Below are 115,343 nucleotides of genomic sequence, written 5' to 3'. Positions count from 1 at the left end.
AGTGGCTTTTCCAGACGTGAAGAGAGCCAGGCCGAGAAAATAATCGGAATAACAGAAGACGCATAATTAATAAAGGTGATCGGAATGCCGAGGAAATAAAGTTGCTGATAATTCGCATTCTGCATCGCGCCAAATTCAGCAATCATGGATGGATGCACCAGCGTTGCACCAATCACCATTGTAACGAATGGATTTCCACCAAACTTCTTCCCTGCGGTATAGCCTAACACCACAGGGAAGAAAAAGAATAATGCATCGCTTGCTGCAAACAGAACTTTATAGGTTCCGCTGGTTTCAACCATCCAGCCGCACACTAAACTCAGGGCTAAAAATCCTTTTAAAATACCAGAAGCAACCATGACGCCAATTAATGGCGTAAATATGCCAGATATAATATCAATGAAGCGAGAAAGAAGATTACCTTTCTTCTCATCACTGTCTTCATTACTTGAGGAGTCAGCCTGATCGCTTAATCCAGAAACATCCAGTAAACTGCGATAGACATCACTGACATGATTGCCTACAACGACCTGAAATTGTCCGCCGCTTTCAACCACCATGATCACGCCTGAATTACTTTTCAGCGCAGCGGCATCCGCTTTTTTGTTATCTTTTAATTTAAAACGTAATCGGGTGGCGCAGTGTATTACGCTAATGATGTTGCCACGTCCGCCGACACCATCGAGTATCTCACTTGCTAATGCTTTGTATTCCATCGCCTATCCTTAATACTAAAAAGACTTAAATATCAATAATTTAAGATCGCCAGTTCTGTTTGAGACAAAAAAAAACCTAAATCGTTTTTCCCAATAAACATTGAGAAAACGATTTAGGTTTTGCCTGCCCGCCTAGACTAGCCTGACAGTAACAATCCTGCTTGTTTGTCGGCACAGTAGTCGTGCCGACAATAAAACCAACTTCATCTGATAATTTGCTTTTCACATACTCTATGCTTTCACTTTCGTCGTATGCAAGGACATTTTTCTTGCCACACCGTTATTTTGTGACGAAAAGCAAACTAACAGAAATTATTCCCCATCACCGGGCTCTATTTTATCCTGACCTTCTGTTCGCACACGTTCAATATGAATAGTTAAGAACATCAACTCTTCTTTCGTTAACGTGTAATGATACTTTTGAACAATATGAACCTGTATTTTTTCTGCGCAACGATAAGACAATTGATATCTTTCCTTCACGACATCATGTAATGATTCATCATCACTAAATACCGTACTTTTTCCTATTAGCCGTTGCGCGAAAAATTTCAAATGCGTCACAAAACGATGATAGCTTAACGCCTGCTCGTTATAATCCAGACTCAGCTGATATTTTACAATATTCAGTATTTCCTGCATGATTTTGGTAATCTGCAAGACTTCCGGCATTTCGCTGTCAAGCTGCGCATTCACCAAATGCAGCGCAATAAACCCCGCCTCATCTTCCGGTAACCGCACGGCAAGACGCTGTTCAATAATATCCAGCGCCTCAAGACCAACAGCGAATTCCTTTGGATACAGGCGCTTTATTTCCCATAACAGCACATTACGGATATCCACCCCTTGCTTATGGCGCTCTATCGCAAAGTGACAGTGATCCGTTAAGGAAATGTAGACGCTGTTTTGCAGTTTCCCAGGCAAACGCTCTTTTGCCAGCAGAATGATTTTGTCTGCTGTCGTGATGACATCCATCGGAATCTCTGACAGCAGTTCCTGCAAGCGCGATGTCAGCTCGCCGGATTTCATCACAAACACACGCTCAATCAGCGTTTCGTCCAGCAGATCGCCAGAGTGCTTTTTGAAGCCCAGCCCGCGGCCCATCACAACCGACTCATTATTGTTTTCGTCGATTACGGTAACGACATTATTGTTGAGTATTTTGGCAATCTTCATTTTTCAAACCCTGGAAACAAAAAAACCAGACACCCGTAACAAGAACGAGCATCTGGTTTTGCCTGCTTACGCAGTAACAATCCGCAATGGCAGGTAAACTACCACCTGCATTCAGCTTCTCAAGAAGCATGACACAAAAATGTGATACGGATCGACAGAAAAACATGCCGATTACACGTGTTTTCCTTATTTATTGTCGGCCGTTACAAGAATCAACCGTTTGCCGTCGTTCGCCGTCATACCGTATTTATACCGTGGGTTTCTTAGGCAGTTGCGCAACAAAGTTAGGTAAAAACACCAAATCGCTCAGTTTTTTGCGTAAACACGACAAAATATTCAATTTCATCCCTTTTACCACCTTGTTTCTCGTCGCTTAATAACTATAATACGAAACGTCGTTTCAATTGAATGGTTTCAGCTAAACAACGTGCCACTATCAATAACATTATTATCAACGGCATCGCCAACGCGAATCCCGCTCTCATGCGACGAGCGGCTGCGCACTTCATCACCCATTCACGACAACCATCTATACTTACCTCCTATACTGTTTCCTCATACATTCTTTCCAGCGGCTTGTCTCGCCTCGCCACTGGTTCACTCGTTTTTTTATCCATCACAACTTGTAGAAACTATCGTATGAAAAAGACAAAAATTGTTTGTACCATCGGGCCGAAAACTGAGTCGGAAGAAATGCTTGGCAACCTGCTGTCTGCTGGCATGAATGTTATGCGCCTGAATTTCTCTCACGGGGATTACGCAGAACACGGTCAACGCATCAAGAACCTGCGTGCCGTTATGGAAAAAACCGGTAAGCAAGCCGCCATCCTGCTTGACACCAAAGGCCCTGAAATTCGTACCATGAAGCTGGAAAACGGCGCTGACGTAACGCTGACCGCAGGTCAAACGTTCACGTTCACCACCGATCAAAGCATCGTGGGTAACAAAGATCGCGTTGCAGTAACCTACGCTGGATTTACTGAAGACCTTAGCGTTGGTAACACTGTTCTGGTTGATGACGGCCTGATCGGTATGCAGGTTACTGCAGTCAACGGTAACGACGTCGTTTGTAAAGTGCTGAACAATGGCGATCTGGGCGAGAATAAAGGCGTCAACCTGCCTGGCGTTTCCATCCAACTGCCTGCGCTGGCCGAAAAAGACAAGCGCGACCTGATTTTCGGTTGCGAACAAGGCGTCGATTTCGTTGCCGCATCTTTTATCCGTAAACGTTCTGACGTTGAAGAGATCCGCGCTCACCTAAAAGCACACGGTGGCGAGCACATCCAGATCATCTCCAAGATCGAAAACCAGGAAGGGCTGAATAATTTCGACGACATCCTGGAAGCGTCCGACGGCATCATGGTTGCCCGTGGCGATCTGGGCGTTGAGATCCCAGTTGAAGAAGTCATCTTCGCGCAGAAGATGATGATTGAAAAATGTAACCTGGCACGCAAAGTGGTGATCACCGCTACGCAAATGCTGGATTCCATGATCAAAAACCCGCGCCCTACTCGTGCTGAAGCTGGCGACGTGGCTAACGCCATCATCGACGGCACCGATGCCGTTATGCTGTCTGGCGAAAGTGCGAAAGGTAAATACCCACTGGAATCCGTTACCATCATGGCAACGATTTGTCAGCGTACCGATTCCGTGATGAAAAGCCGTCTGGATACCATCAAGACACCAGGAATACTGCGTATCACCGAGGCTGTCTGCCGTGGTGCGGTAGAAACTGCAGAGAAACTGGATGCACCGCTGATTGTGGTTGCGACCAGCGGCGGCAAGTCGGCCAAGTCTATCCGTAAATACTTTCCGAATGCCCGCATTCTGGCACTGACGACTAATGAAGTCACTGCACGTCAACTTCTGCTGAGCAAAGGCATTGATACGCTGCTGGTGAAGGAAATCGCCTCTACAGATGATTTCTACCGCATTGGTAAAGAAGCGGCGCTGAACACGGGTCATGCGCAAGCTGGTGATGTGGTAGTTATGGTATCTGGTGCTCTGGTTTCCAGCGGCACGACCAACACCGCTTCCGTACATCGTCTCTGATCAAATATCAGTCGGTAAAAAGCGCCTTAGTGGCGCTTTTTTTATATTCTGAAATGGCTTCCTACAGTGCGATAACCTAATTAATTTTTTTATACAATGCGCCATTTTAATAGCCCAAAGCCTCAGAGTTATCCGAGGAAAATAGTGCTATTTTCCTTCCTTTTTTAATGGATAGGTAAAACTCGCTGTTTCTTTGAGCGAACGATCAAAATTAAGCATGTTCTCATCAAAAATTTATTCTCATTAGAAAATAGTTTGTGTAATACTTGCAACGCTACATGGAGATTAACTCAATCTAGAGGGTATTAATAATGAATCGTACTAAACTGGTACTGGGCGCGGTAATCCTGGGTTCTACTCTGCTGGCAGGTTGTTCCAGCAATGCTAAAATCGATCAACTGTCTTCTGACGTTCAGACTCTGAACGCTAAAGTTGACCAACTGAGCAACGACGTGAACGCAATCCGCTCTGACGTACAAGCTGCTAAAGATGACGCAGCTCGTGCTAACCAGCGTCTGGACAACCAAGTTCGTACTTACAAAAAGTAATCGAGCTGGTTAAGTAGTGAGAATGGCGCACAATGTGCGCCATTTTTTTTGCCTTCGTTTTGTTCTATCAACCTTCGCGGGTTCATCCCTTTTTCACGTTGCCTGACGTCTCCATCCTTTCGCCCCCCTTGGCCAGCACAGATGCGCCTAAACGCATCTGGCCGATTTATTTCATGATTACCGAGCAGTAGTACTGATAGCCGTGATCGGCGCAACCTGATGCGTTTTAGGCGCTTCTGGAGCAGATTCTACAGGCGGCTGGTAGGTATTGATGTCTTGCCCTACGCTAACCACGATTGGCATGCCTGAACGACGCACAATCGCATCAGCAACGGCTTTACTGTCCGTCTCCGCGTCCTTAACAAACTTCTTCGTCTTCGCCGTCAGCGAAATCGGCATGGTTTGTGGATCGTCCTTATCGGTCTTCGACAGAGGCTGATGCACTTCAACGTAGCGTTTGCCGTCTGGCTCAACGGAAGTTTTAATCGCATCGTTAACAATCTGCACTCGCGTACCGACTGGCACGTTGTCGAACAACGCCTTGATGTCATCCGGGCGCAGACGAATACAGCCGGAGCTTACGCGCATGCCGATACCGAAGTCCGCGTTCGTACCGTGCAGCAGATAAACCCCGCCGTGCGCTGACAAACGCAACGCGTGTAACCCCATCGGGTTATCTGGGCCAGCCGGAACGACAGCAGGCAGTTTAATGCCCTGCTCTTCGAGATAATGCTTACGGATGTTCGCCGTTGGCGTCCAGGTCGGGTTTTCACGCTTCTCGCTTACGCTGGTCGTCATCAGTGGCGTATTGCGCCCCAACTGACCGATGCCTATCGGGTAAACGATGACGGTATTCTTCCCTTTCGGGTAGTAGTAGAGGCGCAGCTCCGCCAGATTGACCACAATGCCTTCACGCGGGGTATCCGGCAGCAGCATTTGCGTTGGGATCGTGATCGTGGAACCCGCTGTCGGCAGGTAAGGATCCACGCCTGGATTCGCTTCCATCATGCCCAACAGACCAATCTTGAAATCCGCAGCGATAGCCTCCAGCGGACGACCATCATTGGGGACCGTATAAGCGATATTCTCGCCGATAAGGCGACTATTAGGTGGCGGTAGCGGGTATTCCGTCGCTTTAGCGGCGGTGCTGGCCAGATATGCCGCGAAGGCCATACCAAGTAAAGTTAACGCGCGTTTCATATTAGGTTCCCTACATCACAGCTATACCCGTCATACTTCAAGCTGCTTGTGCGTTGGCAATACTCGGCTCATTTTTGAGCCTCGCCCTGAAGGGCCGCCGCAAGCGGCGTTCAAATCGGCTTAGCCGATTTGTCCTTACTCACCCCGGTCACTTACTTATATAAGCTCCTGGGGATTCGTGCGGTTGCCGCCTTCACGCAACTCGAATTGTTTGGGGTATAATATATTAATTATCAACAACATCCGGTTCTGTACCCAGAATGCAGTATCCGGCTGGCTATACCCTGTTTACCCCCGTCATACCTCAAGTTGCCTGTGCGTTCGCCCTGCTGCAACCTGAATTTTTCAGGGGATATCTGGTGTCAATGCGGCTATTTTTGCCCCTTTCCACCGAGCGTGGGTATATATTAGCATTGTTGTAACAAAAGAATATTTTATTTAAAAATCAAAGCATTGATATTCAATTCTTTACAAAGCAGAGTCAGCATAAAATTTAATGGAAAATAAATATACGGGACGAATTCTGAAATATCAGCGAGTTAATAAATCGACCAAAAAACAATAACGTGTCGCTGGTAAAAATCAGTAAGTGAAAAAACAAAAAAGCGCTGGACGTTTTTTCCGTCACAGCGCTTTTTTATACTTCAGGAAAGCAGAAAACAGGGAAGAAAATTAAAGCAGTGCGGCAGCATGCGCACGAATCGCGCGCAGCATCGCCTCAAGCCCCTGAGAGCGGGATGGCGTCAGGTGTTGATTCAACGCCAGCGATTCAAAGAATGGCCGCACATCTAGCTCAACAATCTCCTGCGCAGTCAGCCCCTGATACAGGCTGAAAACCACCGCAATCAGCCCTTTCACGATGGCGGCATCACTGTCGCCGTGCAGGGTGATAATGCCCTGTTCATCAGGCTGTGTCACAATCCAAACCTGACTTTGACACCCCGAAACCAGGTTATCTGGATTACGCCATTCGTCAGGCAGAGGGTCAAGACGCTCCCCTAACTCGATGACATAAAGATATTTTTCTTCCCAGTCATTACAGCGCGCAAAGTTGCGCGCCAGTTTCTGCGGTTCTGGCAGACTCGCCATGTTTTCCTCCCCGAACAGATCCGCGCGTGGCGCTTAACTGCCCAGCAATCGATGGATACGTTGCAATCCGGCAACCAGCCGGTCAATTTCTTCGCGTGTAGTATAAACGGCCAGCGAGGCGCGGCACATACTGGGAACACCATAGTGTTCCATCAGCGGCATCGCGCAATGGTGGCCGGTGCGAATCGCAATACCGTACCGATCGAGGAAACTTCCAACATCATAGGCGTGGTGCTGCCCAAGATTAAATGCAATCACACCGTGGCGCTCAGCAGGACCGTAAAGCGTAAGATCGGGCACCTGCGTTAACGCTTCCAGCGCATACTGCATCAGCGAGGATTCATAACGTTGAATGTCTTCACGCCCCAGCGCCGTTACGTAGTCCAACGCGGCACCTAAGCCTATGATACCGCCCGTGTTGGGCGATCCCGCTTCAAAGCGCCACGGTGAATCGGCATAGGTGGTGCCCGTACGCAGGCTCACCTGACGAATCATCGCCCCGCCACCTTCCCACGGCGGCATGGCCTGGAGCAGGTCACGTTTGCCGTATAGCACGCCAATACCCGAAGGGCCGTAGATCTTATGTCCTGAAAAGACAAAGAAATCGCAGTCCAGATCCTGCACATCGACAGGCTGATGCATAATCGACTGCGCGCCATCGATCAACACAACCGCGCCCGCCGCTTTTGCCTGCGCAATCATGGATTTCACTGGGTTCAGCGTGCCCAACACGTTAGAGATCTGCGTCACTGCCAGCAGACGAGTACGCTCATCCAGCAAGCCAGGAAGCTGCGCGACATCCAGCGTGCCATCTTCAGCCAGCGGTAATACACGAACCTCAACGCCACGCGCTTCCGCCAGCATCTGCCAAGGAACGATATTCGCGTGGTGTTCCATCTCAGTGATGATCAGGTTGTCGCCCGGCTGGATGAAAGTGCGGCCATAGCTGTTAGCCACCAGATTGATGGCCTCCGTTGTCCCGCGAACAAAGACAATCTCTTCTGCCGAGGCGGCATTGATAAAGGACGCCACCTTTTCGCGCACCGCTTCCATCGTGCTGGTCGCCTGTGCGCTCAGCGTGTGAATACCGCGATGCACCGCAGCATATTCATGGCGATAGAATTCGGCTTCGCGATCGATTACCGCGTGCGGTTTTTGCGCACTCGCGGCGCTATCAAGATAGGCTAACGGCTGGCCGTTAACCTCACTTGCCAGCAACGGGAAATCGGCGCGAACCCGTTCAATAGGATAACTCATCATACCGCCTTACCGGCATTCGCCAGCGCGTTTGGCAAACGCTGCGCGATACGTTCCAGAACCACATCTCGCAGAGACTCGTTTTCAATCGCTTCTGTGACTTCCGCCGCAAAGGCGAAGATGATCATCTGTTGCGCATCCTGCTGCGTAATACCGCGGGAACGCAGATAGAACAGCTGTTCTTCGTCCATACGGCCAATGGTGGCGCCGTGACTGCATTTCACGTCATCCGCGTAGATTTCCAACTGCGGCTTGGTGTCGACTTCCGCCAGTCGGCCCAGCAGCAAGTTGTTGTTGGTCATCTGCCCGTCAGTTTTCAACGCATGCGGCGCAACTTTGATCATGCCGTTAAACACTGCTCTGGCACGATCGTTGACGATAACCTTATGCAACTGACGACTTTCGCCATAACCCTGATTGTGTTCCAGATACGTTCGCGTATCACACACTTCACTACCGACAGGCAGAATCAGGCTATTCATGGACAGATTAGTGCCTTCGCCGTTCAACTGGGCGCTGGTGTTATGACGCGTCAGACCCGCCCCCAGCAGGAAGCTGTGGCTACGAACACGAGCATCACGCGCCAGAACCAGATCGTTATGCGCGAAGTGGTAGCCCGCCGCCGCTTCAAACGCCAGCTTATAATGGCTAACCTGGCTATTTTCTGCCGCATTCACCGTCAGGCGCGCACCGGTAAAGTGGGCATGTTCATCCAGACTGACGTAGTGCTCGATAATTTCTGCGCTCGCACCACGCTCAACGTTCAGATGATGACGATGGTGAACCGTGTTCAACGCCGCTGCCTGACAGCTGCTGATGTGCAACAGGTAAAGCGGTTTTTCCGCCTGCTGTCCGGCAGCCAGACGAATCAGCGTACTGGTGCTAGCCAGACTTTCGGTCAGGTGCAGGAACACTTCTGACTGGATGGCCGCAGGCAGCGCGCCACGCGCACGCGACGCCTGTACATCAACCTGATAAGGGCCCCAGGCGCTGTCGCTAAGTTCAGTATTAAATACGCCATCGACAAACACCAGACGCCAGCTATCCACGGCTAATGCCAAGGCGTCTACCGCTGCACGATCGAGAGACGGTGCCTGCGGTGCGACAAATTCGTTGCTCAGCAAGCCATCCAGCGGCGTGTATTTCCAGTGCTCATGCTTACGGTGCGGTAAGCCAAGGCGCACTACGTCCTGCCAGTGTTGGTTCGCCTCTTCAGAACGGCGCGATGCATCACGCTCAAACAGGCCATGCCATTGTTGCAGCGCCTGCTCTTGCTTCTGGGCGATGCTGGTTTTACCCGTCGCGTTGTCGCTCGTCACCTTATTGCTCGTCGGTAAGCCAGCCATAGCCTTGCTCCTCCAACTGTTTCACCAACGAGAAATCACCGGATTTCACAATACGTCCCTGATACAGAACGTGGACGTGATCCGGTTTGATGTAATCAAGAATACGCTGGTAGTGCGTTACGATGATGAACGAGCGTTTGCCGTCGCGCAGGGAGTTCACGCCGTTAGAGACGATTTTCAGTGCATCGATATCCAGCCCGGAGTCGGTTTCATCCAGAATGCACAGATCCGGCTCCAGCGCCGCCATCTGCAGAATATCGTTACGCTTCTTCTCACCGCCGGAGAAGCCCACGTTGACCGAACGGGTCAACAAATCTTCCGGCATATTCAACAACTTGATCTTTTCTTCGATAAAGTCGGCGAAGTCAAAGCGATCCAGCGGTTCCTGTTCGCGGTATTTACGCACCGCGTTAACGGAGGTTTGCAGGAAGAACTGGTTGCTGACGCCGGGGATTTCGACAGGGTACTGAAACGCCATAAAGACGCCTTCGCCCGCGCGATCTTCTGGAGACAATTCCAGCAGATCTTTCCCTTTGAAGCTGACCGAACCGTCGGTCACTTCATATTCTTCACGTCCAGCCAGCGTTGCGGAGAGCGTACTCTTTCCTGAGCCATTCGGGCCCATAATCGCGTGGACTTCACCCGGCTTAATGGTGAGATTAAGCCCTTTGATGATCTCTTTGCCTTCTACGCTGACTTTTAAATTTTCGATGCTTAACATGCTTATTCCTTCCAACGCCCAATGTGGCGAGCGCTTAATGAATTCCGGGACCGATGATTCTCATTATTCGTCTGTGAAAATCCCGGTAACCGCCGAATTAACCGACGCTGTGTTCCAGGCTAATCGCCAGTAACTTTTGTGCTTCTACCGCAAATTCCAACGGCAATTCAGAGAAGACGTCCTTACAGAATCCGTTCACGATCATCGAGATGGCGTCATCTTCGCTGATACCGCGTTGCAGACAGTAGAACAGCTGGTCTTCACCAATTTTCGAGGTCGTCGCTTCGTGCTCCAACTGCGCGGTATTGTTGCGCACTTCCACGTAGGGGAAGGTATGTGCGCCGCACTCGCTGCCGATCAGCATAGAGTCACACTGAGTAAAGTTACGGGCGTTGGTCGCGCTCGGCATAATCTTCACCAGACCACGGTAGGTGTTCTCACTGCGTCCGGCGGAAATTCCTTTGGAGATGATGGTCGAACGGGTGTTTTTACCGATGTGAATCATCTTGGTGCCGGTATCGGCCTGCTGACGACCGTTGGTCAAGGCAACAGAGAAGAATTCGCCGACGGAGTAGTCACCGCGCAGAATAACGCTCGGGTATTTCCAGGTGATCGCTGAGCCGGTTTCTGACTGCGTCCATGACATTTTTGAATGCTCACCAGCACACAGCGCGCGCTTGGTCACGAAGTTCAGAATCCCGCCTTCTGCGTCATCTTTACCAGAGAACCAGTTCTGCACCGTGGAGTATTTCACTTCGGCATTCTTGTTGATGATGACTTCCACCACGGCGGCGTGCAGTTGGTAGGTGTCACGAACCGGCGCGGAGCAGCCTTCGATGTAGCTAACATAACTGTCGTCATCGGCGATCAGGATCGTACGCTCGAACTGACCGGTTTTCGCCGCGTTGATGCGGAAATACGTCGACAGTTCCATCGGGCAGCGCACGCCTTTCGGGATGTACACAAACGTGCCGTCAGAGGCAACTGCCGAGTTCAGCGCCGCAAAAAAGTTGTCGTTCGCCGGTACGACCGTACCGAGATACTGACGCACCAGTTCGGGATGCTCCTGAATCGCCTCGCTGAATGAGCAGAAGATAATGCCTTTTTCAGCCAGCTCATGCCGATACGTGGTCGCAACAGATACGGAGTCAAAAATCGCATCGACAGCCACTTTCTTGCCTTCACGGACAGGAACACCCAACTGATTAAACGCATTCTCTACTTCGCTGGTCAGGTAATTATTCACGTCCGTAATCCCGGATTGCTGCTTGGCGCCGGGCTCAGAGCCGCAGCTGTCATCGCAGTTACCGCAGGAAGGCGCGGAATAATAGCTATAGTCCTGATAGTCCAGTTTCTCGTAATGGGCTTTCAGCCAATGCGGTTCTTCCATCTCCAGCCACGCTTTGAAGGCATTGAGACGGAATTCCAGCATCCACTCAGGTTCATTACGCTTCGCCGAGATCGCCCGTACGACATCTTCATTGATGCCATGCGCCAGTTCATCGGTTTCCAACTGCGTGAAGAAACCTTCTTTATAGCGTCCATCACCCATCCAGATCTGGACATCATCAGGTACATCTACCGTGCTACGTGCCATAATTTTTCATCACTTAAATGCCAAAGCTTTCGCCACATCCACAAGCATGCTGCGCTCTGGGATTATTAAACTTGAATATCTGATTCAGCCCTTCACGGACGAAATCAAGTTCTGTGCCGTCAATGAAAGGCATCGCTTTCAGTGGGACATACAGTTTTGCGCCATCACGTTCGAAGACCAGATCGTCGGTCTCAAACTCCTGCACCAGATCCAGCACGTAGCCAAACCCTGCACAGCCTGATTGTTTAACGCCGAGCCGCAGTCCTTGCACGGCTTCATCCTGCTTCATCAGATTCTTAATCTGCTTCACGGCGCTCTCGGTCAGCGTCAGTCCTTGCCAGACATTTTCATCCAGTGAAAACGTCCCTACATTTTCCGCTTGCATATGGAATACCTCATTGCGTGTGGTACCAGTTTTAGGCTGGTTTCCCCTAATGTTAGTGATAATGAAACTAGCTTCAACCTCTTGTTTCGCAGGGCTATTCGTAACATTTCGGTTTTTAGCGAGCCAATAACGCTATTTTACACGTCTCTGACGCGCCAAACAATGCGGCAACAAATCAACTAACCAATTGATAATAAATGAATTAATATCATTACCCCTGTCCCTTCCGAGAAAGTAAAAATTATCATCTCGTTATCATTATTATAACATTTATCGGCGATACCTATTTGTAAAACAGGGAAGGTATATGAAGATTTATGTGATTTCCGATCGTACTTTTGACGTTAAAGCACATTTTGCCCATTGATCATGGCCTTTTTTATCAATATGATAATGATTATCATTTCATTTTCAGGATCGATAACCATGCTTTCCGTGAATGCCTGGCTGCACCACCAAATTGACGAATATAAATTTCAGATTCGCGATGCCACCGTTGATTTTTATATGGCGGAAGCTCGCCTGAACCGTCCAGGAAGCAATATTGACCATTTACGTCGCTATCATAACGCCTGCATGAACATGGTTGAACTCTGTCTGAGAAATGGCGATGACGACAGCTATCTGCATGCACTGGCCAAGCTGCACAATCGGTTGATTAAAGAGATTAATAATGAAGGGCGTTGCCACCTCTTTCGAGTGCAAAGCTACTACTTTGCCCGTAACACGCTGAAGTCGATTTGCCATCAGTTAAGCATGCAAGGCTCATGGGATAAAGCCACCGAGTTTCAGACAGACTTCGTTAAGCGTGTGCCGTTTCTCCCCTGAAGAGCAATGTTTTCTCAGAACAACCGAACCAGACCCGCCAGCAGTCTGGTTCAGTGCCTCATGTTTACGGTGTAATGACCGACGTCGTCAGACGTGAAATGCAGCACAGGCGATTCTGATTATCAAAAATCTCAATCTGCCACACCTGGCTACGGCGGCCAACGTGAAGCGCCCGGCACACGCCCCGCACTTCCCCTTCGCGCACGGCTCGCAGATGGTTGGCGTTAATTTCCAGCCCCACAACTTGCTGATCGCCTTCAGAACACAAATAGCCCGCGACGGAACCCAACGATTCCGCCAGCACGACGGACGCGCCGCCGTGCAATAAGCCAAACGGCTGACGCGTGCGAGAATCCACTGGCATCACCGCTTCCAGAGAATCCTCCGCGATATGGGTATAATGAATACCGATATGACCCACCATACACGTTTGGCTCTGTTGATTCAGTTGCTCAAGCGTAACCTGTCGTTTCCATAGCATCAGATAATCTCCAGCAAGGCCTGTAGCGGATGGCGCAATGCGCTACCCTCCATGCGTTTCACCTGACTGCGGCATGAATAGCCGGTGGTCAGGCAGCGTTTCTGCGGTAACTTCTGCAACACCTGCTGCCAGGACAATGCATAGATTCCCTGCGAGTTAGCGAGGTTCTTGGTTTCATGCCCGTAGGTTCCCGCCATGCCACAACATCCGACGCTGACATTCTCCAGTTTGGCACCAAAGCGCGAGAAAATGTCGGACCACTGTTTCGTGCTGATTGGCAGCGCCGTGGTTTCCGTACAGTGCCCCAGCAGATACCAGGATTCGCCGGTAGCAGGCTGCGGCGTGCTGTCTGCCAAAGCCGTCACCAGCCATTCATGCACCAATTGCACCTGAAAATCGCCACGTTTCTCACCCAGAATTTCACGGTATTCGTCGCGATAGCACAGCACCAGCGCGGGATCGACGCCCACCATTGGCATCCCCAGTTTGGCTACGCGGTTCAGGAAATCTGCCGTCTTCGAGGCCGTTTTGGCAAAACGCTGCAAGAAGCCTTTAATGTGCTGCGCTTTTCCGTTCGGCGAGAACGGCAACAGCACCGGTTTCAGCTTCAGTTTTTCGATCAGGTGGACGAAATCAGCCACCACCTGCGCATCGTAATAGCTGGTAAACGGATCCTGCACGATTAACACATACTGCTGGCGCGCCGCTTCCGGCAACTGTTCCAGTTGCTCGAGCGTGGTGTTGACGCCGCTATGCCCAGCAAACTGCTGTCGCAGTGACGGCGATGACAGCAAGGGCAAATCGACCATACCAATCTGGCTGCGGCTCAGGTTATTCAGCAGCGGCATTTTCAGGAAGAAGTTAAACGTCTTCGGGCTACGCGCCATCAGCGGCGCATAGCTTTCGACACCGGCCACCAGATAATCACGAACCGGGCGCAGGTAGCGCGTGTGATAAAGCTGTAGGAAACGGGAACGGAAACCGGGCACGTCGATCTTGATAGGACACTGAGTTGAACAAGCTTTACACGCCAGACAACCCGACATCGCATCTTTAACTTCATGCGAGAAATCGTAATCCCCCCGCTTCGCCTGCCAGGTGTTGCGGGTTTTCTGGATAAAGGCGCGCAGGCTCAGCTTCTGCTGCGGTAAGGCATTTTCCAACGCGACAGGATCGACGCCCTGCTCCGCCAGCAGGCGTAACCATTCACGCACCAGCGTCGCACGGCCTTTCGGTGAATGAATACGGTTGCCGCTGATTTTCATCGACGGACACATTGGGCTGCGAGCATCAAAGTTAAAACACAGTCCGTTACCGTTACATTCCATCGCGCCACGGAACGCAGTACGCACCGTCAGCGGGATCGTGCGATCAAACGTGCCGCGCTTGACCGCATCGACTTTCATCATCGGCGCATCCACGTCCAGCGGCGCACAAATTTTTCCGGGATTAAGTCGGTTATCGGGGTCGAACGCCGCTTTGATACGGCGCAGTTCGGCATACAGCTCCGGCCCAAAGAATTCCGGGCTGTACTCAGCGCGGAAGCCTTTGCCGTGTTCGCCCCACAGCAGACCGCCATACTTGGCCGTCAGCGCGACAATCTGGTCGGAAAGCTGCTTCATCAGCATTTCCTGTTGCGGGTCACACATGTCCAGCGCGGGACGAACGTGCAGCACCCCTGCGTCCACATGGCCGAACATACCGTACGTCAGGTTATGGCTGTCCAGCAGCGCACGAAACTCTTCGATGTAATCCGCCAGATGCTGCGGCGGCACGCAGGTATCTTCCGCAAACGGAATCGGTTTCGCCAATCCTTTGCTGTTGCCCAGCAGCCCGACGGCTTTTTTCCGCATCGCGTAAATACGTTCGATGCCGGCCAGATCGTTACAGGTTTGGTAACCAATCACCCCGCCTTCTCCGCTTGCCAGCAGCGTATCCAGCCGTTGACAGAGTGAGTCGACCTGCCCGTTAATCAGTGCTTCATCATCACCTGCGAATTCAACGATATTCAGGCCGAGCATTTCCTGATTAGGCACATCGGTAATCAGTTCGCTAACGGAGTGCCAGACAATATCTTCGCGGGCAAGGTTTAAGACTTTGGAATCCACAGTTTCAACGGATAACGCCTTCGCCTCCACCATGAACGGCGCATTGCGCAACGCGGAGTTGAAGGAATCGTATTTGATATTGACCAGACGACGGCTCTTCGGCAGCGGCGTGATATCGAGCTTCGCTTCGGTGATAAACGCCAGCGTACCTTCAGCCCCGGTCAGAATACGCGTCAGGTCAAAGGTACGGAGATCGTCGCTGAACACATGGCGCAGGTCATAACCCGTCAGAAAACGATTCAGCTTAGGGAACTTGTCGATAATCAACGCACGCTGTTCGCGACAGCGGTGCAGCACCGTATGGTAAATACGGCCGATGGCGGAATCTTCTAACGCCAGTTTCTCTGCCAGCTCTACCGGCATCGCCTGCGTATCCAGCATTTCGCCGCCCAGCAAGACCGCACGCAGCCCCAGCACATGGTCTGAGGTTTTACCGTACACCAGCGAACCTTGCCCTGATGCATCGGTATTGATCATGCCGCCCAGCGTCGCTCGGTTACTGGTCGACAGTTCAGGTGCGAAGAAATAGCCATAAGGCTTCAGGTACTGATTAAGCTGGTCTTTAATCACGCCAGCTTCGACGCGCACCCAGCCTTTCTCAGGATTGATCTCCAGAATGCGGTTCATATAACGCGACATATCGACCACGATGCCGCGATTCAGCGCCTGCCCGTTCGTTCCTGTCCCGCCACCGCGTGGCGTAAAGGTCAACCCTGAAAAACGCGTATCACCCGCCAGCCGCGAGAGGATCGCCACATCGGCGGTTGAGCGGGGGAAAACCACCGCATCCGGCAAAAGTTGGTAGATACTGTTATCCGTTGCCATCGTCAGACGATCGGCATAATTGGTCGCCGTATCGCCTGTGAATCCATTTTTCTTCAATGCTTCCAGAAAATTAAGCACCGGCTGGACCAGCCCGGGAGATTGCGTGATCTGTGGGATCATTATTTTTTGACCCTGTCCGTACATGATGTGTTTGCCAATATGTCGTGAAATGCCTGCTATAGCCTAATACCGAACGTTTAAGCATCGAGATACACGGGGCGACCACAGGGGTGAGGCCTCCCTGCGGGAACCTCCCCCTGTGTTTCCCCTAACAACGAACCTAAGTGACCAGCGTTATGCTATAGCCGCTCTGTCATCGGGGACATCACGTTTTATCACATTTCGCAATCGTGTGCGCTCCCGGATCGGCAAAAACATACAGCGTGTTGGCGAACCGTCGTTTCACCAACAAAATGTTCAACAGGCTGTCAAAACACCCGGAAATATCTCATGATGACGTTGTGATTAAATCAGTTCACCCAAACCACCTCACCTTCGGCCTTTTCTTTTGCTATTGAGGAACCATTCGTTGAGCAAATATTCTCAACCACCACGATTTGACCTGGCCAGAATCCTGTTCAGTCTGGTGTTTATTACCATCATGATTATTGCCTGTTTTTGGGTGGTACAGCCTTTTATTCTGGGATTCGCCTGGGCATGTATGGTGGTCATTGCCACTTGGCCAATGCTGATTAAATTTCAGGCGCTATTATGGGGGCGGCGTTCTCTGGCAGTGCTGGTGATGACGCTGCTGCTTATCCTGCTATTTATTGTCCCGATTGCCGTTCTTGTCAGCAGCGTGGTGGATAACAGCTCGGCGCTAATGAGCTGGGGAGCCAGACAGGAAAACTTTTCGCCACCGACGCTGGAGTGGCTGACGTCCATTCCTTTAGTGGGAGAGAAATTATTTAACAGCTGGCAGGCGCTGTTGCAAAGCGGTGGCAGCGGTCTGTTCGCCAAAGTGCAACCCTATTTTGGTAAAACAGCGACCTGGCTGGTGGCACAGGCTGCGCATGTCGGGCGTTTTCTGATGCACTGCTCCCTGATGCTGATCTTCAGCGCCCTGCTTTATTACAAGGGCGAAGCCGTTGCGAAGGCCGTGCGACATTTCGCTATCCGGCTGGGACAGGAGCGCGGCGATGCCGCCGTGATTCTGGCAGCACAGTCAATTCGTGCCGTCGCACTGGGCGTGGTGGTAACAGCTATCGTGCAATCGGTGCTAGGCGGAATCGGTCTGGGGCTATCCGGTATTCCCTACGCCACACTATTAACCGTTCTGATGTTTCTATGTTGTCTGGCGCAGTTGGGGCCACTTCCGGTATTGATTCCTGCGATTATCTGGCTGTATTGGACGGGCGATACCACCTGGGGCACCATCCTGCTGGTATGGAGCTGTTTCGTTGGCACCATCGATAACATTATCCGTCCAGTATTAATCAGAATGGGAGCCGATCTTCCTATGCTGCTGATTCTTTCTGGCGTGATTGGCGGGTTGTTGGCGTTTGGCATGATTGGGATATTTATTGGCCCGGTCGTCCTCGCCGTTTCCTACCGCCTGCTGTTTGCCTGGATGCGTGAAATCCCCGAACCGCAAAACATCCTCTCCGTTAATACGTCTAACACACCGAATAAAGAGTAAGACTGGTAATCACCGTTTTATCTTCCTGTGGGCGGTACGCCGCCCACGTATTCCCTTTCCCGACATCGCTTCTTCGGCTCTATTTTCCGGTTCTATTTTTTCGACACTATCATTCCCTTACCCTTTCAATAGGTAAAAGTAGCTAATGATTAACCCTCCATTCCTAGGGATTAGTCCTAAAAATTTTGATATCATTTCTCTAACGCATCAATATGATTGACAATATAAAAACTCTGAGAGACCAACTCTTAAAAGATAATTAACTATTAGGATGATTCTTAATGACTGAATAGGCCATAATCCATAGGATAAATACCGGAGCTAGTATTAACCTACTATTTGTCAATGAGGTTTCCTCCTCGTCAGAGTTAGTAACGAATTGCTGTGTGTAGTCTTTGCCCATCCTCTGAGATGGGCCTTTTTTTTCCTTTCATTTGTCTTCCATTCAATTACGCCTCATCCCTTTTTTGTTACTCTCCTGTCTGTCTACTCTCAGTTCAGTTTTTCAGGAGTCTTTCATGATGCCTCTCGCCGCGAAGAGATTGCTACTCTGTGGCTTATTCACCCTTCTGACAGCCTGCGATAATCCAACGCCGACGACACAGCGCCCTTTGTTGACCATTGAAGGCAAGACCATGGGGACGTTTTATAGCGTAAAAATTAGCGGCGACGTCACCGAAGACAAAACGCAGTTGCAAAGGGAAATCGATGCCCTGCTGGAGCAGGCCAATAACGACATTTCCACCTACCGTGACGATTCGGTACTGTCGCGTTTTAATCAGTACCGGGGAACGGAACCACAGCCCATCAGCAATGGCATGGCGGATATCATTCTGGCCGCGCTGCGTATCGGTAAAGCCACGCACGGCGCGATGGACATCACCGTCGGCCCGTTGGTTAATCTCTGGGGATTCGGCCCGCAGAAGCAGCCTACGCGGATTCCCAGCCAACAGCAGATTAATTTAGCACGGCAAAATGTCGGGCTGCGCCACCTGAAACTGCTCGGTGACGAAAAAGGCGAGTGGATTCAGAAAGACCTTCCGGATTTGTATGTCGATCTCTCCACCCTGGGCGAAGGCTACGGCGCAGACGTTCTTGCGCAGCTAATGACGCGTAAAGGGATCACCAATTATCTGGTTTCCGTCGGTGGTGCGATTTCCAGCCGTGGGGTGAACGCCGAGGGTACGCCGTGGCGCGTAGCGATTCAGAAGCCAACCGACCAGGAAAATGCAGCACAGGCGGCGGTGAATTTGCAGGGTTATGCGATCAGCACCTCCGGCAGCTATCGGAATTATTTTGAGGAAGACAGCAAACGCTATTCTCACGTTATCGATCCCGAGACGGGCAGACCGATTACTCATCAGTTGGTTTCTGCAACCGTGATTGCGCCAACCGCGCTGGAAGCCGATGGCTGGGATACGGGTTTAATGGTGTTGGGAACGGAGAAAGCGTTGAAGCTGGCGGAACAGCAGGGGTTGGCGGTTTATCTGATTACCAAAACGGATAAGGGCTTTAGCGCAGTGATGACGCCACAGTTCAAATCCTTCCTGATTGCGGCACCGTGATTTTCAGCACGGCTTGCGATAAGCGGCGGCCGAGCGGTGGTAATGGATAGATCGTAAAGACGCTGTAAATACATCCCTGTACGCTCGGATTGCGCAGATATGAATCTCATCCCTGAGATTCACCCTTGCAGGGCCGTCGCAAGCGACGTTCAAAAGCGTTCCTGACGCTTTTGTCCATGGCGCAAACGCTTTACTCTTCTATTCCATTACCACCGTTTTCATTCTGTAAATATTGTTTCAACAACCTGAATGGCTGATGACTACAGATATCAGACACCCACAGTACGGATTACTTGTGCTCGGCCAGATTCAGCCAGGTTTGCACCACGGTGTCTGGGTTGAGCGACAGGCTATCGATGCCCTGCTCCATCAGCCAGATCGCGAAATCTTCATGATCTGACGGGCCCTGACCGCAAATACCGACGTATTTTCCCTGTTTCTTGGCAGCTTTAATCGCCATCGACAGCAGCGCCTTCACCGCATCGTTACGTTCATCAAACAGCGACGATACCACGCCGGAGTCACGATCCAGACCCAGCGCCAGCTGCGTCATGTCGTTTGAACCGATGGAGAAGCCATCAAAGTGTTGCAGGAATTCATCGGCCAACAGCGCGTTGGACGGAATTTCGCACATCATGATGATTTTCAGACCGTCTTCGCCACGGCGCAGGCCTTGATTCGCCAGTTCGGCAATCACCGCTTCCGCTTGGGCCACGGTACGCACGAACGGGATCATGATCTCGACGTTCTTCAGGCCCATCACGTTACGCACGCGTTTGACCGCTTCACATTCCAGCGCAAAACAGGCTTTGAAGTCCGGCGATACGTAGCGGCCTGCACCGCGGAAACCCAGCATCGGGTTTTCTTCTTCCGGCTCATAGCGCTCGCCGCCGACCAGATTGGCGTATTCGTTCGATTTAAAATCGGACAAACGGACGATGACGCGCTTCGGCGAGAATGCCGCTGCCAGCGTCGCGATCCCTTCCACCAGGCGACCTACGTAGAATTCCACCGGATCGTCGTAGCCCTGCATCAGCGTTTTGATCTCGCGTTGCAGCTCAGGGGCTTGCTGGTCGAATTCCAGCAGCGCACGCGGGTGCACGCCAATCATGCGGTTGATGATGAATTCCAGACGCGCCAGACCGACGCCATCGTTTGGCAGGCAGGCGAAATCAAATGCGCGGTCAGGGTTACCCACGTTCATCATGATTTTCAGCGGCAGTTCAGGCATTTCATCAATCTGTGAACTCTTCACGGAGAAGTCCAGCAGATCCTGATACACATAACCGGTGTCGCCTTCCGCACAGGACACAGTCACTTTCTGCCCTTTGCGCAAACGCTCGGTCGCATCGCCACAGCCCACGACGGCCGGGATGCCCAGTTCGCGTGCGATAATCGCCGCGTGGCAGGTACGTCCGCCGCGATTGGTAACAATCGCCGCCGCCTTCTTCATGATCGGTTCCCAGTCTGGGTCGGTCATGTCGGTCACCAGCACATCGCCCGCGTTGATCAAGTGCATCTCGCTGATGTCCTGAATCACTTTTACTTCACCCGCACCGATACGATGGCCGATCGCACGACCTTCCACTAGCACCGTGCCACTGGCAGGCAGGTGATAACGCTCCATGACCTGGCCGTTGGAACGTACGGTCTCAGGGCGTGCCTGCACGATATAGAGTTTGCCAGTGTGGCCATCTTTCGCCCACTCGATGTCCATCGGGCGACCGTAGTGTTTCTCAATCAGCAGCGCCTGACGCGCCAGCGCCTGCACTTCGTCATCCGTCAGACTGAAACGTGTCGTTTGTTCTGTCGGCACATCTTCAATCCGTACCTGCTTGCCATGTTCCTGGCTCGCGGCATACACCATACGGATTTTTTTCGATCCCATGTTACGGCGCACAATCGCCGGTTTGTTGTTCTGCAAGGTCGGTTTATGAACATAGAACTCATCCGGGTTCACCGCACCCTGCACCACCATTTCACCCAAACCGTAAGCCGAGGTAATGAACACCACCTGATCGAAACCGGATTCGGTATCGATGGTGAACATCACGCCTGCGGAGGCCAGATCGGAACGCACCATACGCTGCACACCCGCCGACAGCGCCACGCCACGGTGGTCATACCCCTGATGTACACGATAGGATATCGCGCGATCGTTAAACAGCGACGCAAACACGTGCTTCACCGCCACCATCACCGCGTCAATGCCCTGCACGTTCAGGAAGGTTTCCTGTTGGCCGGCAAAGGACGCATCCGGCATATCTTCTGCCGTGGCGGAAGAACGCACGGCAAACGAGGCGTCTTTCTCACCATCGGCCAGTTGCTGATAGGCGTCACTGATTGCCTTTTCCAGCTCCGGCTGGAATGGCGTATCAATAATCCACTGGCGAATCTGCGTACCGGCGCTCGCCAGTTGGCTCAGATCGTCAATGTCAGTGCGATCGAGCAGCTCATAAATGCGCTGGTTGATCCCGCTTTGATTAAGAAAATCATTAAACGCCTGCGCCGTTGTCGCAAAACCGTTGGGAACGGCTACGCCCAATCCTGAAAGGTTGGTGATCATTTCACCCAGAGAGGCATTCTTGCCCCCCACCCTTTCAACGTCGTGCATACCGAGCTGGTTATACCAAAGGACATTACGCAAATCAGGGCCGTTATTGGACATCGAAAATAATCCTTTCTGCATACAATTAGGGTATGAAAGAGTTCGGTTGAGAATCGCCTCAACGCAATCAGGTTAGCATAGCGTTTTGATGAACATGGACAGGTGAATCGATCAACCTATGAAAAAAAACTGATTTCACGGCGAATGATTGCTTAACACGGTAAAAATCCAATATCGTAGAAGATTAGCATTCTTTATCATGAAGATAATGAAATAGCGTTTTAATAAAAGTATTCTTGAAACGCAATTTTTGACGAGGTTAACGTGTTCGAGCTGTCGGAAATATCACAAGGGGGTTATGTGGAAAGAAACGTATTTTATGTCTCGGACGGTACAGCCATTACGGCAGAAGTACTGGGTCATGCGGTGTTATCCCAGTTCCCCGTGAACACGGTTAGCTATACCTTACCTTTCGTGGAAAGTGAAGCTCGCGCCAAAGCTGTATGTGAGCAAATCAATACGCTATATCAGCAAACCGGTGTGCGCCCGCTGGTGTTTTACTCCATCGTTACGCCGACCGTGCGTAACATTATTACCAGCAGCGACGGGTTTTGCCAGGATATCGTACAGGCGCTGGTTGCTCCCTTGCAGGAAGAATTGAACACGCCGCCTACGCCGATTGCCAACCGCACTCACGGTTTGACGGCCAATAACCTGAGCAAATACGACGCCCGTATCGCCGCTATCGACTATACGCTGGCGCACGATGACGGCATTTCGCTGCGCAACCTCGATCAGGCACAGGTTATTTTGCTGGGTGTGTCACGCTGCGGTAAAACGCCGACCAGTCTTTATCTGGCGATGCAGTTCGGCATTCGCGCTGCCAACTATCCTTTTATTGCCGATGATATGGATAACCTGCGCCTGCCTGATGCGCTAAAGCCTTTCCAGCACAAGCTATTCGGGCTCACTATTGATGCCGAACGGCTGGCGGCCATTCGGGAAGAGCGTCGGGGCAACAGTCGCTACGCTTCGTTGCGCCAGTGCCGCATGGAACTCAGTGAAGTTGAAGCGCTATTTCGCAAACATCAGATTAAATATCTCAACACCACCAATTACTCCGTTGAGGAAATTTCCGCCAAAATCATCGACATTCTCGGCATGAGCCGGAGAATGTACTAGTACATGATAGATTTTTTATCCTGATGCGGTTGTAATGTGCGCCATTTCGTTTATTGTGTGCACCATCACTTCCCGGCATTTCGCCGCTGCGAAGCAACCTTTTAGTCGGAAACATAGCCTGAAAACGCTGTCTGAAAACACTGTCATGTCCATGCATTTCGGTGACGACAGGTTTTCGGCTTGACCGTATTCAGAGATAAAACATGCTGCAAACAGATGAACTGCGGAGCGCGCGCATCGAGAGTCTGGTTACGCCTCAAACGTTACTCGCCAGACTCCCGATTACCCCTGCCGTTGCCGAAAATGTCACCTCGTCACGCAAGAAAATTGAAGCCATTCTAACCGGTCAAGATCCCCGTTTACTCGTCGTGGTTGGCCCGTGTTCCATCCATGACACCGATAGCGCGTTAGATTATGCGCGCCGTCTGGCTGCACTACGTACGCAGTATCAGGATCGACTGGAAGTCGTCATGCGCACCTATTTTGAAAAACCGCGCACGGTGGTGGGCTGGAAGGGACTCATTTCCGATCCGGCACTCAATGGAACCTTCCAGGTGAATGAAGGGCTGGAAATTGCACGCCGCCTGCTGCTGGACGTCAATCACCTTGGATTGCCGACCGCGACGGAATTCCTCGATATGGTCACTGGCCAATATATATCCGACCTGATTAGCTGGGGCGCGATTGGCGCGAGAACGACCGAAAGCCAGATCCACCGGGAAATGGCCTCGGCGCTGTCCTGCCCTGTTGGCTTCAAGAACGGGACGGACGGTAATACGCGCATCGCCGTCGATGCCATTCGTGCCGCTCGCGCCCAGCACATGTTCCTCTCGCCGGATAAGCAGGGCTTCATGTCAGTCTACAAAACGCAGGGTAACCCGTTTGGCCACATTATTATGCGTGGCGGGAAAAAACCGAACTACCACGCGGAAGATATCGCCGCCGCCTGCGATCACCTGCGTGAATTCTCGTTGCCCGAACATCTGGTGATCGATTTTAGTCATGCCAACTGTCAGAAACAGCATCGCCGTCAGCTCGACGTTGCCGATGACATCTGCCAGCAAATTCGCGCGGGTTCACGCGCCATTGCGGGCATCATGGCGGAAAGTTTCTTAATCGAAGGCAACCAGCCGGCGATCAATCCTCTGGCATTGACGTATGGGCAATCCATTACCGATCCGTGCCTGAGCTGGCAGGATACCGAAACACTGCTGGCACGTCTGGCAGACGCCGTCGACAGTCGTTTTTAATCCGATATACGCTGGCACACTCACCTTCCCCGGTAGTGTGTCAGCCGTTTTCCTGCTTTCCCGCCGTCCATCTCGCTATCTCGCAGCACGTAAATACCTCTTACGATTCCTCTTATTCCACTTATTAAGAAAACTTCACTTGAGGTTGCGTTTTTGTTACATGAAAATGATTCTCATTCATTGCTATAATCAACACGACAACGATTAAGGGAACGAGATGCAGACGTCCATTTACCAACAATACCTCCAGGCTAAAGTAGAACATCCGCGCAAATACGCCCGCGATCTGGCTGCACAACTCGGCATCAGCGAAGCGGAATTGACGCACGCCCGCGTCGGACACGATGCACAGCGTCTACAGGGTGATGCCAAAGTTTGGCTCAGTGCACTGGAGCAGGTTGGTAATACCAAGTCGATCACGCGCAACGAATACGCCGTGCATGAGCACACCGGTTACTATCAAAACCAGACGCTTGATGGGCACGCTGGTCTTATCCTCAACCCGCGCGAGTTGGATCTGCGTTTGTTCCTTTCTCAATGGGCTTCCGCCTTTGCGCTGCGTGAAAATACCGCACGCGGTGAGCGCCAGAGCATTCAATTTTTCGATCATCAAGGTGATGCCATTCTGAAGGTCTACACGACCGACACCACGGACATGGACGCCTGGCAGTTATTTGTTGAGAAATTTACCAGCAGCGAAAACCCTGCCTTGGCACTTCGTCCAGCGAACAGCGCAGCAGCCGAGCAGGTCACTGCCCATAATCCTCAGCTTGAAGCGGACTGGCGTGCTATGACGGATGTGCATGATTTCTTCATTCTGCTCAAGCGCTATAACCTAACGCGTCAGCAGGCGTTTAACTCGGTCGCTGACGATCTGGCCTACCGCGTAGAAAACGATGCGCTGTCACAGATTCTGTTTGCCGCGCGTGAAGATCAGAACGAGATCATGGTATTCGTCGGTAACCGTGGCTGTGTGCAAATCTTCACCGGTACGCTTGAGCGTGTAGAGCGTATGGAGCAGCATGCGGAATGGATTAACATCTTTAATAAAGATTTCACCCTGCATCTGATTGAAGGCGCGATCGCTGAAAGTTGGATCACGCGTAAACCGACAGCCGACGGTATTGTGACCAGCCTCGAACTCTATGCCGCAGACGGCTCTCAAATTGCACAACTCTTTGGGCAACGTACCGAAGGCACGCCGGAACAACAGCAGTGGCGCGACCAGATCGATGCCCTGAAACCGCATAAGGATCTCGCCGCATGAAAAACTGGCTATTCCCCCTGCTATTGACACTCCCGCTGGGGGTGTCTGCTGCTGAACGTATCGTTTCTATCGGCGGCGACGTCACGGAAATCATCTATGCGCTGGGCGCAGAGAAAGATCTGGTTGCGCGCGACAGCACAAGTCTGCATCCGGAAGCGGTGAAGAAACTGCCTGACGTAGGCTACATGCGCCAGCTCAACACCGAAGGTATTCTGGCAATGAAACCGTCTCTGGTGGTCGCCAGCGATCTGTCCCAACCATCACTCATCTTGCAGCAGGTGGCGGACAGCGGTACCAAAGTGATTCACGTTCCTGCACAGCCTTCGCTGGACGTGGTGCCGCAGAAAATCGGCGTCATCGCACAGGCGCTGGGCAAAGATACCGAAGGGAAAAAACTGACGGAAACCTATCAGCAGCAGTTGGCGGCAGTCAAAACGTCACCGCTGCCGGTTAACGTGCTGTTCGTTCTCAGCCACGGCGGCATGAGCGCAATGGCCGCAGGCAAAAACACCCCAGCGGACACGATTATCCGCCATGCCGGGTTGAAAAATGCCATGCAGAACGTTGAACGCTATCAGCCGCTGTCGCAGGAAGGCGTGATTGCCAGCGCACCGGATCTGATTCTGATCTCCAGTCAGGGGCTGAAAACGCTGGGCGGTGAAGCGCAAGTCTGGAAATTACCCGGTCTGGAACTGACGCCTGCTGGCAAGAACAAGCGTCTGTTAGTAGTCGATGATATGGCAATGCTAGGCTTCACGCTCGATACCCCGACGCTCATGGCGACGCTGCGTCAGACAGCTGAAGCGATAAAATGACGTCACGGTTTCACCCGCGCACGTGGTTGATCGCACTGCTGTTACTGATGGTGGCACTGATGGTGGGTGCCGCCAACATGGGCGCGCTAACCCTATCGCTCAAGATGTTATGGCAAACGCCGCTTGACGATCCGATCTGGCATATCTGGTTGAATATCCGCGTACCCCGCGTGCTGCTGGCGATCCTCGTCGGTGGCGCGCTGGCCTGTTCCGGCGCGATTATGCAGGGGTTATTTCGCAATCCGCTGGCCGATCCCGGCCTACTTGGGATCAGCAGCGGTGCCGCGCTCTGCGTCGCGCTGACTATCGTGCTGCCGCTCGGCCTTCCCCCTCTGCTGGCGCTTTATGGCCCGATGTTCGCCGCTTTCGCGGGTAGTCTGGCGATTACAGCGATCATTTTCATCCTCAGCCGCTCCGAACAGGGTGGATTAACCCGACTATTACTGGCAGGTATTGCGCTCAATGCGCTGTGTATCGCGCTGATCGGCGTCCTGACCTACATCAGCACCGACCAACAGCTACGCCAGTTTTCACTCTGGGGTATGGGCAGTCTCGGGCAGGCACAGTGGCCAATGCTGCTGGTTGCCAGCACGCTGACCATCCCAGCCATGATCGCGACGCTGTACTATGCACGACGTCTGAACCTATTGCAGTTAGGGGATGAAGAAGCGCATTACCTTGGCGTCAATGTGAAGCGCACCAAGCACATTCTGCTGCTGCTCAGTTCGCTGCTGGTCGGCGTGGCGGTAGCGGTGAGCGGCGTGATCGGATTCGTCGGACTCATCATTCCGCACCTGATACGCTTGCATCTGGGTGCCGATCATCGCTGGCTCATTCCCGGTTCCATCCTCGGCGGTGCCTGTCTGCTGTTGTTTGCCGATACGCTGGCACGCACGCTGCTTGCTCCGGCAGAAATGCCTGTTGGGCTGTTAAGCAGCCTAATTGGCGGGCCATATTTCTTATGGCTGATCGTTCAGCATAAAGGACGGGGCAATGACTGACTCAGCGCTCGATCGGACGTTAGTCGCACGTCATCTACGCTTTCAGACCAACGGACGCTACCTGACGGATGACGTTTCTCTGGAACTGCACAGTGGGGAAATCGTCGCGATTATCGGCCCTAACGGTGCGGGGAAATCCACCCTGCTCCGTTTACTAACCGGTTATTTGACGCCAGATGAAGGCGAATGCCTGTTAGCCGGACAGCCTTTTTCGCACTGGCAGCCCGGCGCGCTCGCAAAAACGCGTGCGGTGATGCGTCAACATAGCGGCATGGCGTTTGCGTTTAGCGTGCGGGATGTCGTTGCGATGGGGCGCTCCCCTCATGGGCGCTACCCGAAAAATGATGATGTTATTCAGCAGGTCATGGCGCAAACGGGCTGTCTGGAACTGGCTACGCGCGACTATCGTCAGCTTTCCGGCGGGGAGCAACAGCGTGTGCAACTGGCTCGCGTGCTGGCGCAGCTGTGGCATCCAGAGCCGACGCCGGGTTGGTTATTTCTCGATGAACCGACTTCGGCGCTGGATCTGTACCACCAGCAGCACCTCTTGCGGCTGCTCAAGCAGCTTACACGCGAACAGCCGTTATCCGTATGCTGCGTCCTACATGACCTGAATCTGGCCGCGCTGTATGCCGATCGCATTCTGCTGCTGCACGAAGGGAAGCTGGTCGCACAAGGCACGCCTGCGCAAGTGCTACAGGCAGAGACGCTGACCCACTGGTATCGCGCCGATCTCAGCGTCGGTTCACACCCTGACTACACCATTCCGCAAGTTTATCTGCGGCAATAGCCAAGTCCCCCTGCTCCGGTTCAACTGGAGCAGGAAATCTCCAGATGCTTACCCCACTCTGGCGGTAACGCCGCTAAGTCGTTCTTCTCCGGCTGTTCATCAAACGGTTGGCACAGCGCCTGATGCAGACGCGCCAGCACACTGATGTCGTCGCTTTCCGCCCGTTCAATCGCCATTTGTGCCAGATAATTACGCAGAATATATTTTGGGTTCGTCGCATTCATCAGTCGACGGCGTTCCTCATCGCTCTGCTCTTCCTGCATCAGCCTCTGGCGATAGGTCGCAAACCAGCTATCGAACGCAGCCCTGTCAATGAATTCATCACGGAGCGGCGAGCGTGATGCCTGCTTCTCGCTGTCTGCCAGCAGACGGAACGTGCGGGTGTAATCGCTGCCTTCTTGCTGCATCAAACGCAACAGCCCGACCAGCACGTCATTATCTTCAGAACTTGCGGTAAATAATCCCAGCTTAGCGCGCATCAGCGTGCCATAGTGCTGCATCAACGTCGGTTCGTAGCGGGCAAGCGCACGCTCCAGCGTTTCAGTGTCCATCAGTCCCGACAGCGCCTGCGCCAGCCGATGCAAATTCCACAGCCCCACGGCGGGTTGATTGTCGAACGCGTAGCGCCCGCGATGGTCGGAGTGATTGCAAATGAAACTGGGCTGATAGGCATCTAAAAAGCCATAAGGGCCGTAGTCGATGGTCAGTCCCAGAATCGACATGTTGTCCGTATTCATTACGCCGTGCGCAAAACCGACGGCCTGCCAGTGTGTAATCAGCCGGGCAGTACGCTCTACCACATCGCCGAACCACAGCTCATAACGCCGCTCGTCGTTTTCCCACTGCGGCCAGTGGCGGGCGATCACATACTCCACCAGCTGACGCACCTTTTCTGGCTCACGGCGATAGTAGAAGTGCTCAAAATGACCGAAGCGCACATGGCTCTCTGCCACGCGCAGCAGCATTGCACCCTTTTCTTCCTGCTCACGCTGGACCGGATGTGTACTGGTGACAATCGTCAGCGCCCGCGTGGTGGGAATTCCCAGATGGTGCATCGCTTCCGAGGCCAGAAATTCGCGTATTGCTGAGCGTAGCACCGCACGACCGTCGCCCATGCGCGAATACGGCGTCAGCCCCGCACCTTTCAGGTGCCAGTCCATACTGCGGCCATCTGCCAGCTGTTGTTCCCCTAGCAGGATGCCGCGCCCGTCACCTAACTGACCGGCCCACGCGCCAAACTGATGGCCGCTATAAACCTGCGCCAACGGCGTCATTCCCGGCAGCAAACGCTCGCCGCTCCAGACGGCATCCTGTTCTGGCGTAAACCAGTCGGACGACAACCCGAGTTCCGCGGCCAATCCCTCGCTGTGATAAAGCAGACGAACGCCATGCAGCGGCGTCGGCTGTAGCGCGGTATAGAACCCCGGCAGTTGGTCAAAATAGTGATTTTTGAATAACGGTGTCTGCTGCATCCTGTCTCCCTAATACCACTCTATTCAGGTGAAGAGAGCCACGCGCTCACCACACAACAATTAACGGGTTGATAGAAAGTGTAGAGGGATGGCACTGAAATTAACACGGAGGAAACGCAGGGGTATTATTTTCACGATCGGTATTCAGGAAGCCCCTTCGCCCCCCAAGACGGTTGGCGCGATTGAGTCAGCCAATAAGTGCCGTGCGTTGCTCAAGCCTGTCAAAATGTACGGCAGGCCACATCTGTCCCTGAACGGCATCAATGTTCAGCAGTCTCATTTTATTCAGGTGCGCCATCGTATCGATCTCCTTGGCGACAACACTGATACCTGCATAGCTGTTTTTAATCGTCCGCAGTAACGGCTCCATCATCAGCGTATTGGCCGGGCGCGATAAAAGCTGCCCGATAAACTGACGATCCAATTTAACGCCACGAACGAGTCCATCGTGCAAAGGTTTAAGCGTTGTTTTTCCAGAACCAAAATTATCCAGCCATAAAGGAACGGATTGGCTTAGATTCAGCAGCGCGGCATTTTCTTTGCCCTGCGATAGCTGAGGGAAAAGCTCATTAATCTCCAACAGGACAAAATCGAGACGTTTTATTTCGCTGCGCAGTACGTCGGATTTAATCAAAGTTTCGGTTATTTGACGCCCTACCTTCAGTACGAGCTGAATGTGGTTATCAATAAACCATGCGGATTTATCTTTGATAAAATGCAGCTGTTCACAAACAAAATCATATTGTTGTCGTGGGCTTAGCTGCATGAGGAGAAGATCGGCAGGCATACTCAACTTGCCTGAAAGCCCATTAAAATGGCTGATCATTTCGACTGCCAACAGCGTTCCATCCAACCTGAATATCGGCCAAAAAACGTAGTCACTGGTGTAGTCAACCGCAAGATGGATGCGCATGATCTGTACTGCATGGAATGAATAATAATCAAATTACGTTATTATTATAGACGGCGCTACAGTGATTATCGCACAACGCACGAAAAGCGCTTTTCTGCCATGCAGCGGGTTCATTAAGCGTCCGACTTCGCGATCTAGCGCAAACTTTGCTCCAGCCACTCAGCCAGTTCCTGCAATTCGTTTTGCTGTTCGGGGAAGGTGAGAATCAGTGTCTGACACGCCGCCGCCAAGGCTTCTGGGCGATACGCCGTTCCCTGTAATGCGGAAGCGAGTGCTTCTAACGGCGCGGGATTCAGGCTATCGGTATAAATCTGGGCACGAATAATCACGCCGCGCTCCACATCGAAATGTAATTCAACGCCGCCCCAGGTAAAGCGGTTATCCAGTAAATGCGAGAAATCTGGTGCCTGACCGAAGTTCCATTCCCAGCTACTTTGACGCGCAAACTGCTCGCTGAATCCGGGTAGATCCGGGTAGGCAGATGGCGAGATGATTTCCGGTTCGCACTGTTCGCCGAAATAATCAAAGAAGGCCTGCATCACCGCCTGACTAATGACCTCATGATCGACAGAAGGCAGCAATTCCACCAGATTGGCGACGCGGGAACGCACGGACGTAATCCCTTTTGCCTGTAGCTTCTTAATGTCCGGGTTCAAATAATCCGCTAAACGATTGAGATCCGCGTTCAGTAGCAGCGTGCCGTGATGAAAACCGCGATCTTTAGTTTCACGATAGGCAGACCCGGACACCTTGCGCACGCCATCCGCAGTTTCCACCACCAGATCGTTACGCCCCGAGGCACTAGCCTTTAACCCAAGCGAACTGAGTGCATCCAGAACAATCTGCGTTGAAACGCTTTTATCGTATTCCGGCTTGCCCGCCATAAAGGTAAAGCAGGTATTACCGAGATCGTGGAAGACCGCCCCACCGCCGCTGCTGCGCCGCGCCAGCTTGATGCCATCCTCTTCCATCCGACGCGTATTGCACTCTTTCCACGGATTCTGGGCGCGCCCAATGACGACGGTTTCCGCATTGCGCCATAAAAACAGTACCCGCTGCGTGGTAGGCATCTGACGAAAGATGCACTCCTCAACGGCCAGATTAAACCAGGGATCGTAAGAATCAGAGATCAATAAACGCAGAGAGGACATGAGTGGATAGCTCCATGCTGTCAACAAAACAAAATAAGGAAGGAATCAGATGCGGCGGGCCTGCCAGTACGCCCGTTTCCAGTACACGTTATCCAGCGACGAGCGGATGACGCCCTGACTGGTGGAGGCATGAATAAACTGGTCGTCTTTATCATAAATGCCGACGTGCAGCCCACTGCTGCCGCTGCCGGTTTTGAAAAAGACCAAATCGCCCGGTAACAGGTTATCGCGGTCAACGCGCTCGCCCAGTTCAGTTTGTTCTTCCGTGGTACGCGGCAATTGCATGCCAAACTTATCGCGAAACGTCAGGTAGACGAAGCCTGAACAATCGACGCCGTTACGATCCAGCCCGCCATAACGATAAGGCGTTCTGTACCATTGCCCGAGTTGATCGTTTAGCTGCACCATCACCATGATCGAATCGCTCAGACGCGCATTCGGCGGCGGATTATTATGTCGACTACTGCTACAGCCGACCAAAATCAGGCTGGCGAGGATCAAAGCATGTCGTAAACGTATCATCGCGATTACCATAAAACCGCCGAGGCCATAGTCCTCTAGCGTTTGAAAATGCTAGGTATTGATTAATTTAGCGTTTAATCGGGGCCTCTGGCAAGTAAAGGCGATTTTTCCTATTTTCTAACGACGCCATCTCCTCGCGACAGCAGTCAGGCGCTGCGCGTGATGATCCAGTTTCTGCCATCCACAACGTGCCGCTGAAACGCGACCCCGAACACAGGAGACAGCACGTCCGGCAGCATGACATCCGCCGTTTCGCCCTGCGCCACCAGAATCCCTGCCGACAGCAGCCACACGCGATCCGCATGATGGGCGCTGTGGTTCAGATCATGTGCGCAAACCACGACAGCAATCCCCAAACGACAGAGTTCACTCAGTAACGCATCCAGTGCCACCTGCTGCGCCACATCCAGACTGTTAGTTGGTTCATCCAGCAGCAGCAAACGCGCATGCGGATTGATCGTCGGCCAAATCTGCAACAGCGCCGCCACCAACCGAACGCGCTGCCACTCACCTCCCGACAGCTGCGTAAGCGGGCGCGCCAGTTTGTCGGTTAACATCAGGCGTTCTGCCAGAAAATGCACCACCTTTTCGACCGCGTCTTCCTGAGCCAGCGGCGGTTGATGCCGTTGCCAATACTGGAATACCGGCATCAGCGCCAGCGGTGGTTGCTGCTGTGCCAGATAGGCGCGCCGCACGGCCAGATCCGCTGCCGTATACTGCGACAGCGGCGTACCGGCCAGCCAGACGTCACCTTCCCCCGCCAGTAAGCCAGCCGCTCTTGCCAGCAGGGTACTCTTTCCTGCGCCGTTCGGACCGATGATGTGCAGCAACTCACCACGGTGACACTCCGCGCTCGTCGGCGACAAACGCGGTAAGGCGCTAGCCTGCAACAGCTGTAATACTGGGGAAGTCTGCTGCGTCAATTATTTTGCCAACGCCTCTTCGACCGCTTTCACGATGGTGTCATGGTCAGGTGCCATATCCGGCGCAAAGCGATCAATCACCTGCCCCTCGCGATCCACCAGGAATTTTTCGAAATTCCACAGGATGTCTTCTGGATTCTTGGGTTTACGGCCTTTATTGACTAAACGCGCAAAAAAGTCACTTTTCCAGGTTCCATTGGCTTCCGGTTGCTGACGAATCAACAACTGGTACAGCGGGTGACGGTTCTCGCCATTCACTTCAATTTTGCTGAACATCGGGAACTGAACGCCAAATGTCCCACGGCAGAATTCCTGAATTTCTTCTTCCGAGCCCGGTTCCTGCCCTGCAAATTCATTGGAGGGGAATCCCAGCACGACCAGACCTTTGTCGCGATAGGTTTCGTAGAGTTTTTCCAACGCGTCGTATTGTTTAGTCAGGCCGCATTGAGAGGCGACGTTGACGACTAAAGCCACCTGCCCTTTAAACGCTTCAAACGTTGTCGCTTTCCCGTCGATGGTGGTCAGCGGAATAGTATAGATTTCAGTGCTCATCGTTTTGCTCCCTTCAGTGATAAACAAGAGTGGATAGAACAAGACATCTCGCTACAGTCGATTGCGTAATAGTAGCCAGATAAACCACGGCGATCCCAGCGTAGCGGTAACCACGCCTATCGGCAACTCGGCTGAACTTAGCGCAACGCGCGCGACCGTATCCGCCAATAGCAGCACGCCGCCGCCAGCCAATGCACATCCGGTCAATAAATAACGCTGATCGGTCAGCCCGCACAGCCGTAACATGTGTGGGATCACCAGACCAATAAACGCGATAATACCGGCCAGCGCCACGCTCAGGCCAACCTGTACACCCATCACCAACACGAGAATGGTGCGCCAGCGATAGACTGGGATACCTAACTGACGAGCCTGAATCTCACCCAGCGTCAGCCCATTTAACACCGCCCCCTGACGACTCAACCACAGCAACAGCGGCAAAAGTGTCAACATCAACCAGCCGTGTCGCCAGTCAATGCCGCTGAAGCCACCCATCATCCAATACATCAGTTGGCGTAAATCGAGGCTGGTACTGAAATAGACGGCCCAGGTCATCACCGCGCTACAGATAATCCCGAGCGCAATGCCGATGAGTAATAAACGGGTATTGGAGATATGCCGACGGGCAAAATGGAGTAACAGAAAGGTAATCAGCAGCGCGCCAGCAATCGCGCTCAGGCTTAACATCCAGACGGGCAGTAATCCCTGCCCCAGCAGTACCGTCAGCACTAAGGCCACGCCTGCGCCGTTTGCCACACCCAGCAGCCCCGGTTCCGCCAGCGGATTATCAAAGACTGCCTGCATCACGGTGCCCGACATTGCCAGACTGGCCCCCACCAGCATCACGGCCAGCGTTCTGGGCAAACGCAGTTGCCAGACAAAGAGTTGCTGAGCCTCGTCCAGCCAGGCCGTCGGCCAAATCCAGCGCTCCCCGGCGCACAGGCTTACGACCAGCGTGAGTGCGAGAAACGCCAACAGCAGTGCCAGACTCCGACGATCGCGTCTGCACTGCTGTTGTTTTAGCTGGCTGTAGTGGGGTAACGGCATAGCGTGCTTTAGCGGGATATCACCCGGCGGTCATTAAGTATTGTCATGTATGTTAAACGATTTCGCTTACCTTACACGCATTTTCCTTATTACCGCAGCACGGTCAAAACGCCGTAGTGCCGCATACCGCCCTTATTTGGTACTGCATACCGCAATATAGTTAAGCTGGTTCCGATTGCGACGGAAGGTATGAAACATGTTGAAGAACATGCCGCGGTTTTCTTTCTTCAGCGCATTTTTTACGATACGCGCCGCACCCGCTAGCCCTTCATCATAAATCAGCCCCTGTGGCGTCAGCAGCGTCATTGCGCCGTTATCGTAGCTGACCTTGCTAAAACCACACTCCTGAAACAGCGTCACCCAGCGCTCGCGCAGCATCGGCTGGGCATGCACGTTGATCGCTTTATGCATCTGTTCCACCGCCTGCAACGCCCCGGTATCCTTCTCGGAAAGCAGCATGATATCGTGCGTAATCAGGCGACCGCCCGGTTTCAGCACACGATAATATTCGGCAATAATGCGGCTCTTGGCTTTGTCGGCATACATCGTCAGCATGGCTTCATTAATCACCACGTCAAAGTGATTATCGGGGAACGGCAGTTCCAGCGCATTTGCCTGCATAATCGTGACCTGCGAGGCTAAACCGTTCGCTGCCACAGTTTCCTGCGCCTTCTGTAGCGCGACGTTATCCATATCCGCGCCAATAACCTGACAGCCAAATCGACACGCAATCTCCATCGCCGTGGTGCCCATATTGCAGGCGACTTCTAATACTACGCTGTCCTGTCGGAACCCAGCCTGACTGAGCAGCCACTCGGTTGCCTTTCTGCCGCCGGGGCGCAGACGTTTTTTCCCCAGTCGGGCTAAAAATTTATGTCCAGCTTCATGATCGCTCATACTGTCACTCCTTCATTCGGTGTTATCGCAACAACTGTTTAGAGCCTAACGGGGTGGCTTTTAGTTGGTTTTCAGCGTCTTCAACATGGTCAGCAACATACGTGACGACTGCTGCGCATCAACGGCATGCGGGATATTGGCTGGCATACGCACCAGCGTGCCGGGCTGCGCGACGACGGGTTCGCCACCGATCGTCAGCAATAATTCACCTTCAAGTACCATAACCAGTGCATCATAAGGCGCACTGTGTTCACTCAACCCCTGCCCCTGATCGAAGGCAAACAGCGTGACATTGCCGCCGTCGGTACGGGCCAACACGCGACTGGCGATACCGTGTTCGGTTGGGGTTATCAATTCATGGAGAACCAGCGCCTGTGCCGCCGGAAGGGTATTTTCTTTCATGGAAACTCTCCGCTATTCTCGATTCAGCGCGCCGTGATTTTGCTTGCCGAATTCATGCAAGTGATTATTATTTTCATTTACTAGTTTGATGGTAATACCAGCCTCTGGGAGGGCAAATGACATTTGTCAAAAAAGCGCTATCGCCCGATGAATACGGCGAGGTGCTGTTTCAGCATGAGTGGATGCGCGGTGAACCCAGTGACGTGGTGTGTGAACTACTGGCAAAAAGTGAGCGTCTGTTTTTCCGGCAGGATGACATTTTGTTTCGCGAAGGCGACAAAATGCAGCACTGTTTGCTGGTTGAAACAGGAAAATTGCAGGCCTTTCGCCATACCTATGGCGGCGATGAGAAGATTTTCGGGCAGTTTGAACGCGGAGAATTTGTCGCTATTGCCGCTGTATTTATGGATCACGGTCGCTTCCCAATGAATATTCGCGCGCAGAGCGATGGCCATACGCTGATGATCCCACGGCAGGATATTCACCAGTTTTGCTTGCAGCGCCCAGAGCTGGCACTGCGTTTGCTCAACTATCTGGGCAAGAAACTCTACTCGACGATCAACCAAATCGACTGGCTGACCTCCAGCTCCGCGCCACAGCGTCTGGCAGATTATCTGCTGCGGCAGCACCACATTCAGCAAACTCAGCATCTGACATTACCAGTGAGCCGAGGCCAGCTTGCGACGTCATTAGGAATGCGCAGTGAAACGCTAAGCAGACTAATGTCAGACTGGAAGCGGCAAGGTCACATTACCTATCGGGGTCATCAAGTGGAATTGTGCGATCTGAATTATCTAAAAGAACTGGCTGCTGAAGCCCGGCGGACATTCTGATCGCTCTAAGCCTTTGTCGATTCAGGCATGGCAAGCGGATAGAAAAACGGTAGTTATTATACTCTAAACAATTCAAGTTTCAGGAAGGCGGCAAGGGAAAGAATCCCGATGAGCTTACTCAAGTAAGTGATTCGGGTGAGTGAACGCGGCCAACGCACATGCAACTTGAAGTATGACGAGTATATATTTTTTGACAATTGTCATTCCCGCATCGTCGGATTATCAACTACGCTTAGCTGACATTGATGAGAGTGATTTACATATGTGAATAATTCTCATTAACATATTTTGTCTTTCATAAGACATCGTGAGGGTAACGCTATGCTGGGCTTTTTCCGACAAACCTTATCATTTCATGGAGCACGACCACCGCATCCGCAAGCGGACTCGCCGACAGAAACCGTTTCGCATACTCACTGTAGCGAGAGTGAATATTGTTTCTTTAACCACGCCGCGATGTTGCCATTCGATCAGCTTGACGAATGTTGCTGCGGCAACGATCGGCAAGAGAAAACGCCATCCTCACACGATTCATGACGCTTTCTCTTTTTGCGGACGCTTAAACTTTTTGTGGGCACTTAAAACTTAATGCTTTGACCACGCGTCAACCAGGCCGCGACAAATTCGGGCACCACGGTGCTAGCGGGGCCGTACATTTTTTCATCAAATTGGCTTTCTACCTGACTCGGCTCCAGGTTCAGTTCCAGCGTGTAGGCACCGTGCGAATGAGCCTCATGGACAAAACCCGCGGCGGGATAGACATGCCCCGACGTGCCAATCGCAATAAAGTAATCGGCCTGCGACAGCGCATGGTAAATCTTGTCCATGTGCAGCGGCATTTCACCAAACCACACCACATGTGGGCGTAGCGGCGCGGGAAATTGACAGCAGTGGCAGCGTTCACCGACAGCGAGATCGTCAGGCCACTCAAAAATCTGCCCACTTTGGCTACAGCGGATTTTCAGTAGCTCGCCGTGCATATGAATGACGCGCTTGCTGCCAGCACGTTCATGCAGGTTATCGATGTTTTGTGTAATCAGCAGGAAATTGTCTTCCAACATCGCTTCCAGATTCGCCAACGCCAGATGTGCGGCGTTGGGCACAATTTCCGGCTGCTGTAGCTGACGACGGCGGGCGTTATAAAATTCCTGCACCAGCTCGGGGTTACGCTGAAAGCCTTCGGGCGTCGCAACATCCTCAACGCGGTGCTCTTCCCACAGGCCATCGGCCGCGCGAAAGGTACGGATACCCGACTCTGCTGAAATACCTGCGCCCGTCAGTACCACCACGCGCGGTTTTTTCACTTCGCTTGCAGCCAGATAATCACGATGGAAAATACGCGCACGAAGACGCTGTTGCCGCATCCGCTTTCCCTTATGAAATCGCCCTAATCGTTGACGCGTATACATACTTTCTCCAGCTAGTTATCCATTAAGTGTAGCAACGCCGCACCACGTACGCCGCCCGCATCGCCATGACGCGCTTTCTCTATACGTGGCAGTTTCGCAATCGGTAAAAGTCGTGACGGAAGGCGCGTCGGCAGAATTTGATAAATTTCATCAAAATTCGACAGGCCGCCGCCCAACACCAGCAGGTGTGGATCGAACAGGGTCAGTAGATTGCCCAAACAGGCCGCCAACAAATCCATAAAGCGATCGACAAACTCCTGCGCTTTTTCTTCTCCGCCACGATAGTGCCGGATAATCGTCACAGCAGGCAGCGCTTCACCATACAGATGCTCGTACAGCCATTCAAAACCACGGCCGGAAATATAATTCTCGATACAGCCGGATTGACCGCAGCCGCACTTCACGCGGGGAATATCCACGCCGATGATATCCAGCGCGTCGGACGGCAGGCGGAGATGACCAAACTCCCCCGCGATGCCGTTGCGTCCGTCGACCGGACGTCCGTTAATCACCAGACCACCGCCCAGCCCTGTACCTAAAATCATACCCAGTACAACAGGATACGAGCGAAACTCTGCGTCCCAGGCTTCCGACAGCACAAAGCAGTTGGCGTCGTTGCTGATGCGAACATCCCGTTGTAAACGCTGTGACAAATCTACACGTAGCGGTTTTCCCATCGTCGCAGGCAGGTTAGCGGTAAATAGCCCCCCATCGTCCCCTGTCTGCACGCCCGGTACACCGATACCGACATTTCCCTGAACCCCTGCTTGTGCGTCGGCTTCATGCACCAGATCGACCAGCGTCGCGAGCAGACCATCATAACTATTGCGCGGGGTCGGCACCCGTTTTTGCCACACCTTGTTCAACTGCGCGTCGAACACACCCAGCTCAATTTTCGTGCCGCCCATGTCAAAACCGTAGTACATGACCGCTCCTTAGGGTGTGAGAGCTTTTCCACACGATAGGGAATATCCCCGTCATCTCTCAATCCGCATGTACGTTGGCTTCTCTTACTCGCCAATCACTTACTGTCCGCTCAACACGCGGGCGGGGTCAATCCGGCTGGCGCGCCGCGCCGGATACCAGCTGGCAATCAGGCTCAGCACCAGCGACGTCCCTAATACAACAAAGACATCCATCATATGCAGTTCCGACGGCAGGAAATCGATAAAATAGATGTCGCCGGACAGCAGCTTATGGCCGATGATGGACTCAATGCCGCGAATAATCGGCGTCAGTTGCAGGGTCGCGATCACACCAATCACAGCGCCTATCAGGCTACCCAGCAGCCCGGCTAATAGCCCGTACCACACAAAGATAGCCCGAATCAGCCCATCTGACGCGCCCAGCGTACGCAAGACCGCGATATCGCTGCTTTTGTCTTTCACCGCCATCACCAGCGTCGAAACAATATTAAAACAGGCCACGCCAATCACCAGAATCATCGCCAGATACATGATAGTTCTCACCATCTGGATGTCCCGGTACATATAACCATAGGTGCCAATCCAACTGCGAATAGTGACATAAGATTTCGTGGCCATCCCCGCATCACGCACCAGTTTATTGGCGGAAAAGACATCTTTAGCCTTGATAGCGATCCCCGTTACGCTCTGTCCCATATCCAGATACTGCTGGGCATCAGCAAGCGGAATCAGCGCCAGGCTGTGATCGAGCTGGCCACTCAGCTGTAAAATACCGCTAACGTGCAGCCGGATACGTTTAGGCTGCATCAGCTTCATTTCCGGGTCGCTGTTCGGGATCATCACCGTAACCCAGTCACCTTCAGCCACATTCAGCGCTTTCGCCACGCCCTGACCGATAATGACCTGCTGCTCGCCTGCACGAAACCGCTGCCAGGCACCGTTTATCACATAATTGGGCAGCGCACTAAGGCGTGTTTCCTGCTGCGGATCGACGCCTTTTACCTGAATCGCCTGAAGCTTGGCACCGTTTTCCAGCAGCCCGGTGAAATTGATATAAGGCGCAGCGGCGGCAACGCCGGGAACCTGTTCGATTTTCGGCAAGATATCCTGCCAGCCGTCAAAAGGCTGATTGACCGGTGCGATCTCCCCATGCGGCACCACGGCCAGAATGCGGTTGTTCAGTTCACGTTCAAAGCCATTCATCGCGCTCAGGCCAAGAATCAACACTGCCACACCGAGGGCAATCCCGAGCGTTGAAATGACCGAAATCAGCGAAACCATGCCGCCACGCCGACGGCCACGGCTAAAGCGCAGGCCAATCTGCAACGAGAGCGGAGGAAATATCATTGCCGCGCTCCCATCAGGGTCAGTTCCTGCTGCAACTGACCGTCGCGCATTTCCAATTGGCGGTTCAGCCGGCTGGCGAGTTGCAAATCGTGCGTCACCACCAGAAAGGCGGTGCCCTGCCGGACGTTCAGTTCCCCCAACAGTTCAAAAATGGTATCCGTTGTGCGCTGATCGAGATTACCAGTCGGTTCGTCCGCCAGCACTAACGAGGGGCTGTTAACCAGCGCTCTGGCAATCGCGACACGCTGCCGTTCACCGCCGGACAGTTCCGATGAACGGTGGTGGCTGCGCGCCTCCAGCCCGACGGCCACCAGCATTTCGCGTGCTTTATCCCGCGCCTGTGACGCCGGCACTTTGCCAATCAGCAACGGCATCGCTACGTTTTCCAACGCGGTGAAATCCGGCAGCAGGTGGTGGAATTGATAAATAAAACCCAGTTCACGATTGCGCAAATCGGCTTTTGCCGCCGCAGAGAACGAATTCAACGGCTGGCCTTTGAAAATCACTTCGCCTGACGTTGGCGTATCCAGCCCACCCAGCATATGCAACAGCGTACTTTTGCCCGAGCCCGAACTCCCGACTATCGCCATCATCTCCCCGCAGCTCATATCAAAAGAGACATCGCGCAACACGTCGGTAGACAGGTTGCCGTCCTGATAGCGCTTGGACAGGTTATTACACTGCAATAACGGTAAATCACTCATAACGTAAAGCCTCAGCGGGTTGAACGGCGGCAGCGCGCCATGACGGGTAAAGTGTCGATAAGAGGGCAATCACCATTGCGGCAACGGCAATCGTCACCACCTGAACGGGGTCGATTGCTACTGGTAACGCAGCGCCATCCAGCAATACGCCCAGTATTGGCATCAGCGTATTGAGTTGGCTGGCTAACAGCGCCCCCAGCAATGCTCCTAACAACGCGCCAATCACGCCAGCACTCCCCCCTTGCACCATAAACACCGCCATAATCTGACGTTGAGTCAGCCCCTGCGTTTGCAGAATGGCAACCTCACCCTGTTTTTCCATCACCAGTAAACCCAGCGAGGTAATAATATTGAACGCCGCCACGGCCACGATCAGGCTGAGCAACAGCCCCATCATATTTTTCTCCATGCGTACGGCCTGAAATAGCTCGCCTTTACGTTCGCGCCAGTCTTTCCAGACCGTGCCTTCCGGCAACGTTTGCGTGCTCAGCGTATCAACTGACAGCGGTTTTTCCAGCCATAAACGCCAGCCGGTAATATGGTTCGCCGGATAGCGCATCAAACGAGACGCATCCTGCTGATTAACCAACAGTTGGTAGCCATCGACCTCGCTGTTGGCGGCAAAGGTTCCGGCAACGGTAAAAATACGCTGGCTGGGAATACGTCCCATCGGCGTGAGTTGACTGGCGCTCGTTACCATCATACGAACCTGATCGCCTGCTTTAACACCTAACTGTTCAGCCAGTTTTTCGCCCAGAATGACCTGATACTGGCCAGATTGAAGCTGCTGCTGTTTGACGTTGACCAGATAGCGCGACAGCGGCTCCTTCTCATCAGGGTCAATCCCTAACATCACGCCAACGGCGACGCTGCGAGCGCTTTGCAGCACGACATCACCCGTCGTCAGCGGTGCAACGCGCGTCACACTCTCCAGCGAGTCTAAGGAGGAAGCAGGAATCAACGCCGGGTTCAGCGAACCTTGCGGCGTCGAGATCACCACCTGAGGCATCACGCCCAGAATATTGCCTTCCAGTTCGCGCTCGAAGCCATTCATGACAGAAAGCACGGTGACCAGCGCCATCACGCCCAGCGTGATGCCAATCGCGGATAACCAGGAGACAAACCGGCCAAAGCGGTCTGATGCGCGTCCGCGCATATAGCGCAGGCCAATAAATAAAGCGACAGGTTGATACATGAAATCCGTCTGGATAAGGTTGCCAAAGCAAAGTGATCAAGGATAATAAAGGGTAGTACTGTTTTATGGAACCCTAACACCCTCACTCTACGGCTTTTTCTTATTCCGAGCCGGATGCAGGGAGGCGAGACCCGATAATCAGATGATGCCTGAAAATTACCGTTATTCGCTGCCGCCCAAAGCGGGTGAGCAGCGCCTGCTGGGCCAGTTAACCGGCGCTGCCTGCGCCGTTGAATGTGCAGAGATCGTTGAACGTCACGCCGGGCTGGTGGTGCTTATCACCCCTGATATGCAAAATGCCCTGCGATTACGCGATGAAATTCAGCAATTTACCGAACAGCACGTCACCACGTTACCTGACTGGGAAACCCTGCCCTACGATAGTTTCTCTCCGCATCAGGAAATTATTTCGACCCGCCTTTCCACACTTTATCAGTTGCCCAACATGACGCGCGGCGTCCTGATTCTGCCGGTCAACACGCTGATGCAACGCGTTTGCCCGCACAGTTTCCTGCATGGTCACGCGCTGGTGCTGAAAAAAGGCCAGCGTCTTTCGCGCGACAAACTGCGTACGCAGCTGGAACAAGCGGGCTACCGTAGCGTCGATCAAGTCATGGAACATGGCGAGTATGCGACACGCGGCGCGCTGTTGGATCTGTTCCCGATGGGGAGCGAAGAACCCTATCGTATCGATTTCTTTGACGATGAGATCGACAGCCTGCGTCTGTTCGATGTGGATACACAGCGCACACTGAATGAAGTGCAGCACATTAATCTGCTGCCTGCGCACGAGTTCCCAACCGATAAAACCGCCATCGAACTTTTCCGCAGCCTGTGGCGCGAGCAGTTCGAGGTACGGCGCGATGCTGAACATATTTATCAACAGGTCAGCAAAGGCGTCTGGCCTGCGGGGATCGAATACTGGCAGCCGTTATTCTTCAGCGAACCGCTACCGTCGCTGTTCAGCTACTTCCCGAACAACACGCTGATCGTTAACACGGGCAATATCGAACAGAGCGCCGAGCGCTTTTGGCAGGATATTCAGCAGCGCTTTGAAAGCCGCCGTATCGACCCCATGCGACCCCTGTTGTCATCAGATTCACTATGGCTGCGTGTCGATAGCCTGTTCGCCGAGCTGAAAGGATGGCCACGCGTGCAGTTGAGAACCGATACGCTGCCGGAAAAAGCCGCCAACGTGAATCTTGCCTATCTGTCGCTGCCAGATCTGGCGGTTCAGCATCAACAGAAATCACCGCTGGATACGCTACGCCGCTTTGTCGAACAGTTTGAAGGCCAAATCATTTTCTCCGTCGAGAGCGAAGGCCGTCGTGAAACGCTACAAGAGCTGCTGGCACGCATCAAGCTGAACCCTACGCCTATCAGTACGCTGGAGCAGGCTCAAGGACGTGGCACTTACCTGATCATCGGAGCCAGCGAACACGGTTTTATTGATACGTTGCGCCAGCGTGCCCTAATCTGCGAAAGCGATCTGCTGGGTGAACGCGTCAGCCGTCGTCGTCAAGATAATCGCCGTACGATTAACACCGATACGCTGATCCGCAATCTGGCAGAACTGCGACCGGGGCAACCCGTCGTGCATCTCGAACACGGCGTTGGCCGCTATGTTGGGTTAACCACGCTAGAGGCAGGTGGCATCAAGGCCGAATACCTGATTTTGACCTATGCGGGTGAAGACAAACTATACGTTCCCGTCTCCTCACTGCATTTGATCAGCCGCTATGCAGGTGGGGCCGATGAGAATGCGCCGTTGCACAAACTGGGTGGCGATGCCTGGTCGCGCGCGCGGCAAAAAGCGGCGGAAAGAGTACGTGATGTCGCCGCCGAACTGCTGGACATTTATGCCCAGCGTGCGGCGAAAAGCGGCTTTGCGTTTAAGCATGACAAAACGCAGTACCAGCTTTTCTGCGAAAGTTTCCCCTTCGAGACGACGCCCGATCAGGCACAGGCCATCAACGCCGTGCTGAGCGACATGTGCCAACCGCTGGCAATGGATCGTCTGGTGTGCGGCGATGTCGGCTTTGGTAAAACCGAAGTGGCGATGCGTGCCGCGTTTCTGGCCGTTGAAAATCATAAGCAGGTTGCCGTGTTGGTGCCGACGACGCTGTTGGCTCAGCAGCATTTTGACAACTTCCGCGATCGCTTTGCCAACTGGCCAGTGAAAATTGAGATGATTTCTCGTTTCCGCAGCGCGCGTGAACAAACTCAGGTGCTGGAAGAAACGCAGGAAGGTAAAGTCGATATTCTGATCGGTACCCATAAACTGTTACAGAGCGACGTGCGCTGGCGCGATTTAGGGCTGCTGATTGTAGATGAAGAGCACCGCTTCGGTGTGCGCCATAAAGAACGCATCAAAGCGATGCGAGCAGATGTCGATATCCTGACACTGACCGCCACGCCGATTCCACGTACGCTCAACATGGCGATGAGCGGAATGCGCGATCTGTCGATCATCGCTACCCCTCCCGCCCGTCGTTTAGCGGTAAAAACGTTCGTGCGTGAATATGACAATCTGGTCGTGCGCGAAGCTATCCTGCGTGAAACGCTGCGCGGCGGACAGGTGTATTACCTCTATAACGATGTCGAAAATATCGAAAAAGCCGCCCAACGGCTGATGGAGCTGGTGCCGGAAGCCCGCATTGCTATTGGCCACGGCCAGATGCGCGAACGTGAGCTGGAACGGGTCATGAACGACTTCCACCACCAGCGCTTTAACGTGCTGGTCTGTACCACGATCATCGAAACGGGGATCGACATCTCAAGCGCCAACACCATCATCATCGAGCGCGCTGACCACTTCGGCTTGGCTCAATTGCACCAGCTACGCGGTCGCGTCGGACGTTCCCATCATCAGGCCTACGCCTATTTGCTGACGCCGAACCCTAAAGCGATGAGCACCGATGCACAGAAACGTCTGGAAGCGATCGCCTCATTGGAAGACCTCGGTGCCGGTTTTGCGCTGGCAACACACGATCTGGAAATCCGCGGCGCGGGCGAACTGCTCGGTGACGATCAGAGCGGACAGATGACCAGCATCGGTTTCTCGCTGTATATGGAACTGCTGGAAAGCGCTGTCGATGCCTTGAAGGCCGGTAGGGAACCCTCGCTGGAAGACCTGATCAACAGCCAGACTGACGTCGAACTGCGGTTACCTGCCCTGCTGCCTGACGATTTCATTCCCGATGTCAATACGCGTCTGTCGCTGTACAAACGCATCGCCAGCGCGAAAACCACCAACGAACTGGATGAGTTGAAAGTCGAGCTGATCGATCGTTTCGGTCTCCTCCCCGATGCAAGCCGCTATTTGCTGCAAATTGCCGCCCTGCGCCAGCAGGCGCAAGCGCTGGGGATTCGCCGAATTGAAGGAAACGAGAAAGGTGGGTTTATCGAATTCAGCGAACAAAATCGCGTCGATCCCTCCCACCTCATCGGTCTGCTACAGCGCGATCCGAGCACCTATCGCCTTGATGGCCCGACTCGTCTGAAATTCATGAAGGATTTGAGCGATCGTCCACAGCGCATTGAGTTCATTCGTTCGCTGCTGGGGAATATGGCGCAGCATACACTGGCAACATAGCCCGCTTTCAGGATAAAAACGGGAACCTTCGGGTTCCCTTAGATTCGTCATTAGTAAACATTCGGCCACCAACACATCAGGCTTTACAAGCCCTGCCGGAACACAGTAAAGTCGCTCCCTTTTTTTATGGTTCGCCATCCTTGTCGGCTCCCCTTCCGGGTCATCGCGGGTGCGACGTTAAAAAGTTCTCCTGGTAATTTTCTTGGCATGGGGTCTCACTATGTTTATCGGTTTTGACTACGGTACGGCCAACTGTTCGGTGGCAGTTATGGATGCGGGAACACCACGGCTCCTGTCGCTGGAAAATGGCTCGCCTTATCTTTCTTCTCTGCTGTGCGCGCCCGTGCGTGAAGCGGTTAGCGAGTGGTTATGGCGACACCATCAGGTCAATGCTGAGGGTGAGAACGCGCTGCTGCTGAAGCGCGCCATCAGCTACAACCGCGAGGAAGATATTCGCGTGCAGCCTGATAGCGTGAAATTCGGACGCGATGCGTTACGCCACTATATGGATGATCCGGAAGAGACGTGGTTCGTTAAATCGCCAAAGTCCTTCCTCGGTGCCGTCGGGCTGAAAGCCCAGCAGATTGCGCTGTTTGAAGATCTGGTCTGCTCCATGATGCTGCATATCCGCACGCAGGCAGAAAGCCAGCTTGACCAGCCTATTCGTCAGGCCGTCATCGGTCGTCCGATTAACTTTCAGAGTATCGGCGGCGAAGAAGCCAACCAGCAGGCGCAAGGAATTTTAGATCGTGCGGCACACCGTGCCGGATTTGAAGACGTCGTCTTCCAGTTTGAACCTGTGGCCGCCGGTCTGGATTTCGAATCTACGCTGACGAAAGAAACGCGAGTACTGGTTGTAGATATCGGCGGCGGAACCACCGACTGCTCCATGCTGCTGATGGGCCCAGAATGGCACAAACAGCAAGAACGTTCGCAAAGTCTGTTAGGACACAGCGGCTGCCGCGTTGGCGGTAACGATCTGGACATCATGCTGGCGTTCAAACAGCTGATGCCACTGCTTGGCATGAATAGCGAGACGGAAAAAGGCATCGCTCTGCCGATCATGACCTGGTGGAATGCGGTCGCAATTAACGATATCCCAGCGCAAAAAGAGTTTCATAGCACCGCCAGCCGCGCGTTAATCAACGAGATGATCCGTGATGCCCGTCAGCCCGAGCTGGTAAAAAGACTGCTGACCGTCTGGCAACAGCGCCTGAGCTACCGTCTGATTCAACTGGCGGAAGAGAGCAAGATTGCGCTTTCCAACCAGTCGGAAACGTCAGCCGATTTGCACTTTATCGAATCGGGTCTGGCAACACGCATTCATGCTGATGAACTCAACACCGCCATCGATAATCCGCTCATGCGTATTCAGCAGCAGGTGACGCAGGCGTTAGAAACCAGTCAGACCCGGCCGGAAGTGATCTACCTGACCGGCGGCAGCGCACGTTCTCCCCTGCTGCGTCAGGCCATTCAGCAATTGCTTCCTGATATTCCTATCGCCAGCGGCAACGATTTTGGCTCCGTTACCGCCGGATTAGCGCGCTGGGCAGAGATTATCTTCCGCCGTTAAGTCAAAGACGGGACGCCAACCACGCGTCTCGTCAGGCTATTCTTTTGATCGCTACCGTGGCTTGATTAACAACCCACGCAGCAGCAATTCCAGCGCGGCAACGCCTTGTGTCAGCCGCGCATTCCCCTCCTCTCCCTCCGCAATCCAGAACGCCGCTTCAGCCAGACTGCCGTAGATTAACGATGCCAGTGCCTGTGGATCGACATCCGCTACCACGCCCTGTCGGATAAGGTTATCGATCAGCCGCTGCATCGACTCAACGCAATGGCGCTGCGAATCCGGCGATGCGCCGCCCAAAACCGCCCGGGCATCGCGCAGCACAATACGCTGAATCTCCGGCTCCCGCGCCATTTCCAGATAGGCGCGGCAGCGACGCCGGAAGCCTTCCCAGGCATCTTCAGCGGTATCGGAGATGACTTGCAGTCGTTCATCCATCTCGGCATCGATCTGTTCCACCACGGCTGCCAATAGTCCTTTCTTGTCACCGAAGTGGTGATAAAGCGCCCCACGGGTCAGGCTCGCCTGCGCAGTGAGATCGTCCATTGAGGTGTCAGCATAGCCGCGTTCGCTAAAGACCTTACGAGCGGTCGCCAGCAGCGTAGCGCGGGTTTCTTCCATTTCAGCACGGGTACGACGAACCATCGGCACATCCTTACATACACATCGTATGATTATTTACATTCACTCCGTATGAATATATGCTTTTATTCATACACTCTGTATGTATTGTCGCTGTGCCGCCACGTGGTGGCAAGTGGATTCACTTTGGAGAATGAGATGGTCAATCCTTATCGAGAACTTTTCGCCGCGCCCGGCACCAGAGGCTTTGCACTGGCTGGCCTATTGGCGCGGATTCCGCTGCCCATGACGGGCATTGGCATTATCACCATGCTGTCGCAACTGCGCGGCAGCTATGCGCTGGCGGGGGCTGTCTCCGCCACTTTTGTGTTGACCTACGCACTGCTGTCGCCGCAGATCTCCCGTCTGGTCGATCGCCACGGGCAAGGTCGCGTGCTGCCGATTGCAGCCACCGTCAGCGTGCTCGGCATGCTGCTTCTGCTCGTCAGCACCTGGTGGCAAGCACCTGACTGGATCTTATTCATCAGTGCCTTGCTGGCGGGTTTCATGCCCAGCATGTCCGCGATGGTAAGAGCACGCTGGACAGCAATCTATCGCGGCCAGCCTCGCTTGCAGATGGCTTACTCGCTGGAGACGGTGCTTGATGAAGTCACTTTTATCGCCGGGCCACCGCTGGCTGTCGGGTTGTCCGTCGCGGTGTTTCCTCAGGCTGGCCCGCTGGCAGCGGCGCTCTTGCTGATTATTGGCGTGTTTGCTCTGGTGACACAGCGCGGCACCGAACCGCCGGTAGAAGCACAGGATGTCAGCACGGATCGTTCAGGGTCGGTGATCAAGCAGCCGAACGTGCGTTTGCTGGCGCTGTTGATGGTCGCGATGGGCGTCATCGTGGGCACCGTGGATATCGTCAGCGTCGCCTTCGCCAAACAGCATGGTCAGCCTGCTGCGGCCAGTCTGGTGCTGTCGGCTTATGCGGTCGGTTCCTGTCTGGCCGGGCTGGTGTTCGGCGCTCTCAAGCTGCGAACCGCATTGCACCAGTTGCTGTTGCTGGGCGGCTTGGCAACGGCAGCAACCACGTTGCCGCTATTGCTGGTTGGCAGCATTCCGGCACTGGCTGCGGCCGTATTGATCGCCGGGCTGTTCTTCGCCCCCACCATGATCGTGGCAATGTCGCTGATCGAACGTCTAGTGCCCGAACATCGCCTGACCGAAGGCATGACCTGGCTGCTGGCAGGGTTGAATGTCGGCGTGGCGCTGGGCGCTGCGGTATCAGGCCACGTTGTCGATGATGACGGTGCTCGGGCCGGATTCGCCGTGGCGCTGTGCGCTGGCGTGTTGGTGCTGCTGGTCGCGCTGTGGGGATACCGGCATTTTCGGGCACATGCCTCCTCTCTTCCCCATACCGCTTGACGATTAAACCGCTTGTTCCCCCTATTAAGGACTGAACCATGAACACGTCTTCCTCTATCCCTATAGGTGCAGCTTCACAGCATCTCTGGCTGGCTGTCGCCGCCGTTGGTCTTGCGACCTTCTCTGTCGTCACGACAGAAATGCTTCCGGTCGGCTTGCTAACCCCGATTGCCGATACGCTACAGACTTCTACCGGAACTGCTGGCCTGATGATTTCGCTGCCTGCACTGTTAGCCGCGTTATTCGCCCCATTCGTGGTCATCGCATCCGGCGGTATGGATAGACGCAGGATCCTATGCGGACTGCTGACGCTGCTGGTTATCGCCAACATTGCCTCGGCACTGGCACCGGACATCGGTTGGATGCTGGCGGCACGCGTGCTGGTCGGCTTCTGCATGGGCGGCATTTGGGCGATTGCCGGTGGTCTGGCGGCCCGACTCGTTCCCGAGCATGCCATCGGCCTGGCGACATCTATCATCTTTGGCGGTGTCGCGGCGGCATCGGTGCTGGGTGTGCCGTTCGGCGCACTGATCGGCGATCTCGCCGGATGGCGCTGGGCCTTCGGCTGCATGGCCGTCTTTAGCGGGCTGGTGCTAGCACTTCACCTCGCGGTTATTCCTGCCTTGCCCGTCGCTCATTCCGTCACCCTACGCCAGTTCGGTGAGCAGTTGATCAACCGTAAACTGCAAGCAGGGTTAATTCTGACGCTGTTGCTGGTAGCCGGACACTTCATGGCCTTTACCTTTGTGCGACCACTGCTGCTATCGGTGTCAGGGTTCGATGCGCGGTGGATCGGCGCATTGCTGTTCGCCTATGGTCTGGCAGGTATCATCGGCAATTTTCTGGCGGGCATCATCGCAGCGCGGCGCACGGCGTTAACCTTGATGGCAATCGCGTTGGGGCTGTTGTTGACCCCGATTCTGTTCCTGACCGTCGGTGGCTCACATTTCGGCGGCGGTATAGCACTGCTCGTCTGGGGATTAGCCTACGGCGGCGTGTCTGTCGGTTTGATGACCTGGATGATGAAGGCCGCGCCGAGCGCCGTGGAGATGGCCTCCGCGCTGTATGTTGGCGTTTTCAATGTTGGCATCGCGCTTGGGTCATGGGCAGGCGGTCAGACAGTCGATAGCTCTGGCCTGATTACGACGCTTTGGCTGGCCGCTGGATTTGCAGTTGTCGCCGTATTGTTATCGTTGAGCATGAAACTGGCTGAGAGCAGGAAGAGCGTACAATAAAAAAACCGCGAGCACCTTCTTCAGGTGTCTCGCGGCTTTTAGAGATGGTGTCAGCGCAAAACCGTAGACGTTGGGGCCAGTTAACTCTGTTGGTTCAGGATTAATTGCCCGTTTCGATCTACTGGAATTTGTGTACCAGGATCGCGATCCATGCGGATTTTACCCTGCTGGTCGCCGATTTTATAGGTGACATCATAACCCAGAACTTTTTGTGATTTGTCGTACACGGTCTGACAGCGCTGTTGCTGCGTCGTGTACGTATCATTTTCCTGCATGCCGCTTTGTACACGGTTACCCGCATAGCCACCGGCCAACGCGCCCGCTACCGTTGCAATATCTTTACCACGTCCGCCACCAATCTGGTGCCCCAGAACACCACCCGCTACGGCACCCAGTACCGAGCCAGCAATCTGGTTTTCATCCTGCACCGGGCGACGATGCGTCACATTGACATTACGGCACTCTTGACGAGGCGTTTTGACCGTTTCTTTAATGGGTGTTGCTGTTAGCACCTGTGCAAACTGAGGTTTAGAGGAAAAAACTTCCATACTCGCCACCGCTGCCACACCCAATGCCGCAGCCACACCAATACCTACACCCGCTAACATGGATTTGTTCACAGGATACCTCCCGAATCTATTCTCACGCATTCCCCACCTGCAATCCTGCCGTAAATCTTGTTTTACGCCAGCTCGCGTTTAACGCGATGAATCCGATGGTTCCTTCTGAATATCAGCATTCAGAATTTTCGACGTGCGTGCTACGCCATCTGTAAACAGTGGAAAGTCTGCACAATGTTTCACACTCTCGCAATAAGACTAATTAACCAAAAGTGTCAGATTCGTAACATAAAACCGTCATTTGAGAATTATCTTAACTGGAATTGCTAATAGGACGATATTTTATACTGCCATATCAGCAAAGTAGCCAATAACGCTACGGCTCAGAAACAGAGGCGTGAGTAGATTGACGGAAAGAGAGGGTTACTGAGTAAGTAATAAGATGGCCGCTGACAGAAAAGAATACGGGCATGACATTGCATTCACGCCCGTATCAGAAAGCGGTCAGTTACGATGGATTAGTGCAGTTTCAGACGCGGGCGAATCACCCGGTTGATCCCACCGACCAACATCATCAAGCCAGTTTTGACATAGCCATGCAAAGCAACCTGGTGCATGCGATAGAGAGAGATATACACGAAACGCGCAATCCGACCTTCTACCATGACGGAGCCCCGCATCAGGTTCCCCATCAGGCTGCCAACCGTACTGAATTTAGACAGCGAAACCAGCGAACCGTGATCTTTATAGACGTAAGGTTTCAGCGTTTGTCCGTTCAGCAACGCGATAATATTGCTGTGGCAGCGTGATGCCATCTGGTGAGCTGCCTGCGCACGTGGTGGCACAAAACCGCCGCCTTCCTGCGGACAGGAGGCACAATCGCCAATGGCGAAAATGTTGGGATCGCGCGTCGTCTGCAACGTCGGCTCAACCACCAGTTGGTTAATCCGGTTCGTTTCCAGACCTGCAATCTCTTTCATCGCATCCGGTGCTTTGATGCCCGCTGCCCAAACCATCAGGTCGGCTTCGATAAATTCACCGTCCTTGGTATTCAAACCACCACTTTCTGCGCTGGTCACCATGGTTTTCGTCAGCACACGGACGCCAATGTTGTTCAACTCTTGATGCGCAGCCGCTGAAATGCGCGGCGGCAGCGCAGGCAGAATACGTTCGCCCGCTTCCACCAGTGTCACGTTCAGCGTTTGATTATCCAGCCCGTCAAAGCCGTAGCTGTGCAGCTGTTTCACCGCGTTATGTAACTCAGCAGACAGTTCGACCCCTGTCGCACCGCCGCCCACAATCGCGATATTCACGCGCTCTTTTTCTTCCTGATTTGCTGTGAATTTCAGGAACAGATTCAGCATTTCATTATGGAAACGGCGGGCTTGTTTCGGGTTATCCAGGAAAATACAGTGATCTTTCACGCCCGATGTGCCGAAGTCATTGGAGGCACTGCCTAATGCCACCACCAAAATGTCATACGGGATACGGCGCGCCGCAACCAGTACGTCGCCTTGTTCATCACACACTTCGGCCAGTTGAATCTGCTGCTGTTCACGATCGATGTCAGTCAGCATGCCCAGTTGAAACTGGAAATTGTGATTGCGAGCGTGCGCCAGATAGCTCAGCGCATCCATATCGTCGTCCAGCGAGCCGGTTGCCACTTCATGCAGCAGCGGTTTCCACAGGTGGCTGTGGTTGCGATCCACCAGCGTGATCTCCGCTTTTTTCTTGCGTCCTAACTTGTGGCCCAAACTCGTTGCGAGTTCAAGTCCGCCAGCTCCCCCGCCGACAATGACAATTTTTTTGGTTGGTGATGTCAAAATGACCCCCTAAAATGTGAACCAATCGTTAATAAAGAGTAAAAAATAATATCCTTATATAACATAGGGTTCGCGTAAGTTAAGCCTGATATCTGCTGCAAGAATAGCACGCTAGGTTATTTGGTCATACCAAAATTGATATATATCAATTTATTTTGCTGTGCAGGTTTTTAGCGAGAAAATTCCATCTTTATTTCAGTGAATTAGCGAAAGTCGGTAGGAAGAGAAAATGCTGAATAGTGCGCAAATGCGCCGTTGGATGAACTAAGAAAAGTAAATAAATTGCGTCATGCCTCCTGATCCCCGATCAAACAAGGGCATCAGAAGGAACGACAGCAGTCATTAACAGGTCATCACTAATGCAGGGTTAACCGAGCGTTTTGAAAGCTTTTATTCGCTGTAAATGGGGGGAGATGCTTTTGAATTTATGCGTCTGAATATCGTCCCAAACGATCTCGTAATACGTTCCCAACGTCTGCGCGCTACGCTGGCTGTCGAGCATTTCATCCTGACGAGAGAGCATCACCATACAGCGATCGCGGTTCTTTTCACGAAAGTTCGCCACGCACTTCGTGGCAATATCCAGATACTCTTCCGGGCGATCGATTTTCCCACTCATGTTTTCCTGCGGGAAAAGGTTAGGATTAACGATGACTTGTCGTATATCACACAGGAAGCCGACACGTTCGGCCCAGAATCCCCCCAATCCCACGCCACAGATCAGCGGACGATCGTCATCAGACTGCTGAATCGTCTTATCCACCTGCTTAAGCAGATGTTGCATATCATGACGCGGATGCAACGTGCTGTAGCTAATCAGCCGAACATCTTCATCAATAAACTGAAGCTGTAGGACCTTTTCATGGTTGCCGGGGCTGGTCGAGTCAAAACCATGTAAATAGATAATCATCTTTCATCCTCACCGCAGACTAAGTTGCCTATTTCTCGCCATTTTTATGCGCCTGCCAGCGCTCGCTGAGTAATGTGAGCGCCTGATTAGCCTGCTTCCAGCGTGGCGAATCCAGCAGTTCCCGACGAGAAAACGAACCCTGATGATATAAGCGCGTCAGTTGTTCCGCTTTGACCGGGGACAGGTTATCCAGCACGCTGACCGCCCCTTCACGATGGTTACAGACCAGAATCATGTCACATCCTGCCTGCAACGCCGCCTGCGCCCGCTCGGGATAGCTGCCCATCACGGCGGCACCTTCCATCGAGAGATCGTCAGAGAAAATGATGCCATCAAAACCTAACTCTTCACGCAGCACCGTTTTGAGCCAATAAGACGAACCACTGGCAGGACGCGGATCGGCCTCCGTATAAATCACGTGGGCAGGCATGATCGCATCCAACTGCTGGCGCTGAATCAGTTCTTTAAAAATCAGCATGTCGTGCGCACGAATCTCCGCAAGCGGACGCGGATCGCGCGGCGTTTCTTTATGTGAGTCGGCGCTGACCGCACCGTGACCGGGGAAGTGCTTACCCGTGACCTTCATGCCTGCGCTGTGCATGCCGCGGATAAAGCTCTGCGCCACCGCCAACGCTGTCTCTGGAGTGGCATGAAATGAACGCTCACCAATCGCCGCGCTCTGGTGGCCGATATCCAGCACCGGCGCAAAGCTAATATCGATATCCATCGCGATCATTTCTGCCGCCATCAGCCAGCCGCCTTCTTCCGCCAAACGCAGGGCTTCTGATTCGCTATTTAATGCCGCGAATGCCTGCGCGGCAGGCAGACGAGTAAATCCGTCACGAAAACGCTGAACGCGCCCACCTTCTTGATCCACGGACACCACAAGGCGCTCGCGCGACGCCGCGCGGATTTGACGCACCAGTTCGCGCAACTGCGCCGCGTCATGAAAATTACGGGTAAACAGAATCACGCCACCAACCAGCGGATGTTCCAGCACTTCACGATCTTCTGCATCCAGCTCATAGCTGGCAACGTCTAACATTACCGGACCCACAAAAACCTCATTCTTTAGAGTGTACTGCTTAATGAAATGATCTTTACCACAAAAGCCACACCGTCAGCCTGGCTATAGCCTGTAGCCCAACTGTAACCGATGATATAGCGCGGGAATGTCCGCTAAAAATTCGGGGTTCTTCGTTTGCTGCCAGCGAACCTCAAACCACATCAATACCAGATAATCGACCCATGGGAACCACTGCATCATCTGTTGCTGGAGGCGGCCCACGGAAAACCCTCGCTGATGTCGCTGGTAGCTCTGTAGAAAATGCGTTTGCGCCAGGCTTTCCATCTGGCTGGCTCGCACAATAAACGCCAGTTCAAAGGCAATATCGCCATCTGAGGCATATTCCCAGTCAATCAGCATCGTTCCTTGTGGAGTAATCAGCAGGTTTTCAGCATGCACATCAAGATGGAGAGGAGCCAGCGCCAAAGGCGTGGGTAGCGCCGCACGCTGAAAATAATGATGGGCACGCAACAACGCGGGCGAACGGCGGCGCGGATCCATCAACTGCCAGTGTTGAGCAAATAGCGTTTTGAGATCGAGAGGATGGCCGCTACGCGGCTGGCGATGAAGCTGAGACAACATTCGCGCCACTTCGCCATTAGCCAGCATCATCAGGAACTCATCAGAGGTGGCAATGCGCCCCGGCACCCATTCGACAATGAGCCAGCCATCACGCCACAACAGCGGCCGTGGCGCGAGACCTATCGCCGACATCTGCCGCAGCAGAGCGAACTCGCGCTGGCGATCGACGCCCATTTTCCGCTCGGTTGGCGATTGCCGACGCGCAAGCCATTCGATACCCGGGCCACGGATACGCCAACTTTTACTACTCAAGCCACCAACCAGCTCAAAGCGAATATCCGCCATCTCCACGGCCGGGAAATATTTCTGGATCGTCGCAATCAGCTGCTGGTGGATGCCTGCCTGCTTAATGCTGAACGGCGCCATTGCCTGACCACACAATTTCACCGGTCTGCACCAGCATCAGTTGCATGTCGAGCTGCGGCGATTTCACATCACCACTGACATCGCTGTACAGCACATACTGCGCGCTGACATAGCGCGCCAGACCAATCGCCTTGCTGCGCGATCCTAAGCTGTCATCAACTGACAGACCCAACGTTTGTTTTGCAGCGGCAAGTTGCTCACGCGGCACCAGCGTAAACGCCTTACCGGAAGATAACGCGCTGTACAACGCGCCCGTCGCTTTCGCGATCGGCAGTGAGCCATTGGTGTTATTTTTCACACTATCCACCAGCAGGATGCTGCCCGGCGTGACGCCATCGGCTTTCAGCATTTGCGCCACCAGCGGATTAATGCTGGCTTCCCAGTTCAACGTCTGGATTTTTGGCGGTTGTGGTACGGATTCCCCCGGCGGCGGCGTTGGCGTGGTCGGCACTTGAGGCTCAACGGGCTCAATCGTCGCAGGTGGTTCGGTCGGTTCCGGCGGACGACTGGGGCAGCCTGTCAGGACCAATGCCGCCAGTATCACCCCTAGATACTTTTTCATATTTTCTCTCTCTGCACAGCATTACAAAAACAGATGAAGACGGACCTGACGCGCATTAGGACTGCTGCGCGTTGAAAAAACCGTCATTTCCGTCTGTGGCGGGATTTCAATGGACTGCACCTCTTCAAAAGGCAGCACATCCAGCCCGTTTTCGTCATACCAATAGAAACGGTAATGCACGGTCACCGCCTGTGAGGCGTCGTTGCTGACGGCGGAAGACGCACGCAGCCGGCCATTTTCTGAATCCAGCGACGGATTCCCCGCGGTAATCCCGGCCGATAGCACAGGTGCATCTAATACCAGCGTTTGCCGCTCATTGATGGTCAGCACTTTTGGCGCACTACAACCCGCCAGCAACCCAGCCATCAAACACGCGGACAGAAAAAGCATCGGGTTACGCATGATGTTCTCGCATAATGATTTTCTCGCACGACAGTCTACCCATGACTATCGAACCAGGTTCTATAAGATCTAGTTCTGTAAGATCTAGTTCGCCAGCAAAGGCCCTAATGCGCGGCCACCCAGCAGATGCATGTGGATGTGATAAACCTCCTGCCCGCCGTGTCGGTTGCAGTTAATGATCAGGCGATAGCCATCTTCTGCAATCCCTTCCTGCTGCGCAATTTTACCCGCGACCGTCACCATACGCCCCAGCGCTGCTTCATGCTCGGGGGCCGTGTCGTTAACAGTAGGGATCAGTACGTTCGGGATAATCAGGATATGGGTTGGTGTGCGAGGCGCGATGTCACGAAAGGCGGTGACCAGTTCATCCTGATACACGATATCGGCAGGAATTTCCCGGCGGATAATTTTACTAAAGATGGTTTCTTCAGCCATGATTGATTTCCTTGTTAAAGCTGGCGTTGAACGACGTCATGTAGGCAGTATGAGTGACATATTCCATTTCTTTCAACCTTCTTCGTCTATTTCTGGTGCGGGTGGTCAAAATACGACTCCCAGTAAAAACCAGAAATACGCCTGCCTTCTCCCGAAAACAGTGACGCTATCGCCGCTGCGGTAAGGATTTCGCACCGTCCATCGAAAATTTGTGCACGCGCCGTCCTATCAACGGAATGACCGTTGCGTTCTTACCAGCATCAGCAACAGGATGCAGACCAGCAGAGCCGCGATCAGGTTGTAGAGCATTCCCGCCACAAAGGCCGCAACGTATTGGCTCGCTTGTGCCACCGCACCATCGCCTGTAGCCAGCACAGCACCAAACAGGATACCCACCACAGCCACACCCAGCGCAGCCCCAACCTGCTGAACCGTCGAGATCACGCCTGATGCCATACCAGCCTGAACCTCATCAACCAAGCCCAGTACCAGATTCAACAGCGGCGTCATGATGAAGCCTTGACCCGCCCCGACCACCACCAGCACAGGGATCAGCCGAACGGCCACCAGATCCACCCCTGCTATCTGCACCTGCATAATCAACAGGCCGATCGAGACAGCGTAAACCAACGCCCCCGCGACGATGGCAGGCGTGCCCCAACGAGCAACCAGACGTGGTGCAGCCAGCGATGCCAGAACGAAGCCCACACTGCACGGCGCGAAAATACTGCCCGCGAGGAAAGGATCAAGCCCCAGCCCTGTTTGCACCAGTAGAGCAAAACACAGGAAAAATGAGCTGGATGTGGAATACACTAACAACACCAGCAACACGCCCAGTAGGAAGCGGCGCTGTGCGAGCAGGCGCATATCCACCAGTGGAAGATTCCCCGCCAGCTGTCGCCGTTCCTGCTGGCGATGAAAAACCGTCAACAAGAGAGTGGCTGTCGCCAACATCCACAGGCTCCATGCGGGCCAGCCTTGCCCCGGGCCTTCGATCAGCGGCACCAAGAGCAGCGTCAGCCCAACGCTGACCAACGCCACACCCGCCCAATCTAGCGAAGGGCGCTGCGGTGTGCGGGACTCAGGAATAAATCGCGCAGATGCGATAGCCAGCAGGCCAATGGGAACATTGATAAGAAAAATACTCCGCCAGCCCAGCCCGAACAGATTGGCATGCACCAGCCATCCCCCCAGTACCTGACCCGCGATAGCGGCGAGCCCCAGCGTCATACCCAGCAAACCGAAGGCACGGCGGCTATCGTCACCGTCGAAATTGACGCGGATAGAGGCATAAACCTGTGGAAACAGTAAAGCGGCCGCAAGCCCCTGCAAGATACGCGCACCAATCAGAAACCCCGCGCTGGGTGCTAAGCCACACAGCGCAGAGGCAAGCGTAAATCCGGCCATGCCCACCACAAACAGGCGACGTCGGCCAAATACATCCCCCAGTCGACCGCCCGTAATCAGTAATACGCCGAAGGCCAGTTCGTAACCCGCAACGATAAAGCCGATCTGCGCGAAGCTAGCGCCCAGATCGGCCTGCATGTTGGGAATAGCGACATTGACCACGAACAGATCGAAGATGGTGACAAAACCGGCCATCAACAGCACAGAGAGGCCGAGCCACGGCGGACTATTGACAGCCGGCGTAGGCAGTGCCGACGCGCGATAATTTGAGTTCATCTTATGTATCCTTGCATATCGAGAGTTTGCGTATCGAAAGTGATGACGCCGCCATTCTCAAATCCTTTTTAAACAATTACAATTTAACCACTTATGCTATTACTAAAAGCAATGTGGTAAAACGATGCGAACATTGGAAAGAACTCGCCACGATCTGGCCGCCTTTTTGCGCGCGCGGCGTGAACGGGTATCCCCCGCCGACGTGGGCTTGCCCAGCGGAGGGAGACGGCGCACGCCGGGATTGCGACGTGAAGAAGTGGCTGCGTTGGCTGGCGTGGGTCTGACGTGGTACACCTGGCTCGAACAGGGACGTGATATCGGCGTGTCGGCGGCATTTCTGGACAGTCTGGCACGGGTGCTCAAACTCGATGCCGCTGAACGCCGCCACCTGTTCCTGCTGGCGCATGAGCGACCACCTGCCGAACCGGGTAAGACGTGGTGCGTGGTGCCACCGCTGGTACGGCGTCTGATGCACGATCTGGCTCCGCATCCTGCCTATGTACTCAACCTGCGCTGGGACGTGCTGGCCTTCAATGAACCAGCAAACCAGCTTTTCGGCTTCGATGCACATCCTCCAGAAAGACGTAATCTGCTTTGGCTGCTGTTCACCGATCCGTTGCTGCATGAGCGATTCATCGGCTGGGAGCAACAGGCTCCACAGATGCTGTCGAGTTTTCGCCGCGATTTCGCACGCGCGACGCAGGAAGCGGATATTCATGAACTGGTGGAGGAGTTGGAGCAGGTGTCACCGGACTTCAAAACGTGGTGGCGACAGCATGAGGTACAGGCTCCGTGCAGCGGCGTGCGGCAACTGATGATCGACGGCAAGGCTGAAGCCTTCGAGCATACGTCGCTGATCATCGATGAAGATCGCCATCTGCGTCTGGTGGTTTACGCACGGCAATCTCAGGGAAAGGAATGAGGTCGCGCTGACCATAAAAAAAGGGGCTTTCGCCCCTTTTTACCACTCCCCAACAACACATCAGTGGGTACGGATGTAATCGTCCATATCGGTTTTCAGATTGTCGGATTTGGTACCGAAAATTGCCTGAACACCGGAACCTGCCACAACCACACCTGCTGCACCCAGTTTTTTCAGGCCAGCCTGATCAACTTTAGCCACATCGCCTACGCTAACGCGCAGACGGGTGATGCATGCGTCCAGGTTAGTGATGTTTTCTTTACCACCAAACGCGCTAACCAGTGCGGCAGCCATTTCAGTGCTGTCCTGTGAGGTTTGCTCAGACGCGCTATCTTCACGACCCGGCGTTTTCAGATTCAGTTTAGTAATCAGAACGCGGAAGATGGTGTAGTAAATCAGCGCATAGCACAGACCCACAATCGGGAACAGCCACAGGTTGCTACCGTTACCGCTCAGTACCACGAAGTCGATCAGACCGTGGGAGAAGCTTGTACCATCACGCATACCCAACAGGATACAGATTGGGAACGCCAGACCCGCCAGAATCGCATGGATCACATACAGGATCGGCGCGACAAACATGAAGGAGAACTCAATTGGCTCAGTGATACCCGTCAGGAACGAGGTCAGCGCCGCAGAGATCATGATGCCGCCCACTTTCGCACGGTTTTCTGGCTTAGCTGAATGCCAGATAGCAATAGCCGCAGCTGGCAAACCGTACATTTTAAACAGGAAACCGCCGGACAGTTTACCCGCAGTCGGGTCACCTGCAATGTAACGAGGGATATCGCCGTGGAAAACCTGACCCGCCGCATTGGTGAACTCACCAACCTGCATTTGGAAAGGTACGTTCCAAATATGGTGCAGACCAAACGGTACCAGAGAACGTTCAACGACCCCATAGATACCGAATGCCAGCATCGGGTTCTCATTCGCTGCCCAGTGAGAGAATACCTGGATCGCGCTACCAACCGGTGGCCAGATGAAGGACAGCAGCGTACCGACAATAATTGCCGTCAGGCCGGAAATAATCGGCACAAAACGTTTACCGGCAAAGAAGCCCAGATACTCAGGCAGCTGAATGCGGTAGAAACGGTTAAACATATACGCGGCAATCGCACCGGCAATGATCCCGCCTAGAACACCGGTATCTGCCAGATGCTTCGCCGTGATCTCGGCAGCCGGTAGATTAAGAACCAGCGGCGCAATCGCAGCCATGGTTTTAACCATGATGCCATAAGCCACCACCGCCGCCAGTGCGGAAACACCGTCGTTATTAGTGAAGCCCAGGGCAACACCAATAGCAAAAATCAACGGCATGTTGGCAAACACCGAGTCACCGGCCTGTGCCATGACGCTGGAGACAATTTCAGGCAACCAGCTAAAATTGGCCGAACCGACACCCAGCAGGATACCTGCGATAGGGAGTACGGATACGGGCAGCATTAGCGACTTACCTACTTTTTGCAGGTTTGCGAATGCATTCTTGAACATAATTGAGTGTGCTCCTGAGTAATAGTGCTTTTACTTCTGATACTTCATATAAGCAAAGGCGGGGAGGATGGCCTTTGCGAGTTGGGGTGTCTTAGCCCCCTTTAATTTTTACGCAGAGTAAAATAAATAGCGTCCACAATGTTTGATTGCTATCACGTTTCCACAAGCCAACAGGCTGAGATCGAACAGATATTGCACTTTTCTGTGATATATCGCTAAAAAACACGTCCCCCTGAAGAGGAAAAACCTAATCAAGGGGATTATGAAGCGCTATTAATTACACGGATAAAAAAAACTCGGCTATTTTCAGCCACTATTGCGCGGCGGTCAACCGAGCCTGATCGATGTGAAACAGGCGGGAGAAGTTTTCTGTCGTGGCGGCAGCGAGGGTTTCCAGCGATGTGCCTTTCAGTACAGCGAGATATTCTGCTACATCGCGTACGTACGCGGGCTGGTTTTCCTGACCCCGGAACGGAACCGGCGCGAGCCAAGGGGAATCCGTCTCAATCAGCATCCGATCCAGTGGCACGTAGCGCGCGACGTCACGCAATTCTTCTGCATTACGGAACGTGACAATCCCAGAAAATGAGATATAGAACCCCATGTCCAGCAGCGCTTTTGCCGTGATCAAATCTTCCGTAAAGCAGTGCAGAACACCGCTACATTTCTCCGCCTGCTCGTCACGCAGAATTGCCAACGTATCTTCACGGGCAGCACGCGTATGCACGATGACCGGCTTGTTCAGGTCATTGCCAATACGAATGTGTTCGCGAAACGATTCTTGCTGCTGGGCTTTCGTCTCCTGCTGATAGAAATAGTCCAGACCCGTCTCCCCCATCGCCACCACACGGCTGGCGCTGGCTAGCTCACGCAGCTCGGCATAATCATAAGGGGCTTCCTGATTGAGCGGATGAACGCCGCAGGAAAAAGCCACGTTATCGCGCTCGCCGATTAACTCCACCATGGCACGATAGCCAGGCAGCGTTGTCGCCACCGCCAGAAGGAAGCCGACATCGCGACGTTTCGCTTTCTCCAGCACGTCGGAGACATCTTTATGCAATGACTCATAATCCAAACCGTCAAGATGACAGTGGGAATCCACTAACAACATGATATTTACTCGATAGTAATTAAACAGAAAAAGGGTGGCTGTCGCGCTTAACCGATGAAGCAAGCGTGCGCTCTCCATCAAGCAGACGTTCCGTCAGCAGCAGTTCACGATTTACCCCCGTGACGGTCAGCAATTTTTGCCGACAAGCCAGCCACTGTTGCAGTTCATACTGCAAATGTGCGGAAGGTTCACCCGCCAGACGCTCAACCAATTCGATCTGATCCTGATTCACCCAATGCTCACTTGCCCCCTGCTGCCATTTCATGGCATCCAGCAGTAGCGCGGCCAACCAGTGAATACGAACATCCGCATCGTCATGATTTAGCTGTGGTATCAACGAAAGCTGATCTCGCGAAGTCAGAGCGGCAGAGAACGCCTGACACAGCGCGCTACGTTGCTTCCAACGCTCTGGCTGCAATAATGCCTCGGCGGCTAGCGGCGCGCCCGATTGTAATCTTAATGCCGTGCGCAATGCCTTGCTGTCATGGCGATGGCGAGCATTCAGCCACAGCACGCTCTGCGTCTCACTCGGGACATCCAGATAGTGATACAGGCAACGGCTGCGTAACGTAGCCAATAGCCGGGCTGGTTCACGGCAGCCAAATAAAAAGAAGGTATTCTGCGGCGGTTCTTCCAGCGTTTTCAGCAGTGCGTTCGCAGCGGCTTCAGTCAGTTGCTCAGCAGAAGCCAGCCAGATCACTTTTGCTCCGCCTTGTCGGGAGTGCTGATACACTTTTTCCACGACGTCACGCACCGGATCGACGCCCAGACTTTGCTTTCCTTTCTCCGGGCTCAACACATGCCAATCTGGGTGCGTTCCTGCGGTCATCAGGTTACAAGAGTGACACTGGCCGCAGCTTTTCATTCCATCAGGCCGCTGGCAGATCAGCCAGCGACTCAGCGCATAAATCAGCGATTCATCGCCCATTCCCGACAGCGCATGCAGCAACAGCGCATGATGCCCCCTGCCCGCCTGGTATTGGCCGATAAGCTGCCGATAGGATGCATTCAGCCACGGATACCAATCCATCAGCCCTGCCCCTGCGCAACAGGCTGCAACCCTTGTTGCTGCAACCATTGCTGTAACGTCGCCTGAATATCCGCACTAACGGCATCAATAGGCTGTGAGGCATCGATCGTCAGGATGCTGCCATCCTCCGCCGCCAGTTCCTGATAGCGGGAACGGGTGCGATCAAAGAAAGCCAGCGACTCCTGCTCAATCCGATCTAGCTCGCCTCTCTGACGCGCGCGTTGTAAGCCAATGGCTGGCGGCAAATCAAGATAGAGCGTCAGGTCAGGACGAAAATCACCGAGCACAGTATCGCGCAGTGAGCGCAGCAGTTGCTGGTCGATCCCGCGTCCACCGCCCTGATAAGCCTGTGAAGAAAGATCGTGCCGATCGCCGATGACCCAGTTTCCATTCGCCAATGCAGGTTTAATGACATTATCCACCAGTTGAACCCTGGCCGCGTATAACATCAGGACTTCCGCTTTGTCAGTGACCTTCTCATCGGCCATACCCTGCTTGATGAGTTCTCGCAGCTTCTCCGCCAGCGGCGTGCCACCGGGCTCTCGTGTGAACACAACGTCTTTCACACCATGTGAGCGCAGCGTTTCCACGACGATATTGCGTGCGGTGGTCTTCCCTGCACCTTCCAATCCTTCAATGACGATAAATTTACTGTTCATCCCGTTCCTTTAACGCTGAGCGGTATACCCTCACAGCACGATTATGGTCTGCAAGGTTAGTGGTAAAACTGTGTCCGCCTTTTCCATCCGCCACAAAATACAGGTACGACGTTTTGGCTGGGTGCGCAGCCGCATCCAATGAGGCTTTCCCCGGCATCGCGATTGGCGTCGGCGGCAGGCCGGAAATGACATACGTATTGTAAGGCGTCGGCGTGTCTAATGCTTTACGGGTTATCACGCCTTTATAGTCATCACCCATGCCATAAATCACCGTGGGGTCAGTCTGCAAGCGCATACCAAGCCGTAAGCGATTGACAAAAACGGAAGCAACCTGAGTACGCTCTTCATTGATCGCCGTTTCTTTTTCAATGATTGACGCCATCGTCAGCAATTCATCCTGTGTCTTATACGGTAATCCTTCTTCTCGCCCTTTCCATACCTCATCCACCGTTTTTTTCATACGCTGATGCGCACGCTGTAACAAAGCACTATCGCTCGTACCGGCCGTGTATGAGTAAGTATCAGGATAAAACCAGCCTTCTGGGTTCGTCTTATCTTTGATTTCCAACTGGGTGGCAACGTCCTGTTCGGTTTTATCGGCCAGTGAATGCTTGATGTAAGGCGCTTGTTGCAGCGTGACGAGCCACTCTTTCAAGCGTGAGCCTTCGACAAAACGGATGGAGAATTGCGCTTCTTTTCCGCTGGACAACAACGCCAGCATCTCGCGCACGGTCATGCCCGAAGTAAATCTATACGTACCCGCTTTGAATTTTGCCAACTCAGGTTCAAAACGTAGCAGCCACGGAAAAAATGTGTCATCAGTAATGATTTTCTGATCGAGAAGCAGCGTTTCCAGCCCTTCCCTTCCCGTACCGGCAGGAAGCGTAAAGATAGCTTCCTTTTCGATAGCCAATGGAGAATCCGCAAAACGCTGCATTTTCTGCCACGCAACCAGCAACATGAGTACAACAGCAGCGATAATCAGCAAACCAATTTTCTTTTTCTTCATAAATCAACCATCTACTAGCAGTCAGGACTTAGGAATTGATAAAGCTCTCGGGAGTGATAACGCCAGATGTGCGCCTGATTTACAGGGACGATCGGCATTAATGCATTACAAATCAGCACTTCATCCGCATCAGACAGTGCGGTCAGGGATTCGCTGACGATCTGTAGCTCGAAATCAGAATCTGCCAGCAAAGCAATAATATGCTGCCGGGCAACGCCATCCACACCTGACTCGGATAAATCTGGCGTATAAACCCGATGTCCTTTACGCCAGAATAAATTCGCGGCACAGCATTCCACTAGCGCACCAGAGGTGTCAAGCACGAGGGTCTCATCGGCTAAGGTCTGGTCAAGATGCGCACGAATCAGCACTTGTTCGAGCCGATTCAGATGCTTTATTCCCGCCAACAGCGGGTTTTTAGCTAGCGCCACCGGGCTGAGATTCAGGCTAATACCCTGCTCACGCCAGCCGGCATAGTGCGCAGGATAGCTTACCTGCATGACGACTCGGGTTGGCTGCGCACAGCCTTGGGCACTATAACCACGCCCGCCGACACCCCGCGTTAGCATCACTTTCACTACACCGTCCGCCCGCCCCAGCGCAGCCTGCTTCATTTCAGCGATCAAACTTTCCCAATCAAGCGTCGGGAATAACAAGCGCGTAGCAGCCTCTTGCAGACGCGCGACGTGTCGATCAAGCCAGACAATCTCGCTCTCGCATACTCTGGCTGTCGTAAAACAGCCGTCACCATACTGTGTACCCCGATCGAGTACCGAAAGCTGTTCCTGTAACTGACCATTAATCCACAGCATATAAGCTCCGCATCATTCATCGTCGTCAGCTTGCCAGCAAAGCGGCGTTGCAGACAAGCAGGTGTGTCTGATTTTATGCAGGCAAAAAAAAACCCGGAGACCGGGTTTTTTTAAAACGCTATCGCAATCAAACTTTACGGAAGATCAGAGAACCGTTGGTTCCACCGAAGCCGAAAGAGTTGCAGAGCACGTATTCCAGGTTGCTGACCTGACGCGCCTCATGAGGCACAAAATCCAGATCGCAGCCTTCATCTGGATTGTCCAGATTGAGCGTTGGCGGAACAGACTGATCGCGCAGAGCAAGAATACTGAAAATAGACTCTACCGCACCTGCCGCACCGAGCAAGTGACCCGTCATGGATTTTGTCGAGCTCACCATCACACTGCTAGCATCTGCACCAAATACGGATTTCACTGCCTGCGTTTCAGCTTTATCACCCGCAGGCGTAGAGGTGCCATGCGCGTTGATATAACCGATCTGGCTCGTTGCCAGACCCGCGTCACGCAGCGCGTTTTCCATCGCAAGCGCAGCCCCAGAACCGTTCTCCGGCGGAGACGTCATATGATACGCGTCGCTGCTCATGCCAAATCCAACAATTTCTGCATAGATTTTCGCGCCGCGCTTTTTCGCGTGCTCATACTCTTCCAGCACCATGAGGCCAGCACCGTCACCTAGTACAAAGCCATCACGGTCTTTATCCCACGGACGGCTTGCCGCCTGAGGATCGTCATTGCGCGTAGACAACGCACGAGCGGCACCGAATCCACCGACGCCCAATGGCGTACTGGCTTTTTCTGCACCACCGGCCAACATCACATCCGCATCGTTGTAAGCAATAATGCGAGCGGCCTGACCAATATTGTGCACGCCAGACGTACAGGCCGTAGCGATAGAGATGCTCGGGCCACGCAGTCCGTACATGATGGTAAGATGCCCAGCCACCATATTGACGATGGTTGACGGCACGAAGAACGGGCTGATTTTACGCGGGCCACCGTTCACCAGCGCAGTGTGGTTCTCTTCAATAAGACCCAGACCGCCGATGCCGGAACCAATAGCCGCACCGATACGCGGGGCGTTCTCTTCCGTTACTTCCAAACCGGAATCCTGCATGGCCTGAACGCCAGCAGCAACACCGTATTGAATAAAGGCATCCATTTTGCGAGCTTCTTTACGCGAAATGAATTCCTCAGAATTAAAATCCTTTACTAAGCCAGCAAAACGCGTTGCGTAGGCACTAGTATCGAAATGGTCGATCAGGCTGATACCACTCTGACCGGCAAGAAGAGCATTCCAGGTAGACTCAACTGTATTGCCGACAGGAGATAACATGCCCAGTCCGGTCACAACTACTCGACGCTTAGACACGCTTATCCTCCAGGGAGGGAAAAAAGACACTGCGGGACAAAAAAACTTAGGCGGTCGAATGACCGCCTAGATATGTTCGCTTACTGCTGGTTAGCCTGAATGAAATCAATGGCTGCTTGAACAGTCGTGATTTTTTCAGCTTCTTCGTCTGGAATCTCAGTATCAAATTCTTCTTCCAGAGCCATTACCAGCTCAACAGTGTCAAGAGAATCAGCGCCGAGGTCATCAACGAAAGAAGCATTGTTTACGACTTCTTCCTGCTTAACGCCAAGCTGTTCAACGATGATTTTCTTAACGCGTTCTTCGATAGTGCTCATACTCTTAAATTTCCTATCAAAACTCGCTTTCGCGATGGTTTTCGTAGTGTATAAAATGTTTGAAAAGATGCAACAAAATCTCGGCCGATTGAACCACGATTTTGTGCTATTTTGCGGTTATCACCGCAAATAATGCAAATAGTTTTCGAGCTTTTTAGATCATATACATGCCGCCATTGACATGCAATGTTTCGCCAGTAATGTAAGCAGCTTCATCAGAGGCTAAAAATACAACAGCACTGGCGATTTCTTTCGCATCACCGAGTCGGTTAGCTGGAACCGACGTCAAAATGCCTGCTCGCTGTTCTTCTGTCAATGCCTGAGTCATATCTGTTTCGATAAAACCAGGCGCGACTACGTTGACCGTAATACCACGAGAAGCCACTTCACGCGCGAGGGATTTACTGAAGCCAATCAGTCCCGCCTTCGCTGCCGCGTAGTTAGCTTGTCCTGCATTGCCCATCGTTCCCACAACAGAACCGATGGTAATGATCCGGCCAAAACGTTTCTTCATCATGGCACGCATCACTGCTTTAGACATGCGGAATACCGACGTTAAATTGGTATCCAGAATATCGTGCCATTCATCATCTTTCATACGCATCAGCAGGTTATCACGGGTGATACCCGCATTATTGATAAGAATATCAATTTCCCCGAATTCTGCGCGAATTTCTGCTAATACGCTTTCTACTGATGCTGCATCAACAACATTCAGCATATAACCTTTACCGTTCTCACCCAGCCAGCCGCTAATTGCTTCAGCACCTTTTTCGCTGGTTGCGGTACCAATGACTTTTGCCCCGTGGGCAACCAACGTCTCGGCGATGGCACGCCCAATACCACGGCTTGCACCGGTAACCAGTGCAATTTTCCCCTCAAAACTCATTGTCTTCTCCGTTCTTATTTCTCAATCGCCGCTGATAGAGAAGCAGGATCGTTCACCGCAGCTGCTGTCAGGGTATCGACGATTCGTTTGGTTAAGCCAGTCAATACTTTACCCGGCCCGACTTCTAGCAGCGACTCAATGCCCTGAGAAGCCATAAATTCAACACAGTCAGTCCAGCGCACTGGGCAATGAAGCTGGCGCACCAGCGCATCGCGAATGGCTTCCGGCGTGATTTCGATGCGAGCATCAACATTATTCACAACGGGAATGACCGGAGAATTAAACGTCACGGATTCCAGCGCAACGGCGAGTTTCTTTGCTGCTGGCTCCATCAGCGCACAGTGTGACGGTACGCTGACAGGCAGCGGCAGCGCACGCTTCGCACCCGCCGCTTTACACGCAGCACCAGCACGCTCAACGGCGTCTTTATTGCCCGCGATCACCACCTGACCCGGTGAGTTGAAATTTACCGGAGACACCACCTGCCCCTGCGCGGATTCTTCACACGCTTTAGCAATGGCATCGTTATCAAGCCCGATAATGGCATACATCGCACCCGTGCCTTCCGGCACCGCTTCCTGCATCAGTTTGCCACGCAATTCAACCAGACGAACAGCCTGTTGGAAATCCAGAACACCAGCACAAACCAGTGCCGAATACTCACCAAGGCTATGACCAGACATCAGGGCAGGTGTTTTTCCGCCCTGCTGCTGCCAAGCACGCCAGATAGCAACAGAAGCGGTCAGTAACGCAGGCTGCGTCTGCCAGGTTTTATTCAACTCTTCAGCCGGCCCTTGCTGGGTAAGCTGCCACAAGTCATAACCTAACGCTTCAGAAGCCTGAGCAAACGTTTCAGTGACGATCGGGTATTCTGCAGCAAGTTCAGCTAACATCCCTACCGTCTGCGATCCCTGACCTGGGAACACCATTGCAAATTGCGTCATATCACAATCCTGTTTAATTAAAAACGAACCAGCGCGGAACCCCAAGTAAAGCCGCCACCGAAAGCTTCAAGCAGCACCAGTTGCCCTGGTTTAATTCGCCCATCGCGCACCGCTTCATCAAGCGCTGAAGGCACAGAGGCGGCGGAGGTATTACCATGACGATCTAGCGTCACAACCACCTTATCCATCCCCATACCTAACTTTTTCGCAGTGGCGCTGATGATGCGCAGGTTAGCCTGATGAGGCACCAGCCAGTCTAATTCACTTTTATCCAATTGAGCCGCTTGCAGCGTTTCTTCAACGATGTGTGCCAGTTCAGTCACTGCCACTTTAAAGACTTCATTACCCGCCATCGTCAGGTAAGCAGGCGTATCAGTATGATTACGATCCTGATGTGGCAACGTCAGCAGCTCACCATAACGGCCATCGGCATGCAGATGGGTAGAAAGAATACCCGGTTGCTCTGACGTCGTTAACAGGACGGCACCCGCACCATCACCGAACAGAATCAGCGTGCCGCGATCTTCAGGATCCAATGTCCGAGACAACGTATCAGAACCGATCACCAGTGCGTATTTCACCGCACCACTTTTAACGTATTGATCGGCAACGCTCAGCGCGTAGGTAAAACCTGCACACGCAGCGGCCAGATCGAAGGCGATCGTGTCTTTGATCCCTAGCAGTTGCTGAACCTGACAGGCTGAGCTAGGGAAAGCATGGCTTGATGATGTTGTAGCAACAATCAGAAGACCGATTTCAGAAGGATCGACATTCGCCATTTCCAGTGCTTTTTGCGCGGCACGGTATCCCATGGTCGCCACGTTTTCATCCGGCGCAGCAATACGGCGCTCACGGATTCCAGTACGTGTGACGATCCATTCGTCCGTCGTTTCCACCATCTTTTCTAAATCAGCGTTCGTCCTGATTTCTTCAGGCAGGTAGCTGCCCGTTCCGATTATTTTTGTATACATGTACGCTTAATCACTCTTGGGTAATACCGCTTCTAGACGGGCGGCAATCCGCTCAGGAAGCTGCCTCCGTACCGTCTGCATTGCCTGTTCAATAGCAACCGCAAACGCTCTCTGGTTTGCTGCACCATGGCTTTTGATTACAGTTCCCCGTAACCCTAGCAGGCATGCGCCATTATATTGATCGGGATTCAAATGACCGAAACGCTTTGATAAGCGTTTTTGTAGCAAACGTCCTAGCCATTTCAACCACCAGGATCGTTTTTGTTTTTGCCCTAGGCCTGAAGCTGGAGATTTCAGCAATGATAGGAACATCCTTACCACGCCTTCCACCGTTTTCAGTGTGACATTACCCACAAAGCCGTCACAGACCATCACATCCGTTTTTCCAGTCAGCAGATCGTTGCCTTCCAGATAACCGATATAATTTATTGATGGTGCCTCTTTTAACTGTGCCGCTGCTTCACGGATAGTGCTCAGCCCTTTGCTTTCTTCTTCACCGATATTCAACAACGCGACCCGAGGATTTGTCAGTCCCAGCACTTCTTCTGCCATCACTGAGCCCATCACGGCAAACTGAACCAGCATCGTGCTGTCACAGTCAACATTCGCTCCCAGATCCAACACGACTGTTTTTCCGTGTTGCTGGTGAGGTAATACTGACACCAACGCGGGGCGCTCAATTCCTTCCAGTGGCTTAATCAGGAGCTTTGCCAGCCCCATAAGCGCACCCGTATTGCCTGCACTTACACAGGCCTGTGCCCTGCCGTCTTTAATCAACTCAAGCGCTATGCGCATTGAGGTACCACGGCTCGCACGAATAGCCTGCGACGGCCTCGCATCACTAGCAATAACCGACTCCGCCGGAACAACTTCTAAGCGGGAAAGTAAATCAGAATCGCCTTTGGCAAGTAATGGAGTAATCGCAGCAGGATCGCCGACTAATAACAAATTGAGAGCTGGATTAGAAGCCAGTGCCTGCAATGCAGCAGGCACTGTTACGCAGGGACCAAAATCCCCGCCCATCGCATCTAACGCCAGAGTTAGGCGTGTCAAGGTATTGCCTTGCAAATAATTCGCAAGAATTACTTAGCAATGACCTTGCGACCGCGGTAGTAACCATCCGCAGTGATGTGGTGACGCAGGTGAGTTTCGCCAGAAACTTTATCTACGGATACAGAAGCGGTAGTCAACGCATCATGTGAACGACGCATACCACGTTTGGAACGGCTAGGTTTGTTTTGTTGTACGGCCATGGACCTTACTCCTTATTGCTTATGCTTTAAACTGGCTAATACGGCAAATGGATTTGGTTTTTCCGCCTCTGCAGGCAGTTGACCAAATACCATATCCGCTTCGGACACTTCACAGTGTTCAGAATCATGCACCGGGGCGATAGGCAACATCAGAATAATTTCATCTTCAATCATTGCCAGCAGATCGACTTCGCCAAAACCATCGACGCCGATCGGCTCATACGCTTCCGGTAACGCTTCGGCCTGCTCATCATTGACGACCGGGCTGAAACAAAATGTCGCATGGACTTGATGTTCAAACGGCTTTCCGCAACGCTGACACATCAGAGTGACGGTAACGTCAGCGTTACCGTCAATCACCGCCAGACGCTGATTATCGATATTGAAAGATAAGGAGGCCTGAACATCACTATCCACACTCACCACTGATTCGGCAACACGCTCTACTTGTTCAGTTGAATAGATACCAACGTAATCTAAACGCTTCTGAGCAGTGCGGACCGCATCAAGGGTTAAGGGTAATTTTACCTTTTGCATAGGGCGCGCATATTAACGTCGTAACGACATAGAGTCAAAGAAAAAGGCAGTGATGCACCACCTTTCACCAATATTCGCTTCCAGAGCGGCGCACAGTTTAAAATGCCTTTCATCATTACGCTACGGTTTATCAAAAAATTATGCAGCAGATTGTTCTCGCCTCAACATCGCCTTATCGTCGAGCCTTATTGGAAAAACTGACGATCCCCTTTGTTTGCGCGTCACCAGACATCGATGAAACCCCTCGCGCTGGCGAAAAAGCTATCGATCTCGTGATCCGTCTTGCTGAAAGCAAAGCGCGAGCGCTAGCCGCACACTACCCCAATCATTTGATTATTGGTTCCGATCAGGTTTGCGTACTGGGGGGCGCCATTACAGGAAAGCCCCATAATAAGGTTAATGCAACACGGCAGTTGCAGCAGGCTAGCGGAAAATGCATTTCTTTTTTTACCGGTTTAGCGCTTTTCAATAGCACAACCCAGTCAATACAGAGCATCACGGAACCATTTGATGTGCATTTTCGCACGCTAACGGAAGCAGAAATTAACGGTTATCTGGAGAAAGAGCAGCCGTGGAATTGCGCGGGTAGCTTTAAAAGCGAAGGATTAGGTATTGCCCTTTTTGAACGATTATCTGGACGAGATCCTAATGCACTCATTGGGTTGCCGCTGATCGCACTAACGCAGATGCTACACAAGGAAGGCATTAATCCATTGACGGTATAAAATAAATCGGGATAGCACGATGAAGTGCTATCCCGACAGATAAAGGCATATAAGGTATACAGAATCGTTATGATTTTGTCTTACGCAGCACCTGCAGACAGCGGCGCAATCCGTTATCCAATGGCGCTTCGACTCTCAACGTCTCGCCGGTGTTCGGATGCTCAAAACGCAGCGCCTGCGCATGCAGGAACAAACGTTTTAAACCTGTGTCTGCCAGTTGCTGATCGAACTCGCGATCGCCATAACGGTCATCAAATGCTATCGGATGCCCTGCATACTGGGCGTGTACACGAATTTGATGCGTACGTCCGGTAACGGGGCTCGCCCGCACCAGCGTCGCGTGTTCAAAACGTTCTTCAATTTTAAAACGCGTTTCTGACGGTTTACCGTCGCTGTTTACTCGTACGATACGTTCACCGCTTTGCAGGATATTTTTCAACAGCGGTGCCTGAACAACTTTGCAGTGAGACTGCCACTGGCCGCGAACCAATGCCAGATAGTCTTTTTGCATGCCTTTCAGCCGCAGCTGTTCATGCAGAGAACGTAAGGCCGAACGTTTTTTTGCGACCAGCAAAACGCCCGAGGTATCGCGATCGAGGCGGTGTACTAACTCCAGAAAACGCGCTTCCGGGCGTAAAGCACGCAACCCTTCAATCACACCAAAGCTCAGACCACTGCCGCCATGCACGGCTGTACCCGATGGCTTATTCAGAACCAACAGGTAGTCGTCTTCATAAATAATGCACTCGGCCAACGCCGCTACTTTGCCAAGACTGGCAGAAACAGGGGTTTCATCGCGTTCTGCCTGTCGAACAGGCGGAATACGGATGACATCGCCATCGAGCAATTTGTACTCAGGCTTGACCCGTTTCTTATTTATTCTTACCTCACCTTTTCGCAAGATGCGGTAAACCATGCTTTTAGGCACACCCTTTAAGTGGGTATGCAAAAAATTATCGATGCGCTGCCCCGCTTCATCTGCGGAGATCGTCACAAATTGTACTGAAGGATTATCTGTTTTCATGATGCGCGATTCTAAATAGAGCAACCCGATAGCGCCACTTCTTTTTCTGTGCTTAACTGTGTGTCTGACTTATGAAGATATTGTTGCATTGTCGAGTAAATGGGCGGGTGAGTTGGGCTGTAGCATCAAACCCTGTCCGTTTTGGTGATAACAACAGAACTATCTTTATACAGACAGGCAAAGTCACCTTGCTATAACGGTATCAGCAGTGGAATAATGCTTTTGCGTTTCCCACGCGGATTTCCGATAAAACAAGAGGAAATTGCGAAATTATTAAATTTGCCTGATGACGCACACACGCAGCAATGGCGTAAGACGTAATGTGAAATCAAGCAGTTAGCGGGCTGCGGATTGCAGCTTGGCCGGCAAATGGAATCAGATCTGGCGACATAATTCAGAAGCTGTTCCCTCAGTAAATGCGCTGTTTTCCATCAGGAAACACAGGCTACCGAAACATGCGTCTCTATGCAGACGACAACCGGGAGGTTGACGTCCCTGCGATAAGCCACGAGGCCATCGGTTCACTCCGGTCATGCGGTTCTTTTGTCCGCAGCTCTATCAATAATGTAAGTAAAAATAACGAGTAAGTTGAAGATGAAAAGAATGTTAATTAACGCAACTCAGCAGGAAGAGTTGCGTGTTGCCTTGGTTGATGGTCAACGGCTGTATGATTTGGATATCGAAAGTCCGGGTCATGAGCAGAAGAAAGCAAATATCTACAAAGGTAAAATCACTCGTATCGAACCTAGTCTTGAAGCGGCTTTTGTTGATTACGGAGCTGAAAGACACGGTTTCCTCCCTCTTAAAGAAATCGCCCGCGAATACTTCCCTAACAACTATTCCTCCCACGGTCGTCCTAACATCAAAGACGTGTTGCGTGAAGGTCAGGAAGTCATTGTTCAGGTAGATAAAGAAGAGCGTGGCAACAAAGGCGCAGCCCTTACCACCTTTATCAGCCTGGCTGGTAGCTATCTGGTCTTAATGCCGAATAACCCTCGTGCAGGCGGCATTTCACGCCGGATAGAAGGTGACGATCGCACCGAGCTCAAAGAAGCGCTGGGATCGTTACAATTGCCTGACGGCATGGGCCTCATTGTTCGTACTGCTGGTGTGGGTAAGTCCGCCGAAGCATTGCAATGGGACTTGGCTTTCCGTCTGAAACACTGGGACGCGATCAAAAAAGCCGCTGAAGGCCGCTCGGCACCATTCCTGATTCATCAGGAAAGTAACGTGATCGTTCGCGCTTTCCGTGATTATCTGCGCCCAGATATTGGCGAAATCCTGATCGACAACCCGAAAATTCTCGATCTGGCGAAAGAACACATTTCTGCGCTGGGCCGTCCCGATTTCAGTAGCAAAATCAAATTGTACAGTGGTGAAATCCCTCTTTTTAGCCACTATCAGATCGAATCGCAGATCGAGTCAGCTTTCCAGCGTGAAGTTCGCCTGCCGTCCGGCGGCTCTGTCGTTATCGATACTACCGAAGCACTGACGGCCATTGATATCAACTCCGCTCGAGCCACACGCGGTGGTGACATTGAAGAAACGGCGTTTAATACTAACCTTGAAGCCGCAGACGAAATTGCCCGCCAATTGCGCTTGCGTGACCTCGGTGGCCTGATCGTTATCGACTTCATCGATATGACTCCGGTTCGTCACCAGCGTGAAGTTGAAAACCGCCTACGTGACTCCGTGCGTCAGGATCGTGCACGTATTCAGATCGGTCGGATTTCCCGCTTCGGTCTGCTGGAAATGTCACGTCAGCGTCTGAGCCCTTCATTGGGTGAATCCAGCCACCACGTCTGCCCGCGCTGTAGCGGCACAGGCACGATTCGTGACAATGAATCACTTTCACTGTCTATTCTTCGTCTGATTGAAGAAGAAGCGCTGAAAGAAAACACCAAAGAAGTCCACGCGATTGTTCCAGTCCAAATTGCCTCTTATCTACTGAACGAGAAGCGTGACGCCGTTAACGCCATTGAGAAACGTCAAGGCGGCGTGCGCGCGATCATCGTGCCACACGACGGTATGCAGACGCCGCACTACTCCGTTGTTCGCGTCCGTAAAGGCGAAGAAAAACCGACGCTCAGCTATTTGCTGCCTCAACGTTTGGAAACGGAAACGCAGCAGTTGCAAGACGAACAAACGATCGAGCGTAAACAGCCTGAGCAACCCGCTTTAGCAACGTTTAGCATGGCTGAAATGCCAGAGGAAACCACGCCTCCAGTTGCCAAAGCGGCTCCTGCTGTAGCGAAAGCCGCAGAGGATGCTCAGCCAGGCCTCATTAGCCGTTTCTTCAGCGCCTTGAAAGGTGTCTTCGCCTCTGAACCTGTTGCAAAAACAGTGGATGCTGCTGACGAGAAGAAGACAGAAGAAGAGAAATCTACTGAAGGTCAGCGTTCTGAACGTCGGAACTCACGCCGTCAGGGCAATAATCGCCGTGACCGTGGCTCTCGTGACAATCGTGATGATCAGCGCCGAAATAAGCGACAAAACGACGAAGCGATTGTTGAAACCCGCTCTGTGGATAATGTGGAGAAAGCCGGTTCGGAAGAACAACCGCGCCGTGAACCACGTGCTGAACGTCAGCGTCGTCGTCAGGACGAGCGCCGTCAGGCTCCTCCTGCTGAGGAAAAAACACAGCCAGTAGTTGATGAGTCAGATGACAATGCAGGCGAGCAGGATAAACCGACTCAAGTGATGCAACGTCGCCAACGCCGTCAGTTAACGCAGAAAGTACGTGTCCAGTCTGAAACTCAGCAGGATACTCTCTCTGATAATACGGCACTGGTTGCTGAAGCACCTGAACTGGTTCAACCTTACGTTAAGCCAAACGACGTTGCGGTAGACAATAACGAGAGCGATAACGAGCAAAACGATGCAAATCGTGGCAATGGCGAAAATGGCGGCATGCCACGTCGCTCACGCCGTTCGCCTCGCCACCTGCGCGTCAGCGGCCAGCGCCGTCGTCGATATCGTGATGAGCGTTACCCATCTCAATCACCAATGCAGTTGGAATTTGCCGCCGCATCACCGGAAATGGCATCAGGAAAAGTATGGGTTAGTTACCCTGTTACACAGTCACAGCAAACTGAAAGCCAACAGCCAGAAGAAAATGTGGCAGCAATCGAAACACTGTTGTTACCAGCCGTTCTCGAAACCGCAGTGACTGTACAACCCGGTACAGCTGAATCCAACGCAATTGAAAACGTTGCAATTACTGAAGCAGCCATTCAGGAAGACACTGCTGTAACAGCAACAGCACAGTCCGCGGACGTCATTCAGGATAGCAATGTAGCGGATGTCGAAGTGAGTGCTGTAAACGAAGACACTGTCGTTGAGCCAATCACCGAGAATACGGCTATCGATGATGCCAGCGCAGTGAGTGCAGTTGAAGAAGCAAAAGCCGTTGAAGTTGATGATACTATTGCAACTCAGGTAACCGAAGATGCACAGGCTGTTGCTGCTGAAAACACCGTTGCTGAAAACATAGTGACTGAAGAAATAGTTACTGAAGAGGTTGCAACTGAAACAGCCGATGTGGCAGAACCGGTTTCTACCCCAGAGATTTCCGCAGCACAGGAAGTCCGTCAGCCACAAAGCGTTCAGGATGAGCCAGTAGCCACCACCAGAACACAGCAGGTTGTGGAAGAGCCCGCAATGAGCGTAGCAAAACCAGCGGCTGTTGATGTTGTTGAACAACCTCGCCATAAGCTCCATGTAACGGCACCAATGACTAAAGCACCGGCACCGGCATACCACGTGGAGCCTGCTCTACACAGTGATTGGGTACGCCCAGCCTATCCGTTCTCAGGAAAAGGTTCGGCAGGCGGTCATGCCGCAGTTAACCAGTCAACTGCGCCAGCAACCAAGCCTACTCCAGTCAACGAGTAATTCTGATTTTTATAGACCAAAACACCCGCTAATTAGCGGGTGTTTTTTTATGTACAATCTTTTATTAACCTAAAAAATTCAATAATTTGATATCTACATTGTCTGTTTTGCCATCCAGTTCCACCAAGAAGCGTTTAAAATGCTCACTCTGCTCATGTGATGCCACAGCATCACGATCCTTCCAGCGTTCGAAGAACACAAACGAACCGGGTTTATCCGCGACTTCATGCAGATCATACTGCGCATTGCCCGCTTCCTGTCGGCTAGGTGATACCACGCGTTTTAGCGTTGCGGTAACATCAGCAATGAACTCAGCCTTCGCCTGAATAGTGGCAACGATACGAATTTCCATATACATCCCTTGTTTATCAATGAAAAGATAATGCTATCAAATGCCAATCCGCCGTTAATTTCAAGCATTCATCAACAAACGGATGCATTCAAATGGCTTTACGCTTATCCTTATCCCCCGCCGTATCAGTCCCAAACCCAACCGAAGACGATGTTTTTCTACTGACCGCCGGAGCGCAATTCCATGATCGCACAGCCCACTATCCTTAAAATCCGTCGCCCTGACGATTGGCACATTCACCTGCGTGACGATCGGATGTTGGAAACCGTTCTCCCCTATACCAGCCGTTTCTTCGGCCGTGCGATTGTTATGCCTAACCTGACACCGCCGATTACCAGCGTAGCCAGCGCTATCGCGTATCGTCAGCGTATTTTAGCCGCGGTCCCGCAGGGTGATAACTTTCATCCGCTGATGACGTGCTACCTGACCGATGCGCTTGATGCCAACGAAATCGTGAGTGGCTTTGAGCAAGGCGTCTTTACTGCAGCCAAACTCTATCCGGCCAATGCGACAACGAACTCCAGCCATGGGGTCACCAGCGTCGCCAATATTTCTGGCATTCTGGAACAAATGCAGAAAATTGGCATGCCGTTACTCATCCACGGTGAAGTTACCGACTCTGCCGTGGATATTTTCGATCGGGAAGCGCGCTTCATCGAAACGGTGCTGGAACCATTACGCAAACAGTTCCCTGAGCTGAAGGTCGTCCTTGAGCACATTACGACGAAAGAAGCCGCGCAGTATGTTGTTGAAGGTAATGATTATCTCGCCGCAACCATTACACCGCAGCATCTGATGTTTAACCGCAATCATATGCTGGTTGGTGGCGTTCGCCCTCACCTATATTGCCTGCCCATCTTAAAACGCAATACGCATCAGCAGGCGCTACGTGAAGCGGTCGCTGGCGGTTGCGACCGGCTTTTCCTCGGCACTGACTCCGCGCCCCATGCAAAACACAGAAAAGAGTCCAACTGCGGCTGTGCCGGTGTGTTCAATGCTCAGGCGGCATTAAGTACCTACGCTACCGTTTTTGAAGAAATGAACGCGCTGGATAAACTCGAAGCATTCTGCTCCCTGAACGGCCCACGTTTTTATGGCCTGCCGGTAAACGACAGCTGGATTGAATTTCATCGTGAAACCGTCACGTTCCCCGAAGAAATCGCTCTCGGCGACGAATCGCTAATCCCCTTCCTGGCTGGCCAAAGCCTCAGTTGGTCAGTCCGTTAATCGACAAGCCCATCCGCATTATGCCGATGGGCTAAATTTTATTGCGTGTCTTGTTCCCCACTCACGATAACTGTATAAATAAACAGTTTAAAATTTGGAGGTCAGCATGCGCGTAGAAATCACTCTTGCAAAGACAACGCTTTTACCCACCGGTGCAGTCGACGCACTCAGGCATGAGCTGGAAAAGCGTATTCACAAAATTTATCCCGACACACCCATTCAAGTTCGTTATGCATCAGCAAATAACCTGACAGTCATGGGTGCTGGCAAAGAGGACAAAGATCGTATCTCTGAAATCTTGCAGGAAACGTGGGAAAGCGCCGACGACTGGTTTACCGCAGAGTAATCTAAAGCTTGAAAAATAACGAAGACATAGGCTGTAATGGCAGTTTAAAGCGACAATTCGCCATGTGCTATGACCGAGGGTATCTGTTATGACGGTAGAAAAACCAGAAGAGGCAATGACATTCGGGGAACTACTGGAGCTGATTGGCGAGCAACAACGCAAAATAGACGCTCTGGAACTTGCCTTTTCGTCCCTGGCATTCTGCCTTGATGAAAAAGCAAACAAACTGATGATTCACAATCTGGCACTCGAATCTCAAAATGAGAACCGGGATCCTGCAATGAAGAAATACCTTGCTCGACTTGCTGCCGCATTAGAGAAAAATGCAGGATTTGGCGTGGAATAATGCTCTGTCGCCCCCGTTAACAACACCTTCGGGATGAAAACCTGTTCGTCCCGATATTTCATCTAACGCATCATCTATCCCTTAGTCACACCTATCTGTGTAATCTTTTTTACGAAAAATTGAAAATATTTCCCATAAATTAAATAAGCAGCAGTATACTGATGATGTTCATTTAAAAATAATGAGCCACCAGAAGCCTCGTTAGTCACTCATGTTAGTAACTAGTCAATAAGGGGTATTTATGGATAGAGAAAATGAAGTTATTCAGACACATCCTCTTGTAGGTTGGGACATCAGTACCGTTGACAGTTATGACGCCATGATGATCCGTTTGCACTACTTATCCACCTCGGACCAAGCACCAGATGAAGCACATGTAGACCGGACGCTTTGGCTAACGACCGATGTTGCTAGGCAGTTGATACACATACTCGAAGCCGGCATTGCGAAAATCGAATCGACAGACTATGACGTCGGTGATTATCGGAAACATTAGTAATTGATAACGTTATTAATATTATATTCAATACCGATTTATTTTCCTAAAATAACAACACCGCCAATAGGGCGGTGTTGTTATTTTAGGGCTATTCTCATTTCTTTTTATATCCATCAATTAAGTCGTACCTATCTGTTCTTACACTCCCACCGGCCCTTATACTAATAATCACTTGCTACATAATTATTCAACTAATAGAGCCTATTCCCAGTACCATTACTTTATTTCACTGTCGTCTTTATTCATCCTTCACCTGAAAACAGGCATTAGAAATATCTATTTCTAGTAAATAACTTCAATAACCAAACTGAATAAATTATGAATTTAAATTCAAAAAAATTGCTCATGTTTATGATAATGTTGCAATTTGAAAATTTATATTGATTTTATGTTTCTTCCTGTTAAATTTCGCCGGATTGACTACGTTACCGATCTGATAAGGAGCTATCACCATGCTTTGGCGTAATACCTCTTCTCGTTATGGCCATATCAGCATTCTTTTGCACTGGATTGCAGCATTAACCGTTTATGGCATGTTCGCTTTAGGGCTGTGGATGGTCACATTAGGGTACTACAATATTTGGTATCACCGTGCCCCAGAGATACACAAAGCCATTGGCGTGCTGTTCTTTGCCATCTTAATCTTTCGCGTGGTGTGGCGTTTTATCTCCCCACCGCCTCCGCCGTTGAAAAGCTATTCCACATTAACCCGCGTCAGCGCGACGCTGGCTCATATTGCGCTTTATGTCATTCTTTTCGCCATTCTCATTAGTGGATATCTCATTTCCACTGCCGAAGGGCATTCCATCTCAATTTTTGGCTGGTTTTCTGTTCCGGCCATTGTCAGCGGCTTGACGGATCAGGCCGATATAGCAGGCGACGTGCATCTTTATCTCGCATGGGCGGTGGTTGCCTTATCAGCACTGCACGGTTTAGCCGCATTAAAACACCACTTTATCGATGGTGATAACACGTTGAAACGAATGTTGGGTCGCAACGTTCCTTAACTTTCTGGATTTATGGAGAAATACCAATGCTGAAGAAAACACTACTGAGCCTGACCGCAGTATCCATGCTTGCCTCTGCCGGTTCTGCACTGGCGGCAGAGTACAAGTTCGATAAAGAAGGCCAGCACGCGTTTATTGAATTCCGCATTAAACACCTCGGTTATAGCTGGCTTTATGGCAGCTTTAACGACTTCGATGGCGCTTTTACCTTTGACGAAAAAAACCCATCAGCGGATAAAGTGAATGTCACTATCAACACCAACAGCGTTGACACTAACCACGCTGAACGTGACAAGCACCTTCGCAGTGCCGAATTTTTAAACGTTACCAAGCATCCGCAGGCAACGTTTACATCCACTGAAGTGAAGAAAGACGGTGAAGATTACGATATTACTGGCAACCTGACCTTAAATGGTGTCACCAAGCCCGTTAAGCTGGATGCCAAACTCATTGGGCAAGGTGATGACCCGTGGGGTAACTACCGTGCAGGATTTCAAGCCGAAGGCACTATCAAGCTGAAAGACTTCAACATCACGACCGATTTGGGTCCAGCTTCACAGGATGTAGAACTGATTATTGCCGTTGAAGGCGTTCGCCAGAAATAAGGCAGCACCACGCATCAACAGTACACAGCCCTTTCTGTTGGAAAGGGCTTTTATTGCACAATGAGCCGTTAGCTATTCAGCCTTGTCTTTCGCTACCGGTGCAGGAATGTGCAACGTTGACTGCAACAATCCTTTGGATTTATTGAAGATCTTCATCCCATTTTCACGCCCGCTGCGTATCGCTCTCTGCTCTTCGAGCGGCAACGTCGTTTCATCCTGACACTGCGTGCTACAGCAACCTTCGTATTTTGCGGCACAGCTCGGACATTGGATAAACAGAAGATGGCACCCTTCATTACGGCAGTTAGTGTGGCTATCACACGACGCTCCACACTGATGGCAATGCGCGATAACATCATCAGAGATACGCTCTCCCATACGTTCATCAAACACGAAATTCTTGCCGATAAACTTCAGCGGTAAACCCTGAGCTTTAGCCTGACGCGTATACTCGATAATGCCGCCCTCGACGTGATACACGTTCTTAAAGCCGTGATGCAGCATGTAGGCGCTGGCCTTCTCGCAACGGATACCGCCCGTGCAGTACATGACAATATTTTTATCACGCGCCTCATCCAGCATTTCCACTGCCATCGGCAACTGCTCACGAAACGTATCCGACGGCACTTCCAGTGCATTCTCGAAATGCCCGACTTCATATTCGTAATGATTACGCATATCGACAAACACGGTATCAGGATCGTCAGCCATCGTATTAACCTGATCGGCTTTCAGGTATTGCCCAACATTCGCCGGGTTAAAGGTAGGATCGTCAATGCCATCGGCAACAATCCGTTCGCGTACTTTCATACGCAATACCCAGAACGATTTCCCGTCATCTTCTAGAGCGATATTTAAGCGAATCTGATCGAGTGCCGGATGCGCACTGAACAATGCAGCTTTAAAGGTATCGAACTGATTATTGGGCACACTGATTTGGGCGTTAATCCCTTCAGTGGCAATATAAATACGCCCGAAGACCTTATATTGCTCAAGCTGAATATACAGACAATCGCGAAAGGCTTTTGGATCGTCAATCGTAAAATATTTATAGAAGGAGACTGTGGTACGCGGCTCGGTTTCCGCAAGCATACGTGCCTTCAGTTCCTCATTAGAAATTCGGTTATGTAACACTGGCATGGTGTACGTTCCTGTCTTCATTGAGGTTAGCGTGTGACATTCAATGTCAAGCTATAGCTCGATACATCGAATCGCCCGGCATCATACCTGATAGCGCTGAGGCTGTCAGGGCATGAAATGAATAGCGCAACGAGAAAGAGTAATCTACCGTAAACCAATGACCTCTTGGATTCATTTTCGCTTTCATGAAGTATCATCATCGAAGGATCTGTCATTATGAGTCAGCTTTTCTCCCCTGTATCGCTTGGTAAACTCGAACTGCCCAACCGAATCATCATTGCCCCCATGTGTCAGTATTCGGCTGAGGACGGCAAGGCGACAGCCTGGCATACAATGCATTTAGGTAACCTGTCACATTCTGGCGCAGGGTTGCTCATTATCGAAGCTACCGCGGTTTCGCCAGAAGGTCGGATCTCCCCGCACGACCTTGGTTTGTGGGATGACGCAACCGAACAAGCCCTTGCCAGCGTAATTCAGTCTGTCAAAACCTATTCTGACATGCCCCTCGGCATACAGTTGGGGCACGCGGGTCGCAAAGCCTCAACGGGCGTTCCGTGGAGCGGACGGGCATTTCTGCGCCCAGAACAGGGAGGATGGCAGACTATCGCGCCATCGGCTGTTCCTTACAACGCCAGTGATGCGACACCACAGGCCATGTCAGAACCGCAAATCCGTGCGCTAATTAACGCGTTCGTTGACTCAGCTAAACGTGCGGATCGTCTGGGCTTTGATCTGATAGAGATTCACGCTGCTCACGGCTATTTACTGCACCAGTTCCTTTCGCTGCTGACAAATCAGCGCACGGATGGCTATGGCGGTTCGCTTCAAAATCGAATGCGTCTGATCATTGAAATTTACCGCGCGATACGCGACGTTTTCCCTGAACATAAAGCCGTTGGTGTGCGCATTTCTGCGACAGATGGTGTGGAAGGCGGCTGGGATCTGGAACAGTCCGTACAGCTCAGTAAAGCACTGCACGAATTGGGCTGCGATTTCATCCATGTATCCAGTGGTGGACTATCACCATTACAGCAGATTCATCCTGCGCCTAATTATCAGGTTCCCTATGCGCAGAGGATTAAACAAGAAGTTGGCATTACGACCATCGCCGTTGGATTGATCACCGAACCGGAACAGGCTGAAGCGATCGTTGCAACCGGTGAGGCAGATGCTATCGGGCTGGCTCGCGCGATACTCTTCGATCCTCGCTGGCCGTGGCATGCGGCCGCCAGACTCGGCGCACAGGTATCCGCCCCTGCACAGTACTGGCGTAGTGAACCACGCTACGCCAGAGGCATTTTCAAACAGTAACGCTAAACATGGTGTGTCAGGCGATTCTTTCAGGGTCGCCTCTTCCCCATTTCACCACGCTCTATGCCACCAAAAGTCAAAAACCATTCTCTGGAGATGGTACGATTACTGCCGCTTTCTGTATAAAAATCAGTCAATAAGACGGCAATAGTTTGTTTTATTGGCAAAGCACCGCAATAATCTATCTTGCAGTTAATCATTAACTTGATTCTTTTTAACGGTTCGCGTGCTGACCAGCACCAAAATATTGATACTGAGGCCATGACACAAATCCCTTCTTTTAATCGTTCATTGCTACATCCGCGCTACTGGCTCACCTGGTTGGGCATCGGTATCCTTTACCTGATCGTTTTGCTGCCCTACCCCGTTATTTATCGTATCGGTACCGCGCTCGGCTATCTGGCTATGCGCCTGCTGCCAAAGCGCGTCAAGATCGCCACTCGCAACCTTGAACTGTGCTTCCCCGACATGCCACAGGCTGAGCAGGATGCATTAGTCAGGAAGAATTTCGAATCGGTCGGCATGGGCGTAGTTGAAACGGGTATGGCCTGGTTTTGGCCGAATTGGCGTCTCGAACGCTGGTTTACGGTAACAGGCCTTGAGCACATACGTCCTGAGAACGAGCGGGAGCAAGGTGTATTGCTGATCGGACTGCATTTTTTAACGTTGGAACTCGGTGCACGTGTTTTTGGTATGTACAATCCGGGGGTCGGCGTGTATCGCCCGAATGATAATAAGCTGATTGACTGGTTACAGACGTGGGGAAGGCTGCGCTCCAATAAATCCATGCTGGACAGAAAAGATCTTAAGGGCATGATTCGCGCCCTCAAACAGGGGGACATCATCTGGTATGCCCCAGATCATGATTATGGCCCGCGCAGTAGCGTATTCGCCCCGTTGTTTGCCGTAGACACCGCGGCAACCACCCGCGGGAGCTATATGCTGATAAAAACAGCGCATCCGGCAATCATCCCATTTGTGCCACGCCGACTGCCCGAAGGAAAAGGTTATGAATTACTAATTCAGCCTGCTGAACAGGGTGCACCTGTAGAAAATGAAACCGTGACCGCCGCCTGGATGAACAAGGTTGTTGAAAAGAATATTCTGTTCGCCCCAGATCAATACATGTGGCTACATCGCCGTTTCAAAACCCGCCCAGAAGGTGAACCGTCCCTTTATTAACTATCATATTTCAGCACTCACCGTTCCGGTTGCTCATTCCAAGAAAGGCTACACGTTATGACAAACGAAAAAAAAGCAACAGCGATGGATTGCCGTTGCTTTATCTTTCACACCACTAATTTTCTACACTACAAGCAGTTAGCTTTTGATATGAAGTGCGGGAAGTTTTTGGTAAGACTCAACCCACGCAGCATACGCTTCCGGTTTTTGCCACACATGGTAGTGCAAGCGCGAGATCGTAACGGGATCGCTAAGCAATGCCAGACGCTGATTATTGCTCACCTCTTCCGGTTTACGATTCAAAGCATCGTGCACATTTTGCTCACGTACGTCTTCAATTGCCTGGCTAAAGCGATGACGCGCCGTTGCCATTGCACTGGCAAGGGCGTTAACTGACGGATCAAAGACAGCCTGCATAAACCCATTATCGAGTCTACGCTGGTGGTTCAATCGGCAATATTCATCCGTAGCGACCAGTTCGCGTGGCGGATTAAACTCTTCCGGTATCATCAACAGCTTGGCACGCTTACAACCCAACCCCAATGACGCGCGGCTCGAATAAACCGAAACGAACGGCGACAAAATCAGCGAGAAGACAATCGGCGACAGCCACCACAAGAAGCGCAGATCCAACCATGCCATGCCAATCGCCCAAACCAGCCCCAGAATCAGCTGGGAACCGTGGCGCACAAACGCTTCACTCCAAGGGGTCGCATCATCGTCACGCTGTGGAGAATTCCACTGCACCGACCAGCCGAGGAACGCACTGACTACAAACACCGTATGGAACAGCATACGAACCGGTGCCAACAGAACCGAGAACAGCATTTCCAGCAACAGAGAAAGGAATACTCGGAAAACACCGCCGTACTCTTTTGCCCCTTTCGCCCACACCAAAATCACGCTCAACAGTTTTGGCAAGAACAGCAGAACCAATGTTGTCGAGAAGAGTGCGATAGCCAGCTCTGGCCGCCACTGTGGCCAGACGGGGAACAGCTGTCGAGGCTGCAAGAAGTACTGTGGTTCCATCAGCGTATGCACAACCTGTAAGGCTGTAGAGAGCACCAGAAACATAAACCACAGCGGTGCAGATAGATAAGACATCACGCCAGTAAGGAAAACGGCACGGTGAACCGGATGCATACCTTTAACCAAAAATAACCGAAAATTCATCAGGTTACCATGACACCAGCGGCGATCACGTTTCAGTTCATCCAACAGGTTAGGCGGCAGCTCTTCATAACTTCCTGGGAGATCGTAGGCAATCCACACGCCCCATCCCGCACGACGCATCAGCGCGGCTTCAACGAAGTCGTGAGAAAGAATTGCACCGGCGAACGAGCCTTCACCCGGCAGCGGTGCCAGAGCACAGTGCTCGATGAACGGTTTAACGCGGATAATCGCATTATGACCCCAGTAATGCGACTCACCCAACTGCCAAAAATGCAGACCGGCGGTGAACAGCGGCCCATAGACACGCGTTGCAAACTGCTGGCAGCGTGCGTACAGCGTATCCATGCCAGAGGCTTTGGGCGAGGACTGGATGATGCCGGCGTTCGGATTCGCTTCCATCAGTCTGACCAGAGACGTCAGACATTCACCGCTCATCACGCTATCGGCATCCAGAATCACCATATAGCTGTACTGGTTGCCCCAACGGCGGCAGAAATCATCGATATTACCGCTCTTACGTTTGACGCGACGACGACGACGACGATAGAAGATACGCCCTGCTCCGCTAACATCACGGCACAGCTCCATCCAGGCTTTTTGCTCTGCTATGCAGATATCGGGATCGTTACTGTCGCTCAGGACGTAAATATCGAAATGCTCAAGGTTGCCCGTCGCTTCAACCGATTCATACGTCGCACGCAATCCCGCAAACACGCGTTCTACGTCTTCGTTACAAATCGGCATGATTAACGCCGTGCGATGCTCGGGATTCAGCGCCTCGTTACCTACCGTCGTAGAAGAGATACTGTATTTGTCTCGACCAATCAGCAGTTGCAGGAACCCCATCAGTGCGGTCCAGAACCCGGCCGACACCCAACAGAACAGCACCGCAAACAGAACGAGTATGCCGCTTTGCAGCACATAAGGCAGCAGTTGCATCACCGAGCGCGTCCAAGGTTGACCCGCCATTTCAAACGGATCGATCAACGCCCACCCCTGATAAGGCAGGATGGTTTTCATGTACCAGGTTGCGATCGCCGTCTGGAACAGCGTCAACGCCAGTAGAATATAGCGGCGGATTGTTCCCACCAGACGCCAGCGGTTTTCGGAAATTTTCTCTTCCGGGCTGTAATGAGGACGAGGCGGTACGGTACGGCCCAGCAGACTTTCCCACCAGCGAATCAGTGGGTTCGTCCGCCAAACATCAGGGAACATAGAGGCACGGGTAATGACGGGCATCGCTTTTAATGCCGTCCGCCCTTCTCTGTCTGTCCCGAGCTGCTTACCGTTGTCCAGACCCTCAGCCCAGGCCATTTCAAGACGAGCCTGCACGGAATGCAACGCTGCATCTTCTTCAGACTGAACATTGACCTGGCTACCTTCAGACAAGGCCTGATGCAAAACGGCCTGATCGTTCCAGGCCGTTTGCGGTAATTTTTCGCGAAGAACCTCTGCCTGCGGAGCAGGCAGAGGTAGTTTCTCAATATAATCGAGAGAAGAAGTTGACTTATTCATTAGCAGGCAGCTGATTGCTCCAGGTTTCAGTCAATGTCGTCTCGCCATTAACCAACGCAGCTCTCATTTCAGTCGGCTGTTTCGCATCCTTCACACGCAAACGCAGCGTCAGACGCCAGCCATGAGTTACTGGGTTATAGCGAACATTATTTTCTACAATTTCGCCGTTGTCGCCAATGCTGACCTGAGAAGCTACCGGAGCGTTCTCATCCAGTTCTTTTAAATTCGGCCCAATAAAGTCCACAATATAAGCGATCGTGCCATCAGGCTGGCGGATCAGGTTAGATTGTTTGACATCACCAGCAGAACGGCGGGTCTGTTGAACATAGGCAATATTCGGGGAATGCAGTTGATCTTCGTCGCGCGTAAAGTGCAGACGATATTTAATATCCAGCGGTTTGCCCGTTTCTGGCAACACATCCGGCGTCCAGAAGGCAACGATGTTGTCGTTGGTTTCATCCGCAGTAGGAATTTCAACCAGTTCAACTTTTCCTTTGCCCCACTCGCCTTTCGGCTCAACCCAACCGCTTGGGCGCAGATCGTAACGATCGTCAAGATCTTCATAGGCAGTGAAATCGCGGCCACGTTGCAGCAGACCAAATCCTTTCGGGTTCTCTACCGCATACGTGCTCACAGACAGGTGCTTAGGATTATTCAGCGGACGCCAAATCCATTCACCATTACCGGCATGAATTGACAAACCGTTAGAGTCGTTCAGCGCTGGACGGTAGTTCAGCGTCGGCGACGGCTGGTTAGGCCCAAACAAATACATACTGGTCAGCGGAGCGATACCCAGCTTGCCCACTTTATCACGCAGGAAGACTTTAGCCTGAACATCGACGACACTGTCACGACCAGGATAAACGGTAAAACGGTAAGCCCCTGCGGCACGCGGCGAATCCAGCAGCGCATAAATCACTAGGTGTTTATCATTCGCTTTTGGACGTTCAATCCAGAATTCACGAAAACGCGGGAACTCTTCACCAGAAGGCAACGCGGTATCGATAGCCAGACCACGGGCAGACAAGCCATAAATCTGACCTTTACCTACCACACGGAAATAGCTGGCGCCCAGCATGCTGACAATTTCATCGTTCTTATCTGCTTTATTGATCGGATAGAGAACTTTAAAACCAGCAAAACCGAGATTTTTAACCGTTTCAGGATCGTGATTAACGGAACCAAAATCAAAGTACTCTGGAGAGTATTTAATCTCATCAACCGTTGTCGCCGTGACTTCATTAATTTTCACTGGGGTATCGAAGTACATCCCCTGATGGTAAAACTGGAGCTTGAAAGGCGTCTGTACATTATTCCAGTATGACTTATCGTTATTGAAACGAATTTGCTGATAGTCCGCAAATTTCATATCACGAAATTGCGCAGGAAGATTACTTTTCGGCGCTTCAAAACCCTTTTGTGCCAGCTTTTCAGCCTGCAGTGCCACATCATCAATAGAAAATGCCCAAGCAGGCACTGCGCTTACAGACAGCATAATGGCGGCGGACAGCCAGCGAAGGCTAGCAACCCGCTGTTTAAACCCAAATTTATTATCCAGCACAGCTCCCCCTGTTGGTGTGCTTCAATCAACTAAAATCCATATTAATGGATAAGTTAGCTTTCCTACAACTTGATAAAGATATTGTTCACCATAATAGGTCAGCGTTTAAACAACGAGAACGCTAAAGCATGATAAACCGGGTTGTAAAAATGGAAAACAGCCACGGACTATAGCGAATATTGACCTGCGCGGGCGTAGGATTATTCCGTTTACGCCCGTACCATTTCCTATTGCCCCGCGGATAAAAACGCACACGGATAGTGACATCGGCTCACATACCACTTGAAGCAATGACAAATATAAACATTTGTGTAACAAGGCAGGGACAAGTAAAGTACACTCCCCCGACTGAACTCGGTATTGTAAATTAAGACTGCTATGCTTTTGTCCGCATTACGACGGCGAAGTTTCCCAGCCTGGGTCGGCATCTTCGCTATTTTGACCATCTTCATTGCCCCAGTGGTTTCACAAATACGGGTGCTTCACGAGCATGGGCTTAATGACGACGGTACAAACACACATAGTACCAGCGCGCATGATACAACAGCGCACACCAACCGCAGCAACAATATAGCCAAACCGCAGCATAATCATACCGGACACACGGTGTCTGGGCATCACGCGACGCAATCACACCATTTTTCGCCGTCCATGATGATGGATCATGCAGCTTGCGGTTACTGCGTACTCTTTGCGTATACGCCAGCGTTGTTCGCAACAGGCTCTCCCAATCCCATACTGACGGCGTCCTTATCGGAAACGCTGGTTATTCATTTTATTTCCCGCATTGTCCTTCCTGAACGTTATGCTTCTCCTGTAGTCCGCGCCCCGCCTTTCTGAATCACGCAGCATCATGCTCATGTGCATTTATAACGCATCACGCTATACCTTTTCAGGTGTGGCGTTTGATCATTTTTTTGCTAAGTGATTTCAGAGGGTTTTATGTCACACCCTAATCAGGCATCAGCTACTGCTGCCGCCTCAGGCACGCGCCCAGTTGCAGAAACTTCGTCGGATAAACACACGATGGATAAGGTATCGCCGCGTGCCGCAATCGTTGCCCTGTTCATCCGGCTTCATTTTTATATCGGTATTTTTGTCGGTCCTTTTATTTTTGTCGCTGCCCTGACAGGGACGCTGTATGTCCTGACGCCACAGATTGAAAACCGGCTGTATTCACACCAACTTCTCACCGAAAGTCAGGGCACACCGCACTCTCTGGCTAAGCAAATTCATGCTGCGCAGGCGGGGCTCGCTCATCGTCAGGATGCAAAATTACTTGCGATACGCCCTGCACCTGCCGCGGGAGAAACCACCCGTGTCATGTTTGCCTTGCCGGAGTTGGGGCCATCAGAAAGCCGTGCTGTTTTTATCGATCCCATTTCGCTGGAAAATCGCGGCAGTGAGATTGTTTATGGCACTAGCGGCATTCTGCCCTTCCGTACCTGGCTTGATTACCTGCACCGCGGGCTGCTGTTAGGCGATGTCGGGCGTAATTACAGCGAGCTGGCAGCATCCTGGCTATGGGTCGCAGCACTAGGCGGCATTGTTATTTGGTGGTCAACCCGACATCTGTCGTCAGCGACCAAACGACGGAAATTAAAAAATAGCCAGACAACAACAGCAAAGACGCAGCGTTTACGCCACTGGCACGCCACGATGGGGCTGACTCTTGTGCTTGGGTTGCTCTTTTTCTCTGTCACGGGGTTAACCTGGTCGCAATGGGCGGGAAGCAACATTTCTGTCGCGCGTACTGCGCTAGGATGGCAGACCCCATCGGTGAACACACAGTTGCCCACACAGATGTCTCATCACGACATGATGCACAGTCACGATATGGCGATGACTACGGATGAGCACGCGGAGCACCATGCGTCGATGCCAATGGAGGGGGTCGAAGCTCATTCACCTGTGTTATTTGATGAGGTGCTGGCTGCCGCGCGCAATGCTGGGATTGATGCCAATAAAATCGAAATCCGCCCTGCCACCAAGCCGCACCGTGCCTGGACCGTCACTGAGATCGATCGTTCCTGGCCAACGCAGGTTGATGCCGTGTCGGTTAACCCTGATACGCTGGAGATTGTAGACAAAACCGATTTCAACACCTTCCCGCTTGCCGCCAAACTCACCCGCTGGGGAGTGGATGCACACATGGGCGTGTTATTCGGTTTACCAAACCAACTCATCCTCGCGGCGTTTGGTCTTGGACTCTGTACGATGATTGTATGGGGTTATCGGATATGGTGGATACGTCGTCCAAAATCTCGCCATGACGCTAATCCGATCAACACGCTGACGGCAGCATGGTTAATGGTTCCTGTCTTTCAGCGTGTGTTGATTGCGCTTATTACGCTACTACTGGCAGTGAGCTTGCCCGTCATGGGGATCAGTCTGCTCATCTTCCTGCTGATTGATGTTGTTCGGTGGTATATGAATCATCCTAAGCAAACTATCGCTAAAAGCTGATTTCTTCACTGCCATTCCGCTCGACACGGCAATAAAAAAACCGCCATTGTGCTACACAATTTGTGCAACATAATGGCGGTCAATCAGTAATACCGTTTAACGACAAGACGTTAGAACGTGGTCCAGTCCGCTAACTCACCTTTGGCTGCCGTTTTTTCTGTACGGCCATTTTTAGGGGCAGCCAACGCAGGCGTTTCTGTTTTTCTATTTAACGCCGCACTTTTATACGATGCCCCCAGATTGAATACACTAACCGTGCGCGCGAGGCTATTCGCCTGATCTTGCAAAGAGAGTGCCGCAGCAGCGGATTCTTCAACCAACGCCGCATTTTGCTGGGTTGTGGTATCAATCTGTCCAACGGCCAGGTTGATCTGATTGATTCCATCGCTTTGCTCACGGCTGGCCTGTGCAATTTCGCTGATGATTCCCGTTACGCCCTGGACGTTCGTCACCAGTGAGTTCATCGTGACACCAGTTTCTTCTACCAGTCCCATACCGTCCTGTACCTTCTTGAACGAATCATCGATAAGCTCTTTGATTTCTTTTGCCGCCGTAGCGCTGCGCTGAGCCAACGCTCGGACCTCGCTGGCGACAACGGCAAACCCTCTACCCTGTTCACCCGCTCGTGCCGCTTCAACAGCTGCATTCAGCGCCAGAATATTAGTTTGGAATGCAATGCCATCAATCACGCCAATAATTTCCGCCATACGCTGTGATGAATCGCGGATACCGCGCATTTCCTGCGTTACCGTTTCCATCATGGCACCGCTTTTTTTCACCGTTTCAGAAGCGCTGGCCGCAAGGTCTGTCGCCTGCGTCGTATTGTCTGCGGTATTTCTTATCGTTGACGTCAATTGTTCCATTGATGACGCCGTCTCTTCCAGCGAACTGGCCTGTTCTTCCGTTCTGGCCGATAAATCCTGATTCCCCGCCGCAATTTGCGATGCCGCGCTGGAAATGGTTTCTGCACCGTCCCGCACCTGGCTGACAATTTGCCTTAGGCTATTGTTCATATTGTTCAAGGCGAATAACAACTGACCGGTTTCATCTTTACGGTCAGTATAAATTTCAGAGGTCAGATCGCCTTTTGCGACATTTTCGGCAATACCCAGTGCTTCTTGTAGCGGTTGGGTTACGCTACGGGTAGTCAATGACGCAATAATTAATCCAGCCAGCGCACTGATTATAATAATCGTGGCAAGGACCATCAGCGCATTTTTGTAGCTTTCACCCACTTCTTGCGCTGAGAATGACATTTTGTCATCCTGTATATCGATGAATTCGCTGACTTTACTGGTATATTTTGCTTGAGTAACACGCGTTACGTTGAAATATTCTTCGGCAGCGGCGTCGGTGTTCCCTGCTGAGATCAGCGAAGACAGTTTATTCGCTGATCCAAGGAAATCACGTCGGATGTCGCCAATATCACGCAGTACCGCAACGGATTTATCGTCATTGACAGACTGGTTCAGATACTCCATGAGTTCAGATATTTTCCCTGAACGCTCTTTGTTCAGCGCCAACTGTTTATTGATTTCACTTTCTGATTTGAGTAATAACAACAGCTGCTGATTATTGAGGTAACCGTTCAGCTCATCAATGAGCTTGTTACTTTTGACGGTGAGTGGATAGTTTTGTGAAACAATCTCATCCATTTTTTCGTGGAAATCACTTAGTTTTGAAATAGCAACACTGCCAATTATCAAAAGCATTAATACCAGAAAAGAAAACCCCGCCCCTAATCGATATCCTATACGCCAGTTGGATAAACTCATTAACATCTCCTTAATTAATTTTCTCTATCTGTATAAAAATATAAAATTAATATTGATTCAATAAATACAGATGACTTCAATACTCTTTTTCATAACAAAAAATACACATCTCTGAACAGATTATTTATATGCCCTGGTGAGAAACATAAACAATATGTTGATAGGCATGGTCCATCAAACCACATCCATCACGGCGCGGTCGAACGGGTCTAGCCAGATACGGCGCTGGGTGCAAGACATCTGCACATACTGGTGGTGGAAAAAACGTCATCCTTTACACCTCATCTTTAACCGCACGTTCTCGTACCACAACTGGCTTCTTACATTCCCATGCTCCCTAAAGCCCAAGAACATTACCGTCACTGAAATTAGTGGTTAAATAGCAGCGACAAGGGTGAATAAAAACCAGAACACCTCTTCCTTACGCCGAAGGGGGTATCGGCCTTTTGTAGATAATCTTTATATTTTCTAACTTATGACATTAATATCTATTAAATCGATCATTTTTTTAAAACCTATCTATTTATAAGATACATGGGTTTTAGAAAAATGAATATTGTATTTAGGATGTAACAATAAACTCAAAAATAAATAATAACAATTTGTTATACATTTAAATAAATACTGTTTGAATTTATATTCAGCCGCATGCAGAGAATGGCGATATATGAAAAATGAGAAAAATAGCGTGGGGTAACGTGCTTTTCAGCGAAATCAACGTGCTATACGAACATCAGGGGGAGTAAAAAAGACTCACCCAGACACCTTTTTATCAAGGTGTCTGGATGATTTAATTTTGTTCTCTATTCTTTAAATCAATCAGAGATCAGAATCACATTCCAGCATTACTTTTTCTTGGAAGTCGCTTTAGATTTACCTTTCAGTAATTCCCGGAGTTTCTTGAGTTCTTTCTGCGTCAATGGCGCTTCTGCACCCACTTCCTCCGTACCCTGACTATCCACCGCTTCAGAAGATAGCTCAGAGGCCTGGTGGCTTTCATCAAAGCTTCTCAGCAACCGGGCGCTAACTTCTGCACTGAGGGATACCTCGTTTTCCAAGGCAGCGGCTTTGATTTTTTCTTTCAGCTCTGGGGAAATCTTCAGGGACAGACTAGATATCTCACTCATTTTATTACCTTTCTCATGGGGTAAAATAGTAAGCTATGACAGCCAGCCTACAATGTCCATACTGAAATAAAAATTTAATATTTCTGTCACATAAATAATTTAATTAATTTCTTAGCAAAGAGATTATTATTTCGCTATTTTTATTTTCCTGTCGAATGCTATGTATTTCCATTTTTCATTCTCCAGTCATCAATCATTTTTCTGGTCACGTCGTCTTTGTAACAAATTGGCGAATCGCCTCCTGCCCGACTCCATGCGCTACGCTTACCGCACTTGCTACCATTACGCGCTGAATTATAAGGACAAGGGCAATTACCAGAATAAGAAGAAATCGATTCCTGAATAATCTTTTCTTTGATCTGTTCATCAGAAATCCGAGAATTTTTCGCCATACTAGGTGTAGAAACAGAAAGTAGGGCCGCGGCATATACCATCGCAACCACCAGCGTTGTTTTCATACCGAAGGTCTCATTTTAACCAGAGGATAGTAACTGTAGTACAAAATACACACCGCAGAGCGATGCCTCACGACTACCCATTATGGGTTAAAAAATTGATCATAAAATATTAACAACATAAAATGCAGGCGCTTCGAGGATAAAAGGAAACAAACGTGCCACATCACTCCCTCTGGGAACTCATCAAACTTACTTACATGATCGGCTTTGTCATTTCCCTGATCGTGACGTTCTTGTTAAGTAAAGACAAATCCCTGTTCATACGATTCTTTGCCTCGTTGATGGTAGGTCTAACCTGGCCATTGAGCTTTCCTGTTGTCCTGCTGTTCTCCATTTTTTGAAGCAATATTTATTTTCCATACAACGTGCATGATGACTCAATGCCGCAACGCCTATGCTCGCCTCTTAGAGGGAATATTCCACAATGCATAACATTCTGATCAGCGCCTGCCTGTCCGGCTTCCCTGTTCGCTATAACGGGACTGAAAAGAAATCTGTCGGCGAGTACCTTGCCCAGTGGCGACAGCAGGAAAGGCTGATTACGTTTTGCCCGGAGCTCGCTGCGGGTTTCTCAACGCCCAGACCTTCAGCAGAGATTATTCCGGCCTCGGGTGGCAATTCGGTCATCAAGGCTGGTGCCAAAGTTGTCGAAGCAACCGGTGGCGATGTAACCGAGCGTTATATCCTGGGAGCCTGGCTAACACTGCAAATGGCACAACAGCATAACTGCCGCTTCGCTCTCCTTACAGAAGGAAGCCCATCCTGCGGCAGTCGCATCATATACAGCGGACGATTTGATGGCTCACAAACGGCAGGCAGCGGCGTCACCGCAGAATTGCTGCGCCACCACGGTATCGACGTGTTTTCCGATCGCGAGATCGAGCAGTTGATCGAACGGGTTGAATATTGCGATAGCCATGCTGATGCATAGTGTCGCTGCTGTCCCATCACCAAATCCAAACGCGACAGCAGCGTTATGCAAAAACTAACGGACAACTAGCACTGACATTTTCGCATGGCGAACAATGGCGGCAGCATTTGAGCCAAGCAGATAGGTTTTCACGTTCGGCCGCCGTGAACCGATGACAATTAAATCTGCATTAATCTCCTCCGCCAGCGCTAGCACTTCGTCTCTGGCCGACCCGAAACTGACGCTGCATGACAAACGCGATGCAGGAAGATCGATCGTTTTCATCAGTGATTTCAGCTTGTCATTCGCTTTCACCACCGCCTCATTCTCAAACTCTTTTATGCCAAAAGAATAAGCAGATAAAAATGCTGACGCATCCGGGAGGGAATGAAAGAGGTGGATTGCGGCACCCGACATTTTAGCCAACCTGACGGCATGCGTAAGCGCGTGCGTGGTGAGTTCATCTTCTTCTATATCTACTGGTACCAGGATGCTCGTGTACATAATCACCTCTCCCATCGTGGATAACTGATTATCTGTCAGCCTGTAAGAAGCGTAGTCTGCTCCTCGTCAGCAGAATATGATCCCGTTCACTTTTACGCATGTTGCCTGCAACTTTTAACCTGATACGCGCATAAAGCGAGCCGTTAGCTCACCGCCATTTATCGTTAAAGCGATCGTGAATAGATACGTGACGATTCACCCCAAGGGTGATAGCCCATTCCGGTAAAGTGAAATCCATATTGTTCATAAAAGCCGAGCAGCTCGGTGCATAAATGCAGCGCAGAAAAACCAGCACATCGGGTTTCCTGAGTGAGATGCTCAATCAACTGCCCCGCATAACCCTTGCCACGATGGTTTTCTTCAACGTAAAGCGCGCACAGCCAGGGATAAAGATCCATGCGGCTGATGAAATCATTGGTAATTAACCCTGCACCGCCAATAATTTGCCCATCTTTCTCCAGCAGATACCAATCTGGCAATGGGTTTTCCGCATCAATGCAGTGGCTGATACAGTCTTCGTAAAGCATCAACGTCTCATCTGATGCCCAGTGGCGTTGGAAATAGTGGATCGCCTGCTCTTTGTATTCGGGGCGATTTCTGATAGAAATAATCTTCAGCATGGCACTAACGACTCATCTTCCATGAAGCAACAATGTGCTCCGTGGTTTCTACCGTAATCGTGTTGCCCGGAATAATAAAATTCCGCCACACGTCGTTGTAATGCGTGACTAGCTGTTCGGCTTTCAGTTCGCCGCGATTCGCCGTCGTGTGGGCATCAGCTGCAATCGTCAGCGCGTAGCCTCGGCTGGCTGCATTTTTAATGGTTGCATCAACGCAATAATCCGTCGCACACCCGCAAATCGTAAGATGGTTAACGCCTAACTCAGCTAGCACACCGGCTAACGACGTGCGGTAAAATGCATCGCACGCCGTTTTGGTGATAAACAGACTCCCCTCTGGCTGATGCAGTTCAGGTAATAGCTGCCATCCCTCGCTGCCAGACAGCATGCCGTCTTCTTCATGCTGAATAAAAATCGTCCGATCTGCTGCATCTGAAAGCTGGTTTATCAATGCGACCGTCTGCGCTTGTCGCGCTCTTGGCGTTGCAAACACCGCATTTTGCATATCAATCACTATCAAAACCTGCATCTTTTTTTCCTTATTTCGACGCTTAACATCGGCACGCATTATCATCACGGAGGCAACGGCATGTCACCATCCCTACCCGTCAGTTCCGACTAGATCATGTCCACTATACCATGAGGATAAAACTTGATTTCCCCTGAGCGCAGCAAATCAATATCAAACCAGCGAGTCACGATCGGAATACCGTTTGTCTCTATACCATGAATGAGCTCTTGTTGATAAAGGGACTCATCCTGAAAGCGAGCCTCATAAACAAAGACAATCTCATGACCCGGCTTGCCATTGTAGGAGAAAATATTCTCTGAAACGCCCAACAGCGAAAAGTCCTTGGTCGCTGCACTGATTTCCTCCTGAACTTCCCTCTCCGCCGCGGCCTGCGACAGTTCGCCAAAATCAATGCCGCCCCCGAGCGGTAACACATAGTGCTCATCTTTTATCGGGTCATGCCCTTCTGCTAACAGAATCTTGTCATTGTTTCGGAAAAGACAAACTGCTTTTACTCTGATCTTTTGCATACCAACGCTCCAGGTAAACTACGAGGTTCTTTTTGATAAACGGAAATTTTTGATAATCGAGCATTTTTTGATAAAACGACACATGTCACATAAAATGCCATCTTCTTGTGCAGATCAAAATCTTATAGGGCTTAACCAAAAGCATTAATAGCCTTTACGTTCAGTTGATTTTTTCCCTGCTTCCTTTCGCCTCATCATGTTTAACTTATTGAAGTTATGCTATCTCGTATAGTTATTTCCGACATATTATGAATGGAAAACGACGAATTCATATTTATTTTCCTGACCATTGAGCGTCATCATCCTTTTCAGATTCTGACGGACAGCTGAATAACGGTGTGTTTATTTATCTTATCGACTGGTTTTATGCGTATGATGCGCTAAAATTAAATCACCGTTTCTTCATATTTAGTGGATAATGTATTAATACTGTTTGGCAGTATATACATAACCCATGTCAAAAACACGAAAGGGAGGAGAAGTGATGCATCTAGAGGTATCCCCAAAAGAGTTCCCAACACTTAGTGATCTCGGCCTCGATTCTCAGGTCAGTGATACGGAAATACTCGGTAACATTGTGGAAGAAATTATTCAATCCGGACACTCCATCAGTAATAAGGCCATCATTGCTAAATTAATTCACAAAATTGAAACAGAGGCCAATGTCGATTTTCAGGAAAAGTATCGCACCTTGCTGGATTTAGTGGTTTATAAAACTCAGGATGACTTCCTGATTTAATGCGCCGTAAATACATTCAACCATCACCTCGGTAAGATTTTCATATTGCCGTGATGTTTTATGATTATATCAACGATTACGTCAGCATCCGCAAACTCAAACCTGAAAACGGTGGATCTGACAACATGCTCTGTGCACATCAAACAGAAACCGTAATCAATCACTTATCTCTGTATCTGTTTCGTCATACCTGCGATATTGTGACTTATGTCGAACAGCGCTGAGCTATCCGCTTCAGCATTCTCGGCACAAAAAAGTGGCTGCAGCGCCATAGTATTACCTACAAGAAACCATCAAGTCTTACTGCCGAAGTACAAAATTTCGCAACGCGGCGGCTTTGGACCTATAACCATGACGTTGTTTTAACCATCATAAGACAGCCGCAGGATGATTGGCGTTGAACCAACCGACAATGATTAAACCAGTCTTTCGTTTACATCCTTGGTGAAGCACAGATAGCCTGCCTTATCTGGCGCACATCGCGTATGGGCGATACGCCAAATTGCCGCAGATATTCACGACTAAACTGTGAAGCGCTTTCATAGCCGACGACAAACGCCACGTCAGACGCCCGATGCTCGCCAGCAAGCAAAAGCTGGCGAGCTTCCTGCAATCTAAGCTGTTTCTGATACTGGACAGGGCTGAGACCCGTCATCGAAAGAAAATGGCGATGCAGGCTTGCCCGGCTCATACCGCTTACCTCACACAACGTCTCGATCCGAAGTCGGATATTATAGTGATCCCTGATCCAGGCAACGGCTTGCCGGATGCGACTCAGTGCACCATCAGGCTGGGCAATCTGACGAAGAAGTTGCCCCTGAGGCCCTTGCAAGAGGCGATAAAGCAATTCTCGTTCGATCATGGGGCCAAGAATCGGGATATCATCAGGAGTGTCGAGCAATGATAATAAACGGAGTAACGTGTCGCAGAGCGAAGCGGTCATCGGATTTATTGTGATACCCATCCCTTTTTGTTCGCGCTCGCGAACTGGCGGCATAGTCACCGCTAACTCCGCCAGTATGGCCGGATCCAGCACAAGCGAGACCGCAACGTAAGGCTGCCCCCATCCATCGTCAAAAATTTGTCCGATCAAAGGTAGGTCAAGGGCGCTGATAAGATAGTGTTCACTATCGTAGCTCAGAAGATTGTCATGGATCACAACGCGCTTAGAGCCTTGCAGGATGAAGCAAATCATCGAACGATATAAGCATGGAGCCTTGTCTGTAGAGCCTTGTCCGACGCAAAGGTCTACACGCGGAATCCGTGTGACAGTCAACCCCACTGGCGCATGGCGCAGGGCTATAGCAAGATGTGGGGTAAGATCGTTCTTCATAAATCGATTATACCCACGCGCCTTCATCACACCAAACGATTGATACAATCAGGCAATGAATTGAGCCTATCAGGCGTAGGTGACAAACCCGTCATTGCCTATCATGAGCAGGTCAAGAAGGCACCCAAAGGTGCGCCTAATAACCTAAGCGAGACAGCCCATGACCAACAACATCGTACTCATCACTGGCGCCAGCCGTGGCCTTGGCCGCAACATGGCTCTTCACCTCGCCAAACGTGGCGTACACATCATCGGTACCTATCGTAGCGGCGCGGTAGAAGCAGATACGCTGAAAAAAGAGATTGAAGCTCTGGGTGGCAAAGCCGCGATGCTGCCACTCGACATCACCGATACCGCCAGCTATCCGGCTTTTTTAAATGTCGTGGCTGAAACACTGATGGCCGACTTCGGCCGCGAACGCTTCAACTTCCTCGTCAACAATGCAGGTAATGGACTCTTTTCAAACTTTGTTGATGCGACCGAGGAACAGTTTACCTCACTGGTCAACACGCACCTTCAGGGGCCGATTTTTCTGACTCAGAAGCTGTTACCACTTGTGGAAGACGGCGGTCGTATCCTGAACGTTTCGTCCGGTTTCGTGCGCTTTACTTTGCCGGGATACAGCATTTATGCAGCGGTGAAGGCAGCAGTAGAGGTTCTGACTCGTTACCTGGCGGTAGAGCTTGGCTCGCGCCAAATTCGGGTGAATGCGATCGCCCCTGGCGCCATCGCAACCGATTTTGGCGGGGGCGCAGTAAGAGATAATGAGGATGTGAACGCCTGGGTTGCTCAGGGAATCGCACTAGGCCGTGTGGGTCTACCGGACGATGTAGGTGGAGCAGTAGCCGCTATCCTGTCCGATGACATGGCATGGGCTAACGGGACGACTTTTGACATTTCAGGTGGCCAACTGTTGTAAACACGGTCGCATTAATTCCATTCGCTCAGCGAGCGGCGATTGTGCTACTGGAAAAGAATGTCCCCTTTAAGAGTATCGACGTCGATCTCGCTGACGAACCAGATAAGCCAGATGAGTTTGTGGCACTTTCGCCGACGGGCAAAGTGCCATTGCTCAATGATGGAACGGCCTGATAGCACTGAAGACCACTTAGAAACGCAAAAATATCTTACGGTCGGACTCTTTTATACTAAAGGAAATAGTAGTGATATTGCTGCATTCCCCGATTTTGTACCGATAGCGTGCCTTCAGGAACTTGCGATTTTTGTAGGGGACGACGCGGCTCGTTTGCCTCGTAATAAAAACAGCAACAGTGCTATCAGACAGGCCGTTGTTTGCATGCCCCCTAGCGATGTGACTGCGGGGAACGTCAGCACAGAGCCGAGCCAAGTTGTGATTGCTGCCGCCCCCATCGTAAGAAAACCAAGCAAAGCGGATGCGAGTCCGGCCTGTTTTCCAAAGGGGCCCATAGTCATCGCTGTTCCCAATGGATTGGCCAGCCCCATGCCCCAGAGGAACATAATCATGGACAAGGTATACCAACCCAGACTGGGATCTTCCGGCCCAACCAACAGCAGGCAACCGCCGAGTAAAGCCGTGAGGATGCCTCCAGAGGTAATGGCTTGCGCGCCATAGCGGTGTGCCAGTCGAGGTGCCGCCATCCCTGCGGCAAAGACCACGAATACGGTGGAGGCAAAGTACAGCCCAGCTTGTAATGATGACAAGCCTATCCCACTCATCAGGATGGCAGGTGCAGCGCCGAATGACGCAAACAAACCACTCATCAACAAACTCATCGACAGTGCCGGAAGGATAAATCGCCCATCCACGACCAGCTTGCCATATGCAACTATCACGCTTGGAATTGAATGTGGAGCACGCCGTTCAGCAGGATGCGTTTCTCCCAATGTATTGACATAGAATACGGCGACAGCGAAGGCAGACAAGCCCACCGTAATGAAGATCGCTCGCCAACCCAGCGTAGTTGCCAGTACGCTGCCCAATAATGGAGAAAAACCGGGGGCAGCGGCTGTCGCAATCATGGTCAGTGATAGTGCACGCGCCAATGTTTCTCCCTCAAACAAATCACGCGCAATGGCACGGGCTAAAACCGCAGAGGCGCACACACCTAGCGCCTGGATGACACGTCCGGCAATAAGCGTTTCGAGTGAGTCGGCAAGTCCGCCGACTACTGTACCCACAATGAATATTGAGAGTCCCCCTAACACAAGTTTCTTACGCCCATAACGATCAGCCAACGGGCCGACCACCAATTGAGCCAGCGCGAAGGTAATAAAAAAACTGGAGAGGGTAAGACCTAGCTCGCGAGAAGATACCCCCAACTGATCCCCGATATCTGGAAATGCGGGAAGAATAATGTTAGTGGACAGTATGCTGATGGCCGACAGTCCTGCCAGTAACGCGATGATTTTTCCGGTTAATCGCGGATTCTCACCGGATTGGTCACCCGCCTTGACCTCCTCAGAGAGGCTTCGCGTATTCATGGAAAAATCTCATCGAAAAATACTGATGGAAAAATGCTTCTCTTATCTGGCATAGCGAAAGCACACCTGCTGCAAGAGGCTACGACTGTTCGCTTTTGAGTTGTGGAAGTCATCATCGGGTTCCTTAATTTCTCAGTCGATGCTGGAAAAACCACAAACCACCGCCCAATGACAATGGCCTGTGGTGAGACTAAACGGCAAAAACGCACTCAGTCATTCTCACCCCGAATAGGCTTACGCCGATGCTTCCCTTTCGCTCTGCTGCTGATTCTCAGGACGTATTTTGAACCAGATGGCATACATCGCAGGCAGGAATACTAGCGTGATAATGGTGCCACCAAACGTTCCACCAATCAGGGTATAAGCCAGCGTGCCCCAGAACACCGAGTGCGTCAGCGGAATAAACGCCAGAATCGCGGCCATCGCGGTGAGCAGAACGGGCCTGGCTCGCTGTACCGTCGCCTCCACCACTGCATCGAATGGCGCCAGCCCCTCCTGCTCGTTGTGATGGATCTGCCCTATCAGGATCAGGGTGTTACGCATCAGGATACCCGACAGCGCAATTAATCCCACCAGCGCATTGATGCCAAACGGCTGGTTGAAGAGTAGAAGCGTTGGCACTACCCCAATCAGCCCCAGTGGCGCGGTGAGGAAGACCATCACCATCGCCGACATCGAACGCACCTGTAGGATGATGATCATTAACGTTATGGCAATCATGATAGGGAACAGCGGTGCCATCGCCTGAGTCGCTTTCTCGGATTCTTCAATCGAGCCAGCCTGTTCAATGCGGTAACCAGCCGGAAGCTTATCGATGACCGGCTGCAACGCCTTCATGATTGCTGTGGAAACATCTGGCGGTTGCAGGTTTTCGGCAATGTCCCCCCGCACGGTAATCGTCGGCGTACGATCGCGACGACGCAGAATAGGATCTTCCATTTGCACCTCAACTTCCCCTATCTGAGATAGCGGAATCCGCTGGCTGGAAGATCCCACTAAGGTAAAGCCGGCTATTTTTGCCGGATCAAGCCGGATATCCCCCGCTGCGCGCGCCATGACCTGTACCGAACGAATATCTTCACGCACAGAGGTGATCGGAACGCCTGAAAGCAGGAACTGAAGCTGTTGTGCGACAGTACTTGATGTCAGCCCCACCGCCTGAAGTCGGTCCTGATTGAGCGTGAAATGCAGCGCCGGCACCCGCGTGCCCCAGTCGGTATTGACAGTCCTCATCATCGGGCTGGCCTGCATCACGCTCTCAACTTCATTTGCAATCGCACGCAGCTTGTCTGGGTCTGGCCCCATGACACGGTAGGCCACGGGATATGGCGAAGGAGGGCCAAACACGATCTGGGTGGCACGTACCTGCGCTTCGGGTGCCAACCCGTCGGCCGCCGCCCGGCGCAGGCGTAACTTGAGGACTTCCCGTTCCTTGTCATTGCCCGCGAGCACCACGATCTTGGCGAACGACGGATCGGGCAATTCAGGTGACATTGCTAGGAAGAAGCGTGGTGCTCCCTGTCCAATGTAGGACGTCACGATCCTGGCTTCCTTTTGCTTTGCCAGCCAAGCTTCGACCTTCGCCGTTGCGGCGCTGGTTTGCTCAATTGAGGTGCCATAGGGCATCTGGATTTCTACCAGCACCTCTGGGCGATCGGAGGTCGGGAAAAATTGTTTTTTCACCAGCCCCATGCCCAAGATCGCGACGACAAAAACGGCAACCACCGTGCCTGCTACTCCCCACTTACGGGCGATGACGTGCATCAGTACCCGACGAAAGCGGTTGTAATGACGCGTGTTGTAGATCGCCGCGTGCCCCCCCTCAACCGTTTTGATATTCGGCAGCATTTTCACGCCCAGATAAGGCGTAAACACCACTGCCACGATCCATGAAGCAATCAGGGCGATACCCACAATCCAGAACATGTTGCTGGTGTATTCGCCAGCAGTGGATTGCGCGAAACCGTTGGGCATAAAACCAACTGCCGTCACCAGCGTGCCTGCCAGCATCGGTGCCGCCGTGTGGCTCCAGGCATAGGCCGAGGCTTTAATACGGTCGTAGCCCTCCTCCATCTTCACCACCATCATTTCGATAGCGATGATGGCGTCATCCACTAGCAATCCAAGGGCCAGGATTAATGAGCCTAGGGTAATACGGTCGAAATTTTTACCAGATGCTTCCATGACCAGAAAGACGATAGCCAGCGTCAACGGCACAGCCGCCGCGACCACTACCCCCACGCGCCAACCCATGCTCACAAAACAGACCACCAGCACCACAAGCAACGCAACGAAAAATTTGATCATGAACTCGTCAACGGACGAACTGATATTCACAGACTGATCGGTGACTTTCACAAATGTCATACCAAGAGGCATGCTTTCATTGATTTTGGCTGTCTCGGCATCCAGTGCCTTCCCCAAATCCAGACCGTTCCATCCTTCACGCATCACAATACCCAGCAACAACGCCGGTTCACCCTGATTGCGGACCAGGAAGGTCGCAGGATCTTCATAGCCACGTTCAACGGTTGCTACATCCGAAAGTTGCAGTGTCCTACCCTGAACAACGATCGGCGTTTCGCGGATCTTATCCAGTTTGTCGAAAGCTCCATCCAGTCGCAGGAAGACCTGCGGTCCGTTGGTGTCAATCGAACCAGCCGGCGTCAGGACATTTTGACTGTCCAGCGCGGAGAAAATATCCTGCGGAGAAATACCCAGCGTAGCCAGCCGCTCATGCGAGAACGAAACAAAAATGCGTTCAGGCTGCTCACCGATAATATTGACCTTTTTCACGCCAGGAACATGCAGCAGACGCTGACGCAACTTTTCAGCATCGCGGACCAGCAGGCGCTGCGGCTCCCCTTTTGCCTTCAACGCAAAAAGTGCAAAAGTCACGTCGGAGAATTCATCATTAACCATCGGGCCGATGACGCCAGTTGGCAGGTTTTTGGCCTCATCACCGAGCTTCTTGCGCACCTGATAAAATTCCTCTGGCACCTGTGAAGGCGGTGTACCGTCCTGTAATGACAGCATGGTAAAAGCCAGTCCGGGGCGCGTGTAGGTCTCACTGCGATCATACCACTTGAGTTCCTGCATGCGTTTTTCTAGCGGCTCGGCCACCTGATCCTGCATTTCCTGAGCCGTCGCCCCCGGCCAGGCAGAAACAATCGTTATCTGCTTGACCGTGAACGGGGGATCTTCTGCCCGTCCCAGTTCAAAAAACGAGAGAATGCCAGCGACGGTAATCAGGATAATAAGAAACAGCGTGATGGAGCGCTCGCGGACAGCAAGCGCCGAAAGATTAAATCTTCCCTCGCTCATGGCTGGCTCCCAGCGACGCTGGCATCGCGCTGTTCAATCACTTGAACCGCCTCGCCGTCGTGCAGCAAGTGCGCTCCCAAGGCGACGACCTGCTCCCCCGGTTTAAGATTTCCGGTCACTCTTGCCATATCATCGCTAAGGCCAGACATCTGAACAGGTTGCCATGATACTTTGGCTGGTTCACCTGAAATACTCCAGACACCCGGCCCTTTTCCCGAATCATAAATTGCCGCTAAAGGCACCTGTAGCATCTGGCCTGGTAGTTTATCGTCTGCAATATGGAGCGTAACGGTGGACCCGAGCGGCGCGCTCGCCAGTGCACCCTCAAGCACATATCTGGCCTCGAAAGTTCGAGTTACAGGATCAGCCGCATCGGAGAGCAGGCGCAGTGTCGCAGGAACGAATTGCTTGCCCGTACCGTACAGCGTGGCCTGAGCCTCGCTTCCGACAACAGGCCGTAACGTTTCAGGCAACTGCACGATGGCCTCACGCTGCCCTGCTCTCGCCAGCCTGACCACAGGTTGCCCCGCGCTGACAACCTGACCAGGCTCTGCCAATGTACCCATTATTACGCCGTCAGCATCAGCAAGCAGCACAGCATAGCCCGTCGCATTTTGCGCCACATTTGCCTGCGCCTGGGCAGCACTCAGTTCTGCTTTGGCCGTATCCGCGGTAGCCTTTATCTGGTCATAGGCCGATGCAGAAACTGCGCCCCCAGCGACCAGACCGCGGTAACGGGCCTCATCAGCAGCAGTCTGTCTGGCACGAGCTCGTGCGGCTGCGACAGCCTGTTGCTGAGCTTGCGCTTGCAGACTCAGGTCAACAGGATCTAGGCGCATCAATGGCTGGCCGCGTTTAACGGTCTGCCCAGTATCGACCAGACGTTCAAAGATTTTGCCTTGTACTCTAAAACCGAGGTCGCTTTGAATTCGTGCGACAACAACACCGGTGAAGGCGCGAGAGGTATCGACAGCACTGACCACGGTTGCAGCCCTTACCCGTGGAGGTTGACTGCGAGGATCGTCTACGTCGGAAGGGTCGCCGCAGGCCATAAGGGCAAGCGGCAACAGGCAAACAGCAAAGGTGGCAGGTTTGAGCCTGAGCATGGGTTACCTTGATTCATTTAGCAGGACAGTAACCGCATTCTCAGACCAGTGACCAATAATGTCAATGGTCACAACTTCAAGGTGACAAACTTCTCAGTATTAGTGATGACAGTAGTACGGCTGCTGCGGGTGCTGTATCCAGATTATATTGCAGTTGTAAAGGGCAAATATAAGGCCGCATGACTAGATAAATGGCATCTGTAGCCTCATCCAGCGGTGTTTTCCGTTCAAACTCACCGGCCTGCCGACCTTCCAGGATGATTTGCTGCACCAGTTGACGCAGGCGCTCCTGATGTGCGACGGCTGAAGGCCAGCGATCCCGAGAAGCAACGGCGGCAATGTCATAAAGCTTGCGATCGTGAAAAAACAAATCGCTACCAGCTTCAGTCAGCGTCCTCAACAAACGCCGTAATTTTTCAGGGGCACCAGGCACATCGGCGATGGCTTGATTAACAATCTCCGAGATTGTCGCCAGCCTGTTGGCGCAAATCACCTCTCCAATTGCCTGCTTGGAATCGAAAAATTTATAAATATAGGCTTTGGAAAAGCCTATAGCCTTTGCCAAATCGGATACGGTAGTTTTTTCATACCCAAAATGCCCGAAATGTGCTGTGGCCGCCTCCACAACCTGGTCACGGACATTATGGTCAGAAGGACCACGTGAAAGGATATCGTTTGTCTGTTTAGTCATTTATCCAGCTTAGTTCAATGCGCCCTGATTGACAACGAATGACCATCTTGTAATTAAGTCACAACCCAACTCAAGGATTATCAACCCTCCAATGCACTCTTGCCTTGGGGTAAGCACCAGATTACTGGCGAGCTGTGCAATTGGCTCGGATTATAATCGCTACGGCAATGCCTATGAAACCAATCTGAGCGTAAGTTGGGAGATTGATGTTTTCGGTGGCCTACGCCGCAATCGCCGACAATCGTTCATCGCCTTCCAGCAGAGTACAACCCGCTTGATTGCTGTCCTACACAATGATGAAACCTGTTGCAGGTTTCCGACACCAGAGCGCAGACCCAGACAGAATCTGCTCGCGCAGCGGTTGCTACATTCAGGCTCGGAGAGGGCTACTGCAAGAAACCACGACAAAGACGTTATAAGGTACTGAACTGGATATCCGATTTCAACGCGCTCACATTGCTGGTATGGTCTCGGCTCTTTTTCTCCAGTTCTAATTTTGCCAGTAGCAGGCTGTTTATACCCTAAATAATTCGAGTTGCGTAAAGGCGATTTGCTCCCCTTAATAAGCAGTTACATGGCGGTAGCCATGTGTTGCACGTTTAGACGCCCATCAAGCGTTAAAACATAATACCAGAGTAGCAATGCTAATGTGGCATGCATGGGAGTTACGCCTTAGCACATTGTTGTTCATGCTTTAGGATATTCGCAATCAACAATCAACAATCACAATCACAATCACAATTTGACTAATTATTTTAATTTTTCATATTCAACAGACAATATTTCATAAATTTTACTAAAGCGCTGTTGAATAACAAGTGGCTGACCTTCTCTTGCAGCAAATATACCAGATAGAATCACACAGGTTTGTGTGAATAAAAATATTTTAAGTTCTTCTTCATTCAATTTAAACATTCCTTTACTGAAATAAATTAAGTCTAACCTATAGTTCATTAAAATAAAAAAAACAATATTACCTATTCACCCCTCGGTAAAAAATAAAAACCACACTTAGGGCAAATAACTGTGATATTTTTGCGAAATCTATTTTTTTTCTGCTCAGTGATACAATTGCATTCAGGACAGGTCACTTTCACCGTTGCGCGATTAAACATCTGTAGAAAATCAAGAATTTCCATACCTTGTACCTAGTCAGCGTATGAACCTCTAGTGTACGCCCTAAAATCATGAATAGCACGATATCATCGTTATTCGACTTACCTCTTTAACATTAAACTTCAATATCCTGTTATTTAACAACAAACAAGTCACATGAAAATAATTTCACAGATTCGATTATTTACAAAATAATTGTCATCCTAAATTAGGGAATTTAATCTTGCATTATTAACACAGTGAATTTTGGGATAAAAATCAGCCATTCTGCCTCAATATAGAGCCATTCATATCAAAAAATGGCAATGGGCATATATTTATTTCAGTTTAATCCAAAAATAAAAAACAACAAAGGAGTCATTAAAAAGAGAAATTCCATATAAAATATTTATGGCCATTAATGCATTGTTGTTAATGAAGAAAACACGACGGTGCACAGATAAAGCAATAACACTACCCGTCCCCTTGTTTCCCAACAAACTTTCCCTTGTCCAACGATGAAGGACAGTATCTTTTATATTGCTGATAATTTATCCTCTTATGCCTTTCATCATTGACCTACAGATTAAGAAAAAATAAGAGCCTGCATACATGATCTCATCACCTGACGTAACGCCGACGCCGGCTCAATCAACCACGTCAACGCTTACAGCCTTACGCTCACCCTCGCTGCTGATGCGCGAAGTTTTGGCGGGCACTATCACCGCACTGGCGCTTATCCCAGAGGTGATTTCATTTTCCATCATCGCGGGGGTTGATCCCAAAGTCAGCCTGTTCGCCTCCATCGTGTTGTGTTTCACCATGTCCTTTCTCGGCGGCAGACCGGCGATGGTGACCGCCGCAGCAGGTGCCGTGGCGCTGGTGATCGGCCCGCTGGTACACGCACACGGCGTAGCCTATATTCTGCCTGCGGTAATCATGGCGGGGATCATCCAGATTCTATTTGGGCTGGCTGGCTTGGCGAGGATGATGCGCTACATCCCGCGCTCGGTGATGATCGGTTTCGTCAATGCTCTGGGTATCCTGATTTTCGCCGCGCAGGTGCCACATGTTTACGGACAGTCCTCACTCGTCTGGCTGCTGTTTGCGTTGACGCTCGCGATTGTTCTGCTGCTACCTTATGTGGTGAAAAGCATTCCCGCACCGCTGGTTGCCATTGTGACAGTGACCGCGATTGCCATGTTTACTGGCATCACAGTGCCTAACGTCGGCGATGCGGGCCCCATGCAACCCGGATTACCGAGTTTCACCCAGTGGCTGGTGCCGTTCAATTTTGAAACGCTGCACATCATCTGGCCGACCGCGCTGAGCATCGCCTTTGTCGGGCTGATGGAATCGCTGTTAACCGCCAAACTGGTCGACGACATCACGGACACCCCGTCCAGCAAGCGCCGTGAATGCTGGGGACTCGGCGTTTCCAATATTTTCGCCGGGTTCTATGGTGGGATTGCCGGATGCGCGATGATCGGGCAGACCGTGGTCAACGTGGAGTTGGGCAAAGCGCGCACGCGCATTTCCACCCTCGTTGCCGCACTGGTGCTGTTGCTGCTGGTGACCGGGCTGAGCGAAATCATGGCGAAGATTCCGATGGTGGTACTGGCGGGCATTATGATGATCGTCGCACTGAAAACCATGAACTGGCATAGCCTGCACCCAACCACGCTGAAGCGTATGCCGCTATCGGAAACGCTGGTGGTCATCGTGACGGTTGTCGCGACCGTCTCGACGGGGAACCTCGCTATCGGCGTGGCGGGCGGCGTGATCTTTGCCATACTGCTGTTTGCCCGCCGTGTGGCGCACGTCATTCACGCAGAGCGTCAGGTGAGCGAAGACGGACAATCGGTGCACTACACGGTACGCGGCCCCCTATTCTTCGGCAGCAGCAACGATCTTTTCGAGCATTTCCTCTACGCGCAGGATCCGCAGAACGTCACCATCGATCTGACACACGCCCAAATCTGGGATGCCTCCAGCGTGGCAGCGCTCGACGCGATCGAAACCCGCTATCATCGCTACGATGCGAAGGTCACTATCGTCGGGCTGGATACCCACAGCACCAAAATTCACCAGCGCCTGTCAGGGCATCTCTGATCGGGCGCAGGCGACGCGGTGTTCCGCATTGATCCAATATTCTTGCGTTGGATGTATGCGGCATCGCGCCGGCGTGCCGGGTGTCGGTTCGTCAAACTGACATCCGCTCTCTTGTCCTTGTTGCGTATCCACCTGAATAGCCCGCTTTAACCGTGGATGCGCGGGCGGAATCGAGGCCAACAGGAAACGCGTATACGGATGACTCGCCTGTGAAAACAGCGTCGCCGCAGGCGCTTCTTCGACAATGCGCCCGCGATACATCACGCCAATGCGGTCGGCAATATGGTGTACCACGCTCAGATCGTGCGCGATAAACAAATACGCCAGTCCCTGCTCCCGCTGTAATGCCAAAAGCAGATTCAGAATTTGCGACTGGATAGAGACATCCAGCGCCGAAACTGGCTCATCGCACACGATCAGTTTCGGTTCCAGCACCAGTGCGCGGGCAATCCCGATACGCTGACGCTGCCCGCCGGAAAACTCATGCGGAAAGCGTCCGGCATCCGCAGCGGTAAACCCAACTCGCGTCAGCATCTTGATCACCTGCGCCTTGCGCCACTGGCTATCGCGTATGCCGTGGATAATCAGCGGTTCTTCAATGCTGTACCCGACGCTACGTTTAGGATCGAGCGAGGAGAGTGGGTCCTGAAAAATCATCTGCATGTCGCGCCGCAGTTGTCGTAACTGCTCTGCATTTTGCTGTCGGAGATCGCAGCCGGCAAAGTGCAGTTCCCCGGCATTCGCAGGTGTCAGCCCTAAAATACTGCGTCCCGTGGTGCTTTTGCCGCTGCCCGATTCCCCAACCAGCGCATAAGTCTCACCGGGGAAAATATGAAAACTGACATCATCGAGCGCCACCAGCGTTTTTTTACGCCATCCCTGCCCGACCCGAAAGGTTTTACGCAGGTTTTTCACCCGTAATAACGGTTCGCTCATACAGCGCTCCCGAGGCTATCCGCTTTCCAGCAGCGTACGCGATGGCCCGCCCCGTCAGCCACGGAAAGCACGGGGGGAGACTGGTGACAGCGTTCATCCGCCAGCGGGCAGCGCGGAGCAAAACCACAGCCGGTGGGCGGATGAGACAACGGCGGAACACTGCCGGTTATCTCCGGCAGCTCGCTTTTACGCGACGCATCGAGGTTAGGCACCGCCCGCAGCAGCGCCTGCGTGTAAGGATGGCGCGCATTATCAAACAGCGTGAACACATCCGCCTGCTCCACCACTTCCCCCAGATACATCACGATCACGCGCTGACACATCTGCGCCACCACCGACAGATCGTGCGTAATCAGTACGATACCCATGTCGGTTTCGGCTTTTAGCTTATCCAACAGCGAAAGAATCTGTGCCTGAATGGTGACGTCGAGCGCCGTTGTCGGTTCATCGGCAATCAGCAATCCCGGTCCGCAGGCAATGGCGATAGCAATCATCACTCGCTGGCGCATCCCGCCAGATAGCCGATGCGGATAGCTCACGGCACAGGCGGCCGGATCGGGCATCCCCACCTGGGTTAGCAGTTCATGTACCCGTGCTTTTCGCGCCTGACGCGAGAGCGTGGTGTGCTGCCGCAGGCTTTCATCGATCTGTTCACCCACGGTATAGACTGGATTAAGGCTAGAGAGCGGATCCTGAAAAATCATAGCCAACGCATTACCCCGCAGGCGTCGCCGTGCCTCATCCGGCAGCGACAGCAGCGGCTGACCGTTCAGGCTGGCCTCACCGCCGACCCGGCTAGCGCGCGCAGGCAATAATCCCATCAGCGCATCGGCGGTAACGCTTTTGCCACAGCCTGATTCACCGATGATGCCCAGCGTCTCACGCGAATTCACGTCAAAAGAAACCCCACGGACAGGGTGCAAGAGGCCAGACGGCACGGCAAACGTGACTCTCAGGTCTTTGACAGACAGTAGCGGCGTTTCACTCATTATATTCACTTTGGTGTCGTGACCGCTTTCAGCAGACGGGAAACCCGACGTGAGAGCGGCTTAAGCGTAGGGTCGGAGATGTCGCGCAGGCCGTCTCCAATCATATTCAGAGACAGGATCAAGAGCACAATGGCCATACCGGGGAAAAAGGTCATCCACCAGGAGGTAAAAATCACTTTTTTCCCCTCCAGTAATAAATTACCAAGGCTGGGCGTCGGTGCAGGGATCCCCGAACCTAAAAAGCTCAGCGCCGCCTCGGTGAGAATCGCGACCGAGAAGATCCACGACACTTGAACGATCAGCGGCGATACCACGTTGGGCAAAATGTGCAGCCAGATGATCCGGCGACTCTTTGCCCCCTGCGCACGCAACGCCTCGATATAATTTTTCTCTTTGATCACCAGCGCCGCCGCACGCATCACGCGCGCCACCGACGGCACATAGACCAGCGACAGCGCCAGTACGACATTGGCGGGGTTCGGGCCAAGAATACCGACGATGGAAATGGCCAGTAGCAGAGAAGGAAAGGCAAACAGCCCGTCACAAATCCGCATGACGACGACGTCCAGCAGGCGATACCAGACACATAGCAGGCCAATTAGCGTGCCAATCGCGCCCGAAATCAGCGCGACCGCGCCCCCAACGGACAACGAGATCTGGACCGCAATCGCAACCCGCACAAATACATCGCGGCCAAAATTATCGGTGCCAAACCAGTGTTGCCACGTCGGTGCGGACAATCGCTCCAGAGGGTTTAAGGCATAGGGATCGTAAGGGCTGAGAAACGCGCCCCCCACCGCGACGACAAGAATAAGCAGCAGGATAGCGATGCCCGTTGTCAGGAGTTGATTGGCAAACAGCGCTTTCATGTCACTCCTTCTCCCCTGACAGGGAGAGACGCGGGTCAACGGCA

The 115,343-nt window shown here is 51.9% G+C and carries 109 protein-coding genes and 1 other RNA gene (2 of these 110 running past the window's edge); 36 read left to right on the top strand and 74 right to left on the bottom strand.

Annotated elements, in window-relative coordinates:
- Together bglF and licT are read right to left on the bottom strand one after the other, a co-directional pair.
- A protein-coding gene (bglF, locus tag K7X24_RS01270; protein WP_224552422.1) for a PTS beta-glucoside transporter subunit IIABC crosses the window boundary here: on the bottom strand, positions 1–716 show its 5' end (the start). It extends 1,186 nt beyond the left edge of the window; only the first 716 of its 1,902 coding nucleotides appear in the window; its start codon is at positions 714–716; the stop codon falls past the left edge of the window.
- 312 nt (positions 717–1,028) lie between these two features.
- Positions 1,029–1,892, bottom strand: a complete 864-nt coding sequence (licT, locus tag K7X24_RS01265) for a BglG family transcription antiterminator LicT (protein WP_010309611.1) — start codon at positions 1,890–1,892, stop codon at positions 1,029–1,031.
- 639 nt (positions 1,893–2,531) lie between these two features.
- Here licT and pykF point away from each other — a divergent pair.
- Together pykF and K7X24_RS01255 are read left to right on the top strand one after the other, a co-directional pair.
- A complete protein-coding gene (gene pykF / locus K7X24_RS01260; RefSeq protein ID WP_224552420.1) occupies positions 2,532–3,944 on the top strand; it encodes a pyruvate kinase PykF in 1,413 nt (470 codons plus the stop codon).
- Between the two features lie 311 nt (positions 3,945–4,255).
- The gene (locus tag K7X24_RS01255; protein ID WP_005970385.1) at positions 4,256–4,492 is read left to right on the top strand and encodes a major outer membrane lipoprotein; all 237 of its coding nucleotides are present in this window, start codon (positions 4,256–4,258) and stop codon (positions 4,490–4,492) included.
- A 177-nt stretch (positions 4,493–4,669) separates the two neighbouring features.
- Here the strand turns inward: K7X24_RS01255 and K7X24_RS01250 are convergent, their stop codons facing one another.
- From K7X24_RS01250 to sufA, 7 genes are all read right to left on the bottom strand, one after another.
- The gene (locus K7X24_RS01250) at positions 4,670–5,692 is read right to left on the bottom strand and encodes a L,D-transpeptidase family protein (protein WP_224552418.1); all 1,023 of its coding nucleotides are present in this window, start codon (positions 5,690–5,692) and stop codon (positions 4,670–4,672) included.
- Positions 5,693–6,364: 672 nt separating this feature from the next.
- Positions 6,365–6,781 (bottom strand): cysteine desulfuration protein SufE, encoded by a 417-nt coding sequence (gene sufE, locus K7X24_RS01245; protein WP_224552416.1) that lies wholly within the window; start codon positions 6,779–6,781, stop codon positions 6,365–6,367.
- A 33-nt stretch (positions 6,782–6,814) separates the two neighbouring features.
- The gene (sufS, locus tag K7X24_RS01240) at positions 6,815–8,038 is read right to left on the bottom strand and encodes a cysteine desulfurase SufS (RefSeq protein ID WP_224552413.1); all 1,224 of its coding nucleotides are present in this window, start codon (positions 8,036–8,038) and stop codon (positions 6,815–6,817) included.
- Positions 8,038–9,384: a Fe-S cluster assembly protein SufD gene (gene sufD, locus K7X24_RS01235; protein WP_224552412.1), complete on the bottom strand. Its 1,347-nt coding sequence runs from the start codon at positions 9,382–9,384 to the stop codon at positions 8,038–8,040. The genes sufS and sufD overlap by 1 nt, the downstream gene beginning before the upstream one ends.
- Positions 9,359–10,105, bottom strand: a complete 747-nt coding sequence (gene sufC / locus K7X24_RS01230; protein WP_005970394.1) for a Fe-S cluster assembly ATPase SufC — start codon at positions 10,103–10,105, stop codon at positions 9,359–9,361. The genes sufD and sufC overlap by 26 nt, the downstream gene beginning before the upstream one ends.
- Positions 10,106–10,202: 97 nt before the next feature.
- Positions 10,203–11,702, bottom strand: a complete 1,500-nt coding sequence (gene sufB / locus K7X24_RS01225; RefSeq protein ID WP_039489097.1) for a Fe-S cluster assembly protein SufB — start codon at positions 11,700–11,702, stop codon at positions 10,203–10,205.
- Between the two features lie 13 nt (positions 11,703–11,715).
- Positions 11,716–12,087, bottom strand: coding sequence for a Fe-S cluster assembly scaffold SufA (sufA, locus tag K7X24_RS01220; protein WP_039489096.1), 372 nt, complete (start codon positions 12,085–12,087; stop codon positions 11,716–11,718).
- Between the two features lie 426 nt (positions 12,088–12,513).
- Between sufA and K7X24_RS01215 the strand changes: the two genes are divergently transcribed.
- Positions 12,514–12,915 carry a hypothetical protein gene (locus K7X24_RS01215; protein WP_224552410.1) on the top strand — a complete coding sequence of 134 codons (402 nt, stop codon included), beginning with the start codon at positions 12,514–12,516 and terminating at the stop codon, positions 12,913–12,915.
- Positions 12,916–12,979: 64 nt separating this feature from the next.
- Here the strand turns inward: K7X24_RS01215 and menI are convergent, their stop codons facing one another.
- The gene (gene menI / locus K7X24_RS01210) at positions 12,980–13,396 is read right to left on the bottom strand and encodes a 1,4-dihydroxy-2-naphthoyl-CoA hydrolase (RefSeq protein ID WP_103860438.1); all 417 of its coding nucleotides are present in this window, start codon (positions 13,394–13,396) and stop codon (positions 12,980–12,982) included.
- Positions 13,396–16,449 (bottom strand): FAD-binding and (Fe-S)-binding domain-containing protein, encoded by a 3,054-nt coding sequence (locus tag K7X24_RS01205; protein ID WP_224552407.1) that lies wholly within the window; start codon positions 16,447–16,449, stop codon positions 13,396–13,398. Before K7X24_RS01205 ends, menI begins: the two co-directional genes overlap by 1 nt.
- 409 nt (positions 16,450–16,858) lie before the next feature.
- On the opposite strand from K7X24_RS01205, the gene ydiK reads away from it, so the two are divergent.
- The 3 genes from ydiK (at position 16,859) to apbE (ending at position 19,533) form a co-directional block, all read left to right on the top strand.
- Positions 16,859–17,968 (top strand): AI-2E family transporter YdiK, encoded by a 1,110-nt coding sequence (ydiK, locus tag K7X24_RS01200; RefSeq protein WP_224552406.1) that lies wholly within the window; start codon positions 16,859–16,861, stop codon positions 17,966–17,968.
- Positions 17,969–18,283: 315 nt separating this feature from the next.
- An RNA gene (gene rprA, locus K7X24_RS01195) (antisense sRNA RprA) lies at positions 18,284–18,395 on the top strand.
- Between the two features lie 91 nt (positions 18,396–18,486).
- Positions 18,487–19,533, top strand: coding sequence for an FAD:protein FMN transferase ApbE (gene apbE / locus K7X24_RS01190; RefSeq protein WP_224552404.1), 1,047 nt, complete (start codon positions 18,487–18,489; stop codon positions 19,531–19,533).
- Positions 19,534–19,822: 289 nt separating this feature from the next.
- On the opposite strand, the gene ppsA is transcribed toward apbE, so the two are convergent.
- On the bottom strand, positions 19,823–22,201 hold the full coding sequence (gene ppsA, locus K7X24_RS01185; RefSeq protein WP_109224690.1) for a phosphoenolpyruvate synthase: 2,379 nt from the start codon (positions 22,199–22,201) through the stop codon (positions 19,823–19,825).
- Between the two features lie 300 nt (positions 22,202–22,501).
- Between ppsA and K7X24_RS01180 the strand changes: the two genes are divergently transcribed.
- From K7X24_RS01180 to K7X24_RS01155, 6 genes are all read left to right on the top strand, one after another.
- Positions 22,502–23,323: a pyruvate, water dikinase regulatory protein gene (locus tag K7X24_RS01180; RefSeq protein ID WP_010297774.1), complete on the top strand. Its 822-nt coding sequence runs from the start codon at positions 22,502–22,504 to the stop codon at positions 23,321–23,323.
- Between the two features lie 203 nt (positions 23,324–23,526).
- Positions 23,527–24,573 carry a 3-deoxy-7-phosphoheptulonate synthase gene (locus tag K7X24_RS01175; protein ID WP_224552402.1) on the top strand — a complete coding sequence of 349 codons (1,047 nt, stop codon included), beginning with the start codon at positions 23,527–23,529 and terminating at the stop codon, positions 24,571–24,573.
- Positions 24,574–24,790: 217 nt separating this feature from the next.
- Positions 24,791–25,840 carry a hemin-degrading factor gene (locus K7X24_RS01170; RefSeq protein WP_103970869.1) on the top strand — a complete coding sequence of 350 codons (1,050 nt, stop codon included), beginning with the start codon at positions 24,791–24,793 and terminating at the stop codon, positions 25,838–25,840.
- A complete protein-coding gene (locus K7X24_RS01165) occupies positions 25,837–26,655 on the top strand; it encodes a hemin ABC transporter substrate-binding protein (protein ID WP_103940025.1) in 819 nt (272 codons plus the stop codon). The genes K7X24_RS01170 and K7X24_RS01165 overlap by 4 nt, the downstream gene beginning before the upstream one ends.
- The gene (locus K7X24_RS01160) at positions 26,652–27,656 is read left to right on the top strand and encodes a FecCD family ABC transporter permease (RefSeq protein WP_107332706.1); all 1,005 of its coding nucleotides are present in this window, start codon (positions 26,652–26,654) and stop codon (positions 27,654–27,656) included. Before K7X24_RS01165 ends, K7X24_RS01160 begins: the two co-directional genes overlap by 4 nt.
- The gene (locus K7X24_RS01155) at positions 27,649–28,446 is read left to right on the top strand and encodes a heme ABC transporter ATP-binding protein (RefSeq protein ID WP_103940021.1); all 798 of its coding nucleotides are present in this window, start codon (positions 27,649–27,651) and stop codon (positions 28,444–28,446) included. The genes K7X24_RS01160 and K7X24_RS01155 overlap by 8 nt, the downstream gene beginning before the upstream one ends.
- 20 nt (positions 28,447–28,466) lie before the next feature.
- Here the strand turns inward: K7X24_RS01155 and K7X24_RS01150 are convergent, their stop codons facing one another.
- The 9 genes from K7X24_RS01150 to K7X24_RS01110 form a co-directional block, all read right to left on the bottom strand.
- Positions 28,467–29,918: a protein adenylyltransferase SelO gene (locus K7X24_RS01150; RefSeq protein ID WP_224552400.1), complete on the bottom strand. Its 1,452-nt coding sequence runs from the start codon at positions 29,916–29,918 to the stop codon at positions 28,467–28,469.
- Positions 29,919–30,105: 187 nt separating this feature from the next.
- On the bottom strand, positions 30,106–30,831 hold the full coding sequence (locus tag K7X24_RS01145; RefSeq protein ID WP_224552398.1) for an EAL domain-containing protein: 726 nt from the start codon (positions 30,829–30,831) through the stop codon (positions 30,106–30,108).
- Between the two features lie 134 nt (positions 30,832–30,965).
- Positions 30,966–31,982, bottom strand: a complete 1,017-nt coding sequence (locus K7X24_RS01140) for a lipoate--protein ligase A (protein ID WP_224552395.1) — start codon at positions 31,980–31,982, stop codon at positions 30,966–30,968.
- 45 nt (positions 31,983–32,027) lie between these two features.
- Positions 32,028–32,504, bottom strand: a complete 477-nt coding sequence (locus K7X24_RS01135) for an NlpC/P60 family protein (protein ID WP_220467019.1) — start codon at positions 32,502–32,504, stop codon at positions 32,028–32,030.
- 146 nt (positions 32,505–32,650) lie between these two features.
- Positions 32,651–33,427, bottom strand: coding sequence for a vitamin B12 ABC transporter ATP-binding protein BtuD (btuD, locus tag K7X24_RS01130; RefSeq protein WP_224552393.1), 777 nt, complete (start codon positions 33,425–33,427; stop codon positions 32,651–32,653).
- On the bottom strand, positions 33,428–33,979 hold the full coding sequence (locus K7X24_RS01125) for a glutathione peroxidase (RefSeq protein WP_224552391.1): 552 nt from the start codon (positions 33,977–33,979) through the stop codon (positions 33,428–33,430).
- A 51-nt stretch (positions 33,980–34,030) separates the two neighbouring features.
- A complete protein-coding gene (gene btuC, locus K7X24_RS01120; RefSeq protein ID WP_224552390.1) occupies positions 34,031–35,026 on the bottom strand; it encodes a vitamin B12 ABC transporter permease BtuC in 996 nt (331 codons plus the stop codon).
- A 132-nt stretch (positions 35,027–35,158) separates the two neighbouring features.
- Positions 35,159–35,923: a class I SAM-dependent methyltransferase gene (locus tag K7X24_RS01115; RefSeq protein ID WP_224552388.1), complete on the bottom strand. Its 765-nt coding sequence runs from the start codon at positions 35,921–35,923 to the stop codon at positions 35,159–35,161.
- A 60-nt stretch (positions 35,924–35,983) separates the two neighbouring features.
- Positions 35,984–36,325 carry a cupin domain-containing protein gene (locus tag K7X24_RS01110; protein ID WP_039532204.1) on the bottom strand — a complete coding sequence of 114 codons (342 nt, stop codon included), beginning with the start codon at positions 36,323–36,325 and terminating at the stop codon, positions 35,984–35,986.
- 116 nt (positions 36,326–36,441) lie between these two features.
- Between K7X24_RS01110 and K7X24_RS01105 the strand changes: the two genes are divergently transcribed.
- Positions 36,442–37,158 carry a Crp/Fnr family transcriptional regulator gene (locus tag K7X24_RS01105; RefSeq protein ID WP_010297730.1) on the top strand — a complete coding sequence of 239 codons (717 nt, stop codon included), beginning with the start codon at positions 36,442–36,444 and terminating at the stop codon, positions 37,156–37,158.
- A 578-nt stretch (positions 37,159–37,736) separates the two neighbouring features.
- Here the strand turns inward: K7X24_RS01105 and cobB are convergent.
- From cobB to lolC, 5 genes are all read right to left on the bottom strand, one after another.
- On the bottom strand, positions 37,737–38,567 hold the full coding sequence (cobB, locus tag K7X24_RS01100) for a Sir2 family NAD+-dependent deacetylase (RefSeq protein ID WP_224552386.1): 831 nt from the start codon (positions 38,565–38,567) through the stop codon (positions 37,737–37,739).
- 11 nt (positions 38,568–38,578) lie between these two features.
- Positions 38,579–39,493, bottom strand: a complete 915-nt coding sequence (gene nagK, locus K7X24_RS01095; protein WP_198996824.1) for an N-acetylglucosamine kinase — start codon at positions 39,491–39,493, stop codon at positions 38,579–38,581.
- A gap of 99 nt (positions 39,494–39,592) precedes the next feature.
- On the bottom strand, positions 39,593–40,837 hold the full coding sequence (gene lolE, locus K7X24_RS01090; protein WP_224552823.1) for a lipoprotein-releasing ABC transporter permease subunit LolE: 1,245 nt from the start codon (positions 40,835–40,837) through the stop codon (positions 39,593–39,595).
- Positions 40,837–41,544, bottom strand: coding sequence for a lipoprotein-releasing ABC transporter ATP-binding protein LolD (gene lolD / locus K7X24_RS01085; RefSeq protein WP_224552383.1), 708 nt, complete (start codon positions 41,542–41,544; stop codon positions 40,837–40,839). Before lolD ends, lolE begins: the two co-directional genes overlap by 1 nt.
- A complete protein-coding gene (gene lolC / locus K7X24_RS01080) occupies positions 41,537–42,739 on the bottom strand; it encodes a lipoprotein-releasing ABC transporter permease subunit LolC (protein WP_224552381.1) in 1,203 nt (400 codons plus the stop codon). Before lolC ends, lolD begins: the two co-directional genes overlap by 8 nt.
- Positions 42,740–42,881: 142 nt before the next feature.
- Between lolC and mfd the strand changes: the two genes are divergently transcribed.
- Both mfd and yegD read left to right on the top strand, forming a co-directional pair.
- Entirely contained in the window at positions 42,882–46,334 is a 3,453-nt protein-coding gene (mfd, locus tag K7X24_RS01075; RefSeq protein ID WP_224552379.1) for a transcription-repair coupling factor, read from the top strand.
- Positions 46,335–46,554: 220 nt separating this feature from the next.
- Positions 46,555–47,907, top strand: coding sequence for a molecular chaperone (gene yegD, locus K7X24_RS01070; RefSeq protein WP_224552377.1), 1,353 nt, complete (start codon positions 46,555–46,557; stop codon positions 47,905–47,907).
- 51 nt (positions 47,908–47,958) lie between these two features.
- On the opposite strand, the gene K7X24_RS01065 is transcribed toward yegD, so the two are convergent.
- Positions 47,959–48,549 carry a TetR/AcrR family transcriptional regulator gene (locus tag K7X24_RS01065; protein ID WP_203471080.1) on the bottom strand — a complete coding sequence of 197 codons (591 nt, stop codon included), beginning with the start codon at positions 48,547–48,549 and terminating at the stop codon, positions 47,959–47,961.
- Between the two features lie 135 nt (positions 48,550–48,684).
- On the opposite strand from K7X24_RS01065, the gene K7X24_RS01060 reads away from it, so the two are divergent.
- Together K7X24_RS01060 and K7X24_RS01055 are read left to right on the top strand one after the other, a co-directional pair.
- Complete coding sequence (locus K7X24_RS01060) at positions 48,685–49,893, top strand: MFS transporter (RefSeq protein WP_224552375.1); 1,209 nt, start codon at positions 48,685–48,687, stop codon at positions 49,891–49,893.
- 38 nt (positions 49,894–49,931) lie between these two features.
- On the top strand, positions 49,932–51,128 hold the full coding sequence (locus K7X24_RS01055) for an MFS transporter (RefSeq protein WP_224552373.1): 1,197 nt from the start codon (positions 49,932–49,934) through the stop codon (positions 51,126–51,128).
- Between the two features lie 80 nt (positions 51,129–51,208).
- Here the strand turns inward: K7X24_RS01055 and K7X24_RS01050 are convergent, their stop codons facing one another.
- The 9 genes from K7X24_RS01050 to K7X24_RS01010 form a co-directional block, all read right to left on the bottom strand.
- Positions 51,209–51,748 carry a glycine zipper 2TM domain-containing protein gene (locus K7X24_RS01050; protein ID WP_103860415.1) on the bottom strand — a complete coding sequence of 180 codons (540 nt, stop codon included), beginning with the start codon at positions 51,746–51,748 and terminating at the stop codon, positions 51,209–51,211.
- Between the two features lie 458 nt (positions 51,749–52,206).
- Complete coding sequence (locus K7X24_RS01045) at positions 52,207–53,511, bottom strand: NAD(P)/FAD-dependent oxidoreductase (RefSeq protein ID WP_224552371.1); 1,305 nt, start codon at positions 53,509–53,511, stop codon at positions 52,207–52,209.
- Between the two features lie 367 nt (positions 53,512–53,878).
- Positions 53,879–54,421 (bottom strand): alpha/beta hydrolase YcfP, encoded by a 543-nt coding sequence (gene ycfP / locus K7X24_RS01040; RefSeq protein ID WP_010297273.1) that lies wholly within the window; start codon positions 54,419–54,421, stop codon positions 53,879–53,881.
- Between the two features lie 28 nt (positions 54,422–54,449).
- Positions 54,450–55,478 carry a beta-N-acetylhexosaminidase gene (nagZ, locus tag K7X24_RS01035; protein WP_180783309.1) on the bottom strand — a complete coding sequence of 343 codons (1,029 nt, stop codon included), beginning with the start codon at positions 55,476–55,478 and terminating at the stop codon, positions 54,450–54,452.
- Between the two features lie 72 nt (positions 55,479–55,550).
- On the bottom strand, positions 55,551–56,435 hold the full coding sequence (gene thiK, locus K7X24_RS01030; protein ID WP_224552369.1) for a thiamine kinase: 885 nt from the start codon (positions 56,433–56,435) through the stop codon (positions 55,551–55,553).
- Complete coding sequence (lpoB, locus tag K7X24_RS01025; protein WP_010297262.1) at positions 56,416–56,997, bottom strand: penicillin-binding protein activator LpoB; 582 nt, start codon at positions 56,995–56,997, stop codon at positions 56,416–56,418. Before lpoB ends, thiK begins: the two co-directional genes overlap by 20 nt.
- Before the next feature lie 21 nt (positions 56,998–57,018).
- The gene (locus K7X24_RS01020) at positions 57,019–57,399 is read right to left on the bottom strand and encodes a YcfL family protein (RefSeq protein WP_039505967.1); all 381 of its coding nucleotides are present in this window, start codon (positions 57,397–57,399) and stop codon (positions 57,019–57,021) included.
- An 84-nt stretch (positions 57,400–57,483) separates the two neighbouring features.
- Complete coding sequence (gene hinT, locus K7X24_RS01015) at positions 57,484–57,834, bottom strand: purine nucleoside phosphoramidase (RefSeq protein ID WP_010276226.1); 351 nt, start codon at positions 57,832–57,834, stop codon at positions 57,484–57,486.
- A gap of 228 nt (positions 57,835–58,062) precedes the next feature.
- Positions 58,063–59,517 (bottom strand): MFS transporter, encoded by a 1,455-nt coding sequence (locus K7X24_RS01010; protein ID WP_224552367.1) that lies wholly within the window; start codon positions 59,515–59,517, stop codon positions 58,063–58,065.
- 124 nt (positions 59,518–59,641) lie between these two features.
- On the opposite strand from K7X24_RS01010, the gene K7X24_RS01005 reads away from it, so the two are divergent.
- Positions 59,642–60,439, top strand: coding sequence for a helix-turn-helix transcriptional regulator (locus K7X24_RS01005; protein ID WP_182811909.1), 798 nt, complete (start codon positions 59,642–59,644; stop codon positions 60,437–60,439).
- A gap of 60 nt (positions 60,440–60,499) precedes the next feature.
- Here the strand turns inward: K7X24_RS01005 and ptsG are convergent, their stop codons facing one another.
- The 14 genes from ptsG to yceD all read right to left on the bottom strand — a co-directional run bounded on the left by ptsG (position 60,500) and on the right by yceD (position 72,834).
- The gene (gene ptsG / locus K7X24_RS01000) at positions 60,500–61,933 is read right to left on the bottom strand and encodes a PTS glucose transporter subunit IIBC (RefSeq protein ID WP_095994848.1); all 1,434 of its coding nucleotides are present in this window, start codon (positions 61,931–61,933) and stop codon (positions 60,500–60,502) included.
- 313 nt (positions 61,934–62,246) lie between these two features.
- Positions 62,247–63,044 carry a metal-dependent hydrolase gene (locus tag K7X24_RS00995; RefSeq protein WP_103183657.1) on the bottom strand — a complete coding sequence of 266 codons (798 nt, stop codon included), beginning with the start codon at positions 63,042–63,044 and terminating at the stop codon, positions 62,247–62,249.
- A 19-nt stretch (positions 63,045–63,063) separates the two neighbouring features.
- Positions 63,064–64,074 (bottom strand): DNA polymerase III subunit delta', encoded by a 1,011-nt coding sequence (gene holB / locus K7X24_RS00990; RefSeq protein WP_224552365.1) that lies wholly within the window; start codon positions 64,072–64,074, stop codon positions 63,064–63,066.
- On the bottom strand, positions 64,074–64,733 hold the full coding sequence (tmk, locus tag K7X24_RS00985; RefSeq protein WP_107332692.1) for a dTMP kinase: 660 nt from the start codon (positions 64,731–64,733) through the stop codon (positions 64,074–64,076). Before tmk ends, holB begins: the two co-directional genes overlap by 1 nt.
- Positions 64,723–65,742 carry an endolytic transglycosylase MltG gene (mltG, locus tag K7X24_RS00980; protein WP_224552364.1) on the bottom strand — a complete coding sequence of 340 codons (1,020 nt, stop codon included), beginning with the start codon at positions 65,740–65,742 and terminating at the stop codon, positions 64,723–64,725. Before mltG ends, tmk begins: the two co-directional genes overlap by 11 nt.
- A gap of 14 nt (positions 65,743–65,756) precedes the next feature.
- Complete coding sequence (gene pabC / locus K7X24_RS00975) at positions 65,757–66,554, bottom strand: aminodeoxychorismate lyase (protein WP_224552361.1); 798 nt, start codon at positions 66,552–66,554, stop codon at positions 65,757–65,759.
- Positions 66,555–66,681: 127 nt separating this feature from the next.
- Positions 66,682–67,923: a beta-ketoacyl-ACP synthase II gene (gene fabF / locus K7X24_RS00970; RefSeq protein WP_224552358.1), complete on the bottom strand. Its 1,242-nt coding sequence runs from the start codon at positions 67,921–67,923 to the stop codon at positions 66,682–66,684.
- Between the two features lie 80 nt (positions 67,924–68,003).
- Positions 68,004–68,240 carry an acyl carrier protein gene (gene acpP, locus K7X24_RS00965; protein ID WP_005970506.1) on the bottom strand — a complete coding sequence of 79 codons (237 nt, stop codon included), beginning with the start codon at positions 68,238–68,240 and terminating at the stop codon, positions 68,004–68,006.
- Positions 68,241–68,394: 154 nt separating this feature from the next.
- Positions 68,395–69,129: a 3-oxoacyl-ACP reductase FabG gene (gene fabG / locus K7X24_RS00960; RefSeq protein ID WP_224552356.1), complete on the bottom strand. Its 735-nt coding sequence runs from the start codon at positions 69,127–69,129 to the stop codon at positions 68,395–68,397.
- Between the two features lie 14 nt (positions 69,130–69,143).
- Positions 69,144–70,073, bottom strand: a complete 930-nt coding sequence (gene fabD / locus K7X24_RS00955) for an ACP S-malonyltransferase (protein ID WP_224552354.1) — start codon at positions 70,071–70,073, stop codon at positions 69,144–69,146.
- A 17-nt stretch (positions 70,074–70,090) separates the two neighbouring features.
- Positions 70,091–71,044 (bottom strand): beta-ketoacyl-ACP synthase III, encoded by a 954-nt coding sequence (locus K7X24_RS00950; protein WP_224552352.1) that lies wholly within the window; start codon positions 71,042–71,044, stop codon positions 70,091–70,093.
- 6 nt (positions 71,045–71,050) lie between these two features.
- Positions 71,051–72,097 (bottom strand): phosphate acyltransferase PlsX, encoded by a 1,047-nt coding sequence (gene plsX, locus K7X24_RS00945; protein ID WP_224552350.1) that lies wholly within the window; start codon positions 72,095–72,097, stop codon positions 71,051–71,053.
- 29 nt (positions 72,098–72,126) lie between these two features.
- Positions 72,127–72,297 carry a 50S ribosomal protein L32 gene (gene rpmF / locus K7X24_RS00940; protein ID WP_005970518.1) on the bottom strand — a complete coding sequence of 57 codons (171 nt, stop codon included), beginning with the start codon at positions 72,295–72,297 and terminating at the stop codon, positions 72,127–72,129.
- Positions 72,298–72,309: 12 nt separating this feature from the next.
- Positions 72,310–72,834 (bottom strand): 23S rRNA accumulation protein YceD, encoded by a 525-nt coding sequence (gene yceD / locus K7X24_RS00935; protein ID WP_224552348.1) that lies wholly within the window; start codon positions 72,832–72,834, stop codon positions 72,310–72,312.
- Positions 72,835–72,974: 140 nt separating this feature from the next.
- Between yceD and K7X24_RS00930 the strand changes: the two genes are divergently transcribed.
- On the top strand, positions 72,975–73,559 hold the full coding sequence (locus tag K7X24_RS00930; protein ID WP_224552347.1) for a Maf family protein: 585 nt from the start codon (positions 72,975–72,977) through the stop codon (positions 73,557–73,559).
- A gap of 67 nt (positions 73,560–73,626) precedes the next feature.
- Here the strand turns inward: K7X24_RS00930 and rluC are convergent, their stop codons facing one another.
- The gene (gene rluC / locus K7X24_RS00925) at positions 73,627–74,583 is read right to left on the bottom strand and encodes a 23S rRNA pseudouridine(955/2504/2580) synthase RluC (RefSeq protein ID WP_224552344.1); all 957 of its coding nucleotides are present in this window, start codon (positions 74,581–74,583) and stop codon (positions 73,627–73,629) included.
- A gap of 594 nt (positions 74,584–75,177) precedes the next feature.
- On the opposite strand from rluC, the gene rne reads away from it, so the two are divergent.
- Positions 75,178–78,477 carry a ribonuclease E gene (gene rne / locus K7X24_RS00920; protein WP_224552342.1) on the top strand — a complete coding sequence of 1,100 codons (3,300 nt, stop codon included), beginning with the start codon at positions 75,178–75,180 and terminating at the stop codon, positions 78,475–78,477.
- A 64-nt stretch (positions 78,478–78,541) separates the two neighbouring features.
- Here rne and K7X24_RS00915 read toward each other — a convergent pair whose 3' ends face one another.
- Positions 78,542–78,829, bottom strand: a complete 288-nt coding sequence (locus K7X24_RS00915; protein WP_224552339.1) for a putative quinol monooxygenase — start codon at positions 78,827–78,829, stop codon at positions 78,542–78,544.
- 183 nt (positions 78,830–79,012) lie between these two features.
- Here K7X24_RS00915 and pyrC point away from each other — a divergent pair, with 183 nt between their 5' ends.
- From pyrC to K7X24_RS00885, 6 genes are all read left to right on the top strand, one after another.
- Positions 79,013–80,056 carry a dihydroorotase gene (pyrC, locus tag K7X24_RS00910; protein WP_224552336.1) on the top strand — a complete coding sequence of 348 codons (1,044 nt, stop codon included), beginning with the start codon at positions 79,013–79,015 and terminating at the stop codon, positions 80,054–80,056.
- A gap of 106 nt (positions 80,057–80,162) precedes the next feature.
- On the top strand, positions 80,163–80,402 hold the full coding sequence (gene dinI, locus K7X24_RS00905) for a DNA damage-inducible protein I (protein WP_224552334.1): 240 nt from the start codon (positions 80,163–80,165) through the stop codon (positions 80,400–80,402).
- An 88-nt stretch (positions 80,403–80,490) separates the two neighbouring features.
- Positions 80,491–80,748: a hypothetical protein gene (locus K7X24_RS00900; protein ID WP_010297192.1), complete on the top strand. Its 258-nt coding sequence runs from the start codon at positions 80,491–80,493 to the stop codon at positions 80,746–80,748.
- A gap of 241 nt (positions 80,749–80,989) precedes the next feature.
- A complete protein-coding gene (gene bssS, locus K7X24_RS00895) occupies positions 80,990–81,244 on the top strand; it encodes a biofilm formation regulator BssS (protein WP_224552332.1) in 255 nt (84 codons plus the stop codon).
- A 455-nt stretch (positions 81,245–81,699) separates the two neighbouring features.
- Positions 81,700–82,254 carry a cytochrome b gene (locus tag K7X24_RS00890; RefSeq protein WP_224552330.1) on the top strand — a complete coding sequence of 185 codons (555 nt, stop codon included), beginning with the start codon at positions 81,700–81,702 and terminating at the stop codon, positions 82,252–82,254.
- A gap of 29 nt (positions 82,255–82,283) precedes the next feature.
- Entirely contained in the window at positions 82,284–82,859 is a 576-nt protein-coding gene (locus K7X24_RS00885; RefSeq protein WP_161503050.1) for a YceI family protein, read from the top strand.
- A gap of 72 nt (positions 82,860–82,931) precedes the next feature.
- Here K7X24_RS00885 and K7X24_RS00880 read toward each other — a convergent pair whose 3' ends face one another.
- Entirely contained in the window at positions 82,932–83,999 is a 1,068-nt protein-coding gene (locus K7X24_RS00880; protein ID WP_224552328.1) for a rhodanese-related sulfurtransferase, read from the bottom strand.
- A gap of 216 nt (positions 84,000–84,215) precedes the next feature.
- Between K7X24_RS00880 and K7X24_RS00875 the strand changes: the two genes are divergently transcribed.
- On the top strand, positions 84,216–85,310 hold the full coding sequence (locus K7X24_RS00875; protein WP_224552326.1) for an NADH:flavin oxidoreductase/NADH oxidase: 1,095 nt from the start codon (positions 84,216–84,218) through the stop codon (positions 85,308–85,310).
- A 29-nt stretch (positions 85,311–85,339) separates the two neighbouring features.
- Here K7X24_RS00875 and K7X24_RS00870 read toward each other — a convergent pair whose 3' ends face one another.
- Positions 85,340–85,573 (bottom strand): hypothetical protein, encoded by a 234-nt coding sequence (locus tag K7X24_RS00870; RefSeq protein ID WP_224552324.1) that lies wholly within the window; start codon positions 85,571–85,573, stop codon positions 85,340–85,342.
- On the opposite strand from K7X24_RS00870, the gene K7X24_RS00865 reads away from it, so the two are divergent.
- Entirely contained in the window at positions 85,572–86,492 is a 921-nt protein-coding gene (locus tag K7X24_RS00865) for a Kdo(2)-lipid IV(A) acyltransferase (RefSeq protein WP_224552322.1), read from the top strand. The two genes, K7X24_RS00870 and K7X24_RS00865, sit on opposite strands and share 2 nt — an antisense overlap.
- Before the next feature lie 138 nt (positions 86,493–86,630).
- Here the strand turns inward: K7X24_RS00865 and mdoH are convergent, their stop codons facing one another.
- Together mdoH and K7X24_RS00855 are read right to left on the bottom strand one after the other, a co-directional pair.
- Positions 86,631–89,180: a glucans biosynthesis glucosyltransferase MdoH gene (mdoH, locus tag K7X24_RS00860; RefSeq protein WP_224552320.1), complete on the bottom strand. Its 2,550-nt coding sequence runs from the start codon at positions 89,178–89,180 to the stop codon at positions 86,631–86,633.
- Positions 89,173–90,675, bottom strand: coding sequence for a glucan biosynthesis protein G (locus tag K7X24_RS00855; RefSeq protein WP_224552821.1), 1,503 nt, complete (start codon positions 90,673–90,675; stop codon positions 89,173–89,175). Before K7X24_RS00855 ends, mdoH begins: the two co-directional genes overlap by 8 nt.
- 444 nt (positions 90,676–91,119) lie before the next feature.
- Here K7X24_RS00855 and K7X24_RS00850 point away from each other — a divergent pair, with 444 nt between their 5' ends.
- Positions 91,120–91,581: a DUF2946 domain-containing protein gene (locus K7X24_RS00850; RefSeq protein ID WP_224552318.1), complete on the top strand. Its 462-nt coding sequence runs from the start codon at positions 91,120–91,122 to the stop codon at positions 91,579–91,581.
- 102 nt (positions 91,582–91,683) lie between these two features.
- Entirely contained in the window at positions 91,684–93,207 is a 1,524-nt protein-coding gene (locus K7X24_RS00845) for a PepSY-associated TM helix domain-containing protein (RefSeq protein ID WP_224552317.1), read from the top strand.
- 110 nt (positions 93,208–93,317) lie between these two features.
- Here K7X24_RS00845 and K7X24_RS00840 read toward each other — a convergent pair whose 3' ends face one another.
- From K7X24_RS00840 to K7X24_RS00830, 3 genes are all read right to left on the bottom strand, one after another.
- Positions 93,318–94,982 (bottom strand): methyl-accepting chemotaxis protein, encoded by a 1,665-nt coding sequence (locus K7X24_RS00840; RefSeq protein WP_224552314.1) that lies wholly within the window; start codon positions 94,980–94,982, stop codon positions 93,318–93,320.
- Between the two features lie 845 nt (positions 94,983–95,827).
- Positions 95,828–96,109, bottom strand: a complete 282-nt coding sequence (locus tag K7X24_RS00835) for a hypothetical protein (protein ID WP_039544910.1) — start codon at positions 96,107–96,109, stop codon at positions 95,828–95,830.
- A gap of 158 nt (positions 96,110–96,267) precedes the next feature.
- Positions 96,268–96,567 carry a hypothetical protein gene (locus K7X24_RS00830; RefSeq protein ID WP_224552312.1) on the bottom strand — a complete coding sequence of 100 codons (300 nt, stop codon included), beginning with the start codon at positions 96,565–96,567 and terminating at the stop codon, positions 96,268–96,270.
- Positions 96,568–96,722: 155 nt separating this feature from the next.
- Here K7X24_RS00830 and K7X24_RS00825 point away from each other — a divergent pair, with 155 nt between their 5' ends.
- Together K7X24_RS00825 and K7X24_RS00820 are read left to right on the top strand one after the other, a co-directional pair.
- Positions 96,723–96,908: a GhoT/OrtT family toxin gene (locus tag K7X24_RS00825; RefSeq protein ID WP_174865338.1), complete on the top strand. Its 186-nt coding sequence runs from the start codon at positions 96,723–96,725 to the stop codon at positions 96,906–96,908.
- Between the two features lie 83 nt (positions 96,909–96,991).
- Positions 96,992–97,498 (top strand): DUF523 domain-containing protein, encoded by a 507-nt coding sequence (locus K7X24_RS00820; RefSeq protein ID WP_010297154.1) that lies wholly within the window; start codon positions 96,992–96,994, stop codon positions 97,496–97,498.
- A gap of 54 nt (positions 97,499–97,552) precedes the next feature.
- Here K7X24_RS00820 and K7X24_RS00815 read toward each other — a convergent pair whose 3' ends face one another.
- The 4 genes from K7X24_RS00815 to K7X24_RS00800 all read right to left on the bottom strand — a co-directional run bounded on the left by K7X24_RS00815 (position 97,553) and on the right by K7X24_RS00800 (position 99,642).
- A complete protein-coding gene (locus K7X24_RS00815; RefSeq protein ID WP_010297151.1) occupies positions 97,553–97,981 on the bottom strand; it encodes a universal stress protein in 429 nt (142 codons plus the stop codon).
- Between the two features lie 164 nt (positions 97,982–98,145).
- Complete coding sequence (locus K7X24_RS00810; protein ID WP_039533622.1) at positions 98,146–98,601, bottom strand: GNAT family N-acetyltransferase; 456 nt, start codon at positions 98,599–98,601, stop codon at positions 98,146–98,148.
- 4 nt (positions 98,602–98,605) lie between these two features.
- Positions 98,606–99,130, bottom strand: coding sequence for an isochorismatase family protein (locus K7X24_RS00805; RefSeq protein WP_044205235.1), 525 nt, complete (start codon positions 99,128–99,130; stop codon positions 98,606–98,608).
- Between the two features lie 89 nt (positions 99,131–99,219).
- Positions 99,220–99,642 (bottom strand): NUDIX hydrolase, encoded by a 423-nt coding sequence (locus K7X24_RS00800; RefSeq protein WP_224552310.1) that lies wholly within the window; start codon positions 99,640–99,642, stop codon positions 99,220–99,222.
- 484 nt (positions 99,643–100,126) lie between these two features.
- On the opposite strand from K7X24_RS00800, the gene K7X24_RS00795 reads away from it, so the two are divergent.
- Positions 100,127–100,381, top strand: coding sequence for a biofilm/acid-resistance regulator YmgB/AriR (locus K7X24_RS00795; protein WP_224552308.1), 255 nt, complete (start codon positions 100,127–100,129; stop codon positions 100,379–100,381).
- Positions 100,382–100,814: 433 nt separating this feature from the next.
- Here the strand turns inward: K7X24_RS00795 and K7X24_RS00790 are convergent, their stop codons facing one another.
- Complete coding sequence (locus tag K7X24_RS00790; RefSeq protein WP_224552305.1) at positions 100,815–101,714, bottom strand: AraC family transcriptional regulator; 900 nt, start codon at positions 101,712–101,714, stop codon at positions 100,815–100,817.
- A 160-nt stretch (positions 101,715–101,874) separates the two neighbouring features.
- Here K7X24_RS00790 and K7X24_RS00785 point away from each other — a divergent pair, with 160 nt between their 5' ends.
- Positions 101,875–102,633 (top strand): SDR family NAD(P)-dependent oxidoreductase, encoded by a 759-nt coding sequence (locus tag K7X24_RS00785; protein WP_224552303.1) that lies wholly within the window; start codon positions 101,875–101,877, stop codon positions 102,631–102,633.
- A 14-nt stretch (positions 102,634–102,647) separates the two neighbouring features.
- Positions 102,648–102,806 (top strand): glutathione S-transferase N-terminal domain-containing protein, encoded by a 159-nt coding sequence (locus tag K7X24_RS00780; RefSeq protein WP_224552819.1) that lies wholly within the window; start codon positions 102,648–102,650, stop codon positions 102,804–102,806.
- A gap of 114 nt (positions 102,807–102,920) precedes the next feature.
- Here the strand turns inward: K7X24_RS00780 and K7X24_RS00775 are convergent, their stop codons facing one another.
- From K7X24_RS00775 to K7X24_RS00745, 6 genes are all read right to left on the bottom strand, one after another.
- Positions 102,921–104,177, bottom strand: a complete 1,257-nt coding sequence (locus K7X24_RS00775) for a multidrug effflux MFS transporter (RefSeq protein ID WP_224552301.1) — start codon at positions 104,175–104,177, stop codon at positions 102,921–102,923.
- 234 nt (positions 104,178–104,411) lie between these two features.
- Entirely contained in the window at positions 104,412–107,501 is a 3,090-nt protein-coding gene (locus K7X24_RS00770; RefSeq protein WP_224552300.1) for an efflux RND transporter permease subunit, read from the bottom strand.
- Entirely contained in the window at positions 107,498–108,607 is a 1,110-nt protein-coding gene (locus K7X24_RS00765) for an efflux RND transporter periplasmic adaptor subunit (protein ID WP_224552298.1), read from the bottom strand. The genes K7X24_RS00770 and K7X24_RS00765 overlap by 4 nt, the downstream gene beginning before the upstream one ends.
- Before the next feature lie 76 nt (positions 108,608–108,683).
- Positions 108,684–109,298 carry a TetR/AcrR family transcriptional regulator gene (locus K7X24_RS00760; protein ID WP_224552296.1) on the bottom strand — a complete coding sequence of 205 codons (615 nt, stop codon included), beginning with the start codon at positions 109,296–109,298 and terminating at the stop codon, positions 108,684–108,686.
- Positions 109,299–110,048: 750 nt separating this feature from the next.
- Entirely contained in the window at positions 110,049–110,204 is a 156-nt protein-coding gene (locus K7X24_RS00750) for a hypothetical protein (protein WP_224552293.1), read from the bottom strand.
- Positions 110,205–110,275: 71 nt separating this feature from the next.
- On the bottom strand, positions 110,276–110,437 hold the full coding sequence (locus tag K7X24_RS00745; RefSeq protein WP_224552291.1) for a YnfU family zinc-binding protein: 162 nt from the start codon (positions 110,435–110,437) through the stop codon (positions 110,276–110,278).
- Positions 110,438–111,005: 568 nt separating this feature from the next.
- Between K7X24_RS00745 and K7X24_RS00740 the strand changes: the two genes are divergently transcribed.
- Positions 111,006–112,505, top strand: a complete 1,500-nt coding sequence (locus K7X24_RS00740) for a SulP family inorganic anion transporter (protein WP_224552289.1) — start codon at positions 111,006–111,008, stop codon at positions 112,503–112,505.
- On the opposite strand, the gene K7X24_RS00735 is transcribed toward K7X24_RS00740, so the two are convergent.
- The 4 genes in view from K7X24_RS00735 to K7X24_RS00720 are tightly spaced (at most 2 nt apart) and all read right to left on the bottom strand, a layout consistent with a single transcriptional unit that may run on beyond the window.
- Positions 112,491–113,441 (bottom strand): ABC transporter ATP-binding protein, encoded by a 951-nt coding sequence (locus tag K7X24_RS00735; RefSeq protein ID WP_224552287.1) that lies wholly within the window; start codon positions 113,439–113,441, stop codon positions 112,491–112,493. The genes K7X24_RS00740 and K7X24_RS00735 overlap by 15 nt on opposite strands.
- Entirely contained in the window at positions 113,438–114,433 is a 996-nt protein-coding gene (locus K7X24_RS00730) for an ABC transporter ATP-binding protein (RefSeq protein ID WP_318013119.1), read from the bottom strand. The genes K7X24_RS00735 and K7X24_RS00730 overlap by 4 nt, the downstream gene beginning before the upstream one ends.
- Positions 114,434–114,435: 2 nt before the next feature.
- Positions 114,436–115,299: an ABC transporter permease gene (locus K7X24_RS00725; protein WP_224552282.1), complete on the bottom strand. Its 864-nt coding sequence runs from the start codon at positions 115,297–115,299 to the stop codon at positions 114,436–114,438.
- A 1-nt stretch (position 115,300) separates the two neighbouring features.
- Positions 115,301–115,343, bottom strand: the 3' end of a protein-coding gene (locus K7X24_RS00720) for an ABC transporter permease (RefSeq protein ID WP_039538524.1). Its footprint extends 914 nt past the window's final position; 43 of the gene's 957 nt are visible here — the last part of the coding sequence; the start codon falls outside the window, past its right edge — the gene reads right to left on this strand; it ends in the stop codon at positions 115,301–115,303.

The organism is Pectobacterium versatile, from assembly GCF_020166435.1.
Classification (GTDB): Bacteria; Pseudomonadota; Gammaproteobacteria; order Enterobacterales; family Enterobacteriaceae; genus Pectobacterium; species Pectobacterium versatile.
Note: the sequence above shows the minus strand (reverse complement) of the source record. Positions and strands in the feature narration are given on the sequence as shown.

Coding starts and splice junctions, on each gene's coding strand:
- licT (WP_010309611.1), bottom strand. CDS start 1,892: ATGAAGATTGCCAAAATACTCAACAATAATGTCGTTACCGTAATCGAC.
- pykF (WP_224552420.1), top strand. CDS start 2,532: ATGAAAAAGACAAAAATTGTTTGTACCATCGGGCCGAAAACTGAGTCG.
- K7X24_RS01255 (WP_005970385.1), top strand. CDS start 4,256: ATGAATCGTACTAAACTGGTACTGGGCGCGGTAATCCTGGGTTCTACT.
- K7X24_RS01250 (WP_224552418.1), bottom strand. CDS start 5,692: ATGAAACGCGCGTTAACTTTACTTGGTATGGCCTTCGCGGCATATCTG.
- sufE (WP_224552416.1), bottom strand. CDS start 6,781: ATGGCGAGTCTGCCAGAACCGCAGAAACTGGCGCGCAACTTTGCGCGC.
- sufS (WP_224552413.1), bottom strand. CDS start 8,038: ATGAGTTATCCTATTGAACGGGTTCGCGCCGATTTCCCGTTGCTGGCA.
- sufD (WP_224552412.1), bottom strand. CDS start 9,384: ATGGCTGGCTTACCGACGAGCAATAAGGTGACGAGCGACAACGCGACG.
- sufC (WP_005970394.1), bottom strand. CDS start 10,105: ATGTTAAGCATCGAAAATTTAAAAGTCAGCGTAGAAGGCAAAGAGATC.
- sufB (WP_039489097.1), bottom strand. CDS start 11,702: ATGGCACGTAGCACGGTAGATGTACCTGATGATGTCCAGATCTGGATG.
- sufA (WP_039489096.1), bottom strand. CDS start 12,087: ATGCAAGCGGAAAATGTAGGGACGTTTTCACTGGATGAAAATGTCTGG.
- K7X24_RS01215 (WP_224552410.1), top strand. CDS start 12,514: ATGCTTTCCGTGAATGCCTGGCTGCACCACCAAATTGACGAATATAAA.
- menI (WP_103860438.1), bottom strand. CDS start 13,396: ATGCTATGGAAACGACAGGTTACGCTTGAGCAACTGAATCAACAGAGC.
- K7X24_RS01205 (WP_224552407.1), bottom strand. CDS start 16,449: ATGATCCCACAGATCACGCAATCTCCCGGGCTGGTCCAGCCGGTGCTT.
- apbE (WP_224552404.1), top strand. CDS start 18,487: ATGATGCCTCTCGCCGCGAAGAGATTGCTACTCTGTGGCTTATTCACC.
- ppsA (WP_109224690.1), bottom strand. CDS start 22,201: ATGTCCAATAACGGCCCTGATTTGCGTAATGTCCTTTGGTATAACCAG.
- K7X24_RS01175 (WP_224552402.1), top strand. CDS start 23,527: ATGCTGCAAACAGATGAACTGCGGAGCGCGCGCATCGAGAGTCTGGTT.
- K7X24_RS01170 (WP_103970869.1), top strand. CDS start 24,791: ATGCAGACGTCCATTTACCAACAATACCTCCAGGCTAAAGTAGAACAT.
- K7X24_RS01165 (WP_103940025.1), top strand. CDS start 25,837: ATGAAAAACTGGCTATTCCCCCTGCTATTGACACTCCCGCTGGGGGTG.
- K7X24_RS01160 (WP_107332706.1), top strand. CDS start 26,652: ATGACGTCACGGTTTCACCCGCGCACGTGGTTGATCGCACTGCTGTTA.
- K7X24_RS01155 (WP_103940021.1), top strand. CDS start 27,649: ATGACTGACTCAGCGCTCGATCGGACGTTAGTCGCACGTCATCTACGC.
- K7X24_RS01150 (WP_224552400.1), bottom strand. CDS start 29,918: ATGCAGCAGACACCGTTATTCAAAAATCACTATTTTGACCAACTGCCG.
- K7X24_RS01145 (WP_224552398.1), bottom strand. CDS start 30,831: ATGCGCATCCATCTTGCGGTTGACTACACCAGTGACTACGTTTTTTGG.
- K7X24_RS01140 (WP_224552395.1), bottom strand. CDS start 31,982: ATGTCCTCTCTGCGTTTATTGATCTCTGATTCTTACGATCCCTGGTTT.
- K7X24_RS01135 (WP_220467019.1), bottom strand. CDS start 32,504: ATGATACGTTTACGACATGCTTTGATCCTCGCCAGCCTGATTTTGGTC.
- K7X24_RS01125 (WP_224552391.1), bottom strand. CDS start 33,979: ATGAGCACTGAAATCTATACTATTCCGCTGACCACCATCGACGGGAAA.
- btuC (WP_224552390.1), bottom strand. CDS start 35,026: ATGCCGTTACCCCACTACAGCCAGCTAAAACAACAGCAGTGCAGACGC.
- K7X24_RS01115 (WP_224552388.1), bottom strand. CDS start 35,923: ATGAGCGATCATGAAGCTGGACATAAATTTTTAGCCCGACTGGGGAAA.
- K7X24_RS01110 (WP_039532204.1), bottom strand. CDS start 36,325: ATGAAAGAAAATACCCTTCCGGCGGCACAGGCGCTGGTTCTCCATGAA.
- K7X24_RS01105 (WP_010297730.1), top strand. CDS start 36,442: ATGACATTTGTCAAAAAAGCGCTATCGCCCGATGAATACGGCGAGGTG.
- cobB (WP_224552386.1), bottom strand. CDS start 38,567: ATGTATACGCGTCAACGATTAGGGCGATTTCATAAGGGAAAGCGGATG.
- nagK (WP_198996824.1), bottom strand. CDS start 39,493: ATGTACTACGGTTTTGACATGGGCGGCACGAAAATTGAGCTGGGTGTG.
- lolD (WP_224552383.1), bottom strand. CDS start 41,544: ATGAGTGATTTACCGTTATTGCAGTGTAATAACCTGTCCAAGCGCTAT.
- lolC (WP_224552381.1), bottom strand. CDS start 42,739: ATGTATCAACCTGTCGCTTTATTTATTGGCCTGCGCTATATGCGCGGA.
- mfd (WP_224552379.1), top strand. CDS start 42,882: ATGATGCCTGAAAATTACCGTTATTCGCTGCCGCCCAAAGCGGGTGAG.
- yegD (WP_224552377.1), top strand. CDS start 46,555: ATGTTTATCGGTTTTGACTACGGTACGGCCAACTGTTCGGTGGCAGTT.
- K7X24_RS01065 (WP_203471080.1), bottom strand. CDS start 48,549: ATGGTTCGTCGTACCCGTGCTGAAATGGAAGAAACCCGCGCTACGCTG.
- K7X24_RS01060 (WP_224552375.1), top strand. CDS start 48,685: ATGGTCAATCCTTATCGAGAACTTTTCGCCGCGCCCGGCACCAGAGGC.
- K7X24_RS01055 (WP_224552373.1), top strand. CDS start 49,932: ATGAACACGTCTTCCTCTATCCCTATAGGTGCAGCTTCACAGCATCTC.
- ycfP (WP_010297273.1), bottom strand. CDS start 54,421: ATGATTATCTATTTACATGGTTTTGACTCGACCAGCCCCGGCAACCAT.
- thiK (WP_224552369.1), bottom strand. CDS start 56,435: ATGGCGCCGTTCAGCATTAAGCAGGCAGGCATCCACCAGCAGCTGATT.
- lpoB (WP_010297262.1), bottom strand. CDS start 56,997: ATGAAAAAGTATCTAGGGGTGATACTGGCGGCATTGGTCCTGACAGGC.
- K7X24_RS01020 (WP_039505967.1), bottom strand. CDS start 57,399: ATGCGTAACCCGATGCTTTTTCTGTCCGCGTGTTTGATGGCTGGGTTG.
- hinT (WP_010276226.1), bottom strand. CDS start 57,834: ATGGCTGAAGAAACCATCTTTAGTAAAATTATCCGCCGGGAAATTCCT.
- K7X24_RS01010 (WP_224552367.1), bottom strand. CDS start 59,517: ATGAACTCAAATTATCGCGCGTCGGCACTGCCTACGCCGGCTGTCAAT.
- K7X24_RS01005 (WP_182811909.1), top strand. CDS start 59,642: ATGCGAACATTGGAAAGAACTCGCCACGATCTGGCCGCCTTTTTGCGC.
- ptsG (WP_095994848.1), bottom strand. CDS start 61,933: ATGTTCAAGAATGCATTCGCAAACCTGCAAAAAGTAGGTAAGTCGCTA.
- K7X24_RS00995 (WP_103183657.1), bottom strand. CDS start 63,044: ATGTTGTTAGTGGATTCCCACTGTCATCTTGACGGTTTGGATTATGAG.
- holB (WP_224552365.1), bottom strand. CDS start 64,074: ATGGATTGGTATCCGTGGCTGAATGCATCCTATCGGCAGCTTATCGGC.
- tmk (WP_107332692.1), bottom strand. CDS start 64,733: ATGAACAGTAAATTTATCGTCATTGAAGGATTGGAAGGTGCAGGGAAG.
- mltG (WP_224552364.1), bottom strand. CDS start 65,742: ATGAAGAAAAAGAAAATTGGTTTGCTGATTATCGCTGCTGTTGTACTC.
- pabC (WP_224552361.1), bottom strand. CDS start 66,554: ATGCTGTGGATTAATGGTCAGTTACAGGAACAGCTTTCGGTACTCGAT.
- acpP (WP_005970506.1), bottom strand. CDS start 68,240: ATGAGCACTATCGAAGAACGCGTTAAGAAAATCATCGTTGAACAGCTT.
- fabG (WP_224552356.1), bottom strand. CDS start 69,129: ATGAGTTTTGAGGGGAAAATTGCACTGGTTACCGGTGCAAGCCGTGGT.
- fabD (WP_224552354.1), bottom strand. CDS start 70,073: ATGACGCAATTTGCAATGGTGTTCCCAGGTCAGGGATCGCAGACGGTA.
- K7X24_RS00950 (WP_224552352.1), bottom strand. CDS start 71,044: ATGTATACAAAAATAATCGGAACGGGCAGCTACCTGCCTGAAGAAATC.
- rpmF (WP_005970518.1), bottom strand. CDS start 72,297: ATGGCCGTACAACAAAACAAACCTAGCCGTTCCAAACGTGGTATGCGT.
- yceD (WP_224552348.1), bottom strand. CDS start 72,834: ATGCAAAAGGTAAAATTACCCTTAACCCTTGATGCGGTCCGCACTGCT.
- K7X24_RS00930 (WP_224552347.1), top strand. CDS start 72,975: ATGCAGCAGATTGTTCTCGCCTCAACATCGCCTTATCGTCGAGCCTTA.
- rluC (WP_224552344.1), bottom strand. CDS start 74,583: ATGAAAACAGATAATCCTTCAGTACAATTTGTGACGATCTCCGCAGAT.
- rne (WP_224552342.1), top strand. CDS start 75,178: ATGAAAAGAATGTTAATTAACGCAACTCAGCAGGAAGAGTTGCGTGTT.
- K7X24_RS00915 (WP_224552339.1), bottom strand. CDS start 78,829: ATGGAAATTCGTATCGTTGCCACTATTCAGGCGAAGGCTGAGTTCATT.
- pyrC (WP_224552336.1), top strand. CDS start 79,013: ATGATCGCACAGCCCACTATCCTTAAAATCCGTCGCCCTGACGATTGG.
- dinI (WP_224552334.1), top strand. CDS start 80,163: ATGCGCGTAGAAATCACTCTTGCAAAGACAACGCTTTTACCCACCGGT.
- K7X24_RS00900 (WP_010297192.1), top strand. CDS start 80,491: ATGACGGTAGAAAAACCAGAAGAGGCAATGACATTCGGGGAACTACTG.
- bssS (WP_224552332.1), top strand. CDS start 80,990: ATGGATAGAGAAAATGAAGTTATTCAGACACATCCTCTTGTAGGTTGG.
- K7X24_RS00890 (WP_224552330.1), top strand. CDS start 81,700: ATGCTTTGGCGTAATACCTCTTCTCGTTATGGCCATATCAGCATTCTT.
- K7X24_RS00880 (WP_224552328.1), bottom strand. CDS start 83,999: ATGCCAGTGTTACATAACCGAATTTCTAATGAGGAACTGAAGGCACGT.
- K7X24_RS00875 (WP_224552326.1), top strand. CDS start 84,216: ATGAGTCAGCTTTTCTCCCCTGTATCGCTTGGTAAACTCGAACTGCCC.
- K7X24_RS00865 (WP_224552322.1), top strand. CDS start 85,572: ATGACACAAATCCCTTCTTTTAATCGTTCATTGCTACATCCGCGCTAC.
- K7X24_RS00870 (WP_224552324.1), bottom strand. CDS start 85,573: ATGGCCTCAGTATCAATATTTTGGTGCTGGTCAGCACGCGAACCGTTA.
- mdoH (WP_224552320.1), bottom strand. CDS start 89,180: ATGAATAAGTCAACTTCTTCTCTCGATTATATTGAGAAACTACCTCTG.
- K7X24_RS00855 (WP_224552821.1), bottom strand. CDS start 90,675: ATGCTGTCTGTAAGCGCAGTGCCTGCTTGGGCATTTTCTATTGATGAT.
- K7X24_RS00850 (WP_224552318.1), top strand. CDS start 91,120: ATGCTTTTGTCCGCATTACGACGGCGAAGTTTCCCAGCCTGGGTCGGC.
- K7X24_RS00845 (WP_224552317.1), top strand. CDS start 91,684: ATGTCACACCCTAATCAGGCATCAGCTACTGCTGCCGCCTCAGGCACG.
- K7X24_RS00840 (WP_224552314.1), bottom strand. CDS start 94,982: ATGAGTTTATCCAACTGGCGTATAGGATATCGATTAGGGGCGGGGTTT.
- K7X24_RS00835 (WP_039544910.1), bottom strand. CDS start 96,109: ATGAGTGAGATATCTAGTCTGTCCCTGAAGATTTCCCCAGAGCTGAAA.
- K7X24_RS00830 (WP_224552312.1), bottom strand. CDS start 96,567: ATGAAAACAACGCTGGTGGTTGCGATGGTATATGCCGCGGCCCTACTT.
- K7X24_RS00820 (WP_010297154.1), top strand. CDS start 96,992: ATGCATAACATTCTGATCAGCGCCTGCCTGTCCGGCTTCCCTGTTCGC.
- K7X24_RS00815 (WP_010297151.1), bottom strand. CDS start 97,981: ATGTACACGAGCATCCTGGTACCAGTAGATATAGAAGAAGATGAACTC.
- K7X24_RS00810 (WP_039533622.1), bottom strand. CDS start 98,601: ATGCTGAAGATTATTTCTATCAGAAATCGCCCCGAATACAAAGAGCAG.
- K7X24_RS00805 (WP_044205235.1), bottom strand. CDS start 99,130: ATGCAGGTTTTGATAGTGATTGATATGCAAAATGCGGTGTTTGCAACG.
- K7X24_RS00800 (WP_224552310.1), bottom strand. CDS start 99,642: ATGCAAAAGATCAGAGTAAAAGCAGTTTGTCTTTTCCGAAACAATGAC.
- K7X24_RS00795 (WP_224552308.1), top strand. CDS start 100,127: ATGCATCTAGAGGTATCCCCAAAAGAGTTCCCAACACTTAGTGATCTC.
- K7X24_RS00790 (WP_224552305.1), bottom strand. CDS start 101,714: ATGAAGAACGATCTTACCCCACATCTTGCTATAGCCCTGCGCCATGCG.
- K7X24_RS00785 (WP_224552303.1), top strand. CDS start 101,875: ATGACCAACAACATCGTACTCATCACTGGCGCCAGCCGTGGCCTTGGC.
- K7X24_RS00775 (WP_224552301.1), bottom strand. CDS start 104,177: ATGAATACGCGAAGCCTCTCTGAGGAGGTCAAGGCGGGTGACCAATCC.
- K7X24_RS00770 (WP_224552300.1), bottom strand. CDS start 107,501: ATGAGCGAGGGAAGATTTAATCTTTCGGCGCTTGCTGTCCGCGAGCGC.
- K7X24_RS00765 (WP_224552298.1), bottom strand. CDS start 108,607: ATGCTCAGGCTCAAACCTGCCACCTTTGCTGTTTGCCTGTTGCCGCTT.
- K7X24_RS00760 (WP_224552296.1), bottom strand. CDS start 109,298: ATGACTAAACAGACAAACGATATCCTTTCACGTGGTCCTTCTGACCAT.
- K7X24_RS00745 (WP_224552291.1), bottom strand. CDS start 110,437: ATGGAAATTCTTGATTTTCTACAGATGTTTAATCGCGCAACGGTGAAA.
- K7X24_RS00740 (WP_224552289.1), top strand. CDS start 111,006: ATGATCTCATCACCTGACGTAACGCCGACGCCGGCTCAATCAACCACG.
- K7X24_RS00735 (WP_224552287.1), bottom strand. CDS start 113,441: ATGAGCGAACCGTTATTACGGGTGAAAAACCTGCGTAAAACCTTTCGG.
- K7X24_RS00725 (WP_224552282.1), bottom strand. CDS start 115,299: ATGAAAGCGCTGTTTGCCAATCAACTCCTGACAACGGGCATCGCTATC.